The organism is Novosphingobium chloroacetimidivorans, assembly GCF_014204535.1.
Taxonomy (GTDB): Bacteria; Pseudomonadota; Alphaproteobacteria; order Sphingomonadales; family Sphingomonadaceae; genus Novosphingobium; species Novosphingobium chloroacetimidivorans.
In genome coordinates, this window is record NZ_JACHLR010000007.1 from 1 (window position 1) to 115,343 (window position 115,343).

At 65.1% G+C, this 115,343-nt stretch carries 101 protein-coding genes and 1 pseudogene (1 of these 102 running past the window's edge); 58 read left to right on the plus strand and 44 right to left on the minus strand.

All coding sequences use genetic code 11. The annotated features are described in order from the left end of the window. Positions 1-249: 249 nt before the first annotated feature. Together HNO88_RS09405 and HNO88_RS09410 are read right to left on the minus strand one after the other, a co-directional pair. Positions 250-702, minus strand: a complete 453-nt coding sequence (locus tag HNO88_RS09405; RefSeq protein WP_184244427.1) for a DUF6010 family protein — start codon at positions 700-702, stop codon at positions 250-252. Then, a complete protein-coding gene (locus HNO88_RS09410; protein ID WP_184244429.1) occupies positions 695-1,201 on the minus strand; it encodes an Rrf2 family transcriptional regulator in 507 nt (168 codons plus the stop codon). The genes HNO88_RS09405 and HNO88_RS09410 overlap by 8 nt, the downstream gene beginning before the upstream one ends. A gap of 357 nt (positions 1,202-1,558) precedes the next feature. On the opposite strand from HNO88_RS09410, the gene HNO88_RS09415 reads away from it, so the two are divergent. The 3 genes from HNO88_RS09415 to HNO88_RS09425 are packed head-to-tail and all read left to right on the plus strand — an operon-like array spanning position 1,559 to position 3,384. Next, positions 1,559-1,936, plus strand: coding sequence for a group III truncated hemoglobin (locus HNO88_RS09415; protein WP_184244431.1), 378 nt, complete (start codon positions 1,559-1,561; stop codon positions 1,934-1,936). 22 nt (positions 1,937-1,958) lie between these two features. Further along, the gene (gene hmpA / locus HNO88_RS09420) at positions 1,959-3,173 is read left to right on the plus strand and encodes an NO-inducible flavohemoprotein (RefSeq protein ID WP_184244433.1); all 1,215 of its coding nucleotides are present in this window, start codon (positions 1,959-1,961) and stop codon (positions 3,171-3,173) included. 4 nt (positions 3,174-3,177) lie between these two features. Continuing rightward, positions 3,178-3,384 carry a hypothetical protein gene (locus tag HNO88_RS09425; protein ID WP_184244435.1) on the plus strand — a complete coding sequence of 69 codons (207 nt, stop codon included), beginning with the start codon at positions 3,178-3,180 and terminating at the stop codon, positions 3,382-3,384. A 146-nt stretch (positions 3,385-3,530) separates the two neighbouring features. On the opposite strand, the gene HNO88_RS09430 is transcribed toward HNO88_RS09425, so the two are convergent. The 8 genes from HNO88_RS09430 to HNO88_RS09465 form a co-directional block, all read right to left on the minus strand. Then, positions 3,531-5,399, minus strand: coding sequence for an aminotransferase-like domain-containing protein (locus HNO88_RS09430; protein WP_184244437.1), 1,869 nt, complete (start codon positions 5,397-5,399; stop codon positions 3,531-3,533). Between the two features lie 147 nt (positions 5,400-5,546). Next, positions 5,547-7,010, minus strand: a complete 1,464-nt coding sequence (locus HNO88_RS09435; RefSeq protein ID WP_184244439.1) for an NAD-dependent succinate-semialdehyde dehydrogenase — start codon at positions 7,008-7,010, stop codon at positions 5,547-5,549. Continuing rightward, positions 7,007-8,215 (minus strand): MFS transporter, encoded by a 1,209-nt coding sequence (locus tag HNO88_RS09440; RefSeq protein WP_312857037.1) that lies wholly within the window; start codon positions 8,213-8,215, stop codon positions 7,007-7,009. Before HNO88_RS09440 ends, HNO88_RS09435 begins: the two co-directional genes overlap by 4 nt. Continuing rightward, complete coding sequence (locus tag HNO88_RS09445) at positions 8,212-9,999, minus strand: serine hydrolase (RefSeq protein ID WP_184244441.1); 1,788 nt, start codon at positions 9,997-9,999, stop codon at positions 8,212-8,214. The genes HNO88_RS09440 and HNO88_RS09445 overlap by 4 nt, the downstream gene beginning before the upstream one ends. Then, positions 9,996-11,348: a tetratricopeptide repeat-containing sulfotransferase family protein gene (locus HNO88_RS09450; RefSeq protein ID WP_184244443.1), complete on the minus strand. Its 1,353-nt coding sequence runs from the start codon at positions 11,346-11,348 to the stop codon at positions 9,996-9,998. The genes HNO88_RS09445 and HNO88_RS09450 overlap by 4 nt, the downstream gene beginning before the upstream one ends. 45 nt (positions 11,349-11,393) lie before the next feature. Continuing rightward, positions 11,394-13,790, minus strand: a complete 2,397-nt coding sequence (locus tag HNO88_RS09455) for a TonB-dependent receptor (RefSeq protein WP_184244445.1) — start codon at positions 13,788-13,790, stop codon at positions 11,394-11,396. A 51-nt stretch (positions 13,791-13,841) separates the two neighbouring features. Beyond that, on the minus strand, positions 13,842-14,726 hold the full coding sequence (locus HNO88_RS09460; protein WP_246381481.1) for a carbon-nitrogen hydrolase family protein: 885 nt from the start codon (positions 14,724-14,726) through the stop codon (positions 13,842-13,844). A gap of 230 nt (positions 14,727-14,956) precedes the next feature. Then, positions 14,957-15,916, minus strand: a complete 960-nt coding sequence (locus HNO88_RS09465; RefSeq protein ID WP_184244447.1) for a LysR family transcriptional regulator — start codon at positions 15,914-15,916, stop codon at positions 14,957-14,959. Between the two features lie 152 nt (positions 15,917-16,068). On the opposite strand from HNO88_RS09465, the gene HNO88_RS09470 reads away from it, so the two are divergent. From HNO88_RS09470 to HNO88_RS22990, 3 genes are all read left to right on the plus strand, one after another. Next, complete coding sequence (locus tag HNO88_RS09470) at positions 16,069-17,448, plus strand: aminotransferase class III-fold pyridoxal phosphate-dependent enzyme (protein ID WP_184244448.1); 1,380 nt, start codon at positions 16,069-16,071, stop codon at positions 17,446-17,448. 136 nt (positions 17,449-17,584) lie between these two features. After that, positions 17,585-18,706, plus strand: a complete 1,122-nt coding sequence (ald, locus tag HNO88_RS09475) for an alanine dehydrogenase (protein WP_184244450.1) — start codon at positions 17,585-17,587, stop codon at positions 18,704-18,706. 64 nt (positions 18,707-18,770) lie between these two features. After that, the gene (locus HNO88_RS22990) at positions 18,771-18,917 is read left to right on the plus strand and encodes a hypothetical protein (protein ID WP_376768768.1); all 147 of its coding nucleotides are present in this window, start codon (positions 18,771-18,773) and stop codon (positions 18,915-18,917) included. 196 nt (positions 18,918-19,113) lie between these two features. On the opposite strand, the gene arsH is transcribed toward HNO88_RS22990, so the two are convergent. Genes arsH through HNO88_RS09495 form a run of 4 tightly spaced genes read right to left on the minus strand, consistent with a single transcriptional unit; the run spans position 19,114 to position 21,948 of the window. Continuing rightward, entirely contained in the window at positions 19,114-19,869 is a 756-nt protein-coding gene (arsH, locus tag HNO88_RS09480; RefSeq protein ID WP_184244734.1) for an arsenical resistance protein ArsH, read from the minus strand. A gap of 26 nt (positions 19,870-19,895) precedes the next feature. Beyond that, positions 19,896-21,179, minus strand: a complete 1,284-nt coding sequence (locus HNO88_RS09485; RefSeq protein WP_184244452.1) for an arsenic transporter — start codon at positions 21,177-21,179, stop codon at positions 19,896-19,898. Next, positions 21,176-21,607, minus strand: coding sequence for an arsenate reductase (glutaredoxin) (gene arsC / locus HNO88_RS09490; RefSeq protein ID WP_184244454.1), 432 nt, complete (start codon positions 21,605-21,607; stop codon positions 21,176-21,178). The genes HNO88_RS09485 and arsC overlap by 4 nt, the downstream gene beginning before the upstream one ends. 11 nt (positions 21,608-21,618) lie before the next feature. Next, positions 21,619-21,948, minus strand: coding sequence for an ArsR/SmtB family transcription factor (locus tag HNO88_RS09495; protein WP_184244736.1), 330 nt, complete (start codon positions 21,946-21,948; stop codon positions 21,619-21,621). Positions 21,949-22,411: 463 nt separating this feature from the next. On the opposite strand from HNO88_RS09495, the gene HNO88_RS09500 reads away from it, so the two are divergent. Further along, a complete protein-coding gene (locus tag HNO88_RS09500) occupies positions 22,412-22,876 on the plus strand; it encodes a nuclear transport factor 2 family protein (protein WP_184244738.1) in 465 nt (154 codons plus the stop codon). A 274-nt stretch (positions 22,877-23,150) separates the two neighbouring features. Here the strand turns inward: HNO88_RS09500 and HNO88_RS09505 are convergent, their stop codons facing one another. Both HNO88_RS09505 and HNO88_RS09510 read right to left on the minus strand, forming a co-directional pair. Continuing rightward, the gene (locus HNO88_RS09505; protein WP_312857038.1) at positions 23,151-25,643 is read right to left on the minus strand and encodes a TonB-dependent receptor; all 2,493 of its coding nucleotides are present in this window, start codon (positions 25,641-25,643) and stop codon (positions 23,151-23,153) included. 180 nt (positions 25,644-25,823) lie between these two features. Beyond that, positions 25,824-26,510 carry a GntR family transcriptional regulator gene (locus tag HNO88_RS09510; RefSeq protein ID WP_184244457.1) on the minus strand — a complete coding sequence of 229 codons (687 nt, stop codon included), beginning with the start codon at positions 26,508-26,510 and terminating at the stop codon, positions 25,824-25,826. Positions 26,511-26,660: 150 nt separating this feature from the next. On the opposite strand from HNO88_RS09510, the gene HNO88_RS09515 reads away from it, so the two are divergent. The 9 genes from HNO88_RS09515 (at position 26,661) to HNO88_RS09555 (ending at position 37,386) form a co-directional block, all read left to right on the plus strand. Next, a complete protein-coding gene (locus HNO88_RS09515) occupies positions 26,661-27,500 on the plus strand; it encodes an NAD(P)-dependent oxidoreductase (protein WP_376768766.1) in 840 nt (279 codons plus the stop codon). Between the two features lie 142 nt (positions 27,501-27,642). Beyond that, positions 27,643-28,941 (plus strand): MFS transporter, encoded by a 1,299-nt coding sequence (locus tag HNO88_RS09520; protein ID WP_184244461.1) that lies wholly within the window; start codon positions 27,643-27,645, stop codon positions 28,939-28,941. Then, the gene (locus HNO88_RS09525) at positions 28,938-29,789 is read left to right on the plus strand and encodes an SDR family NAD(P)-dependent oxidoreductase (protein WP_184244463.1); all 852 of its coding nucleotides are present in this window, start codon (positions 28,938-28,940) and stop codon (positions 29,787-29,789) included. Before HNO88_RS09520 ends, HNO88_RS09525 begins: the two co-directional genes overlap by 4 nt. Before the next feature lie 493 nt (positions 29,790-30,282). Next, the gene (locus tag HNO88_RS09530) at positions 30,283-31,140 is read left to right on the plus strand and encodes an alpha/beta fold hydrolase (protein WP_184244464.1); all 858 of its coding nucleotides are present in this window, start codon (positions 30,283-30,285) and stop codon (positions 31,138-31,140) included. A 55-nt stretch (positions 31,141-31,195) separates the two neighbouring features. Further along, complete coding sequence (locus HNO88_RS09535; RefSeq protein WP_312857039.1) at positions 31,196-32,653, plus strand: aldehyde dehydrogenase; 1,458 nt, start codon at positions 31,196-31,198, stop codon at positions 32,651-32,653. 67 nt (positions 32,654-32,720) lie between these two features. Continuing rightward, positions 32,721-33,029 carry an EthD family reductase gene (locus HNO88_RS09540; protein ID WP_184244466.1) on the plus strand — a complete coding sequence of 103 codons (309 nt, stop codon included), beginning with the start codon at positions 32,721-32,723 and terminating at the stop codon, positions 33,027-33,029. Between the two features lie 202 nt (positions 33,030-33,231). Continuing rightward, complete coding sequence (locus tag HNO88_RS09545; RefSeq protein WP_184244468.1) at positions 33,232-34,524, plus strand: malonyl-CoA decarboxylase; 1,293 nt, start codon at positions 33,232-33,234, stop codon at positions 34,522-34,524. Between the two features lie 9 nt (positions 34,525-34,533). Further along, positions 34,534-36,045 (plus strand): malonate--CoA ligase, encoded by a 1,512-nt coding sequence (locus HNO88_RS09550; RefSeq protein WP_184244470.1) that lies wholly within the window; start codon positions 34,534-34,536, stop codon positions 36,043-36,045. Between the two features lie 288 nt (positions 36,046-36,333). Further along, positions 36,334-37,386, plus strand: a complete 1,053-nt coding sequence (locus tag HNO88_RS09555) for a Rieske 2Fe-2S domain-containing protein (RefSeq protein ID WP_184244472.1) — start codon at positions 36,334-36,336, stop codon at positions 37,384-37,386. A gap of 57 nt (positions 37,387-37,443) precedes the next feature. Here HNO88_RS09555 and HNO88_RS09560 read toward each other — a convergent pair whose 3' ends face one another. From HNO88_RS09560 to HNO88_RS09575, 4 genes are all read right to left on the minus strand, one after another. Next, positions 37,444-38,262 carry an alpha/beta fold hydrolase gene (locus tag HNO88_RS09560; RefSeq protein ID WP_184244474.1) on the minus strand — a complete coding sequence of 273 codons (819 nt, stop codon included), beginning with the start codon at positions 38,260-38,262 and terminating at the stop codon, positions 37,444-37,446. A gap of 36 nt (positions 38,263-38,298) precedes the next feature. Further along, complete coding sequence (locus HNO88_RS09565) at positions 38,299-39,120, minus strand: alpha/beta fold hydrolase (RefSeq protein WP_184244476.1); 822 nt, start codon at positions 39,118-39,120, stop codon at positions 38,299-38,301. Next, the gene (locus HNO88_RS09570; protein ID WP_184244478.1) at positions 39,113-40,171 is read right to left on the minus strand and encodes an aromatic ring-hydroxylating dioxygenase subunit alpha; all 1,059 of its coding nucleotides are present in this window, start codon (positions 40,169-40,171) and stop codon (positions 39,113-39,115) included. Before HNO88_RS09570 ends, HNO88_RS09565 begins: the two co-directional genes overlap by 8 nt. A gap of 111 nt (positions 40,172-40,282) precedes the next feature. Continuing rightward, positions 40,283-41,338 carry a Rieske 2Fe-2S domain-containing protein gene (locus HNO88_RS09575; RefSeq protein ID WP_184244480.1) on the minus strand — a complete coding sequence of 352 codons (1,056 nt, stop codon included), beginning with the start codon at positions 41,336-41,338 and terminating at the stop codon, positions 40,283-40,285. 225 nt (positions 41,339-41,563) lie between these two features. On the opposite strand from HNO88_RS09575, the gene HNO88_RS09580 reads away from it, so the two are divergent. Beyond that, positions 41,564-42,466: an NADP-dependent oxidoreductase gene (locus HNO88_RS09580; protein ID WP_184244482.1), complete on the plus strand. Its 903-nt coding sequence runs from the start codon at positions 41,564-41,566 to the stop codon at positions 42,464-42,466. Between the two features lie 179 nt (positions 42,467-42,645). Then, positions 42,646-43,284 carry an RraA family protein gene (locus HNO88_RS09585; protein WP_184244484.1) on the plus strand — a complete coding sequence of 213 codons (639 nt, stop codon included), beginning with the start codon at positions 42,646-42,648 and terminating at the stop codon, positions 43,282-43,284. A 119-nt stretch (positions 43,285-43,403) separates the two neighbouring features. Here HNO88_RS09585 and HNO88_RS09590 read toward each other — a convergent pair whose 3' ends face one another. Next, positions 43,404-44,324 (minus strand): VOC family protein, encoded by a 921-nt coding sequence (locus HNO88_RS09590; RefSeq protein ID WP_184244486.1) that lies wholly within the window; start codon positions 44,322-44,324, stop codon positions 43,404-43,406. Between the two features lie 96 nt (positions 44,325-44,420). Next, complete coding sequence (locus HNO88_RS09595; protein ID WP_184244488.1) at positions 44,421-45,476, minus strand: Rieske 2Fe-2S domain-containing protein; 1,056 nt, start codon at positions 45,474-45,476, stop codon at positions 44,421-44,423. Positions 45,477-45,644: 168 nt separating this feature from the next. Here HNO88_RS09595 and HNO88_RS09600 point away from each other — a divergent pair, with 168 nt between their 5' ends. Then, on the plus strand, positions 45,645-46,286 hold the full coding sequence (locus tag HNO88_RS09600; protein WP_184244490.1) for a TetR/AcrR family transcriptional regulator: 642 nt from the start codon (positions 45,645-45,647) through the stop codon (positions 46,284-46,286). 38 nt (positions 46,287-46,324) lie between these two features. Here the strand turns inward: HNO88_RS09600 and HNO88_RS09605 are convergent, their stop codons facing one another. Beyond that, the gene (locus HNO88_RS09605; RefSeq protein ID WP_184244491.1) at positions 46,325-47,071 is read right to left on the minus strand and encodes an SDR family NAD(P)-dependent oxidoreductase; all 747 of its coding nucleotides are present in this window, start codon (positions 47,069-47,071) and stop codon (positions 46,325-46,327) included. Positions 47,072-47,649: 578 nt separating this feature from the next. On the opposite strand from HNO88_RS09605, the gene hpaE reads away from it, so the two are divergent. Genes hpaE through HNO88_RS09660 form a run of 11 tightly spaced genes read left to right on the plus strand, consistent with a single transcriptional unit; the run spans position 47,650 to position 56,486 of the window. Further along, on the plus strand, positions 47,650-49,158 hold the full coding sequence (hpaE, locus tag HNO88_RS09610) for a 5-carboxymethyl-2-hydroxymuconate semialdehyde dehydrogenase (protein WP_312857040.1): 1,509 nt from the start codon (positions 47,650-47,652) through the stop codon (positions 49,156-49,158). Between the two features lie 4 nt (positions 49,159-49,162). Beyond that, the gene (locus HNO88_RS09615) at positions 49,163-49,807 is read left to right on the plus strand and encodes a fumarylacetoacetate hydrolase family protein (RefSeq protein WP_312857041.1); all 645 of its coding nucleotides are present in this window, start codon (positions 49,163-49,165) and stop codon (positions 49,805-49,807) included. After that, complete coding sequence (locus tag HNO88_RS09620) at positions 49,807-50,562, plus strand: fumarylacetoacetate hydrolase family protein (protein ID WP_184244495.1); 756 nt, start codon at positions 49,807-49,809, stop codon at positions 50,560-50,562. The genes HNO88_RS09615 and HNO88_RS09620 overlap by 1 nt, the downstream gene beginning before the upstream one ends. After that, on the plus strand, positions 50,559-50,885 hold the full coding sequence (locus HNO88_RS09625) for an aromatic ring-opening dioxygenase subunit LigA (RefSeq protein WP_184244497.1): 327 nt from the start codon (positions 50,559-50,561) through the stop codon (positions 50,883-50,885). The genes HNO88_RS09620 and HNO88_RS09625 overlap by 4 nt, the downstream gene beginning before the upstream one ends. 1 nt (position 50,886) lies before the next feature. Next, entirely contained in the window at positions 50,887-51,705 is an 819-nt protein-coding gene (locus HNO88_RS09630) for a DODA-type extradiol aromatic ring-opening family dioxygenase (protein WP_184244499.1), read from the plus strand. Continuing rightward, on the plus strand, positions 51,705-52,091 hold the full coding sequence (locus tag HNO88_RS09635) for a 5-carboxymethyl-2-hydroxymuconate isomerase (protein ID WP_184244501.1): 387 nt from the start codon (positions 51,705-51,707) through the stop codon (positions 52,089-52,091). Before HNO88_RS09630 ends, HNO88_RS09635 begins: the two co-directional genes overlap by 1 nt. Positions 52,092-52,093: 2 nt before the next feature. Further along, positions 52,094-52,900, plus strand: coding sequence for a 2-oxo-hept-4-ene-1,7-dioate hydratase (gene hpaH, locus HNO88_RS09640; protein WP_184244503.1), 807 nt, complete (start codon positions 52,094-52,096; stop codon positions 52,898-52,900). Continuing rightward, positions 52,897-53,652, plus strand: coding sequence for an HpcH/HpaI aldolase family protein (locus tag HNO88_RS09645; protein WP_184244505.1), 756 nt, complete (start codon positions 52,897-52,899; stop codon positions 53,650-53,652). The genes hpaH and HNO88_RS09645 overlap by 4 nt, the downstream gene beginning before the upstream one ends. 19 nt (positions 53,653-53,671) lie before the next feature. After that, positions 53,672-54,610, plus strand: coding sequence for a helix-turn-helix domain-containing protein (locus tag HNO88_RS09650; RefSeq protein ID WP_184244507.1), 939 nt, complete (start codon positions 53,672-53,674; stop codon positions 54,608-54,610). After that, positions 54,604-55,476, plus strand: a complete 873-nt coding sequence (locus tag HNO88_RS09655; RefSeq protein ID WP_184244509.1) for an ABC transporter substrate-binding protein — start codon at positions 54,604-54,606, stop codon at positions 55,474-55,476. Before HNO88_RS09650 ends, HNO88_RS09655 begins: the two co-directional genes overlap by 7 nt. Before the next feature lie 14 nt (positions 55,477-55,490). Further along, positions 55,491-56,486 (plus strand): fumarylacetoacetate hydrolase family protein, encoded by a 996-nt coding sequence (locus HNO88_RS09660; protein ID WP_184244511.1) that lies wholly within the window; start codon positions 55,491-55,493, stop codon positions 56,484-56,486. 40 nt (positions 56,487-56,526) lie between these two features. On the opposite strand, the gene HNO88_RS09665 is transcribed toward HNO88_RS09660, so the two are convergent. The 4 genes from HNO88_RS09665 to HNO88_RS09680 are packed head-to-tail and all read right to left on the minus strand — an operon-like array spanning position 56,527 to position 59,238. After that, positions 56,527-56,841, minus strand: coding sequence for a 2Fe-2S iron-sulfur cluster-binding protein (locus HNO88_RS09665; protein WP_184244513.1), 315 nt, complete (start codon positions 56,839-56,841; stop codon positions 56,527-56,529). Continuing rightward, on the minus strand, positions 56,838-57,689 hold the full coding sequence (gene fghA, locus HNO88_RS09670) for an S-formylglutathione hydrolase (RefSeq protein ID WP_184244515.1): 852 nt from the start codon (positions 57,687-57,689) through the stop codon (positions 56,838-56,840). The genes HNO88_RS09665 and fghA overlap by 4 nt, the downstream gene beginning before the upstream one ends. 11 nt (positions 57,690-57,700) lie before the next feature. Then, positions 57,701-58,096: a VOC family protein gene (locus HNO88_RS09675; RefSeq protein WP_184244517.1), complete on the minus strand. Its 396-nt coding sequence runs from the start codon at positions 58,094-58,096 to the stop codon at positions 57,701-57,703. Between the two features lie 29 nt (positions 58,097-58,125). Continuing rightward, the gene (locus HNO88_RS09680) at positions 58,126-59,238 is read right to left on the minus strand and encodes an S-(hydroxymethyl)glutathione dehydrogenase/class III alcohol dehydrogenase (protein ID WP_184244519.1); all 1,113 of its coding nucleotides are present in this window, start codon (positions 59,236-59,238) and stop codon (positions 58,126-58,128) included. 95 nt (positions 59,239-59,333) lie between these two features. On the opposite strand from HNO88_RS09680, the gene HNO88_RS09685 reads away from it, so the two are divergent. The 3 genes from HNO88_RS09685 to HNO88_RS09695 all read left to right on the plus strand — a co-directional run bounded on the left by HNO88_RS09685 (position 59,334) and on the right by HNO88_RS09695 (position 63,708). Further along, positions 59,334-60,236 (plus strand): LysR family transcriptional regulator, encoded by a 903-nt coding sequence (locus HNO88_RS09685; protein ID WP_184244521.1) that lies wholly within the window; start codon positions 59,334-59,336, stop codon positions 60,234-60,236. Positions 60,237-60,431: 195 nt separating this feature from the next. Further along, positions 60,432-62,903 (plus strand): TonB-dependent receptor, encoded by a 2,472-nt coding sequence (locus HNO88_RS09690; RefSeq protein WP_246381484.1) that lies wholly within the window; start codon positions 60,432-60,434, stop codon positions 62,901-62,903. A 148-nt stretch (positions 62,904-63,051) separates the two neighbouring features. After that, entirely contained in the window at positions 63,052-63,708 is a 657-nt protein-coding gene (locus tag HNO88_RS09695) for a TetR/AcrR family transcriptional regulator (protein ID WP_184244523.1), read from the plus strand. Here the strand turns inward: HNO88_RS09695 and HNO88_RS09700 are convergent. Continuing rightward, positions 63,694-64,356, minus strand: a complete 663-nt coding sequence (locus HNO88_RS09700) for a FadR/GntR family transcriptional regulator (RefSeq protein WP_184244525.1) — start codon at positions 64,354-64,356, stop codon at positions 63,694-63,696. The two genes, HNO88_RS09695 and HNO88_RS09700, sit on opposite strands and share 15 nt — an antisense overlap. A 162-nt stretch (positions 64,357-64,518) precedes the next feature. Between HNO88_RS09700 and HNO88_RS09705 the strand changes: the two genes are divergently transcribed. The 4 genes from HNO88_RS09705 to HNO88_RS09720 all read left to right on the plus strand — a co-directional run bounded on the left by HNO88_RS09705 (position 64,519) and on the right by HNO88_RS09720 (position 69,399). Beyond that, positions 64,519-65,523, plus strand: coding sequence for an ornithine cyclodeaminase family protein (locus tag HNO88_RS09705; RefSeq protein WP_184244527.1), 1,005 nt, complete (start codon positions 64,519-64,521; stop codon positions 65,521-65,523). 10 nt (positions 65,524-65,533) lie between these two features. Beyond that, complete coding sequence (locus HNO88_RS09710) at positions 65,534-66,544, plus strand: dihydrodipicolinate synthase family protein (RefSeq protein WP_184244529.1); 1,011 nt, start codon at positions 65,534-65,536, stop codon at positions 66,542-66,544. Positions 66,545-66,596: 52 nt separating this feature from the next. Beyond that, complete coding sequence (locus HNO88_RS09715) at positions 66,597-68,057, plus strand: NAD-dependent succinate-semialdehyde dehydrogenase (RefSeq protein ID WP_184244531.1); 1,461 nt, start codon at positions 66,597-66,599, stop codon at positions 68,055-68,057. Between the two features lie 217 nt (positions 68,058-68,274). Next, positions 68,275-69,399, plus strand: a complete 1,125-nt coding sequence (locus tag HNO88_RS09720) for a Rieske 2Fe-2S domain-containing protein (protein ID WP_184244533.1) — start codon at positions 68,275-68,277, stop codon at positions 69,397-69,399. On the opposite strand, the gene HNO88_RS09725 is transcribed toward HNO88_RS09720, so the two are convergent. From HNO88_RS09725 to HNO88_RS09740, 4 genes are all read right to left on the minus strand, one after another. Further along, positions 69,322-69,828, minus strand: a complete 507-nt coding sequence (locus HNO88_RS09725) for a MarR family winged helix-turn-helix transcriptional regulator (RefSeq protein ID WP_184244535.1) — start codon at positions 69,826-69,828, stop codon at positions 69,322-69,324. The two genes, HNO88_RS09720 and HNO88_RS09725, sit on opposite strands and share 78 nt — an antisense overlap. Before the next feature lie 143 nt (positions 69,829-69,971). Continuing rightward, positions 69,972-70,895, minus strand: a complete 924-nt coding sequence (locus tag HNO88_RS09730; RefSeq protein WP_184244537.1) for an SDR family oxidoreductase — start codon at positions 70,893-70,895, stop codon at positions 69,972-69,974. A 128-nt stretch (positions 70,896-71,023) separates the two neighbouring features. Continuing rightward, positions 71,024-71,395 carry a c-type cytochrome gene (locus HNO88_RS09735; RefSeq protein WP_184244539.1) on the minus strand — a complete coding sequence of 124 codons (372 nt, stop codon included), beginning with the start codon at positions 71,393-71,395 and terminating at the stop codon, positions 71,024-71,026. 69 nt (positions 71,396-71,464) lie between these two features. Next, a complete protein-coding gene (locus tag HNO88_RS09740; protein WP_221419930.1) occupies positions 71,465-72,625 on the minus strand; it encodes an MFS transporter in 1,161 nt (386 codons plus the stop codon). A 243-nt stretch (positions 72,626-72,868) separates the two neighbouring features. Here HNO88_RS09740 and HNO88_RS09745 point away from each other — a divergent pair, with 243 nt between their 5' ends. The 6 genes from HNO88_RS09745 to HNO88_RS09770 are packed head-to-tail and all read left to right on the plus strand — an operon-like array spanning position 72,869 to position 78,213. After that, positions 72,869-73,699, plus strand: a complete 831-nt coding sequence (locus tag HNO88_RS09745; protein ID WP_246381486.1) for an SDR family NAD(P)-dependent oxidoreductase — start codon at positions 72,869-72,871, stop codon at positions 73,697-73,699. Between the two features lies 1 nt (position 73,700). Then, entirely contained in the window at positions 73,701-74,312 is a 612-nt protein-coding gene (locus HNO88_RS09750; RefSeq protein WP_184244545.1) for a hypothetical protein, read from the plus strand. 3 nt (positions 74,313-74,315) lie between these two features. Further along, on the plus strand, positions 74,316-75,986 hold the full coding sequence (locus HNO88_RS09755) for an FAD-binding oxidoreductase (RefSeq protein ID WP_184244547.1): 1,671 nt from the start codon (positions 74,316-74,318) through the stop codon (positions 75,984-75,986). Further along, entirely contained in the window at positions 75,983-76,390 is a 408-nt protein-coding gene (locus HNO88_RS09760) for a c-type cytochrome (protein ID WP_221419931.1), read from the plus strand. Before HNO88_RS09755 ends, HNO88_RS09760 begins: the two co-directional genes overlap by 4 nt. A 30-nt stretch (positions 76,391-76,420) precedes the next feature. After that, positions 76,421-77,623 (plus strand): cytochrome P450, encoded by a 1,203-nt coding sequence (locus HNO88_RS09765; RefSeq protein ID WP_184244549.1) that lies wholly within the window; start codon positions 76,421-76,423, stop codon positions 77,621-77,623. 44 nt (positions 77,624-77,667) lie between these two features. Continuing rightward, complete coding sequence (locus HNO88_RS09770; protein WP_184244551.1) at positions 77,668-78,213, plus strand: cupin domain-containing protein; 546 nt, start codon at positions 77,668-77,670, stop codon at positions 78,211-78,213. A gap of 54 nt (positions 78,214-78,267) precedes the next feature. On the opposite strand, the gene fahA is transcribed toward HNO88_RS09770, so the two are convergent. Both fahA and hmgA read right to left on the minus strand, forming a co-directional pair. Then, a complete protein-coding gene (gene fahA / locus HNO88_RS09775; RefSeq protein ID WP_184244553.1) occupies positions 78,268-79,569 on the minus strand; it encodes a fumarylacetoacetase in 1,302 nt (433 codons plus the stop codon). Further along, complete coding sequence (hmgA, locus tag HNO88_RS09780; protein ID WP_184244750.1) at positions 79,566-80,828, minus strand: homogentisate 1,2-dioxygenase; 1,263 nt, start codon at positions 80,826-80,828, stop codon at positions 79,566-79,568. Before hmgA ends, fahA begins: the two co-directional genes overlap by 4 nt. A gap of 262 nt (positions 80,829-81,090) precedes the next feature. Here hmgA and HNO88_RS09785 point away from each other — a divergent pair, with 262 nt between their 5' ends. Continuing rightward, positions 81,091-82,668 carry a bifunctional 3-(3-hydroxy-phenyl)propionate/3-hydroxycinnamic acid hydroxylase gene (locus tag HNO88_RS09785; RefSeq protein WP_184244555.1) on the plus strand — a complete coding sequence of 526 codons (1,578 nt, stop codon included), beginning with the start codon at positions 81,091-81,093 and terminating at the stop codon, positions 82,666-82,668. Between the two features lie 24 nt (positions 82,669-82,692). On the opposite strand, the gene HNO88_RS09790 is transcribed toward HNO88_RS09785, so the two are convergent. Next, a complete protein-coding gene (locus HNO88_RS09790; protein ID WP_184244557.1) occupies positions 82,693-83,256 on the minus strand; it encodes a cupin domain-containing protein in 564 nt (187 codons plus the stop codon). A 242-nt stretch (positions 83,257-83,498) separates the two neighbouring features. On the opposite strand from HNO88_RS09790, the gene HNO88_RS09795 reads away from it, so the two are divergent. Both HNO88_RS09795 and HNO88_RS09800 read left to right on the plus strand, forming a co-directional pair. Beyond that, positions 83,499-84,791 (plus strand): NADH:flavin oxidoreductase, encoded by a 1,293-nt coding sequence (locus HNO88_RS09795; protein ID WP_184244559.1) that lies wholly within the window; start codon positions 83,499-83,501, stop codon positions 84,789-84,791. 64 nt (positions 84,792-84,855) lie between these two features. Continuing rightward, complete coding sequence (locus HNO88_RS09800; protein WP_184244561.1) at positions 84,856-85,989, plus strand: FAD-dependent oxidoreductase; 1,134 nt, start codon at positions 84,856-84,858, stop codon at positions 85,987-85,989. A gap of 143 nt (positions 85,990-86,132) precedes the next feature. Here the strand turns inward: HNO88_RS09800 and HNO88_RS09805 are convergent, their stop codons facing one another. Next, positions 86,133-86,342 (minus strand): hypothetical protein, encoded by a 210-nt coding sequence (locus HNO88_RS09805; RefSeq protein WP_184244563.1) that lies wholly within the window; start codon positions 86,340-86,342, stop codon positions 86,133-86,135. Positions 86,343-86,484: 142 nt separating this feature from the next. Between HNO88_RS09805 and HNO88_RS09810 the strand changes: the two genes are divergently transcribed. From HNO88_RS09810 to HNO88_RS09835, 7 genes and pseudogenes are all read left to right on the plus strand, one after another. Then, complete coding sequence (locus HNO88_RS09810) at positions 86,485-87,375, plus strand: LysR family transcriptional regulator (RefSeq protein WP_184244565.1); 891 nt, start codon at positions 86,485-86,487, stop codon at positions 87,373-87,375. Between the two features lie 65 nt (positions 87,376-87,440). Further along, positions 87,441-87,851: pseudogene (locus HNO88_RS22010) on the plus strand (NAD(P)H-dependent oxidoreductase subunit E); the annotation flags it as partial. An 84-nt stretch (positions 87,852-87,935) separates the two neighbouring features. Continuing rightward, positions 87,936-89,465 carry an NADH-ubiquinone oxidoreductase-F iron-sulfur binding region domain-containing protein gene (locus HNO88_RS09815; RefSeq protein WP_376768769.1) on the plus strand — a complete coding sequence of 510 codons (1,530 nt, stop codon included), beginning with the start codon at positions 87,936-87,938 and terminating at the stop codon, positions 89,463-89,465. Positions 89,466-89,470: 5 nt separating this feature from the next. Next, positions 89,471-92,311 carry a formate dehydrogenase subunit alpha gene (fdhF, locus tag HNO88_RS09820; RefSeq protein ID WP_184244567.1) on the plus strand — a complete coding sequence of 947 codons (2,841 nt, stop codon included), beginning with the start codon at positions 89,471-89,473 and terminating at the stop codon, positions 92,309-92,311. Further along, the gene (locus HNO88_RS09825) at positions 92,308-92,577 is read left to right on the plus strand and encodes a formate dehydrogenase subunit delta (protein ID WP_312857042.1); all 270 of its coding nucleotides are present in this window, start codon (positions 92,308-92,310) and stop codon (positions 92,575-92,577) included. Before fdhF ends, HNO88_RS09825 begins: the two co-directional genes overlap by 4 nt. An 83-nt stretch (positions 92,578-92,660) precedes the next feature. Next, positions 92,661-93,794 (plus strand): Rieske 2Fe-2S domain-containing protein, encoded by a 1,134-nt coding sequence (locus HNO88_RS09830; RefSeq protein ID WP_184244569.1) that lies wholly within the window; start codon positions 92,661-92,663, stop codon positions 93,792-93,794. 518 nt (positions 93,795-94,312) lie between these two features. Further along, on the plus strand, positions 94,313-97,666 hold the full coding sequence (locus HNO88_RS09835; protein ID WP_184244571.1) for a glycosyl hydrolase: 3,354 nt from the start codon (positions 94,313-94,315) through the stop codon (positions 97,664-97,666). A gap of 30 nt (positions 97,667-97,696) precedes the next feature. Here the strand turns inward: HNO88_RS09835 and HNO88_RS09840 are convergent, their stop codons facing one another. The 3 genes from HNO88_RS09840 to HNO88_RS09850 form a co-directional block, all read right to left on the minus strand. Further along, complete coding sequence (locus HNO88_RS09840) at positions 97,697-98,440, minus strand: LamG domain-containing protein (RefSeq protein ID WP_184244572.1); 744 nt, start codon at positions 98,438-98,440, stop codon at positions 97,697-97,699. A gap of 16 nt (positions 98,441-98,456) precedes the next feature. Further along, complete coding sequence (locus tag HNO88_RS09845; RefSeq protein WP_184244574.1) at positions 98,457-99,884, minus strand: GH1 family beta-glucosidase; 1,428 nt, start codon at positions 99,882-99,884, stop codon at positions 98,457-98,459. A 64-nt stretch (positions 99,885-99,948) separates the two neighbouring features. Continuing rightward, complete coding sequence (locus HNO88_RS09850; protein ID WP_184244576.1) at positions 99,949-102,732, minus strand: TonB-dependent receptor plug domain-containing protein; 2,784 nt, start codon at positions 102,730-102,732, stop codon at positions 99,949-99,951. Positions 102,733-102,973: 241 nt separating this feature from the next. On the opposite strand from HNO88_RS09850, the gene HNO88_RS09855 reads away from it, so the two are divergent. After that, a complete protein-coding gene (locus tag HNO88_RS09855; RefSeq protein WP_184244578.1) occupies positions 102,974-104,914 on the plus strand; it encodes a TolB family protein in 1,941 nt (646 codons plus the stop codon). Between the two features lie 249 nt (positions 104,915-105,163). After that, positions 105,164-106,240 (plus strand): ABC transporter ATP-binding protein, encoded by a 1,077-nt coding sequence (locus HNO88_RS09860; RefSeq protein ID WP_312857043.1) that lies wholly within the window; start codon positions 105,164-105,166, stop codon positions 106,238-106,240. Here HNO88_RS09860 and HNO88_RS09865 read toward each other — a convergent pair. Genes HNO88_RS09865 through HNO88_RS09875 form a run of 3 tightly spaced genes read right to left on the minus strand, consistent with a single transcriptional unit; the run spans position 106,230 to position 109,251 of the window. Further along, the gene (locus tag HNO88_RS09865; protein ID WP_246381488.1) at positions 106,230-107,081 is read right to left on the minus strand and encodes a carbohydrate ABC transporter permease; all 852 of its coding nucleotides are present in this window, start codon (positions 107,079-107,081) and stop codon (positions 106,230-106,232) included. The two genes, HNO88_RS09860 and HNO88_RS09865, sit on opposite strands and share 11 nt — an antisense overlap. Continuing rightward, a complete protein-coding gene (locus HNO88_RS09870) occupies positions 107,081-107,962 on the minus strand; it encodes a carbohydrate ABC transporter permease (RefSeq protein ID WP_184244593.1) in 882 nt (293 codons plus the stop codon). The genes HNO88_RS09865 and HNO88_RS09870 overlap by 1 nt, the downstream gene beginning before the upstream one ends. An 11-nt stretch (positions 107,963-107,973) precedes the next feature. After that, positions 107,974-109,251 (minus strand): extracellular solute-binding protein, encoded by a 1,278-nt coding sequence (locus HNO88_RS09875; protein ID WP_184244595.1) that lies wholly within the window; start codon positions 109,249-109,251, stop codon positions 107,974-107,976. A gap of 126 nt (positions 109,252-109,377) precedes the next feature. On the opposite strand from HNO88_RS09875, the gene HNO88_RS09880 reads away from it, so the two are divergent. Together HNO88_RS09880 and HNO88_RS09885 are read left to right on the plus strand one after the other, a co-directional pair. Further along, entirely contained in the window at positions 109,378-112,263 is a 2,886-nt protein-coding gene (locus HNO88_RS09880; protein WP_246381491.1) for a TonB-dependent receptor plug domain-containing protein, read from the plus strand. A 63-nt stretch (positions 112,264-112,326) separates the two neighbouring features. Next, positions 112,327-113,067: a glycosyltransferase family 2 protein gene (locus HNO88_RS09885; RefSeq protein ID WP_184244597.1), complete on the plus strand. Its 741-nt coding sequence runs from the start codon at positions 112,327-112,329 to the stop codon at positions 113,065-113,067. Between the two features lie 153 nt (positions 113,068-113,220). Here the strand turns inward: HNO88_RS09885 and HNO88_RS09890 are convergent, their stop codons facing one another. Continuing rightward, complete coding sequence (locus HNO88_RS09890; protein ID WP_312857044.1) at positions 113,221-114,060, minus strand: AraC family transcriptional regulator; 840 nt, start codon at positions 114,058-114,060, stop codon at positions 113,221-113,223. A gap of 213 nt (positions 114,061-114,273) precedes the next feature. On the opposite strand from HNO88_RS09890, the gene HNO88_RS09895 reads away from it, so the two are divergent. After that, positions 114,274-114,996: an SDR family oxidoreductase gene (locus tag HNO88_RS09895; RefSeq protein ID WP_184244601.1), complete on the plus strand. Its 723-nt coding sequence runs from the start codon at positions 114,274-114,276 to the stop codon at positions 114,994-114,996. A gap of 155 nt (positions 114,997-115,151) precedes the next feature. Here HNO88_RS09895 and HNO88_RS09900 read toward each other — a convergent pair whose 3' ends face one another. Continuing rightward, a protein-coding gene (locus HNO88_RS09900; RefSeq protein ID WP_184244603.1) for a DUF3526 domain-containing protein crosses the window boundary here: on the minus strand, positions 115,152-115,343 show its 3' end. The gene runs 1,068 nt beyond the window's last position; 192 of the gene's 1,260 nt are visible here — the last part of the coding sequence; its start codon lies beyond the right edge, outside the window — the gene reads right to left on this strand; its stop codon occupies positions 115,152-115,154.

Sequence of the window (115,343 nt, forward strand, 5' to 3'; positions counted from 1 at the left end):
AACTGATATGTCCATGACCCTCGCTCCTTCCTCAAACGACCTGCTGCCGTAAGGCAACAACGCTTCGCTAAGGGGCGAGCCATCCATAAAGGGGGATCGATATGATTGTCCCGGTCGTTCCCGAGGAAGGCTTACAAACAAAATCCGCGCGGTCGTCGATGCGCAAGGGCTATCGGGAGAGCTTCCGGTCGGAGCGCGCGAGGGCCTCTTCGGGGGAGTGGCTGCACATCGACGCGCCCAGCGCGTGGATCATACGGGCGCGACGGTGAGCCAGATGATCGACAGACCAATGGCGTACAGCCAGTCGAAGGCGGCGCAGAACGGCGGATACCAGTGCGGGATCTCAACGAGGTCGTGCGACCGCCAGTGATGGACGGCATCCCAGAGCCCGTGGGCAACGTAGCCGGCGGGTATGATCCAGGGGTTCCACCACAGTCCCGCCAACGCCACGCCCGCGAAGCAGGCCGCAACGATCGATCCGACGACGATCTGTTTTATTGAGCCGCGCTGCAGTGCAAATCCCACATAGATAGCGCCGATCACGGCGACCACGACAGCCGAGATGTCTACCGACTGGCGAGTGTCCAAGACGAGGTGGAGCGGGAGAGTGGCGAGGCTCAGGACGATGCCAACCAGTGCAGCGCCGCCGTGGATGAGCGGGCGGGGGCGGTGCGCGTTTGAGGGGATCGTGGAGTCAGGCATCCGCTGAAGTTCTGGTTGTGGTGGCAGCCGTGGAGTCCGCGTCGTCGGCGACACGCTTGATCGTCTTCTTGAGGGGCTGAAATCCTCCGAAGAGACCGCGTAGGTCGGCGCGCCGGCTCAGCACATCGGAGAGCGTGTAGCGATCAAGCACGGCGAGGAACGCTCGGGTGGCCTCGCTGAGGATGTTGGGAAGTCCGCAGGCCGGGGCGATGATGCATGAACTGCAGTCGACCAGATCGAAGCCCTGCTCGGTGTGCCGGACGACCTCTCCGATGGTGATGTCCTTTGCATCGCGCCCGAGCTTCAGCCCGCCGGTGCGCCCCCGCACCGTGGTGAGGAAGCCGGCCTGACCCAGGTCCTGAACGACCTTCATCAGGTGGCTCTTCGAGATGTCATACGTCTTCGCGATCTCGGAGATGGAGGAAAGGCTTCCCTCGTCGCGAGCACCGACGTGCAGGAGCACGCGGATGGCGTAGTCGGTGTAGCGGGTCAGCTGCATTGGTCCACCCTAGCAGAAGACCCGCCACATCCGGCGCATTTCCTGAGCGCGGGACGGGCGGGCCTTCGAAGGCCTGCCCATGATATGGAACTGAGGTGGGTCAAGCCGCCACGTCTTCGTGAAGCCTGGCGCCACGCGGTCGCCGAGGTTCTCCGGTCGACGGTGCTCGATGCATACGAGAACGTGGTCGATCATCGTGTCCTCCCTGATGCGCGGCGCGTCACCATGGCGAGTCGCATAAGGTTCATCGGGGATGTTCCTATTCTCCGCTGAGTGCAACGAAAAAGATGCACTTGCAATGCATCAATTACAGGAGAATAGATGTATCGGTAATGAATGATTGATTCGGAGCGAGCCATGGACGGCGAGAAGCTGGTTGAATCCGAGATCCGGCCGGTGGTGGAGCGCTTCTACGATCGGATCCGCGGAGACGAAGCGCTCGGCCCGGTGTTCGGCGCCGCGGTGCACGACTGGGACGACCATCATGCGCGGCTTGCCGACTTCTGGTCCTCCGTGATGCTCACCAGTGGTCGGTACAAGGGCAACCCCGTGGCGCTTCACCTGCGCCATGCGGACGCGCTGACGCCCGCCGCCTTCGAGCGATGGCTGACCCTATGGGCGGCGACGACCCAGGAGATGCTGCCGCCTCCGGTCGCTCGAGCGATGCAGGCGAAAGCTGCCCGCATTGGCGAGAGCCTGCAACTCGCCATCCGATACCGGCGCACGGCCGCCTGACAAGATTCCGAAGGAGAGCAACGTGACAGAACCACTCAGCCAAGCCACCATCGCCATCGTCAATGCGACCGTTCCGGCGCTCTCCGAGCACGGCACTGCGATCACGACGGCCATGTACGCCCGTCTCTTCGAGGACGACCGCATCCGCGCTCTGTTCAACCACGCCAATCAGGGCGAGAGCGGGGCGCAGGTGCATGCCCTGGCGGCGGCGATCCTTGCCTACGCGCGGAACATCGAGAACCTGGGCGCCCTGGCGCCGGCTGTCGAGCGGATCGCCTACAAGCATGTCGGCTACCACATCCTTCCGGAGCACTACCCCTATGTCGCGACGGCGCTGCTTGCCGCGATCAAGGACGTTCTCGGCGAAGCGGCCACCGATGAGGTGCTGGCGGCCTGGGGTGAGGCGTACTGGTTTCTCGCGAACATCCTCAAGGCCCGCGAGGTCGTGCTGCGCGACGACATCATGCATGCGGAAGGCGGATGGACCGGATGGCGGGACTTCGTGGTGACGGAGAGAATCCGCGAGAGCAGCGTCATCACCTCCTTCATCCTGCGGCCTGTGGATGGCGGTCCCGTGCTTCGGCATCTCGCGGGACAGTATCTGACGTTCAGGCTCAGGCCCGAGGGACAGCCCGAACTGAAGCGAAACTATTCGATTTCATGTGCGCCCAACGGCGAGTTCTACCGCATCTCGGTAAAGCGTGAGGAGAATGGCCAGGGCGGCTCCCGCTTCCTGCACGATGTCGTGCAGGTTGGCGATGTCCTCGAAACGACGCCGCCGGCGGGTGACTTCTTCCTTTCGGAGACACCGCAGCGACCGGTGATCCTCCTTTCGGGTGGAGTTGGTCTCACACCGATGGTGAGCATGGTCGAGGCGATCGCTGCTGACCACACCGATCTCGAGGCGTACTACATCCACGGAACGCTCAGCAGCGACACGCATGCCATGGACTCGCATGTCCGCGCGTTGGCCAAGGGGCATGGCAACATCTCCGTGGCCACGTTCTACAGCGAGCCGCGGGAGCATGACCGCTTGGGCGAGACCCATGAGGGCGAGGGCTACGTCTCGGTGGACTGGCTGGCGGAGACCACGCCCCTCCATGAGGCCGATGTCTATCTTTGCGGACCCAAGCCGTTCCTGCGGACCTTTGTGAGCGGCTTGGCCCTGGCAGGCGTGCCCAGCGAGCGTATCCACTACGAGTTCTTCGGCCCGGCCGACGAACTGATGGCGGCGTGACGGCATGGTCATCGAGGAGGAGCTCGATCGTGCAAGGGTCATCGGCGACGATGGCACCTGGCTGACGGCGATCGAGTTCCGCCTCGTGGATGTGCAGAGCTCGCTCCGAGGAGAACGGAGGGCGATCGGGAGGCGAGCTTGGCGCCTGAGCACCGGCGAGCCTCTCACGGCATCCATGAGGGCGATCTGGTCGCGCAAGTCGTTGCCGTGATAGGCTTCGCGATCGTTCTACAGCGCGTAAAGCCTGAAGTGCGTTAAATTACGAGACAAGCTGCTCAGTGCCGATCCCGGCGGCAACACGATGGAAATCAACGGCCGAATTGCGTCGTGAGCCACAACAAATGGCCCCAAACTTGTTCATGCTGCCTCGGAAGGTGGTTCGCGGGAGGAGGCTATGACCGCCGAGTCGACTTGCCGGCCTTCCTCATCAAGCCAGAAGATCTGGTCGTCACGGATAACGACAGCGAAGGCCCCGGGCTCGCCATAGGCCCACGCGTTCCATTGGCGGAACCAGCGATCACCTTCGATCCACCAGCGGCCCGTGTCCAGTTCCTCGTTCGCGAACCCGGCGCGGCCCACGAGTGTACCGTCGTGTTGCAACTCCATCGTGCACGGCTCGCCGTAGACGGTACGATAGAGCAATGTCGCGCCGCCCAGCAGGCGCGCGATCTCGGGGCCGGCGAGCGGGACAAGATCGGCCTTGCCATTCGGGTCGCCGGACATCTCGCGCATCACCGCGGCGATCGTTGCCACGCCTTCGCGAATGCGGTCAGACGGGATGCCGCAGACGCCAAGTCTGAACATGTTGCGTGGAGGCGCGCCGCTGGCGAAATAGCCGGCGGCAGGTTCGATGAGCACGCCTCGACGTTCGAGTGCGTTGGCGAGCAGCCGGGCGTCGAGAGACGCGGGGCCGCGGACCCAGACCGTGCTGCCACCCGCCGCCGGCGCGATCGCGACCGATTGCGGCAAAGGCTCGGCCAGAGACTGGGGCATGTAGTGGTTGATCGCGTCGCGCAGGGCCAGGACGCGGGCCTGAACCACGCGAAGCACGCGAGCGTTCATCGTCTCATAATGGCCCAGCGCCAGGAAGTGCGCGGCCGCGCGCTGCGTCGTTGGCGAGGGCCGGTGCGTGGCCAGATCGCGAACCTTGCGGATGGCGCTGATCCATGGCGCAGGGCCACAAAGCACGCCGAGCTTGATCCCTGGCGCCAGCGCCCGCGACAAGCTGGCCAGATACAGGGTCGCTTCGCCGCCGGGCATGGCCCGCAGCGCCGGCAGGGGCTTGCCGATGACCGTGGTTTCGCTGTCGAAATCGTCTTCTATCAACAGCAGGTTCTGCCTTGCCGCCAGCGCGAGCAGCGCCTGGCGCCTGTCGTGTGCCATGGTCACCCCGGTGGGCCGCTGCCGCGACGGCGTAACGTACACGCAATCGCTTTCCAGCAGCCGTTCGTTGACGACCATGCCCCCGTCATCGACAGGCTGGTGGATCAGTTCCGCGCCTGCGAGTTCGAGCACCTGCCGGGTCTGGGGCAAGCCGGGATCCTCGATGGCGACGCGCCGCATCCGGTGCCCCAGCGTCTTGGCGATCAGGAACAGGGCCTGCTGCTCACTCCCGACGATCAGGATCTCGTTTCGCGCCGCGATAATGCCCCGTCGCGGAAGAATGCGCGCCCGGATTTGTTCGACCAGCGTTTCGTCGTCGATATCCTCGTCGGCGCTGGTCCACTGGGCGATATCCGCGTTGCCCAATGCAAGCCGGCTCGCCTCCCGCCATTCGGCCACGGGAAACATCGACCGGTCGAACCGCTGATCGATGAAGGGAAAGCGATAGCGCTGCCAATCCGGCGGCAGTCGGAACTCCCGCGAGTCGGCAGCATCCGGGCGATCGGGCTCATCGGCGAGCGGAGCGGCGATGGATGCGCCGCGAACCCTGTCATACTCGACGACGGCCTGCGCCAGTCTCGCCACGAAAATGCCGCTGCGCTCTCGCGCCGCGAGATGCCCTTCGGACACCAGCTCCTGATAAGCCAGCGCGACGGTGTTGCGCGACACGCCAAGTTCGCGCGCCAGTCGGCGCGAGGACGGCAGGCGCCAGTCGGCCGGGAAGGCGCCGCTGGCGATCGCCGACAGGATCTGGCGGCGTATCTGCTGCTGCAGGGAAAGCGAGGCGTTTCGGTCGAGCGGGAGGAGGAAGCTGCGGTTGCTGCCCGGAACGCCCTTCGCCATCAGGACCGTGCACAACCGATGGACGGGCCATCGGCGAGAGGTCTCGCATCAACGCTCGCTATCTCTTCCGGGCGCTCGATCCAGCCACCCGCAGCAGCAACGCAGTACTTATCGGCACGCCCCGACTTGCTCATGCGTGGTTGCTTCTCATGCTGCGCTTATCTTGCGGGCCACGCCCCCCATCAACATGTATTTGACGTCGAGGTATTCGTCGAGACCGTGGGAGGACCCCTCACGCCCATAGCCTGATTGCTTGACCCCACCGAACGGCGCGACCTCGGTCGACAACACGCCTTCGTTGATGCCCACCATGCCGAACTCCAGCGCTTCGCCGACACGCCAGGCCCGGCCGAGGTCGGCGGTATAGAAGTAGGCAGCGAGGCCGAACGGAGTCGCATTCGCCAAGGCCACGGCCTCGTCCTCGGTGCCGAAGCGCAGGATCGAGGCGACCGGGCCGAAAACCTCGTCGGACCACAAGGGCATCGCGGTCGTGACCCCGGTCACCACCGTAGGCTCGAAGAACAGCTCTCCCTGCGCATGGCGCGCGCCGCCCAAGGCGATCTGCGCTCCGGCCTCCACGGATGCGGACAGCAGGGCTTCGACCTTCTCGACGGCGCGCTGATTGACGAGCGGGCCGATCGTCGTATCCGCCGCCATGCCCGGGCCCACCTTCAACTGGCGCGTGCGTTCGATCAGGCGTGCGACGAAGCGGTCGTGGATACCGTCCTGAACGAGGAACCGGTTCGCGCAGACACAGGTCTGCCCGGCGTTGCGATATTTGGAGGCCATCGCGCCATCCACCGCAGCTTCCAAGTCGGCGTCATCGAACACGATGAAGGGGGCGTTGCCGCCCAGTTCCATCGATGCGCGCTTCACCGTGGCAGCGGCACGCGCGAGCAGCTTGCGGCCGGTCTCGGTCGATCCGGTGAACGAGATCTTGCGTACGTCTGGGCTGTCGAGCAGCCGATCGCCGACCAGCGCCGCCCGCCGGGTCGGCACGACATTGAAGACCCCCGCCGGAATGCCGGCACGGCGCGCCAGTTCCGCCAGTGCGAGCGAGGACAGAGGCGTGTCCTCGGACGGTTTCAGGACCATCGTGCAACCCGCCGCGAGCGCCGGCGCGGCCTTGCGCGTCACCATCGCAACGGGAAAATTCCAGGGGGTGATCGCGGCGACGACGCCAACGGGCTGACGGCTCGTGACGATCCGGGCGCTGGGCCAGGGCGAAGGGATCGTCTCGCCATAAGCGCGGCGGGCTTCTTCGGCGAACCACTGGATGAAGCTGGCGCCGTAGCGGATTTCCGCGGCAGCCTCGCCAAGCGGCTTGCCCATTTCGCGCGTCAGCAGCTTGGCCAGGGCCCCGATATTCTCGATGACCAGGGCATGCCAGCGATGGAGCAGTTGGGCGCGGTCGGCGGCGGTACGCGCGCGCCATGACGGGAGGGCTGCGGATGCGGCGGCGATGGCGGCATCCGCCTCTTCAGCGCCGCAATCCGCGATCTCGTCGACAAGGCTGTCATCAGCGGGATCGCGCACCGCGAACCGGAGCCCGTCGGCGGCATCGACCCAGCGCCCATCGATGAAGGCCTTGGGTTCGTACAGGAAAGTCACAAGGGCACCTTTTCTTCTTTCTCGTTCCGACGCGCCCGGCGATCCAGCGCGAGGGCGGGCGGCAGCATCAGAACCATGGCCAGCGCCATCGCGGCGAGCGCGGAATTGATCAGGACGTTGAAGCCGGCGCCGCTGCCAAGAATGAAAGAGGCGATCAGCGGTCCCGATGCCAGACCCAGCTTCGAGATGACGCTTGCCGCCGCCGCCGTCCGACCGGCGCTGTCGAATTCGGCGGTCATGCCGAACAGATAGGGCACCACCAGCCCCCAGGTGATGCCGGTGGCGCAGTTGGCCAGCAGATAGATCACGCCGTACCCGGACCAGTGGAACAGGGCATTGCCGCCCAGCGTCAGCAGCATGCCCACGAACAGCAAGCCGAACCTTCCGTATCGCCGGCCCAGGATCATCACCAGCAGCGGCCCCGCCAGCGCGACCCACGTGGCAAGCCCCAGCGCCCCGCTCGCCTCGTTGCGCGAAAGGCCGGATACGACGCCCAGCCGGAAGATGTAGGCCAGCAGTGCCATGTTGGCGGCCTGGAACAGGAACAGAGCGCTGACCGCCAGGATCAGCGGCGTCCAGACCACGGTCCCGGTCGCATCATCCGGTTTCGACACCGGCGTCGGCCGCGGCGGATAGTCGGGCAGGAACGGCAGCATGACCGTCGTGACGAGGCTGAACAACGCCAGCGACAGGAACAGCGGGGCCACGCCGAACAGCGGCACCAGTCGCGGCAACAGCAGGACGCCAAGACCGCCAAGGCCGAACTGGACGAACAGCAGCATGCCGAAGCTGCGGTCGGGATTGGCCGTGCGCCCGATCACGCCCATGCCGGTTCCCACCAGCAGTCCGCCGACGAGGCCGTGGATCGATCGCAATGCGATCATGGCTGCCGCCCCGGTGATCCAGATCGAAAGAAGATCGATGCCGATCAGCGCTACGAGGCAGACGATCGCGGTGCGCCGCCACGGCAAGCGGGCGATGGTGAAGATGGAAAGCACCGCCCCGATCGCCGCGCCATAGGTGTTGACCGCCGCGACCTGGCCCGCCTGCGCATCGGTGAAGCCCAGACCGCTCACCAACCCGTCGACGATTGCCGCCATGATGTTGACGTAGAACAGTCCCGCCGTCGCCAGAAAGGCGAGGAAGACCGCAGCGGGCAGGCCGTCAGGCGCGATCTTGTAGGCTGGGCGACGAGGACCGCTCACTGGCCGCACATCGGCTTGATGGCGTTCGCGCCCTTGACGGCGTTACGCCAGGCATACTCATACCCGTCGCTGAAATAGTAATAGACGACGCCGTTGGGGAACATCGCCAGGCTGATGCCGCCAAAGCCCGACAGGAACGGCACCCAGACAGGTTTCGAGCAGCCGATCGTCGCCGAGACATCCCAGCCCCAGAAACCGTTCTTGTAGCGCAGGTTGGGCGCTCCGGCCTGCGCGCCGCGATTGGCGGGATTTCGCTGGAGCGCGTCGCCAAGCATCTTTGGATCGACCACGGGCTTGCCGTCGATCCGGGCGCCATCGGCAAGGAAGCGCGCCGTTCTGACGACATCGTCGCGGTGAAGGGTCAGGCCCCATCCTACCAGAGGCTGGCGCGCGGCGTCGTAGCTGCGCTTGGTGTCGAAGGTCACCGGACTGAGGCCTAGCGGACGCCAGATCGGATCGACGATCAGGTCGCGATAGATATCGGCATCGGGCCCGGCCCGCTTCTTCCACACATCCTGCATGGCGATGCCCAGCAGGTAGGTGTCGACCGTATGGTAGACCCAGGTCGTCCCGGGCCGATCGCGCCGGGGAAACATCGTGCAGGCAATCCGCTCGCGATCGTCGCGGGTATCGGCGGCGAAGAACGGGCGCATCTTGGCCCCGCCTTCGTCGTCCTCATAGGTTGCGCTGTCGTAATGGCCCGTCCGCATGTCGAGCGCGTCCTGCAGGCGGACATCGGCCCACTGGCTTGCGCTGCACAACGGCACATGCGCGCCGATCGTCTCGTTGCGGATGCCGGGTCGAAGCTTCTCCAGCCGCATCAGCGCAAGGCCGCCGAACAGCGACTTGGCGAGCGAGAACGACGGCAGAGCGAGGACGTCGCAAAAGGGATAGGCGCCGTGGCGGGTCATGCAGCCGCCGACCCAGTGGATGCCGCCAGCAAGCACGCCGTACGCGGTCATGTTGTCGGGCTTGACGTCTTCGGGTGACCCGAATTGGCTGGGCGAAGCGGCGGGGAACATGCTGCCGATCTGTTCGATCGGACGCGTCGGCACCCGTGCCACCACTTCGGCTCTGTATTCCTTGATCAGGGCCTTGCGCGATGCATGGGCTTGCGGCGTGAGCGTGACGGTCGCCATCCCCCACAAGTCGGCCTTGAAGTAGGCGCAGGTCTCTCCGGCCACTTCCCAGGCCGCGCGCGACGTCGAGCCATCGGCGCGATAGAGGAACGTCAGCACGCCGTTGTGCGTGCAATTGGCGTTGCGTTCCTGAAACGCGAAGGGGACGGCGGCGCGGCTCCAGCCGCCGTCGGCAGGATCGGTCCAGCTCGTGCCCGGGTCCATGATCCATTCCCAGTCCGGGTGATCGGATGCGATAGGGCCACGCAGCGACGGGATCAGAGCGCTGCCGTCGGACACGATGGTGATTTCGAGCCTCGGCGGATTGCCTATGCTGTCGCTCTTGGCGGCGTAGCTCGATGGATCGACGTATGTCTTGATGCCGCCGCTTCCGGCGATAGGCGCAAGGCGCAGCACCGCATCGATCGTGGCACCCGGCTTCATCCCGGCCGGAGGGGCAAAGGCGCTGAGATCGCGTGGCGCTTCCAGCTTTTCCGCGCCCAGGAGGAAATCGGGCGAGAAGGACGCCTTGGCTACGGGTTCGGCGGACCGAACCGTCGAAGCGGGCTCGGCCCGTTCGTTGGCAGCTGCCGGCAAAGTCGTGTCGGCGCTGGCGGGCACCGCAGCCAGCAGCATCGTCGCAAGGCCAAGCAGTCGGGCGATCATCGGCGCGTTTCCGTTTCCAGCGCGAGCCCGCCAGCGCGCAACGCATCCGCAAGCGGCATGAGTTCGCTTTCGTACCGCCGCCACAGTCCCACCGAACGATCGTGGATCGGCGAACGCACCTGCACCGCGCTGGCGGTCGCCACCGGGGCGCTGTTGTGATGGGGGCTCAGGCAGGCATCGTCCCATGCAAGCCCCAGCTCGGCAATCATGCGCCGGGTTTCCGGCTCGGGGTCCACGACCAGCGCCTCGTAGTCGATCTCGACCATCCGGCCGGGCAGCGCGCTGCGCCAGTCGTCCATCAGGCGGGCATACGCGAGGCGATAGGATGCCAGATCGTCCTGCGAGTAGCTGAACGGATAGCCCATCCGGAACAGCGTCTTGAACATGGCATAGCAGCTGTCCATCGCCCCGCGCCTCACGTGCACGATACGGGCATTGGGCAGCGCGAGGGCGATCAGGCCGATATAGAGGTAGTTCAGCGGCGCCTTGTCGATCACGAAACCGCCAGTGTCGGACAATTCGCCCAACCGCCGAAGATATTCCTCGCCCAAGCGAGCGTGATCCATCGCCGCGCTACGATCGATCAGCGACCGCTTGTCCGTTGCATCGGCATTGGTCTGCATCAGCGCCAGCGCGAAATCCTGAAGCTCGCCAAGGCTGGTCACCTCGGGGTGCGAGGCGAGGATGCGATCGACCAGCGTGGTGCCGCTGCGAGGCAGGCCGACGACAAAGATCGGCCCCGGCTCGGATACGGCCCCCGGCGCCGTCGCCAGCCTTTCGGCGCTGAACGCGGCCGTGATCGCATCGATCGTCGCCACGTCGGCTTGGACTTCATAGCGCATCCCCGAACGGCGGACCGCCGCCGCATCGGCCAGGTGGGCGAACGCCGCGCTATACTCGCCAAGATCCTCCAGTTCCTTGGCCAGCGCATAGCCCAAGGCCACGCGCGCTTGCGGGTGGGACTGCGCGCCGCGAAGCGCATCCCGCATGGCGACGACGTGATTGCGATCCGCGGTGGCGGTGCGCAGGGTCGCGCGATTGGCCCATGCATCCCAGTCGCCCGGCGCCGCCGCGATCACCGCGCCATAGAGCTTGTCGGCTTCGTCGATATCGCCTGTCGCCACCAAAGCCGAGGCGAGCGCATAGCCCGCCTCGACCGATCGCGGTGCGAGCGTGAAAGCCACACGGCTCGCACGCTCGGCCGCCTGGTGCCGGCCCATGTGCGTCCAACATTCCGCAACGGCCAGCAGCGCGTTCGTATCGGTCGGACAACGCGCTTCGATCATGCTCAGCGCGTCACGCGCGGCGCGGTAGTGCCCAGCCCGCATCTGCGATCGGACGGTTTCCATGACGGTTCGCCAGTCGGGATCAAGATGAGGCTGGGCTGGCATCGATCAGAAGCTGACTCGTCCGGAAAGCCCGATGGTCCGGGGCAGCGTGATGAAGGTGCGCGCGTCGCTACCGTAGAACTCCGCGGTCGGATTGGGTCCGAAGGATGCGGCATTGAACGACCCCGTCACGCCGCGATTATCGAACACGTTCTTGGCAAACAAGGACAAGCTCCAGTCATTTCCGGCCAGGGTCGCAGTGAGATCCCAGATCGAGAACGGGCTGAACTTGCGGGAGTCGCTGATCGTCTGATCCAGCACGTTCTGTGTCGAGGACTGATAGAAGCCGTCGAAACGGAAGATGCCCGAAAGGCTGTCGCTGATCGGCACCGTGTAATCGCCCGCGACCGTAATCGCATGCTTCGGGATACCGGGCAGCGGCGTGCCGGGCGGGGCGATCACGTTTCCAAGCGGGTCGGAAAACGACTTGCGCACTTCGGCATCGACATAGGCATAGCCCAGGGAATAGTTGAACCGCGACCCTAGCTTGCCCGAAAGCTGCGCCTCCAGTCCGCGTGTGCGTGCTTTGACGCCATTCAGGACGACGAAATAGGATCCGATCGGGGTCGAGGTGTTGAACTGCGGGTTGCGCCAGTCGATGTAATAGAGGCTGACATCGTACTGGATGCCGTTCAGGATACGACCCTTCACGCCAGCTTCGTAATTGGTCACTTTGTCTGCACGATAGGTCAGGAACGCCGGATCGTTGGCAAAGCGGCCGATGGTCGGCACGCCGTTGTTGCCGCCGCGGCGGTACCCTTCCGACATCGTGGCATACAACAGTTCGTCGTCACCAAAGTTGTACGAGCCGTTGATCTTGAACAGCACGTCGCTGTCCTTGCTGGTGAAGGGTGTCGTCACCGATCCGGCAAAGCTGTTGTAGGCGCCGGTGCGCACGAACGTCGTCACGTCCGACTTGTTGTCGAAATAGCGCAAGCCGCCCATGACGCGGAAGCGGTCGGTGATATTGAACGTCAGTTCGCCGAAGAGCGCCGCATCCCTGAACTTGTCACGGCGGCGATAAGTGAAGACGTTGTCTGTCGATACGAATGCATCCGTCCCGAAGAACGCGGCGGCATAGTCCTTGAACCCGACAAGATCGCTGACTTGCGTCGAACGCCGGGTCTGGTCCTGATAGTACGCGCCCACCACCCAGTCGAAGCGATGGCTACCGCTGGAGACCAGCCGCACTTCCTGCGTCAGCGCCTTGTCGCCGAAGGTGCGTTGCGCGGTATAGAGCGGCCGCGGATAGAAATAGTAGAAGTTCGCAAAGGCGTTGGCATAAAAGCCGGTGTTGTCGCTCTGGCTGCCGCCGCGATTATCATAGTACGATGTCGCCGACGTCAGGGTCGCGAAGCCGAGGTCGAGGCTGGCTTCCAGCGAACCCATGTGGAATTCGCGGTCCGATGGCTCCAGGATCAGCGCGCCGTTGTCGTATGCGCCGTAAGGCTTGCCGTTTCCATCGAGCCCGTCGGTCGGCTGGCGGCGCCCGCCCGAATGGTCCGATTGGTAGATGTAGCTGAGCGTCGCCTTGAAGGTGTCGTTCGGAGCGAAGAGCAGGGCCGCGCGGGCGAACCAGCTGTCGTAGTCGTCCGCGTCCTTCTTGCGGGTATAGCGCGCCGAGTTCGGGCCAGTGGTGAAGATCGTTGCCGTCCTTTCCGGGACGCCATTGCCGTCCAACTGGTAAAGGTTGGTGTAATCGGTGATGCCCGGCGTATCCTGACGCTGCACGTTCAGACGCAGCGCGAAGGCATCGCCCAGAGGCACGTTGACGATACCGGTCGCCTGATAGCCGATCGAGCCCGATCCGCGCGTGCTCGTGACCAGGCCGGCGACACTGCCTTCGGTGCGGCCGAGCTTGGGTTCCTGCAGAATGTACTTGATCGTGCCGCCAAGCGCGCCCGAACCGTATAGCGTGCCTTGCGGTCCGCGCAGAACTTCGACGCGGTTGATGTCGACCAGTGCCAGGTTGGCGTAGACCGGCGTCTCGTTGACATAAGTGGATACGGTCGCGACCGAAGCGACAGCGTAATCGCCGAAGTTGGAATCGTCGACGTTCAGGCCACGGATGCGGATGCTGTTGAATTGCCCGCCGTTGCGGGGGCCCTGGTCGATCGCGGTGGCGCCCGGGATGGATCGAAGCAGTTCGGCGTTATCGAGTGTCTGCGATCCCGTGATCGCATCTCCGCCGATCACGGAGATGTTGTATGGCACGTCCAGCACGCTCTGTTCGCGGCGATTGGCGGTTACGGTGATTTCGCGGCTGGCGGTTTGCGTATCCGAATTGGTCTGGTCGTCGGAGGCGGTTGTCTGCGCGGTCGCCGCGGTGGCGAAAACGCACTGCAAGGCGGCCAGCGCGGCCAATCCCGCCGAAGTCACAAGATCGGTCTTCAAAGTCCTCATGATGCGATCCCCATTCGCTGTCCCGGCGAAGCGCCGGGATCCCTGTTCCACCTAATCCTGCGGGCTATTCAGCTCGGGCTTCTTTAGCGTCCCGAGTGCATTCATCGCCGGCGTGTGCCGGTTTCCGTTCGACAGCAGCGGAAAATCCACTTCGCTGTCCCGAAAGCTTTTGAGTGTCTGGCCAAGGCCGTGCCAGCCGCGCTCGCGCACGCGCCGGACCTCGGCCAGGTCGAATTCGAAGGCGAGCACCTCATGCGCGCCGCCGGCCTGATAGATGATCGTCCCGCCCGGTCCGTAAGCCCCCGACCGGCCGTTGCCGATCTGGCCCGCAGCGTTGATGTCGAGGAAGAAGAACTGCTGCATCGCCGCGTTGGCGCGCGCGATCGTCATCTCGACTTCGCGATCGATGGTGTTGGTCAGGCTGGGGTGCAGGATGACTTCCGCGCCCATCAAGGCGAGCGTCCGGGCAGTCTCGGGAAACCACATGTCGTAGCAGTTCAGGATGCCGATCCGCCCGATGCCGGGTATATCGAACGTGACTGGCTCACGGCCCGGAGTGACGCCCACTTCATAGGGCTGGAAGGGAAACATCTTGGCATAGCGCGCGACGACTTCGCCGCGATTGTCGATGATCGGCGTTGCGTTGAATATGTCGTCGCCGCGCCGCTGGAAAAAGGAACCGGGAACCAGCCATAGGTCCAGTTCGCGAGCCAGGGCGGCAAATTGCCGCTCCGTCGGGCCTCCTTCTTCCTCGGCCGCCGCGATGTCGACACCATGGGGTGCCAATTCAGGGAGCACGGCCAGTCTCACCCAGGGAAACCGGCGGCGCATCGCGCGAAGTTCCGCGTCGATCGCCGGCATGTTGCCCGCACCGGCCAATTCAAGTTGTAAGGCTGCGACGCCGAATAAGCTCATTTCCACTCCATCCCTCAGCATCACAAGATCGCTGAAAATGGAGCCGGCGATAGGGCCAGTTAGGACTCGCTATGGAGCCAGAATCGCAGCTGCCGATGGCCGCGCGAGAAATGGCGGGCCAAAAGCAGGGAGCGGAACGATATCTTTTCAAGAACATCGAAAGCTCGATCCTGCGATTAGGCGCTCGGTATGGCATAACGATGAAGCCCAGGGCCCAACCGGCCATGGCCCAATCGGGACGCCCAGCGGCGTCAGGCCAACGACCGCGCGCGATCGCTCAGGAATTTGCGCAAGGCGAGAAGCACCGGATCGGACCAGCGATCCTCCCGCGCCACCAGGACGTAGCCACCCAGCGCGACGGGTCTGGTCTGCGGGATTTCCACCGGCACGAGCGTGCCCTGCTTCAAGTCCGTATCGACGAGGAACCGGGTGGCCAGCGCCACACCTCTACCCTGACGGGCTGCCGCGATCGTGAGATGCGCCTGCCAGCAAAGCGGCCCTTCGAGCCGGTCGGTCGGGTTCAATCCGTTCAGGCGCAACCACGCTCGCCACTCGTGATCGTTCTCCTCGTGCAGAAAGGGCAGCGTGCGCCAGTCGATGGCGCCTGACGAACCCAGGGTCGTTGCAACCGCAGGGCTTGCGACAGCGATCACCGGCGGCCGCGCAAGCTCATGACAACGCAGGCCGCGCCCGCCCGGCGGCACGGGATCGTCATCACGATAATAGCGGATGTCTGCATCCGCTTCGTGAGTTCCCAGGTTGGCCGGGACTTCGGTGGGTTTGAGCTCGACACGAAATTGGCGATTGGCGTCTTCGAAGTCGGCAAGCTGTGCCGAGAGCCACTGGATCGACAGGCCGGGAACGCACCAAAGCCGGAATGGGCGCATCCGGCGCTGACCCGTAAAATCCTCCGTCGCGCCCTGAAGCTCGGCGAACGCGGCGGCGACGCGGGCATGAAATCGCTCGCCGTCCTCGGTCAGCGCCAGCCTATTGCCCGACCTCGCGACAAGCGGTCCGCCAAGCCAGGCTTCCAACTGCTGGACATGTCGGCTGACGACCGCGTGATGCAGACCAAGTTGCGCCGCGGCCTTGCGAATGCCGCCGAAACGAAAGACGGCTTCGAACGCGCGCAGCGACGCGAAAGGCGGCAGCGCCGTCTCGGCGGGCGGCTCCGCAATCGTCTCAGAGATGGCGCCTTGGTCTTCGGTCACGGAAATGATTGACGCTCATGGATCGGCTGTGCGGCTAATGGTGCTTCAGGGGCACCATTCTGTCAAGCAAAGCGCCTTCTCCATCGGCCGGTGGCAGACCATTCTGCCCTCTCAAAGCCGCCAAACACGGCGCACAGCACGGAACCGCCAGCATGTCCGACACCGGTCTGATCGACAAGGATCGCCGCCATTTCATTCACTCAGCCCTGTCCTGGGCAGAGCACGAGCGCCGCGGCGCGACGTTGCTTGAGTCCGGCGACGGCATATGGCTGAACGATCGCGAGGGACGTCGCTTGCTCGACGGCTTCTCGGGCTTGTGGTGCGTGAACATCGGCTATGGCCAGCAAAGCGTCGTCGACGTCGCGGCCGAGCAGATGGCGCGGCTGCCTTACGCGACAAGCTACTTCCACTTCGCCAGCGAGCCTGCGGTCGAACTGGCGGCGCGACTGGCGGAGCGCGCTCCGGGCGATCTCGACCACGTGTTCTTCACGCAAGGCGGCTCGGACGCGGTCGACACCGCAATCCGGTTGATCCGCTATTACTTCAACGTCACCGGACAACCCGAAAAGAAGCACATGATCGCCGTCGATCGCGGGTATCACGGGTGCAGTTCATCCGGTTCGGGGATGACCGGCCTGGGCGCGTTTCATAACCACTTCGACGTTCCGACACCCACGCAGCACCATATCGCGACCGCCTATCCCTATCGCTTCGAGGGGAGCAGCGCGGACCTGATCCAGGCGTCCGTCGCGCAGCTTCGGGCAAAAGTGTCAGAGATCGGGGCCGACAAGGTTGCCGCCTTCTTCGCGGAGCCGGTGGTCGGTTCGGGCGGCGTGATCGTGCCGCCGGACGGTTGGCTGAAGGCGATGTACGATACTTGCCAGGAACTCGGCATCCTGTTCGTCGCCGATGAAGTCATCACCGGCTTCGGGCGCACCGGCCCGCTGTTCGGTTCGTCTCACGACGGTGTCACGCCCGATATCATGACCCTCGCCAAGGGGCTGACCTCGGGTTACGTGCCGATGGGCGCGACCCTGCTTTCCGACCGGATATATCGCGCGATAACCGATGGCGCCGGCAAGGCGGTGATCGGGCATGGCCAGACGTATTCCGGTCATCCCGTCAGCGCTGCGGTGGGCCTGGAAGTGCTGCGACTTTACGAAGAGGGCGGGATCATCGCCAACGGACAAGCCAGCGGCGCCCATCTGGCCCGCGCGCTCGCGCGGCTGGAGGACCATCCGCTGGTCGGCAACGTCCGGTCTCGCGGCATGCTCGCGTGTCTCGAGCTTGTGACGAACAAGACGACCAAGACCCGTCCCGATCCCTCGCTTGGCCTGCCGGACATCCTTTCGCGCTGCGGTTATGAGCGAAGCGTGCTGTTCCGCGCGTTCGGCGATGCGATGATCGGACTGGCGCCGCCACTGATCAGCACGATCGCCGAAGTCGACGAACTTGTGGCCCGGCTCACGGCAACGCTGGACGATGCGCTGGAGGTTCCCGCCGTTCGCGATGCTCTTCGCGTGCAGTCTTAAGCAACTTACGTTCACGACCGACACGCGCGCCCGCCATCGGCACGGGCGACGCACGTCTTCCCCAGACAAACGGATCGCGCCGCTGCGCCGATCGCACAGGCCGATATGCGGCCGCTGAAATCCTCAGGAGCTTGAAATGATCGTTGGAACCGTCACCGAGATTAAGAACCACGAATATCGCGTCGGGCTGACACCGGAAAGCGTGGAAGAACTGAGCGGTCGCGGTCATCGCGTGCTGGTTCAGGCCGGCGCTGGCGGCGGCATCGGGGCCGACGACGACCTCTATGTTCGTGCCGGCGCTGAAATCGTCGCATCGGCAGAGGCTGTCTTCGCCCGGGCCGAGATGATCGTGAAGGTGAAGGAGCCGCAGGCCAATGAGCGCGCGATGCTGCGGCCCGGCCAGATCCTGTACACCTACCTACATCTCGCCCCCGATCCGGATCAGACCCGTGACCTTCTGGCGAGCGGCGCGACCTGCATCGCTTATGAGACGGTCACCGATGCCGCCGGCGGCCTGCCGCTGCTCAAGCCGATGAGCCAGGTTGCGGGCAGAATGGCCATCCAGGCCGGAGCGGGGGCACTGGAAAAGGCGAATGGCGGTCGCGGCGTCTTGCTTGGCGGCGTGCCGGGCGTGCTGCCCGCGAACGTGGTCGTGATCGGCGGCGGCGTGGTGGGCTTCAATGCCGCCCAGATGGCGGTTGGCCTTGGTGCCGACGTGATCATCCTGGATCGGGATGCGGCGGTCCTCGAACGGCTTGCCAATCATTTCGAAGGTCGCGCCAAGACGTGGTTCGCAAGCCGAGCCAACCTTGCCGCCGCGGTGGCGCAAGCGGACCTGGTCGTGGGAGCGGTGCTGGTTCCGGGCGCCGCAGCACCGAAGCTGGTGACCGCCGCGATGCTGGGCACGATGCGAAAAGGCGCGGTCCTTGTCGACGTGGCGATCGATCAGGGTGGCTGCTTCGAGACGAGCCACGCCACGACCCACGCCGACCCGACTTATCTGGTCGACGATATCGTCCATTACTGTGTCGCCAACATGCCCGGCGCCGTCGCCCGCACGAGCGCATACGCGCTTAACAATGTGACTTTGCCCTTCGCGATCGCGCTGGCGGACCTGGGCTGGCAGGAAGCCGTACGTCGCAATCGCCATCTCCTTGCCGGGCTGAATATCTGGAACGGCCATGTGACAAACGAGGCCGTGGCGCGCGACCTCGGTCTCGAGTTCATGCTGCCCGAAAGCGCACTGCAGCAAGGATAAGCAGGTCACGCCAGGTCATTCCGTCAGGTCGAAACGCACCTGATGGGAGCCTGGGTGGCCGACCATCAGCCTCGCAGATGCCCGCATCGGGCGCGATGAGGCCAAGAAGCTCGTGGCGAACGGTATCGATCCGGCGCTGGAGACGACGCTATCCCGCATGGTTGCCAAACCTGTCGCAGCCAAGACCTTTCAGGCGGCGACAAAGGCGTAACCCGCAATCGGCAGCATCCCGATCGCGCAGATTCCGGGGCCATGCCAGCGTGGCGATCAGGCCAAGGCGGCCAACGATGATCTTTCCGAGTAAAGCACAGTCCGGGGTCAGCGGAGCTTGGTCTGCTCACGAAAACCGGCGCGCGCCAGCAGGGGCATCATCCAGCCCGCAAGGCGCGCAGTTCTTCCGCCAAGCGTCAGTTCTTGGCGGAAGAACTGCGCAACGCGATGCTCGACAGGTCCTTGGTAGGATCAATCGGCCTTCCGGCCTCCTTCCGCTCCGAGTAGCGATCGACCAATTGCGCAGTATGCGGCCGCAGCAGGACCGTAAACCTGACCAGCTCCTCCATGACGTCGACTATGCGGTCATAGTAGCTGGACGGCTTCATGCGCCCGGCCTCGTCGAACTCCTCGAATGCCTTGGCAACGCTCGACTGGTTCGGGATCGTGACCATGCGCATCCAGCGACCGAGGACACGCAGTGTGTTGACGCTGTTGAAGGACTGCGAACCGGCAGAGACCTGCATGACGGCAAGCGTCCGGCCCTGCGTCGGTCGCATACCGCCCATTGAGAGCGGCAGATGATCGATCTGCGTTTTCATCACGCCGGTAATCTGGCCATGCCGCTCCGGGCTGCACCAGACCTGACCTTCCGACCAGAGCGAGGCTTCCCGCAGCTCGTGGACGGCCGGATGATCGTCACCCGTCACCTGATCGGGGAGCGGCAGAGCCGATGGATCGAAAATGCGCGTCTCGCAGCCGAAGAAGCGCAGCAGTCGTGCCGCTTCCTCGACACAGAGCCGGGAATAGGATCGCTCCCGCAGCGAACCGTAAAGCAGGAGAATGCGCGGCGGTGGGTCGAGCGGGCCAATACCAAGGGCGGGACGATCGAACGCATGGTCGCGGTTAAGCGCCGGCAGGTAATCGGGATCGGAAAGGTCGCGGTAGGGCATCAGGGCTTCGGGGGTTTGGGTGAACATCAAAGACTGAGCCGGATCGCGAGTGCGGCAAGCGTGACCAGCAGAACCGGCACGGTCAAAGTCAGGCCGACCCGGAAATAATACCCCCAGCCGATGCGAATGCCCTTTTCGCCAAGGACATGCAGCCAGAGCAGCGTCGCCAGAGAGCCGATCGGAGTGATCTTTGGGCCAAGGTCGCAGCCGATCACATTGGCGTAGATCATGGCGTCCTTCACCACGCCGCTGGCGTGGGTCGCGTCGATCGACAGTGCTCCGACCAGCACAGTCGGCATATTGTTCATGACGGACGAAAGCAGCGCGGAGAGGATGCCTGTCCCGAAAGCCGCGCCCCACACCCCGCCTTGCGCCGACCAGTCGAGCAGGCCGGCGACATAGCCGGTCAGGCCCGCGTTCCGCAGGCCATAGACGACCAGGTACATTCCGAGGGAAAAAATCACGATCTGCCAGGGCGCACCGCGCACGACCTCGCCTGCCGAGATGTCGCGCGATCTCGTGGCCACGCCAAGCAGCAGGATGGCACCGGCAGCCGCCACGGCACTGACCGGGACGCCCATCGGATCGAGAACGAGAAACCCGATCAGCAGCAGAGCCAGAACGACCCACCCCGCCCGGAACGTCGCCGGATCATGGATCGCCACAGCCGGATCGCGCAGTTTCGTAACGTCGTAATGCGCCGGAATATCGCGCCGAAAGAACAGCAGCAGGGCGACGAGTGTCGCACCGATCGCCGCAAGGTCGACCGGCACCATCACGGCCGCATAGTCGCCAAAGCCGATCCCGAAGAAATCGGCCGACACGATGTTTACGAGGTTTGATACGACGAGCGGTAGACTGGCGGTGTCTGCAATGAAGCCGGCGGCCATGACGAAGGCGAGGGTCGGTTTCGGCCCGTAACCAAGCGCCCGCAGCATGGCGATCACGATCGGCGTCAGGATCAGCGCCGCTCCATCATTGGCGAACAGGGACGAGACGGCCGCGCCCAGCAGCACGACGGCAAGGAACAGGCGATACCCCTGGCCCTTTGCCCACCGGGCGACATGCAGCGCCGCCCATTCGAAGAAGCCGGCGCGATCGAGCAGCAGACTGATGATGATGATCGCGACGAACGTGGCGGTCGCGTTCCAGACGACGCCCCAGACGACCGGGATATCCGAAGGCGAAACGACGCCGAGTACCAGGGCGAGAACGGCACCCCCGATCGCGCTCCAGCCTATGCCAAGACCCTTGGGCTGCCAGATGACGAGGGTGATCGTCGCAACGAATACCAGAAGAGCGAGGATCATCCGGCGACACGCTCTCCAGCGTCATCGACAACGCGCTCGCCGTCTTCCTTGGCAAAAGCTCCCAGCTGACCGGACGGCAGCAGATCGAGAACCGTCTCGGACGGGCGGCAGAGCGCCACCCCAAGCGGCGAGACGACCAGGGGGCGGTTGATAAGGATCGGATGCGCCATCATCGCGTCAATAAGGGCATCATCGGTAAGGTCCTGATCGCCCAAACCAAGCTCGGCATAGGGCGTTCCCTTCTCCCGCAGGAGAGCGCGGGGGGTGATATTGGCCCGTGCGATCAGCTGGACCAGCAGTGCGCGCGCAGGCGGCGTCTTCAGATACTCGATGACATGCGGCTCGATGCCGGCATTGCGGATCAGGCCCAGCACGTTGCGCGACGTGCCGCACTCGGGATTGTGATAGACGACGATATCGGCAGACATGGCAGGACCTTTCAGCAGCAGGTGAGTTCGGCGAGCAGCGGTTCGCACAGTTCGGCGCGGCCCTGGCAACAGTCCTTCGCCAGAAAGAGCATCAGTCCGCGCAGCGCGTCTATATTGGCGCGCTGAATTTGTTGCCGCCCCTGCTTTGCCGACATGACGAGCGCGGCTTTCACGAGAACGGCCAGATGGGTCGAGAAAGTGCTTTGCGACAAGCCGGACGCCTCAACCAGCTGGCCCGTCGATAGTCCTTCCGGCTCATGCTTCACGAGCAGGCGAAACGCATCGAGGCGTGTCGGATGGGCGAGCGCCGCCAGTGCGGTCAGTGCTTCGTCGGTCGTCATACATCGCAAATAACCGATGGGTTTTCGCGATGTCAATTCACATAAGAATGACCGATCGATCCCTTCGCTATCCGACCAGCCTTCCGAAGCGCCACTACCACCAGCTCCGACACGGCCGAGGAAGGACACGAAACCGGAATCGACGTCGCGCGTGGCAAGGGATTGCAGCTCCGCCATGTCGGAATTGCCGCGTGTTCGCCGTCCAAGAGCGCTTGCGCATAGGCGGGATCGCCGAGGGTCAGTACCTGGCGGACCTTCACCAAGACCGCGCAGCGCCGTCCTCGGTTACCGCCACATGCAGGAGGATTGCTCCGAACAGGCCGCGCGCGCTCTCGTTCCAGTGCATGTCCTTGCCATCTTTCGATCCCAGCATCAGCGCGTCAGCAATAGCAAAGGCATGGCAAGACGTGCCCGCTCGCTTTACGGCAAACCCGAACCACCAAATGCAGGGATCAAACACTTGATGTCCCGTCCTCCGCTTCCCCCCTTCACCCACGAAACCGCGGTCGAAAAGGTTCGCCTTGCCGAAGATGGCTGGAATAGTCGCGATGCCGCCAAGGTCGCGCTTGCCTACACGCCCGACACGCGCTGGCGTAATCGCGTCGAGTTCGCGACCAACCGGGAGCAGGCGCAAGCCTTCCTGGAGCGCAAGTGGAACAAGGAGCACGAGTATCGGCTCATCAAGGAATTATGGGCCTTTACCGGCAACCGCATCGCCGTGCGCTATGCCTATGAATATCGCGACGACGCCGGGCAGTGGTATCGCGCGTATGGCAACGAGAACTGGCTCTTCGCCGAAGACGGCCTGATGTCGAACCGCCACGCTAGCATCAACGAGATGCCGATCGAGGAATCGCAGCGGTTGTTCCACTGGCCGCTCGGCCGCCGTCCTGATGACCATGCGTCGCTGAGCGACCTCGGCCTGTGAGTTCCGCGCGCGCGCGCTTGGCGCGCCGGACGGACACAATAAGGAAGGACAAACCCATGGCCGTTGTCGGAAACGTGCCCGCGATGCGGACCGGTAGAGCCGCATGGCGGAGCCGATCGAGCCCGTCCTCGTCGCATCGGACTTCGGCGGTTTCATCTTTCCGCTGCGCCGAGAGGCGTTCTCATGTTTGTGTATGCCCGCGCGCTGGGCGCGCGACGGGCCAGGTCAGGCAGGGCGAGATCGGAGCCGACAGCCTTGCCGAAAGTCGTGCGAGTTATGTTCCAAAGCTGTAGCGCACCCGCACGCCATACATGCGCGGCGGATTGAGGATCTCGCTCTCGAACCCGAACGAGTTCGCTCCTCCGACCGTGTTGAGGCGGAACTTCTCCTTGGTGACGTTGGTCGCGAACAGCTGCACATCGATCGGGGAGCCAGCGATCTCATTCCAATTCAGATTGAGGTTGAGGTTGTTCTGGCTCGGCAGACGCTGGAACCGCACCAGTGACGAGGTGTTGCCGATCTGGCTGCTCTGGTACGAGTAAGTCGCCCCCAGCGTAATCACACCCAAGCTGTCATCAATCGGTATCGTATAGTTGCCTGAGAGAGTCAGCTTGTGCTTCGGAGTAAGCGGCAGGGGCCCGCCCACGGTCGGTCCGACCAGTGCGGTGAAGCCCGGAGGCGGCGTGGGTATCGTCGCTGATTTTAGCTTGGTCTTCAGATAGGCGTAGCCGACCGCCAGTCGCAAGCCGGTGAGCGGGCTGACGGCGGCGTCGATTTCGATACCCTTAATCGTCGACTTGCCGGCATTGGCAATGCCCGAGGCGGGGGTGGCGGCAAAGGGGCACTGCACAGGTCTGCTGATCAGGTCCGCAGGCTGACACGCGACGGTCCCCAGCTGAAGCTGCTGATCGGACAGCTGGTTATAAAATGCCGCGAAATTGAACGTACCGCGTAGTGACCGACTGAACGCGGCCTTGGTGCCGACTTCGTAAGCATCGACTTTCTCGGGGCCCCAAGTCTCGAGACCATAGCTTGACACGTTGATGCTGCCTTGCCGATACCCGCGCGAGTACTTCGCGTAGATCAGCACGTCCTCGGTAGGCTTGTAGTCGACGTCGATCAGCCACGTCGGCTTTTTCGATGTCGCTCTCCGATTATAGGCGCAACGCATAGGATCCGCCAGCACTTGGGCAGACGTGCCGCCTTGGACCAGCGGCACGGGCAATGCGCAGGAAAAGACCGGGGTATTGGGAGCCGGGAACAGCACGCGCTGCGCGGCACCGGTTCCGAACGTCTTATCGGCTGTATAGCGGATACCGCCAGTGAGGCTCAATTTCTCCGTGAACTTGTAGGTGGCTTGAGCATAGGCGCCGAAATTGCGGAAATGATAGCGGCTGCGCGGGATCGAGACGTTGCCGATTCTTCCCTGCAGATTGCCTCCGGCGCCGTTTGGCGTCAGTTGTCCACGCACATTGGTGCACTGCAGGGCGGTGATATCGACACACCTCAAGAACAGAGCGGAATAGCTGCTCTGGAACCGGTCGAGCGGCTCGCTTCTCTCGTAATAGATTCCACCTTGGTAGTTGAGCCGATCATCACCCAAACGACCCTGGATCTGAAATTCCTCGGTGAAAGTCGACTGCGAGGCGTTGTGGGAGCCTGGCGCAGGCTCGGTCGATATCGCGTAGTTGGACGACGGCGGGGTCGTCGTGGGATCATAACCGTTGTCGCCGTTAATGCTGACAGCCTGCTTCTGCTCGAACTCGGCGTAGCTCACGATGTTCTTCAACGTGACCGTGTCCGACGCCAGGAACGTCGTGGTATTGATGACGCCCCATTGCCGTATTTTCTGGAATCCGTAAGGGCGGGCATTCTCTACATCGTAGTATCCGCCGCTCGTCCGCGCGATCTGCGCTGCGATGTTTGCCGAGCGATAGAAGCCGGGGACAGCGTAGAACACCTTCGGATAATACCCGTTCGTGTCGGAATTGCTGAAAGTTGCAATCGTATAGTTCTCGATATCGGGTGTGACATCGATCACCAGACTTGCACGCAAGGCAATGTAGTTGGTGTCGTTGAAATCGTCCGGCCCCACGCCTGAGATGTTGCGGATGTAACCATCTCGCTTCTGGCGGTCGACGCCGAGCCGAAGCCGTACATTATCCCCGAGCGGCGCGTTAAGCACGGCCTGGACGCGGCGAAGATCGTAATTGCCCAGCGAGCCTTCGACATAGCCTTCCAACTTGCTCGTCGGCTTTTGCGGCACCAGCAGGATAGCGCCGCCGGTGGTATTGCGCCCGAACAAAGTCCCTTGCGGGCCCTTCAAGACCTGGATGTTCTGAAGATCGAACAGAGAGCCGACACCCGCGCCGTTGCCTGCCGCAGTGCTGCCGTTTGCGCGCGGAGCGACGACATCAGCGAAGTAGACTGCCACGGAAGGCGAAGTTGGACCTTCCTGCACGAAGCCGCGGATCGCGAAGGACGTGCTTTCTGGACCATAGCGGCTGTTGGCCGTCAAGGATGGCGTGTAGGTCGCCAGATCTCCAGCCGACACGATATTGTTGTTCTGGACCTGAGCCTGCGTGAAGACCGTGATCGAGATCGGCACGTCCTGAAGCCGCTCTTCGGAGCGGCGGGCGGTCACGACGATATCGTCGCCGCTACCGAGTTCCGATCCGCCATCGGCTTGCGCGCAAGCTGGAACGGCCGAGAAGGCCATTGCCGATGCAGATACAGTGCTTAGCAGAATACGCTGGATCGAAGTCACTAACCATCACTCCCCCGGAACACCGCCCTCTATTGAGGATGCGGAAATGGCAGGATGTCTGCGGCGTACACCATCCAAACCGAAGAAGAGGGTATTCTTTTACAGCAGGATGTCAACGTATGTCGGATCGGGCATATTGCCCTGGTACGAGCGACCACCCGCGAACCACGCGGTTGAAGCTCAAGCGTCCTCTGTTCCCGAGCGGGCTGGTGTGCCTCCGGATCTCTCCCAAACGCCCTCTTGCCAGATGCGACGCGTGTGCCGTCCGGCCAGTGCACCCAGCTCGCTGTCGCCTTCCGCGATCGCGGTCGCTTCCATCAGCTTGGCGTCCCGCCAAGCTCGGCCGAACCTAGGGAGCGCGTCCTTCAATGCGCCGTCAGCGTTGATGCTGACGGCGCGATGGGCAAAGGCCATATTGATGTCGAAGATAAGCTCGATGTAAGTGCATCCAGTCAAGGCGAACACGAGAACCCGGCTTTCCTTCTCGACATCGCGAATGGACTGGAACGACGCTCCCGGCTTCAGGGCGAGCACGCTGCTTCGGATCTTGTCGGCGACTTCGCGCGCTTCTTTGGTCCCAAGTCCGGCAGCCTTGCGCATCGCCTCGATCCACAGCACCGACGCCACCACCATCAGGTCTGCGACATTGACGTCGATCGATCGTAGATAAGCACTGACGGTGTTCTCGATCGTCTGCGCGGTCGGGCGCGCGCCGAAGTAGCCACCCTTCAGCCCGCGTTTGACCAGCAGCAATCCCTCGCGTTCCAGGATGCGCGCAACCTGACGCGCAGTGCTGCGTGACACGTTCAGCAACTTGAGGATCGTGTCCTCGCTGCCGATCAGAGCGCCGTCTGCTTGATTCAGCACGATCTCGCGCAGCCTTTCGGCGGCGGAGTCGACGGGCCGATTTGAAATTCTGCTGGTCATCGCCGCTGTAGATGCACACGGGCACCAAGCTCGTCCAGTTGTTGCAGGCGTGCCTGAGCAGAAGGACCGCTTTGCAATTCAGGTCGCTCAATGCATGCTGGAACGAGAAACGCCTTGAGGAGCAAGAGCATGAGGGTGGGCTGGATCGGACTGGGCGCCATCGGCACGCCCATGGCGCAGCGCGTGCTGGGCGCCGGGCATCGGCTCGTCGCTTACGCGCGCGGCGCCGGACAAGAGGCCATCGCCCGTCAGGGCGGTGAGCTGTCAGCGGACTACCGGGCGATCGCGGCGGGTTGCGAAGTCCTCGGCGTGTGTCTGTTCAACGATGCGCAAGTCCGCGCGACGCTGCTCGACGGCGGGGCGCTGGCCGCAATGCCACGCGGCGCCGTGTTGGCTCTCCACACCACCGGCTCACCGGCGTTGGCACGAAAGCTTGGCGACCTGGCACCGCTCGGTGTGCAAGTCATCGACGCGTGTTTCAGCGGTGGCCCGCAAGAAGTGCGGGAAGGGCGGTTGACGATCATGGTTGGAGGGGACGCCGCCGCGGTTGCAAGAGCGCAGCCGGTCCTCTCGTCCTTCGGCAGCCCCATATCCCATGTGGGTCCTCTGGGCGCCGGCCAGACTCTGAAGCTGCTCAACAATCTGCTGTTCGCGGCCAACCTCAAGCATGCGGCCGAGGTGATCGGGCTCGCGAAGGAGCAGGGGCTCGATCCCTTGCTCGCCGCGAAGATTATCCAATCAGCCAGCGGCGCGAGCATGGCAATGAGCCGGTTCGTACACGCCCAGCCAGAGCAGATGATGCCGGCGGTATGGCCGTATCTGGCCAAGGATGTTTCGACGGTTGCCGCGTCCGCGCATGACGCTGGCTTGAACCTGGCGAGCTTCGATGCGGTGATTGCGCACTTCACCCAGGCAACCGGATCAGAGTGACCCGTTCTCGCCCCTGAACTTCAAGCTCTCGCGCTAAGTGCAATATTGTGGGACCTTAATTGATTAGACGTGACGCCGAAATTCAAGGTAAGCTGCCTTGGCTCAGGCTGGCGAGCCGGTCTGAGGCGATGGGAGAGCGGACATGGATGCATTAGCGCTGCCGAGTGCGCGCACCGAATGGCGCCGATCCTGGAAGCTCGTACTCGCAGCTGCCGTCGGCTTCTCGTTCATGTCGATGATGACCTCCGCCCAAGGCTTGTTCATGGGGCCGCTGCAAGACGCGTTCGGGTGGAGCCGCACGCTGCTGTCGATGGGTTCGGCGATCGGTGCGACGTGCTCGCTGTTGCTTTCGCCGGTATTCGGCGTGCTGATCGATCGCTACGGCTCTCGGCGGCTCGCGTTGCCTGGCCTGATCCTGACGGCGCTGCTCATTGCAGCCTTCAGCCTTCTCGACGGCTCGACCACGCAGTGGATTGCATTGTGGGTGTGTTTCGCGCTGGTGTCCAACGCGATCCATGCGACCACCTGGACGACGGCGGTTTCGGGCATGTTCGATCGCAGCCGCGGTCTTGCGCTGGGTCTGACACTCTCGGGCTCTGCGCTCGCGCTGGCAGTGGTGCCGCCGTTGACGAACTGGCTGATCACCAACTTCGGCTGGCGCGCCGCGTTCGTGTGGCTGGGCCTTGGATGGGGCGGGCTGGCCTTCGTACTCTCGATGCTGTTCCTGTTCGATGCGCGGGATCTCCGCCGGACCGTCGGCAGGACGGCGAACCGGCCACTCGAGGCGACACTGCCCCTGCCGGGCTTGACCGTTCGCGACGCGCTGAAGGACTGGGCTCTATGGCGGATCGCGATCGCCACGTTCCTGACGCTGACGATCACCGTCGGCATCACCGTCCACCAATTTCCCATTCTGGTAGACGTCGGGGTGAGCCGTGCCAACGCTGCCCTGCTCGCAAGCATGGCGGGAGTGGCAGGCATCGTCGGCAAGTTGACGACCGGCGCGTTGCTCGATCGATATCACGTGCGCTGGGTTGGCGGCGTCACTCTGGCGTCGACCGCGGTCGCTTACCCCTTGCTCCTCGACGCCGTGCGCACGCCGCTGCTGATCGTCGTGGCCATGATGATCAATGGCTATGCCGCAGGGACCAAGATGCAACTCTGCGGCTATCTGACGACGCGCTATGCGGGCATGCGCAACTACGGAACGATCTATGGCTTCATGTCGAGCCTCATCGCCCTGTCGGGCGGCCTTGGCCCCTTACTCGCCGGGCTGACGTTTGACACTTTCGGCGGTTACGGGCCCTTCCTGGTCGCGGGCGCGGCGATCTCGCTCGTCAGCGGGCTGCTGGTGTTCAGCCTGAAAGCTTACCCGCGCTGGGATCCGCTCGAAAGCACCGCTTCGGCAACGCCAACGACGACAGGCGGACGGGCTCAATGACCAATACGGCACACCCTGTGTTCGCCAGCAAGGCCGCGCTCATCTTTGGGGGGGCAAAGGGGATCGGCAAGGCAGTGGCGCTTGAGTGGGCGGCCCGAGGCGCACGTGTTGCCATAGCTGACATTGATGCGCAGGCCGCCGAATCCGCCGCCGTCACGATCAAGGCATCCGGACACGAGGCGATCTCCCTCGTGGCGGACGTGACATGCGAAGCGTCGATTGCAGCGGCCGGGGCGAAAGCGGAGGCGGCTTTCGGGCCCATCGACATCCTGATGAACAACGTCGGCGCGGCGCTCAACGGCCACCCGGAAGATATCCCTTTCAGTGAATGGCAGCGGATCACCGACCTCAACTATTATGGCACGGTCCGTGCGGTCGGCCACTTCCTGCCAAAGATGATTGCTCGCAAGAGCGGCCATATCGTCAACACAGCGTCCTTTGCCGGTCTCTATCCTTATGCGGCAAGCCGAATTCCCTATGCCGCTTCCAAGGCGGCCGTCATCGCCCTGAGCCAGTCGCTTGCGATCTACCTGGAGCCGCAAGGGATTGCGGTAAGCTGCTTCATCCCTGGCCCTGTGATGACGGAAATCGCCAATTCCATGACAGTGTGGACCCACGATTGTCCCGTCCGCGGGCCGGGAGCAGAGCTCGATCTGCTTTGGCCCGATGCCGCCGCGCGAGTGCTCGCCGATGGCATGGAGGCGCATCGAATACTGATCCCGTCTGACGAGAAGGTCTGGAACACGCTTGAACGCTGGGCTCGATCGCCCGACGATTTCATCCGCAGCAAAATAGACGAGTTTGCAAGAGGCGACCCAGGCATTCCGTCGTTCACCCCGCGAAGCTGACACATGCCCTTTCGGCAGATTGCGGTAGCCCTATGCCAATCGCGAGGAGAGCGGGAAGCCGGATGATTGCGGTGATCGACGAAAGCTTCGATTTTAGACTTGAGGTTGCCGAGCAGGGTTAGTCCCTTCGCCATGATGAGACTTCGGATTCCGCTTCCTACGTGTGATCTTGTCTTGATCTTCGAGGGCTATCTCGCAGCTACATGCCACCCTGGCACGAGATCTGCCGATGCAAACTCCCCGCGCACGATGAGGCTCGCACGGCATACATGAGAGGTGTCGCTGCGAGGTGCTCGGCACCCCCCAAGGTTCTCTCGCAGAGAGGGCCTGGAATTGTCTCCGGGCCACCGTGTGTCTGCGCGCGAGCTGGTTGACAACCATCCCCTTTGAATTTAGGCAGACTAAACGATACGATCAGTATCGATATAGAGTTATGAGATCTGGCTGGTAGGGTCGGTGGGTTAACACCGGCGACGGCGTCAGAGGGGATGGAATGTCAGTGTTAGCGCAAGTCGACGCCGTGGTGCTCCCTAATGGCGTGGAGATGAAGTATCACGAATGGGCCGGCGAAGGGCCCACGATCCTCTTTCTCCATCCCTCGACGGGCTATGGCCGCATGTGGGAATGGACAGTGGACGCGCTGGACGGCCGCTTTCACGCCTACGCGCCGGATCAGCGCGGTCATGGCGGCACGAGCCGACCTGACGGGTCCTACTCGGCGGAAGCCTATGCCGACGATCTCGTCTCCTTCATGGATGCGGTCGGGATCAGCCGCGCGATCATCGTCGGCCATTCTCTCGGTGGCCGGGTCGCGCAGGTCTTCGCTGCGCGCTACGCAGATCGTGTCTCTGCGTTGGTGCTCGTTGCGAGCCCGCACCTCAGCAACTTCTACGGCACGCGGGACTCCGCACAGGTCGTCCTGCGCAACGCCGCCGCAACCCTCGATCATCCCGAAACCTTCGCAAGCAAGGACGAGGCGCTCGCCTTCATGCGGGCGAACTGGCCGTGGAGCCCGGAAGGCGAACACGCGCTGGAACACCGCATCGCGCACAATTTCGAGCACCACGACGATGGTTCGATCTCGCCCCGCTATGACAACGTACGCGTCGCGCAAGGTTTGGCACATCTCTCCGACGATCTGCGCCCCTATGCGGCGCAAGTGTCGTGCCCGGTGATGATCGTGCGCGCGACGTCCGGCAACTTGCCCGCCGACAAGGCGGAGGCGATCGCAAAGTTCTGGCGCGACGCCCGTGTGGTCGACGTGGAGGGCCGTTACGCGCTTCAGATGGAAAGCCCGGTGGCGCTTGCCAACGCCATCGCTGCGTTTGCCTCGCAAGCCGGGCTGCAATGATCTTCGGCGCTGCAACCCTTCCCGGACAACTCCCGCCAGCATCAGGAACGCCTCAATGATGACAGTGAAACTGCAACATCCCGACCGGCTGCTGATCGGCGGCGAGTGGGTCGCACCTGTGGATGGAGCGCCGATCGCGGTAGTGTCGCCGGACAGCGAGGAAGTCGTCATGGAAGTGGCCGGAGCCGGCCCGGGCGACATGGATCGTGCAGTCGCCGCCGCCAGGCGAGCATTCGACGATGGTGGCTGGGCCGATCTGCCGCCCGAGCAGCGGATCGATGCGGTGGAGCGTCTGGCCGCGGCACTGGACCGGCGCGCGGACGAGTTGGGGGCGGCGTGGTCGCTGCAGATGGGCGCACTGGCAGTGCTGGCACCCATCTTCGCCGGGATCGGCACACAGAACTTGCGCGATGCGGTCAAGGCCGGGCGCGGCTTCGCCTTCGAGGCTCGTGTTGAAAGCCCCGTCGCCAGCGATGCGCGCATCGTTCACGAGCCTGTCGGCGTGGTGGCGGCGATCACGCCGTGGAACGTGCCCTACATGCTGATGACGGCCAAGGTCGGGCCTGCGCTCGTCGCAGGATGCACGATCGTGATGAAGCCATCGCCCGAAACGCCGCTGGAAGCATACATCATCGCCGAATGCGCCGAGGAAGCGGGCCTGCCGCCGGGCGTCATCAACCTTGTCCCCTCGCAGCGAGAGGCGGCTGACCACCTGATGCGCAATCCCGGCATCGACAAGGTGGCGTTCACCGGGTCGACGGCGGTTGGTCGGCAGATCGCACAAGTGTGCGCGGAGCAGGTTCGCCGCTGCACGCTGGAACTAGGCGGGAAGTCTGCCGCGATCGTGCTCGACGACATGTCCGACGAGGAGGTGGCAGCCATCCTCACGGGTGCGATCACGACCTTGAGCGGCCAGGTTTGCGCCATGCTCAGCCGTGCGCTGGTTCCCAGTCATCGTCACGACGGCATCGCTCGCGCCATTGCCGCGGCCATGGAAGCGATCCGCATCGGCCACTCCGACGATCCAGAGACGCAGATGGGCCCGCTTGCGACCCGCCGGCAGCTCGAACGCGTGGAGCACTACGTCGAGATCGGTGTGAAGGAAGGCGCGACGATCGTGACCGGCGGGAAAAAGCCGCCACAGCTGAACCGCGGCGTCTTCTTCGAGCCGACCTTGTTTACCGGCGTTACCAACGACATGACGATCGCGCGCGAGGAGATCTTCGGACCCGTGCTGTGCCTGATCCCCTACGACACCGTCGAGGACGCGATCCGCATCGCCAACGATTCGATCTATGGCCTGAACGCCTCGGTGCTGACTCACGACGCGGCGGCGGCTCTCGCGATCGGGCGCAGGATCCGCTCGGGTACGTTCGCGCAGAACGGCCTGCGATCGGACTTCTCGCTTCCGATGGGCGGGTTCAAGCAGTCCGGTATTGGCCGTGAAGGTGGCGAGCAGGGCCTGCGAGGCTACCTTGAGACCAAGACCATGCTCTTGGATACCGTTACGTGATGTGCCGGTGACCGGCTCGCTCAACTAAGCGCTCTATCGCTTTTTCCTGACACAGGAGCGGATTCCCATGCACAAGTTCGTCGTCCTCTATCCGCCGCAGCCTGATCATGAAGCTTTCAAGAGCTACTATGTCGAGACGCATGTTCCGCTCGCCTCCCGTATCCCCGGCGTGAAAGCGATGCGCTATAGCTTCGATGTTGCGACCGTCGCGGGTGACGCTCCGTTCGCATGCGTTTTCGAAGCCGAGTTCGAGGATGGCGCTGCCTTCGGGGCGGCGATGGGCTCTCCCGAGGGGCAGGCGACGGCTGCGGACGTAGCGAATTTCGCCAAAGTTGCGCCGACCATTCTGCACTACCCTGTGACAGAGGCCACCTGATCCCAGCGGATCGGGTCCGCCGATCGTTCTTGCGCGCGCCGAACGTGGCAGTCCTCATGGCCGCGCAACCGGAAACTGGAGCATGATGGTGCCCTCAAGATCCGAGCTGACGAAAGCTGGCGCTGCGCGATCCGGCACCATCTGGCAAAGCAGTGCGCTAGCCACGTTGCGCGATGGTTTCTCCACGACCGGACGCCGGTTCATGCGGCGGCTGCGCCCGCTCATGGTGATCACTCCGGCAACGGATGTGAACGCGCTGGCCTTGCTCAAGGACCTGGCGCATGCGCTTTTATCCGTGCGTGGCGAAGCCTCGGGCGTAGCCATCGCGACCGATCTGCTAAGGCTTTACGAGCAGTCGGACGAGGATCAACGGCGCGGGTTCTTCGCCATGCTGGCAACGGACTTCGGACCGGACGAGACGATCTTGGCCGCGGCCTGGAAGCGCTATTGCGATGATGGTCCAGCGGCGCTTCCAGCGTTGGCGCGATCGGTGGAAGCACCTCGCCAGGAACTGTTTCGAAGGCTGAACCTTGCTCCGGGCGGCACCTCGGCGCTGGTGCGGATGCGTGCCGATCTGTTGGTTGCGCTCGACGCTGACGCATCGCTGGCAATGGTCGATGCCGACCTGAGCCATCTGCTGCAGTCCTGGTTCAATCGTGGGTTCCTCTTCTTGCGGTCGATCGACTGGTCCTCTCCCGCCAGCCTGCTGGAGCGTATCATCCGCTACGAGGCGGTGCACGACATCGCCAGCTGGGCCGACTTGCGCAACCGCCTGGATCCCGACGACCGCCGCTGCTACGCCTTTTTCCATCCGGCGATGCCGGACGAACCGCTCATCTTCGTCGAAGTCGGCCTTACCCGTGACATACCGGACGACGTGCGGGCCATGCTCGATCCCGAGCGCACGCCGATCGCGAGGTCCGAGGCGACCACTGCCACTTTCTATTCGATCAGCAACTGCCAGCCAGGATTGCGCGGCATCTCCTTCGGGCACTTCCTGATCAAACAAGTCGCTGCGGATCTGAAGCGCGAACTGCCCGCGCTGTCCTGCTTCGTGACCTTGTCGCCCTTGCCCGGCCTGATCCGGTGGTTGCGCTCTACGCTGGAGGATCAGGCCGACGTGGATCTCCTGGCGCGGATCGTATCGGGAACCGCGCTGGAGGGGGAGGAAGAGCCTGCCGCCCGCGCCTTTCTTTTGCAGCACGCAGTGACCTACCTGACCCAGGCAAAGAATGCGGCGGGCAAACCGCGAGATCCGGTTGCGCGTTTCCACCTGGGCAATGGGGCAAGGCTGGAGCGGTTGAACTGGAACGCGGACAGATCCGCGAACGGCTTGCGGCAAAGCGGTGGGCTGATGGTGAACTACCTTTACGACCTTGCGCGGATCGAGGAAAATCACGAGGCCTTCGCCGAGCGTAGCGAAATCGTGACAGGCGCTCCGTTCGATCGAGTGGCGCAGAGCACGATGGGCTCGGTCGACCGGGCGCGAACATAGGAAAAATCGATGGCCAACCTCTACGCCCTGCTCGCAGGCCAATTTCCTGCCGACCGCCAGCGCCCGTTCGCGACCACGGACGATGGATCGGTGTTGCGCTATGCGGACGTGGAAGCCCAGTCGGCGCGCTACGCCAACCTGCTGGGGCGATTGGGCGTGTCGCCTGGCGACAGGGTCGCAGTGCAGGCGCACAAGAGCCTGGACATGCTCATGCTGTACTTGGGCTGCCTGCGTGCCGGAGCGATCTTCCTCCCGCTCAACACCGCCTATCCCACGGCCGAGCTTGCCTATTTCCTCTCTGACGCCGGGCCGGCGCTGCTTGTCTGCGATCCAGCGCAAGCCGAAGCGCTGCAGCCCGTAGCCCGCGAGGCGGGGGTCGCGCGTGTCGAGACCATGGGTGTCGGGGGCGCGGGCTCCTTGCCGGCCGCCGCAGCGGACGCGCACGACGTATTCGCTACCCGCGATGCAGCGGATGACGACATCGCGGCGATCCTCTACACGTCCGGAACCACGGGACGATCCAAGGGCGCCATGTTGAGCCATGGCAACCTTGCCAGCAACTGCATGACGCTGAAGGACGTGTGGCGGTTCACGGCCGACGACGTATTGCTTCACGCCTTGCCGATCTTCCACACGCACGGCCTGTTCGTCGCTACCAACGTGACCCTTGCGGCGGGCGCTCAGATGATCTTCCAGGAGAGCTTCGACGTCGAGCGGGTCATCGCGGCACTGCCTCGTGCCACGGTGATGATGGGCGTGCCGACCTTCTACATCCGGCTGTTGAAGGAACCGCGGTTCACCCGCGAGCTGGTCGCGCACATGCGCCTGTTCGTGTCGGGATCGGCGCCGCTCTCAGCCGATATCCACCGTGCTTTCCGCGAACACTGCGGTCACGTCATCCTCGAACGCTACGGCATGACCGAGACGAACATGAATACGTCCAACCCGTACGAGGGCGTCCGCCGTCCCGGCACGGTAGGGCTGCCGCTGCCCGGCATCGACATCCGCATCGCCGATCGCGAGAGCGGGCGTGAACTGCCCCAGGGCGACGTCGGCGTGATCGAGATCCGCGGCCCCAATGTGTTCAAGGGTTACTGGAAGATGCCCGAGAAGACCGCAGCGGAGTTTCGCGACGGCTACTTCATCTCGGGCGACCTGGGCTTCATCAGCGAGGACGGTTATGTCTCCATCGTGGGGCGCGACAAGGACCTGATCATCTCGGGCGGGTACAACATCTACCCGGCCGAAGTGGAGGCGGCGCTGGACGAGCTGGCGATGGTGCGCGAATCCGCCGTCATCGGCGTCCCTCATCCCGACATGGGCGAGGCGGTCGTCGGTGTTGTCGTGCCGCTCGAAAGCGGGTTTGCTGATGACCGTGCATTGACGGCGAAACTCGTGGACCGGCTCGCCCGGTTCAAGCAACCGCGCCGGATCATCTTCGTGGACGAGCTGCCGAAAAACACGATGGGCAAGGTGGAGAAGCGGCTCCTGCGCGAACGCTACGCGCATGAGTTCGGCTGACAGGACCGTCGGGCCCAAGCTGGTTTGTTCGCTGATTATCCGCCGTTCGGCTCTGCGCTAAAGCGTCTTCACCATCGGCGAAGACGCTCCAGGTTTGTGATGCCGCATAGCGCAACCGTCCGAGGCGATGCGATTGTTTGCGGATACCTCGGGATCGCGTTTGGAGATGATGGACGCTGCCTCTCGATCCCTTCGCAGCCGGACGTTCCGAGCGAATGATGGATGCCGAGGCGGCAGCGCAGATCTCGAACGATCACGTCGATTGATACGCAAACAGAGGTACTTGCCATGGCAACGCTTGCAAATTCCGGGCCGGCGGCTCGCAACTATCCGCTAAACTGCTGGTGGGTGGCAGCCTTCGCGGACGAGGTGACCCGCACCCCGCTCGCCCGCTGGCTGCTCGACACGCCGGTCGTGCTCTTTCGTACCGAGGCGGGCGAAGCAGTGGCCCTGGAGGATCGCTGTCCCCATCGCCAAGCGCCGCTCTCGATCGGCAAACTGCACGGCGATGCGATCGAGTGCGGGTATCATGGGTTTCAGTTCAATCGCGAAGGGCGTTGCACGTTCGTACCCACGATGAGCAGCCCGCCTCCGATCCGCGTCGCGACCTATCCGGTGCGCGAAATCGGTCCCTTGATCTGGATCTACCTCGGCGACAAGGATCGGCTCGACGCAGTACCGCCGCCGCCGGTGCTCGGCTGGATCGAAGATCCCGCGTTCTCGTTCCGCAAGGGTCTGATGCCGGTCGCGGCCAACTACCTGCTGCTCAAGGAAAACGTCCTCGACCTGTCGCATTTTGGATTTGTACACGCCAGTAGCTTCCAGATCACCGACTGGGTCGTTGCGCCGGTCGTGACGCGTGGGGAAGGCACCGTGCGCTATCGTCAGGAGTTCGTGCGTGCGCCGCTCCCAGGTCCGATGGCAGCGGGCATCGGCGTCGCCCCCCATACACCGTGGAACCGGGTATACGAAGGAGGATTCCTTTCGCCGGCGGCCCAGGAGGGTGGGGTCGATCTGGCAGATCCGGATGGCAAGGATCCCAGGGTCGCAAGCACTCGCTTCGCGCACTTCACGACCCCGATCGACCAGGGCAACATGTATTATTTCTATGTGGTGGCTCGCAACTTCGCGCGCGAGGATGCAGCGCTCGATTTCTTCGCGGAGTTGGTGAAGAAGGGATTTGAGGAGGACGAGTTCGTCCTGGAGCAAGTGCAGAAGCTTGCCAGCCGGACGCCGCGGCGTGGCTCCCAAGGAGAGCGCAGTGTCAAGGCCGACGCTGCGGGCGTGGAAGCCCGGCGGATCGTAGACGAGTGGATGGCGCGCGAGACCATCCACGATTGAATTGGGCGCCATACGTCAGCAGGGCGGCCACGAAACCCTGCGGCTATCGTCTGACCATTATGGCTGGGCTGCCGAAGGGAACAGAAAAGCGTCGATCGTCTCGTTCCACCTGGCCGGATCCTCCAGGTGAGGGAAGTGGCCGGCGCCTGCAAATTCGGCCTTGCGTGAACCGGGGATCGTGGATGCGATCAGCGCAGCGGCGGCAGCGCCGGTGTTATGGTCTTCGCTGCCGAAGGTGATCAGCGTAGGAGCGGCGATCGCTCGGTTCGTGTCGCGCAGGTCCATGCGAGCGATGACCCGGGCCAGAGCCATATAGGCTGAAAGGTCGGTGGCCGCGATCGCATCGGCGCAGGCGCCCAGTATCGCGCCGTTCTCGGCTGCGAAGTGAGGGCTGAACCAGCGCTGCGCGGTGGCGCTCGCGATCGCGGCCATGCCCCTGGCTTCTACTTCGGCGATGCGCTGCTGCCATAGCGCGGCTCGCGCCTCGGCGGTGTGGCAGGCCGTGCTGGACAGCACCATGCGATCGATCCGCTCCGGGTACTGCGCGGCGAAGGCTTGTGCCACCTCTCCGCCTACCGAGACGCCGATCATATGAACCCGATCGATCCCGAGACGGTCGAGCAAGTCATGCGCCAAAGTCGCCAAGTCACCGAACGCGAACGACTGTTCGGGCGCGCAGCCGGATTGTCCATGGCCGGGAAGGTCGAACACAAGCGTATTCGCCTTGCCAGCAAAGGCGCCGACCGTCGCGTTCCAGATCGAAGCGTTGCTGGCGAGCGCGTGGCAGAAAAGCAGTGTCGGTGCCGACCTGGCTCCATTGGTGCAGGTGGTGAGCCGGTACGCTAAAGGCGTTCCGCATATATCGAGTGTCTGCATCGGCCAGCCCTCCTGAGCGGCTGCTATCGCGCCGCTTCAGGCCCGTGCGTGTCCATCGGCGAACTCGATCAGCACCTGGGCGAAAGCGGCGGGTTGTTCGATCGGGGCAAGATGCCCGGCGCCCTTGATCACGGCAAGCTGGGCGTCGGCCAGACTCTCCGCCATTGCCGTGGCAGCCTGAGGCGCAAAGGCCTCGTCATGCTCTCCGGTGATGACCAGTGCGGGGGCCGTCAGGCAGGTGAGATCGAGCGTCCGATCCGAATCTCGCAGGGCCGCGAACGCATCGGCAAAGCCGTTGCCATCGGTCGAGGCCATCGCTGCCCAGGTGTGCTCCATCCACTCGGGTCGGCTTTCCTGTATGTCTGCCGCGATCCAGCGCGACAGCATGCCGCGGGCAAGTTCGGGGTAGCCGCCGCTCCGACTGGCGGCGATGCCGGCGTCGAAGCGCTCACGGGGGAGAGGGATCTTGGCAGGCGCGTTCGCGAGGCCAAGCCACGTCACGCGCTCGGGCGCGGCAGCGCCAAGCCGCATCGCGGTTGCACTGCCCATCGAGCATCCGGCGAAAGCGGCTTGAGGCAGGTCCAATCCGTCCAGGATGGAGAGGAGGTCGGCGGCGAGCTGCTCGACGCTGGTCTCGCCCGCTCCACGCGACGAAGTGCCATGGCCGCGCGCATCGGGCAGGATCAATCGGAAGCGTTTCTGCAAGTGCGCTGCGGCATCTTCCCAGAAGCGATGGTCGAAACCGATCGGGTGTGCCAGCACCAGAGGTTCCGCATCGTCCTCACCACATACACGGCCGGAAAGCTGGCAATCATCGTCGGCAGTTACAGTGAACACCCGACCTTGCTGGTCAGGCAAGCGCGGCCTCCTTCGACGCTGCCGTCTCCTCTGCGCGCTCTTCACGCAGGCGCTGCTCCACGAGATTGCGGAAGCGGGTGAGACCCTCATCGGCCTTGATCGGGATCATGCGGAAGTCCGGATCGCGCTCCAGCACTTTTGCCTGGGCCGAGATCATGAACTTGTCTTCCATGAACGCCTCCTCGACCGCGGTCATCACCTTACGCGTCACTTCCGGGTCGTCGATGGCGAAGTTGTGCGGCTGGCAATACCAATAGTGAGCGCTGTTTTCCGTCTCGGGCGTGATCGCCTGGCTGGAATAGAATCCGGCCGCATCCACCCGGCCGCCCTCGCGGCCACCCTGGCCGGTTGGTACCGTTCCCGAGTCCATCATGAACAGGCCCGGGAGCAGGAAGTCGTAGTCGTTCCAGCGATCGACCTTTGTGGTATAGTTCTTCACCTGCTGCACGAACGGCGGCGGGTTCTGGTTCTCGGTCCAGCGCGTCACGCGAAGTCCGTTCGGCAGGCGTTCGATCTTGGCGGGCGTGCGTGCGTAATCCTCGTCCCCGCCCAAGGTCGTCGCATGGACATAGGCGATATGCGCCAGATCGAGGAGATTGTCGCACAACAGCAGGTAGTTCGTGTCGTAGTGCGTGTAGCCCTCGATATGGGCCCAATCCGGGCTCTCCATCCAGGGCATGTCGGGGATCAGCGAAGGATCGGCCTTGTCCGGGTCGCCCATCCAGATCCACAAGAAGGTCGCCTTCTCGGTGATCGGGAAGGTCTTCACCTTGGCATAGAGGGGTATCTTGTCCTGGCTCGGCACCTCGACGCACTTGCCGGAGGCGTCGAACAGCAGTCCGTGGTACATGCAACGAAGGCAGTTACCCTCGAGCCTTCCGAGCGAGAGCGGTGCGCCGCGGTGGCAGCAGCGATCCTCGAACGCGTGCGCCACGCCCTCGGAGTCGCGCCAGAGTACGACGGGCGTATCGAGCAGCGTGCGTGCGAGAAGTTGTCCTTGCGTCACTTCGCTAGCCCAGCCGGCTACGTACCAGATGTTGCGGATGAACATGCATCTCTCCTGCCAGTTGGCTTAGCATCGTCGAGTCAATCGATACGATTGGTATCGTAATTATAAGCAAGATCGATCTCGCGCAAGCGCGCAGCTTCACGCATCCGCTGATCAGGCCAGCGCGCTCTCCCTCGCTTGCGCATCCCCGCGGGCGAGCCGCGCCACCTTGGCATTGAACATCGTCACCGTTCGGTCGTGGGCTGTGGGCATGATCCGCATGTCCGGCGTCTCGTCGATGACCTTCTGCTGCGCTTCGATCATGCGCTTGTCCTCGTCGAAAGCCGTCTCGACCATCTTGAACATGAGATCGGCGATTGTTTCGTCGCCCTGATTACGGTGCGGTCCGATCGAGAAGAAGTAGCGGGCCTTGCGATCAGCCATCGGGGTCACCGCCTGTCCCGAGAACGTGCAGTCGCGAAAGGCTCGGCTATGGTCGGCAGGTTCCGCGTAGTCCAGCTTGGCGGCGGTTCCCAGCGGCCAGGAACTGATGTTCATCACCAGAACGCCAGGGATCAGGAAGTCGTACCCCATGAAGCTGTCGGCCGGCGTATCGGGAAGCCCGGCGCCATTTGTCGGCAAGCCCTCCATCCAGCGCGCATAGCGGATGCCGTTTTCCAGCTGCGTGACTTTCGCCTGCGTGGCCGCCGGATCGGCGCCCAGATTGAAGCTGTTGGCGTGGACGAAGGAGAGGTGGCTGAAATCGAGCAGGTTGTCGTTGATGAGCTGAGCCTCGGCATCATAGTCCAGCCATCCGTGACGCAGGATGTAGTCGGGATCATCAAGCGAACGAGAGCGCGGGATCGCCGCTTCATCGGCTGCGGCCGCGTCGCCCATCCACACCCAGATCCAGCTGTCGCGCTCCACGACCGGGTAGGAGCGGACCTTGGCGTTGGGCGGGATCAGGCTTTGGCCCGGGATCTCGATCACCGTGCCCGCTGCATCGAACAGCATGCCGTGATACATGCAGCGCAGTCCCTCGCCTTCGCAGCGCCCGAGCGAAAGCGGCGCGAGGCGGTGTACGCACCGATCCTCCAGCGCGACCATCTGTCCGCTGGAGGTCCGAAACAGGACGAGGCGGTCGCCCAGGATCTGCATCGGGAAAGGCTGGCCGGTCTCGACCTGATACGACCAGCCGGCGACGTACCAGCAATTGCGGGCGTAAAGCATGATTCCCTCCTGATCGGCATCTGCTTGCATGCCGCAACGGTCTTCAATCGGACCATATAGCGAGTCTATACTGAGACGTAGCGTACCGCAACAACTTCATGATCCTTCATAGTGCGCTTATGCCTCAGACGAGATGATCAGCCGATTATCATTGAAGAAAACTGCACTTGCCGTATCGTTTGCTGATCCTCATATTCGCCGAGGGCATAGCCACGGAGGAATGTGATGAAGGCAGTTCAGCTTGCCGCGTATGGCGGTGTCGATCAGTTGAGCCTCGCCGAATGGCCCCGTCCCGAGCCGGGACCGGGCGAGGTGCTGCTCCGCATCCATGCGTCCGCCGTCAATCCTTTCGATCTGCTGGTGCGCGAAGGTATCTTCGCGCAGTTCATACCTCTCCCCTTGCCGGCGGTACCGGGAGGCGACGCTGCAGGTACGATCGAGGCGCTCGGCGAGGGTGTGCAGGGATACGATATCGGGGATCGTGTGATCGCCGACTTTCCGACAGCGGGGCGCGGCTCGCACGCGGAGTTTGGCGTCATCTCGGTGAACGCGATCGCTCCACTGCCCGATCAGCTTGATTTCGAGCATGGTGCAGCACTGCCGAAGGCTGGCCTCACCGGGCGACAAGCCGTGGCCGCGCTTGGCGTGACCGCCGGCGAGCGGGTGCTGGTATCGGGCGCCCTGGGTTCGGTTGGGCGCGCGGTGCTGCAGCAGTTGCAGGCCATCGGCGCGGTTCCGGTCGCGGGTGTACGCGCCGATCGGCTCGACGAGGCCGCTGCGCTGGGTGTGGAGGCGATCGACCTTTCGGACCCCGCCGATGACCCGCGGTTCGATCGGGCCATCGCGACGGCGGGCTCGGCCACGTCGCAGCTGCTGGGCCGGGTGCGCGACGGTGGACGGGTGGTCAGCATCGTGCCTGTACCTGAAGAGGACAATGCCGGTGGCCGCGTCGAGGTGATCCAGCTCTACCATCAGACCGATGCCGAGACTTTGGCGCAAGTCGCGCGCGATGCCGCCGAGGGGCGTCTGGTCATTCCCATCGCGGCGACATTCCCGCTCGAGGCTCTGGCCGAGGCGCACGCGGCCGTCGCCGCCGGGGCACGCGGCAAGGTCGTGCTCCGCCATTGAGCCGGCGTCGGCCGGCCGCCGTGAGCGCCTGACTGCGCGCCTCGTTCCGTGGCGGAGGTCGAGCGGCCTGACCGTCGGCATGGGCGTGCAGGCCTTTCGCTCCGCGTGCCGCTTCCATCGCGGCACCACCCGCGATCATGATCTACGCCAATAGCTCAGAAGATATCAGGAGAGATGCCATGACCGATGTTGCCGCCATCGCCGCGACGCTTGCCACCATCCCGGCCAGTGTGATCGCGGAAGCAACCGGTGGGCGTGGCGTCGTCGCGCCGGGCCTGATCCGCTTCGCCGGGAGCGGTACGGTCGCTGGCCGCGCCGTGACGGCGCGCTGCGACGAGGCCGCGCTGCAGTCGGTCTTCCAGGCTCTGGAAGCTTCCGCGCCCGGTGACATCTTGTGCTATAACGCGCCAGGCCTGACGGCTTACCTGGGAGACCTGCTCGCGGCCGACATCGTCTCGCGGGGGCTGGTGGGGGCGGTCGTCGACGGCCACATCCGCGATCGCGCCAGCGTCGCGAAGCTGCCGCTCAGCATTTTCGCTCGCGGCACAAATCCTTATGCGCGGCGAGGCCCCGGCGGTGGCGAGGCGATGATCCCGATCGAGATCGGCGGCGCGAAGATCAGCCCCGGAGACTGGGTGATCGGGGATGACGACGGCGTGGTCGTGGTCGCTCCCGACGAGATCGAGGCCGCGATCGCGACGGCGCAGGAAAGCCTGCGGATGGAGTCGCGCATCAGGGCGCGCATCGCCGCCGGCGAGAAAGTGCGCGAGGCGGTTCAGGCCGAAGTTGCGGCGGCCCGGCAGCGCGCCGGCGGCTGAAGGCCTGTCGTCGGGTTCGTCAACGGGCCGCTTCAATCGCTATTTTGGATCCATGGTTAGTAAAAAGATCGAGGCTGACGGCCAAACGCCGCCAGCCTCGACATCAGCAGTGACGCCGCTCAGCGCTGGCGTGAGAACTGGGCGTTCACGCCATAATGCCAGCCGCCCGTGACGCCCGGGTGGTCAAACTCACCCGGCTCCCAATCGTCATCGACGTGGTCCATGTCGGCGCCAAGTTCGAAGGCGCCGCCCATCGGCGTCTTGAAGTACCAGAACCAGTTGGAGCCGAGTTCGAAGCGGCCGGGACCGAAGGTCGTCTCGTAACCCGCCTGGCGCAGCTTGTAGCCGCCGGCCATGACTTCCTGCGCGTCGCCGAACGTGAACTCGGCATGCTGGAACGAGGGTGGGATACCTTCTTGAAATGGACGCATCAGAAAGAGGCTGTGGTGATCGTGATGCGATTTCGCGCGCGCGAATACACCGGCGTTGTTGCGGAAGGAGTCCGTGATGCGGAAGTCGAGCCGGTCGGTGTAGAACTTCACCGAGGCCTTGGGGTCGTTGGCCCAATAGACGACATGGCCCAGCTGCCGCGCGGTGCCATGGTCGTCGAAGTTGACGCGGCGGTTGATCCGCTTGGGCGCGTGCCCGGCGACGTTCACTTCGAAGCCGGAGGCCTCGTAGGGGCGGCGCTGCGTGACGCGGAAGATGAGGTTGTTCTGGTCGTCGTCGGCCGACTGCACGGTGCCCTCGCCACGGATCACCTGCCGGTCCTTGGACAATTCGTCGGCGATGGCGTCCAGGTCGGCTTCCGATTCCACGCCCCAGATCGCGGCACGTAGCGTGGGCCCGGGCACATTGGCGGGGGGCAGCGAGGGATCGTCCTTGAGCTTCAATTCGACGCTGCTGCCGTCCAGCGCTTCGAAGTAAGCGCCGGTTTCGTCATGCCGCACTTCCTGCAAGCCGTAGAGGGTCAGGAAGCGGCGGCAATCTTCCAGATCTTCCACCCCCATCAACAGGCCTTCGGTTCCGGTGATGTTCATCTGGCAGCTCTCCCGAGGATAGATGCGGCTTGGGCCGCTAAAACGATACGCAGAGTATAGGAAATTCCGCGGTCCGCTTCAAGCCTGGGGGGAAGGTCAGGCAGCAACCGCCCGGACGCCTGTCTTGGCATCGGACTGCAGGCGCTCGTCCAGCATGCGGCGGAACAGCGCCAGGCCGTTGTCTGCCAGGATGTAGCCCATGCCGTCCTCTCCGTCGCCGTCGATGACCTTCTGCTGCGCCTCGATCATCAGCTTGTCCTCGACGAAGCCCTCGTTGATCCGGCTTGCCAGCTTGCGGGTGAAATTGGCGTCTTGGATGTTGAAGTTATGCGCGTAGGTCCAGAAGAAGTGCGAGCTATGCGCCGTTTCCGGAGTGACGATCTGGGTCGCCCGGAACTGCATGGAACGGGGATCGCGATAGCCGTCCGGCGTACTTGTGCCAGCGGGCGCGCTGACCGAATCCATAGTGAAGACATTGCCGCCGATCCGCAGTTCGTAGACATGCCAGCGGTCGATCGGGCCGGAAAAGGTTTCGAAGCCGCGCAAGTACGGTGCGAAGCTGTGCTCCACCGGGTACATCCGCGTCATCCGCACGCCATCGTCGATGCGCTCCACCTTCGGACGCGTGGCGGCGATGCTGCGCGACCCGCCCAGCGTGTTCTCGTGCACGAACGACAGGTGCGAGAAGTCCATCAGGTTGTCCAGGATCAGGCGATAATCCGCATCGTAGTGGATGTAGGCCGGGATCGACGCCCAGGCGGGATCGTCCTGATATGTGCAGTCGGGAATCAGGCCCGGATCGGCGAGCGCGGGGTCGCCCATCCACACCCACAATTGCTTCCAGCGTTCCTCCACCGGGTAGGCCTGGACGTCGAGCCCCGGCGAAGGGCGCGATCGGCCGGGCTCCTCGGTGCAGGTCCCGGCGGCGTCGAAGACCAGCCCGTGGTACATGCAACGCACGCAGTCACCTTCGTGACGCCCGGTCGAGAGCGGGGCGAAGCGATGGCTGCAGCGGTCGCGCAGCGCGGCGACTGTTCCGTCCGTCTTGCGAAAGAAGACGATCTGTTCGCCCAACAGCTTGCGTGAGAACAGCGCCGTGCCCTGAACCTCATGGCTCCAGGCCCCGACATACCAGGCATTTGTGACGAACATGATCCTCTCCTTCGTTTCCTGTATCTTGCGTCGCGCCAAGCACATGCGCAAAGCCGGTTCCGGAAAGTTTCTGGCCATTTTCGCAAAGCGGTCGACGCGTTCCGATACTTGAGTGACGGTGGTCGGCCAGCGTTGACCATGCCAATTGCTTCAGCTAGCGCTTTTGCCATGAAATCAAGTGATGCAGATGCACCACGTGCGCGCGGTGGTGGGCGCCGTCGAAGCGAGACGGTCCGTCAATCGATCCTGACCGCGGCACTCCATCTTCTGCAGACAGAAGCGCTACAGTCGATCACGATCGAAGCCATCGCCCGCGAAGCGGGTGTCAGCAAGGCGACGATCTATCGCTGGTGGTCATCCAAAGCGCTCGTGGTCATCGACGCCTTCATCGAAAACCACATCGGCCACACGCCTATGCGCCACGACATCCATCCCGCCGAAGCGCTGGTTCGTCACTGGCGCGCGATGGCGGAGCAATACGCCGGGTGGCCAGGCCAGGTCGTCGGTCAGATCTTGGCGGAGGGCCAATCGGACCCGAATATCCTGCGCGAGTTCCGCCAACGCTTCCATTACGGGCGGCGCGCGGTGGTGCGTGAAGTGGTGGAACAACTGATCCGCCTCTGCCCGGTGCCGGGGCACCTCCAGGCAGAAGAGCTGATGGATATGCTCTACGCTCCGATCTACATGCGACTGCTGTGGGGCCACGCGCCGATCGACGACACGTTCATCCGCGATTATCCCCTCGCGATGTTCAAGCTTCTCGGCGTCCACTTCGACGACGATCTGCGTGTGGTTGCGCCGGCCGCCTGAGGCGCGGACCGGCACAGTCGCATCGGCCGACGGGTCGCTCAAACCAGGAAGCGTCCCCCGTCGCAGACGATCCGCACGCCCGTGCTCGCCGTCAGGTGCGTGACGCAAGCGACAACGGCGCGCGCGACATCCTCTGGTTCCACCACGCGCTTGAGCGGGGTCTTCTGCGCGATCTTCTCCAGCGCCGAACGGTCTCGGCCAGCCACGAAGTCCGTCGCGACTGCTCCGGGAGAAACGCACATGACCCGGATCTCGGGTCCGAGAGCGCGGGCAAGCGACATCGTCATCGTGTCCAATGCCGCCTTGGACGCGCAGTAGCCCACGTTGCTGCCGCTGCCGGTGAAGCCGGAGATCGAGGAAATGTTGACGATGACGCCATCGCCGCTCGCCTTGAGCGCCGGTGCGAAGGCGCGAATGGTGGCGAAGGGGCCTTGCACGTTGCTGGCCATGATCTGGTCGAGCAGCGCGTCGTCGAGCGCTTCGAGATCGTCATGGGGCACCGGGCGCGTGGTGCCGGCCGAGTTGACCAGCACGTCCACTCGGCCCAGCGAGTCCGACAGCTGCTGGGCCGCCTGGCGCACCGACGCGGGATCGTCCACCGCTATGCTGAAGGTGACGTGGCCTTCACCGGGCAGCTGAGCGCGCAGAGCTTCTGCGCGATCCTGACCGCGATGATAGCCGATCGCGACGGTTGCGCCCTCGCTTGCCAGGAGCCGCGCCGATGCGGCGCCGATTCCGCTGCTGCCCCCGACGACAACCGCAACCTTGCCATGCAGCGAACCCATCTTGCTCTCCCGTAATTCCTTGGACCGCAACTCGCAAAGCTCGCTCGGCAAAGATCGCCTGAGCCGAGTTGCTGATCGCATCGTATCGAAATGGCGGTACTTGCGCTAGCCGTTTGTTCGATCGTGGCAGCTGCGGGTGAAGAGGCTCGCGCGCACAGGCTGAGAACTTCGGCTTTCGGACAGATGTGGCAGGGCTTGCATCGAGGGCATGCACTTGCCGCGCAGGGTTGACGGGTGCTCGCAGGCCAGCATGCGCGGCTCGGGCTGCGGTCCTCACGCCCGATGCCGATCTACATTGATCCAGGGCTGGAGAATCGCGCGCGGCCAGCGGCGACCGGCTGAGGCGCCGAGCGCGATCCTCACCTTCGCCCTTATGGCCGAGTGATGCCTTCCTCTTGAGCATCGGGCCGGCCTCCATCCGGCCCGCCGTCGCGTGCGAGACGCAACCTGGCGATGACCGCTTGACGATTACAGAACGGACAGTACAGTAACTCTGACAGCGAAGGATCGGCGGATCTGCGATGCGGATAGCGGCGGCACGAACGCGAGATAGATCAGAGCGGGATGGGATACTGGGCGTGACGGATACTTTGCGGGCAAAGGCCCTGCGCACGATCAAGTCATTCGGAGACGGCGCGCTCGGGCACTACATCGGTGGCCGATCGGTGCCCGGCGAAGGCACCACGTTCGACGTGTTCGAGCCGGCGAGCGGTGGTACGCTTGGCCAGGCGCGCGATGCGACCGGCGCCGAAGTGGATGCGGCGGTTGCGGCAGCGCGCGAAGCGTTCCCGGCCTGGGCTGCTCTGCCCGGGACCAAGCGCCGCGCGATCCTGCACAAGGTGGCCGATCTGATCGAGGCACGTGCGGACGAGATTGCAGCGGTCGAGTGTCTCGATGCCGGGCAGGCCTGGCGCTTCATGTCCAAGGCAGCCTTGCGGGGGGCGGAGAACTTCCGGTTCTTCGCCGATAAGGCGCCCTCCGCAGCGGACGGGCACTCGCTGCCGACCGGCGAGCACCTGAACTATACGACGCGTCATCCGATCGGTCCCGTGGCGGTGATCACGCCGTGGAATACCCCTTTCATGCTGTCGACCTGGAAAATCGCGCCGGCGCTGGCCGCCGGTTGCACGGTGGTCCACAAGCCGGCCGAATGGTCGCCCTATTCGGCGCGCCTGCTGGTCGAGATCGCGCATGAGGCAGGCCTGCCCGCCGGCGTGTTCAACGCCGTCAACGGCCTGGGTGAAACCACCGGCAAGCGCCTGACCGAGCATCCCGACATCAAGGCGATCGCCTTTGTGGGTGAGTCCAAGACAGGCTCCGCGATCATGCGCCAGGGTAGCGAGACGCTGAAGCGCGTCCACTTCGAACTCGGCGGCAAGAACCCGGTCATCGTCTTCGAGGACGCGGATTTCGACCGCGCGCTCGATGCCGCGCTGTTCATGATCTACTCGCTGAACGGCCAGCGCTGCACCTCTTCGTCGCGGTTGCTGGTGCAACGCTCGATCTACGACCGTTTCATCGCGGCTGCGGCGGAGCGCGTGAAGAACCTGAAGGTCGGCGATCCCTTCGATCCGCTGACCGAAGTGGGACCGCTGATCCACCAGCGTCACTACGACAAGGTGGCGAGCTACATGAAGGTGGCCACCGACGAAGGCGCGCGGATCGCTGCCGGTGGCGCGCGGCACGAAGGCGCTGGTGACGGGTACTTCTTCCAGCCGACGCTCTTCGCTGGAGCCGAGCAGTCGATGCGGGTGGCGCAGGAGGAGATCTTCGGACCGGTCCTGACCGCCATTCCCTTCGATGACGAGGCGGATGCGATCGCCAAGGCCAACGACGTGCAGTACGGCCTCGCCGCCTACCTGTGGACCAACGACCTGGGCCGTGGCCTGCGCGTCGCCAACGCCGTCGAAGCCGGCATGGTCTGGGTCAACAGCGAGAACGTACGCCATCTGCCGACGCCGTTCGGCGGCACCAAGGCCAGCGGCATCGGCCGCGACGGCGGCGACTGGAGCTTCGACTTCTACATGGAGACCAAGAACGTCGCGCTCGCCTACGGGACGCACAAGATCCAGCGGCTGGGGGTCTGAGGCGGTGATCGTCAGCGGAACCATCTACGGCGTCGTGCTGAATGATGCGGACGAGCGGGCGGCGTTGGCCGATGCGTTCAACGCCGACCCTTACAAGGCGCCGCCGCAGGCTCCGGTGGTCTACATCAAGCCCCGGCTTTGCGCGACGGTCGGCGGGGCGCCGGTGCCGCTTCCTGCTGGCGAGAGCGAAGTGACCGTCGCCGCCACCGTGGCGCTGCTGTTCGGACGAGACGCGACGGCGGGCAGCGAGGATGCGGCGTTGTCGCATGTCGAGGCCGCATGTCTGGCGCTGGACGTGTCGCTGCCGTCGGCCAGCTATTACCGGCCCGCCATAGCCGAGCGCTGCCGGGACGGGTTCCTGCCGCTCGGCCATGCCGGGGACGTGTGCCTGCCAGACGAAATCGTCACCTTCGTCGATGGTGTCGAGGCTCATCGCTGGCCGCTGTCCCGGCTTGTCCGATCCGCGGAGAAGCTGATCGCCGAACTCTCCAGCTTCATGACGCTGCAGGCAGGAGACCTGCTCCTGATCGGGTTGCCGGGGGAAGCACCCCGCGCTCGGGCCGGGCAGAGCGTGCGGGTGGAAGCGGAAGGCTTCGCGCCGATCGCCGTCTCGATCACGACCGAAGCAGCTTTGGCGGAGGTGGCGTGATGGCCCGGCGGGCACGCATCGCGCACGCCGGGCGTGCGGTCTGGGCGACGGTTTCAGAGGACGGGACGGCGCTGGCGCTTGCCGGCGGCGGCAGCGTGGCCGCGGATGAAGCGCAGTGGCTTCCGCCTGTCACGCCGGGCGCCTCGATTTATGCGCTCGGTCTCAACTATGCCGACCACAACCGCGAGCTCGGCTTTGCCGCCAAGCAGGCCAAGCCGCTGGTGTTCCTGAAAGGCGGCAACGCCCTGGTGGGTCATGGCGGCACGACGCCCCGCCCGGCGGACGCCAACCAGATGCATCCAGAATGCGAACTGGTGGCGGTGATCGGGCGTCCCGCGCGCAACGTCAGCGAAGCCGAGGCGCTCGATTATGTCTCCGGCTACACGGTCGCCAACGATTACGCGATCCGTGAATACCTCGAGAACTACTACCGTCCCAACGCGCGGGTGAAGAACCGCGACGCCACGACCGCGCTCGGTCCCTGGATCGTCGACGCCGCCGATGTGCCCAATCCGCAGGCCTTGTCGCTCAGCACGACCGTCAACGGGCAAGAGGTCCAGCATGGCTCCACCGCGGACATGATCCTGTCGGTCGCCGGCCTGGTGGAATACCTGTCGGGTATCCTGACGCTGATGCCGGGCGATCTCATCCTCACGGGAACGCCGCACGGCGTGCACTTCTGCGCCGCCGGAGACGAGGTGGTGACGGAGATTTCCGGGATTGGCCGCCTGGTCAACCGATTGGAGGCAGCATGAGTCTCTATTCCCTCTCCAAACTGATCTATTCGCTGAATCGCGATCCGGTCGCCAAGGCGCAGTTTCTCAGCGAACCGGCAAAGCTCGCGGACAACTTCGACCTGACCGCCGAGGAACGAGACGCGTTCGTCAGCCACGATGTCGGCAAGATGTACGTGCTGGGCGTGAATGGGCAAATCCTGATGCACATGGCGGCGCTGTGCGGCATCGAGTGGTCGGACTACCTTCAGCGCATGCGCGACGGGGTGAAGACGCACGGTCCGGTTCGCGAAGGCATCTACGCGATGACCACGGGAACCGACGAGAAAGTAGCGGGAGCCTGATATGTCGCTTGTCTTCACCGGCGTGTGCAGTCACGCACCCGGCATCACCGGTCGCGAAGAGCGTGCACCCAAGGACCAGCGCGACGCCTTATACGGCGCTTACGCGGAGATGCGCGACGCCCTGCATGCCGCCAGGCCGGATGCGGTCATCATCATCGCGGCCGAGCATTTCGCCAACTTCTTCATGAACAACATGCCGGCCTATGCCGTCGGCATGGCGCAGAGCTACCAAGGGCCGATCGAGGATCCGGAATGGCTGCGGATCCCTGCGCGCACCCAGCCGGGAAATGCCGAGCTCTCGAAGCGGCTGATCGCCGAGATGCTCCAGACTGTCGATGTCGCCTATTGCGAGGAATGGCAGTTCGACCACGGGATCATGGTGCCGCTGCACTTCCTCGATCCCGAGAGCAAGCTGACGGTGATCCCGGCCAACATCAACTGCCAGGGACCGCCGCTGACGCCGCTGCACCGTGCCTGGGCTTTTGGAGAGGCAATCCGGCGCGCGGCCGACAGTGTGCCGGAGCGCATCGCCCTGGTCGCCACCGGAGGCATCTCGCACTGGCCGGCGACGCCTGACAGCGGCCGCATAAACGAGGAATGGGATCGCACCTTCCTCGACAAGTGGCTGGCCAACGATCGCGACGGCATGATGGATTACACCGATGCCGACACGTACGCCGAAGCGGGGCAGGGCGGGTTCGAGATCCGTACCTTCATCGCGGCAGCCGCGGCAGCCGGCGGCCCCGGCAAGCTGCGCTTCTACGCGCCGATCCCGATTTATGCGGTCGGCTGCACGGTTGCTGAAATGGAGATAGCCTGATGGCCCACGCCACTGTCGAATGGACCGACAATCTCGAAGGCGAGTTCGACCTTCATGAACTGCTGTCGCTGATCGCGGCCGAGATGCGGGAGCGATCCGACGGCACCTTCCCCGCCGGCGGCATCCGCGTGCGCGGCATCAAGCTGACCGACTATGTCATCGCCGACGGCAAAGGCCCTGACGACGCCTTCATCAACATCTCGGTGCTGATGGGAGCGGGCCGTCCGGCCGAGTTCCGCAAGCGCTTCTTCGACCAGCTCGATGTCCGCGTGCGGGACTTCCTGGGCGATCTCTTCGACCGGCGTCCCCTGGCCTACTCGCTCTATGTGTTCGAATCCGAGGGGTGGAAGCAGAACAGCATCCACCGCCGCCTGCAGAAAGCCTGACGATGCCTTTTGACCAGGGCCTGATCGACGAACTCGCCCAACGGCTCGACAGCGCCGAGCGCGACGGCCAGCAGATCAGCCAGTTCTCGCTGGAGCATCCCGGCATGACGCTGGAGGACGGTTATGCCGTCAGCCGCGCGTGGTATCGCCTGAAGCTCGCCCAGGGACGAAAGGTGATCGGCCACAAGATCGGCCTGACGAGCCGCGCCATGCAGCGCTCCTCGAACGTTACCGAGCCCGATTTTGGCACGTTGCTGGACGACATGCTGTTTCCCGACGGGCAGGACATTCCGGTATCCCGCTTCATCGAGCCGCGCGTCGAGGTGGAGCTCGCCTTCATCCTCAACAAGCCGCTCAAGGGTCCGGACTGCACTATCTACGACGTGCTCGGAGCGACAGAGTACGTCTGCCCCGCACTGGAAATCATCGACGCCCGAATCGAGCGCATCGACAAGGCGACCGGAGTGACCCGCAAGGTCTACGACACCATCTCCGACAATGCGGCGTGCGGCGGCATTGTGCTGGGTGGGCGCCCCGTCAAGCCGGACGCGGTCGACCTGCGCTGGGTGTCGGCACTTCTTTTCCGCAACGGGATGGTCGAGGAATCCGGCGTCGCCGCCGCGGTTCTGAACCACCCCGCGACCGGCGTGGCATGGCTCGCCAACAAGCTTGAGCCGCATGGCGAATTCCTGGAGCCGGGCCACATCGTGCTGGGCGGCAGCTTCACCGCGCCTGTCTTTGCGCGGGCCGGCGACACCTTCCACGCCGATTATGGTGCGCTGGGCAGCATCGCGGTGCGCTTCACATGACACCCTTCCGCGAGCGGCTGGCGCAAGGGCGATCCCTGATCGGCCTGTGGCAAGCGCTCGCCAACCCGTACACCGCCGAAATCTGCGCAGGCGCCGGCTACGACTGGCTGCTGATCGACGGCGAGCACGCGCCCAACACGCTGCAGACGCTCGTGGCGCAGTTGCAGGCCGTGGCGCCCTATCCGGTGGAACCGATCGCTCGGGTGCCGGTCGGCGATCCGGCCATCATCAAGCAGTACCTCGACCTCGGTTTCCGTACTCTGCTGGTCCCGATGATGGAAAGCGCAGCCCAGGCGGAGCGTACCGTCGCCGCTTGCCGCTTCCCGCCTCTCGGCATTCGCGGCGTCGCCAGCGCGACCAGCCGGGCATCGGGCTTCGGCCGTGATCTGGACTATCTGCGCCATGCACATGAAAACGTGACGCTGATCGTCCAGATCGAGAGTGGCGCCGGGCTGGAAGCTATCGACGCGATCGCGGCGACGCCGGGTGTGGACGCGCTATTCATCGGACCGGCGGATCTCGCCGCGTCGTTGGGTCATCTGGGCGATCCGCGCCACCCTGCCGTGCAGAGTGCGGTGAGCCTGGCGCTGCAGCGCATCGCCGCCGCAGGCAAGCCGGCGGGCATCTTCGCGCTTTCGCCGGAGGACGCGCGGACACGGATCGCCGCCGGGATCGGCTTCGTGTCGGTGGGCACCGATATCGGACTGCTGGCGAACGGTGCCAAGGCGCTGCGCGAAACCGTTCTGCACTGAGCCTGGCGCAAGAGCCGACATGCTGCGCACGGTTCGATCCTCGTCGGTTCCCTTCTTCCACATCTACGGCGTTCCCGCGCGCAGCGATCAGATACCTGCGATCCATGTCGAGCGCGTGCGCGATCGTGAGGCCCTTCACGGCGGCCGGGTCGAAGTGCACAGTCACCCCCACCTCTATCAGTTCAGCCTGTGGCACGGCAGCGGAACCTATGAGCTGGAAGGCGTCAGACAGCCGCTGGGTGCACATGCGCTGACGGTCGTGCCGCCTGCGGCGCGGCATGGCTTTGACTTGTCCGCAGAGGGCGACGCCGTAGTGATCAGCCTGTCTGCCGCTTACGCCGCTTCGCTACGGCACAGCGATCCCGGTCCCTGGACGTGTATCGACCGTCCGGCTTTGATCGGCCTTGGTGCGGAAACGCACGCTGGTTTTGCCGTTCTGTTCGAGGCTGTCGCGGCGGAGTTCCTCACGCCGCGCCGTCACCAGGCCGAGGCCGTAGCGGCAATGCTACGGTTGCTGGTGATCGAAATCGCACGGCTTGGGGAGGTAGCCGGGCCGGCGAAGGTGCAATCGACGCTCGACGCCTTCCTGCTCCTGGTGGACCAGCACCTTCGCGAGCACTGGCCGATCGAACGCTATGTCCAGGTCCTCGGCACCACCGCCTATCGCCTGAACCGGGCCGCGCGGGACAGCATGGGACGATCGGCCATCGCACTGGTGCGCGAACGTCTCGCGGCCGAAGCGCAGCGGTTGCTGCTGTTCACCAAGATGGGCGTGGCCGAAGTGGGCTTTGCGGTCGGCTTCAACGATCCGGCGCACTTCGGGCGCTTCTTCCAGCGTCAGACCGGGCAGTCGCCACGCGCCTGGCGTCAGGACCAGATCCTGCGGGCAAGCGGCGAAGCCGCGTCGATGGAGCGACCCGATCACCTTGGACCGGCGAAGGAGAGCAAATCATGCTGAAGGCCATCTGGTTCGTACCGCCGGCCCTCGCGACCTTGGCTGCGCAGGCTGCGGCCGCGAAAGGCCAGACGCCGCTTGTTCAGGGTGTCGCCACGAGCTCTTCGGACGAGCAGTTCGAGGCCTTGCGCGACGGACGTCAGGATCTGGCGATCACCGCGATGGACAACGTCATCATGTGGAATCGCCGCGCGGGTCCTGCCGACTTCCGCATCGTGGCACAGCTGGAGACGACCACCGGGCTCAAGCTCGTGGCCCGACCCGGCCTGACGCGCGTCTCCGCCCTGGCGGGGGGCAAGCTCCTGGTCGATTCGGCGGTGAATGGCTTCGTCGTCGCCTTGCGCACGATGCTGGCGGACGCCGGGATTGCGGCGGACGGCTACACGCTGGTGGAAGCGGGCGGCGTGCGCGAGCGGTTCGAGCGGTTGATCGGGGGCGAGGGGAATGCCACGCTGCTTGGGCCCCCGTTCATCGGCCTCGCGAACGAGCAGGGGTTTAACGCACTGGTCGAGGCCGACCGTGCCTATCCCGGCTTTCCTGGTCAGGGTGTGGTGGTGCGCGCCGGCAGGCTGGCGCAGCTGCACGACCCGCTGGTGGAATGGCTTACCGCCCTTGAAGCCGCACGCAGCCGAGCGAAGCAGGACCCCGCCCAGGCGGCACGCACGCTGGCCGATGCCGGACTCGCCCATCAGGTTGCGGCGGCGATGGTCGTGGCGCTCGGAGGTACGCTCGAGCCGAGCCCGGTGGGCATTCGCATCCTGACCGAACAGCGGCGGGCACTTGGCCTGCCCGGCGAGGACGACACCTATGACAAGTTGGTAGACCTTTCGCTTCTGAACGCGATCGGCGCCCGCGCAGTGGTGATTTGAAAGAGGATACAGGCATGACAACTTATGCACTCGCTACCGTTTCCGCGCCGGCCGTAACCCGGCAAGCGGCTTTGGTGATCGACGAGCAGGTCGCGCCGCTGGACCGGCTTGCCGAAAGGTTCGGCGCAGCGTCCCTTCTGCGCGGAGCCAGCGTGTTGTCGCTGCTGGAACGTTGGGAAGAGGCATTGCCGCAGCTCGATGCTCTCGCCGAAGCAGCCCGAAGCGCGACGGACGTCGATTGGCTGCCGGTTGATGCGGTGCAGTTCCACGCCCCCGTCGACTTGCCGCGCCAGATCTTCTGCACGGGCGCCAATTACCGCACGCATGTGGTCCAGATGATGGTCGATACCGACACGGCGCCGGAGGGTGTCTCCGGCGACGCCATCCGCACCTGGGCTGAGAAGATGATGGACGAGCGCCTCGCCAACGGCGAACCCTACGTCTTCACCAAGCCGCTGACCACGGTGGCCGGCCCCAACGATCCGCTGACGTTGCCGACAAACACCACCAAGCCCGACTGGGAGCTGGAATTGGCGGTGGTGATCGGGAAGGGTGGCCTCAACATTTCACGCGAGGACGCGATGGCGCATGTCGCCGGCTATGCCATCGTCAACGATGTCAGCGCCCGCGACCTGATCCCGAGGACCGACTACAAGCTGCTGGGCACGGACTGGCTGCGTGCCAAGGGGCAGGAAGGCTTTTTGCCGTTCGGGCCCTATCTCGTCCCCCGGCGCTTCGTGGCCGATCCCTATGACCTCAACATCCGCCTGAGCGTCGATGGCCAGCTGATGCAGAACGAGTCCACGAGCGACATGATGTTCGATATCGCCCGCCAGATCGAATATATCTCGCGGTACAGCCGTCTGCTTCCCGGCGACGTGATCTGCACCGGATCGCCTGCGGGCAACGGCACCCATTACAACCGCTACCTGCGGGACGGTGATGTCATGGTGGGGGAGATCGACGGCCTGGGCCGGCAGACCATCCGCTGCGTGGCAGCACAAGCGTAAGGCGAAGGGGCGACCGGCGCGGCGTGCGCGCCGGCGTGCGTCAATCCTCTGGCGCGATGGCCACCCGCAACCCGTTGGTCTCGCCGGTGATCGGAAGCTGGCAAGACAGCCGCGAGTTGGCCTGGCGGTGCTCGCTGCTGTCGAGCAAGTCGTTCTCGTCGTCGCTCATCGGCGGAAGCGCGTCGCCGCCGTGCTCGACGTAGACGTGGCAGGTGGCGCAGGAACAGCAACCGCCGCACAGCGCCAGCAGTTCGTCGAAGCCGTTGTCGCGGATCGCTTCCATGACGGTTCGGCCCGGTTCCACGGCGACCGTGCGCTCATGGCCTTGTCTGTCGACTACGACGATGTCCGTCACGGTTTGATCCCTGTCTGCAACCGCCGCGCGTGCCAGCGCAGGTGGCTCTCCATGAAGGTGGAGATGAAATAGTAGCTGTGATCGTAGCCGGGGCGCAGGCGTAGCGTGAGCTCGATCCCGGCCCTCGCACAGGCATCGGCCAACAGTCCGGGACGCAGTTGCTCGGAGAGGAACTGATCGTCCTCGCCCTGATCGACCAGCAGGTCGGGGAACCGGGCGCCCCGTTCGATCAGCGCCACGGCATCGTGCCGCAGCCAGGCCGCGCGATCGTCACCCAGATAGCCACCCAGCGCCTTTTGGCCCCAGGGCACTTGCGTGGGCGCGACGATCGGCGCGAAAGCGGATACCGCGCTGAAACGGTCGGGGTGAGTGAGCCCGATGGTCAGGGCGCCATGCCCTCCCATCGAATGGCCCATGATCGACTGGCGCGTCATGTCGGCCGGAAACTGCGCCGAGATCAGTTCGGGCAGTTCGTCGACGATATAGGACCACATGCGGTAATGGCGCGCGAACGGCGCTTCGGTGGCATCGACGTAGAAGCCCGCGCCCAGGCCGAAGTCGTAAGCGCCAGCCGCGTCGTCGGCCACGTCCTCGCCACGCGGGCTGGTGTCGGGCGCGACGAAGATCAGCCCCAGTTCCGAGCAGGCGCGCCGGAACTCGCCTTTTTCGGTCACGTTCGCGTGCGTGCACGTCAGGCCTGAAAGGTACCAGACGACCGGCAGGCGCGCGCCTTCCTCGTGATCGGGGACGAACACGGAGAAGGTCATGTCGGTGCCGGTCGCGGCGGCGGCGTGGCGATAGACGCCTTGCACGCCGCCGTGACTACGGTTTGTCGAGAGGGTTTCCACAGGTGTTCCGGTTACTCGGTGAAGGTGTAGGTGCAGACCTTGTTGCCCGCAGGGTCGCGCAAGTAGGCGGCATATGCGCCCGGAAGGTGGCTGCGCGGCCCGGGAGCGCCTTCGTCGGTGCCGCCGTTGGCAAGACCGGCGGCGTGGAAAGCGTCCACCTCGTCCGTGGTCTTGGCGGCGAAGCCGATGGTCGCGCCGTTGCTGGAGGGTGCTTCGCCGTTGCCGGGCTTGGCGATGATGAACGCCGGCTTGTCGCGTCCATACAGGATCCAGCCGCTGCCGAACGGTCCGAGATTATTGATCCCCAGCGCGCCGAGCGCCGCATCGTAGAAGCGTGCCGACGCATCGACATCGGCCGCGCCGATGAAGACGTGCGAGAAGACTCCGTCACCCGAAATGACTGCCATGGTAGTTCTCCGCTTTGAGGAAAAAGTGCTCAGTAAACCACGACGGAACGGATGCTTTCGCCCGCGTGCATCAGGTCGAATCCCTTGTTGATCTCTTCCAGCGTCAGGACGTGGGTGATCATGGGGTCGATCTCGATCTTGCCGTTCATGTACCAGTCGACGATCTTCGGAACGTCGGTCCGGCCCTTGGCGCCGCCGAAAGCGGTGCCGCGCCAGTTGCGCCCGGTGACCAGCTGGAACGGGCGCGTGCTGATTTCCTTGCCGGCTTCCGCCACGCCGATGATGATCGAGGTGCCCCAGCCGCGATGGCAGGCCTCGAGCGCGGTGCGCATGACTTCGGTGTTGCCGGTGGCGTCGAAGGTATAGTCCGCGCCACCGTCGGTGAGTTCGATCACCTTGGCCACGGTCTCCTCGCGGCTCAGGCCCTTGGAGTTCAGGAAGTGGGTCATGCCGAAGCGGCGGCCCCACTCCTCACGCTCGGAATTGATGTCGACGCCGATGATGCGCGATGCACCGGCAAGCCGCGCGCCCTGGATGACGTTGAGGCCGATCCCTCCTAGCCCGAACACCACCACGTTCTCGCCGACCTGGACCTTGGCGGTGTTGACCACCGCGCCGACTCCGGTGGTGACGCCGCAGCCGATGTAGCAGCTCGTCTGGAACGGCGCGTCCTCGCGGATCTTGGCGACGGCGATCTCGGGCAGAACGGTGAAGTTGGAGAACGTCGAGCAGCCCATGTAGTGGTAGATCGGCTGGCCCTTATAGCTGAAGCGCGTAGTGCCGTCGGGCATCAGGCCCTTGCCCTGCGTGGCGCGGATCGCGGTGCACAGGTTGGTCTTGCCCGACAGGCACGACTTACACTGGCGGCATTCCGGCGTGTAGAGCGGGATGACATGGTCGCCCGGAGCCACGGAAGTGACGCCCGCGCCCACTTCACGCACGATGCCCGCGCCTTCGTGGCCGAGGATCGAGGGGAATATGCCTTCGGAATCGAAGCCTTCCAGCGTGTAGGCGTCGGTATGGCAGATGCCCGTCGCCATGATCTCGATCAGCACTTCGCCCGCCTTGGGTCCTTCGAGGTCGAGCTCCACGATCTCCAGCGGCTTCTTGGCCTCGAAAGCGACGGCGGCACGGGTCTTCATATCGAACGGTCTCCTCTAGTTGCAGGCACTAGCATTCGCGCGCGTGAGCGATAATCAGGTAATTTCGCGAAGGTCTGTGTCTGTGGTGGGATAATATGTCGGGTTGGAATGGCATCGAGGAATTCGTCGCGGTGGCGGCGGCCGGATCGTTCACGCGCGGTGCGCACGCGATCGGCATGTCGCCCACCCATGTCAGCCGCGCAGTGATGGCGTTGGAGCGGCGTGTCCAGGCGCAACTGTTCCATCGCACCACGCGGTCCGTCCGCCTGACCGACGTCGGGCGCATCTTCCTTGAGCGCTGCGAGCGGATCATCCAGGAACGTGACGAGGCGATCGCGGCAATCGGCGAAGGCGGCACGCCGCAAGGCCATCTGCGAGTCACCTGCTCGACCACCATTGGCGAGCGCTTCCTGGCGGGCATCCTGCGCCGGTTCGCAGACGATCATCCGGAATTGTCCATCACTATCGACCTCACCAATCGTGTCGTGGACGTGATCGCCGAAGGGTACGACCTGGCGGTTCGCACCGGCGCGGTATCGGACGCGCGCCTCGGCAGCGTGCAGATCGCGTCCCGTGCGCTGGTGACATGTGCGTCGCCCGCTTACCTCGCACGAGCCGGGCATCCTGATACCGTACACGACCTTGCCGCGCACCAGTGCTTGCCCGGAACCGCGGAGGCTTGGCACTACAAGGTCGACGGCGCGCTCATCGTGCATCGCCCGGCGGGCAAGTTCCGCTGCAACAGCGGCAACGTCGTCGCCGAAGCATGCCTGGAGGGCGCGGGCGTTTGCCAGCTTCCGGACTTCTACGTGCGTCCGCATCTGCAAGCCGGCACCTTGCACCCGTTGCTGATAGACTATGCGCCGGACGACGAGCCCATCTGGGTGGTCTATGCGCGGCGTCGGATGCTGGTCCCGAAAATCCGCCTGGCGATCGAGAGTCTTTCCGCGCTCGCATCGCTGATGACGCGGTCACCCTCTGATTCGGAAGATGGTTAGATCCGCGTTTTATGCTGCATTGCGATACTCTGCGTATGGTAATCTAATGCGAGGCCCTGAAGGTCATTCTCCCCTGTGTTTGCGCGGGTTTGGCCCCTGCTAGCGCATCTTTGTGAAGCCTGCACTTTTGGCTATTGAACGATACGTGTCGTACATACTATAAGCGAGGGAAGAACAAACATCAGGGAGGATAGGATGCGACTGAATTATCGCTTAATGATTTCCACGGCTGCCGGGCTCGTCCTGAGCAGCCATGCAGTCATGGCACAGGACGCGGCGGTGCCCGCCGGTCCGGCGGAAGCCGCCACGGTTCCCGCCGATGCGGTCCCGGCGACGGCCGACGCTCCGGCAGGTGCGACCAGCTCGACGGAGCCGGCTGCAGGAACCTCGTCCAACAGCGGTCTGCAGGACATCATCGTTACCGCGCAGCGTCGTTCGGAGAACCTGCAGCGCGCGGCCTTGGCGATCAGCGCCGTGCCCGCCGACACGCTGGCGCGCGCCGGCGTTACCGACACCACGCAGCTGACGCGCGTCGCCCCTGCCATCCAGATCGGCAATATCGGCGGCACTTCGACCGCGTTCTACTTGCGCGGCGTCGGCAACTTCACGGCGAACTCGCTCAGCGACGCGGCTGTCTCGGTCAACCTCGACGGCGTTCCGATCGTGCGCAGCAACGCCATCCAGGGGTTGTTCTACGATCTGGAGCGCGTCGAAGTCCTGAAGGGACCGCAGGGAACGCTCTACGGCCGCAACGCGACCGGTGGCGCGATCAACCTGCTGACCGCCAAGCCGATCGCCGGTGAGCTCAGCGGCTACCTCAATGGCGAGTACGGCAATTACGATGCGATAAAGGTGCAGGGCGCCGTCAACATTCCCGCCGGCGAGAACGGAGCCTTTCGCGTCTCGGGCATGTTTTCGGATCGTGACGGCTTCTACAGCGATGGAACCGGCGACGAGAAGATGCGTGCCATCCGCGTCCAGGGTGCTGCGAAACTGACGGACACCTTCCGCATCACCGCGGGCGGCGACTTCGCGTTCGTTGGCGGCGTCGGCAGCGGCGCCACAGTGGCGTCGCTCGACAAGGACGACCTGATCGGCCTGGGCGACGCGCGCGCCGGTGCCGTCTATGCGAGTTCCTACGCACCTCGTGCGGGGGCGTTCCTCCAGGCTCTCACCCCCAACGACCAGTTCCAGAGCAACCGGTATTGGGGCATGTATGCCCAGGCGGAGCTGGACACCGGCATCGGCACCATTACCCTTCTGCCCTCGCATCGCGAGAGCGACATTCGGCTTCGCAATTTCGGATCCGGCTTCGCCACGACCGACAGGCTGCAGGGTGATCAGACCACAGTCGAGGCGCGGCTCACGTCCGACTCCACCAATCGCCTGAGCTACATCATCGGCGGGTTCTTTCTTGACGAGAACTATGCGCAACGCGCCAATTACGCACAGGGGTTCCAAAACTTCGCGAATGTCTTCAGTGGCAGCACCAAGAGCTATGCCGGTTTCGGTCGCCTGACTTTCAAGGTCACCGATCGCTTCCGCGTCACGGGCGGCGCGCGCTACACGATCGACAAGAAGAAGGTCGAGATCGACTCGCTCAACTCGATCGTGGTGTGCCCGGCGGCTCAGGCAGGCGGAAACTGCCTGGGAACGCCCACACTTCCTGACCCGGGCGCCGGCTATGTCCTGCCGACGCTTTTCGCCGACGCCAACCGCAACCCGACGCAAGGCCCGGGCGGATCGCCCATTCCGTATGGCAACGGGGCGATCCTGATCAACTTGCGCCAGCAGCTCGATCCCTCGCGTACGTTCAAGAAGTTGACGTATCGGGCCGGCGTCGAGTTCGACCTTGCACCCCAGTCGCTGCTGTACGCGAGCTATGAGACGGGCTTCAAATCCGGTGGCTTCTTCGCATCGATCGTCGATCCGGTCTACCAGCCTGAAACGATCAACGCGATCACGCTGGGCTCCAAGAACCGCTTCCTCGACAACAAGCTGCAGCTGAACATCGAGGCCTTCTGGTGGGATTACAAGGATCAGCAGGTCTCGCAGTTCAAGGCGACTCCCGTGCCCGGACAGCCGGGTAACACCATCCTGGAGTTCGCCACCGTCAACGTGGGCAAAACGCGCGTTCGCGGTGTCGAGATCGAGGGCGTGGCACGGGTGGCCGAGAACACCACCTTGAACGCGACCGTGCAGTACCTCGATGCGAAGTATCGTGATTTCGCCTTCGACACGCCCTTTGCCGCGGGCCCGCCGGTCACCGGATGCCCGGTCCAGGTCGGGGCAAGCGGGTATACGGTGAACTGCACCGGCCGCCGGGCGATCAACGCGCCTGAGTGGACGATCAACGCCGGCATCGAGCAGGCGTTCGACATCGCCGGAGGTCGCCTGGTGTTCAATCTCGACGGCCGCTACGAGTCCTCCTCGTACAAGGGCTTCGAGCAGCTGCCGGGCATGAAGCAGGACGGGTACTTCCTGGGCAACGCGCAGGTACAGTACGCCTTCGCCGGCTCGCGCCTCACCATCGGCGCGTTCGTGAATAACATCACGAACGAGAAGGTGATCAACTTCGCGACGCCGCATGTGGTCGCGCCGTCGCTCATCATCAACAGCTTGCGTCCGCCACGCTTCTACGGCGTGCGGGCCGGGGTCAAGTTCTGACCAGACCCGAGCGCGGCGCTTCGGCGCCGCGCTCACATGCTGTGCCGCGGTCGTCGTGACGGCGGATACGTGAGCCCGGCTCGACCGGCATGGGTCCCGCCGCCGCGGTAGGCCCTCCTTGCACGATCGGTCCGCATGGCGGGAGCGCATGGCGAAATCTGAACCCGAGAAGGCCGTCCCGCGCAGTGCCGGCCGCCCACGCAGCGAAGAGACGCGCCGGCTGATCCTGCAGTCCACGCTGGATCTGCTGCGCCTGGAAACGCTCTCTTCCATCACGGTCGAGGCCATCGCCCGCCAGGCGGGAGTCAGCAAGGCGACGATCTACCGCTGGTGGAACTCCAAGGCGTTGATCGTGGTCGATGCCTTCGTCGAACATCATATCGTGCGTACGCCGCTGCGGCGCGACCTCTGTCCGCGCGAGGCGATTGCCCAGCACATGCGCGATCTGGTGGAGCAGTACTCCGGGTTCGGCGGGCAGCTTGTCGGGCAGATCATCGCCGAAGGGCGATCCGACGAGACGATCGCGCGCGAGTTCCGGTCGCGCTTCCATTACGGCCGCCGCGCCGTCGTGCGCGAAGTGCTGGAGGAGTGGCGGCTGACCGGCGACATCGCGCCCCAGACGAATACCGAGATGCTGATGGACCTGCTGTACGGGCCTATCTACATGCGTCTGATGCTGGGCCACGCGCCTCTGGACGAACGTTTCGTCGAGGATCTGCAGGTCTACGTCTTCGAGCTTCTGGATGCGGCAAAGGCTTGCGCGATCGATCCTGCGCCGGACGCGAGCCAGTCAGGAGGAGGGTAGCAGGCTGCTTCGCACCGACAGGATGTGCGCCTGCATGGCCTGCGCGGCTGCTTCCGCATCGCGCGCGGCTATGGCCTCGACCAGAGCGATGTGTTCTGCCTCGACAACTCCGCGGGGCTCCGCAGGCTCGCCGTAAACCGCGCGAACGCGCACGTCGATCGCTTGTCGGGAAGAGAGACGCATCGTATCGTGGACGGTAAGCAGCAAGCTGTTGTGGCTGGCGCCAGCCACGGCGCGGTGCAGGCGTTCGTCAAGGCGCTTCCATTGCTGGAAAGAGGCGCTGTTCCTCATGCCGTCGATGCAGGCTCGCATGATGGCGATGTCGCCCTCGTCCGCCTCCTGGGCCGCGCGCGCGGCCAGCATCGGTTCGATCAGCAGCCGTGCTTCGAACAGATCCTTGGCGGCCACCGTGGCGGGCAGTTGCTCGCCCCCGGACGGCGGAGGTGGGCCGATAAATGTCCCTTTGCCGACATGACGCCAGATCGTTCCGTCGGCTTCCATCCGCTTGAGGATGGTGCGCAGGCGGCTTCGGGTGAAGCCCATGCGCTCTGCCAGGATCGGCTCTGGCGGCAGGCGCTCCTGCCCGGTGAGATCGAGGTCGTCGATGTAGCGGCGGAGTCTGGCGACCCCTTCGTCGATGCTGGTCATGGGCTTCCTGTCCGCGATACGGCATCGTTCCACGTTCGCTCACCACATGCAATCAATTTAGCGATTGACACGTTTTCGCTGCCGATAGATACGAGACTTGTCGTTCAGATTAGAGGTCCTGCGCGGACGAGTCCGGGCGGTGGAACACACGAGGAGAGGTGAGTGGCCAACAGCAATGGACCGGTTTTCGTCTCGGGAGAGGCCGTCAAACAGGTATTCCAATGGAAGGACGCCGTAGCCGCACTGCAAGCTGCCTATGCGCAGCCGCTATCGGTCGAGAGCGTGCCGCCGCGCACCATCGCTCAGCATGACCGGGCTTGGCTGCGCACGCTGCCGGCTGCGCCTCCGGGTGGCCGTTACTTCGGCACCAAGCTGATGGGCTCGGCAATGGCGTCGGCTTCCCCCACGGTCGAATACGTGATCGTCCTGTTCGATCGTGAGACGAGCCGCATCGCCGCGTTTGTGGATGCCAATGCGCTGACGGGCTTTCGTACCGCGGGCACCTCGGCCGCCGCGCTCGACCGACTGGCTCCTGAAGGCCCTGCGCGCCTGGCCGTGATCGGCAGCGGGCTCGAAGCATCGATGCACACTCGTGCCTTCGCGAGCATCCGGCCGCTCAGCGAAATTCGTGTGTTCAGCCCGACGCCCGATCGCCGCGCAGCTTTCGCCGAAGCCGCGCAGAGCGACAGCGGAGTGAAGGCGACGCCGGTCGGATCGCCCGAGGAGGCGGTCGAAGGCGCCGACATCGTGTTGGCCGCAGCCCGCTCGCATGGCGAAGTGCCGATCCTTTACGGCGACTGGATCAAGCCGGGCGCGACGATCGTCTCGATCGGTTCAACGGTGCCTTCGCAGCGTGAGATCGACGTCTCGGTTGTCGAGCGCGCGGACCTGATCGTCTGCGATATGCTGGAAGAGGTTCTGCACGAGACCGGCGACATGATCGCCGCGAAGGCCGCCGGGATCGACGTCGCCGCCAAATCCCACTCGCTCGCCTCGCTGCTCGCCGGTGAGATCGAGCCGCAGCGGGCCGCCGCAAGGCAGGCCATGTTCAAGTCCGTCGGCAGCGGGCTGCAGGACATCGTCGTCGCCTCGATGGTGCTGGAGCGCGCCCTTGCCGCGGGGCTGACGACGCCCCTGCCGATGACATTCGAATCCAAGTCGATCTGAAAGGAAGCCGATGGCCAGCTATACCAAGGGAGAGGCGCGCGCCTGGGCGCGCGAGAAGTTGAACGGGGTCGCGCAAGTGACCATCCCGACGATGACCAACGACTTCAAGCGCATCAACGAAAAGGCGGTGCGTCACGACGTGCGGCTGGCGAAGGAGCATGGCTTCATCGGCTCGCTGGCGATCTCGGAAGTGCCGATGTCCGAAGACGAGCACGATCAGTTCCAGAAGATCATGATCGATGAGGCAGGCAAGGACTTCATCGTCGTCCACCATGCCGTGTTCAACACGCTCGAAGACAATATCGAGATGGTGAAGAAGGCGGAGGCCAATGGCTGTGAGCTGGTGCTGCTGGGCTATCCGCCGCATTTCTACCCCCAGTCGCTGGAAGATGTGTACCAGTACACGAAGGCGTTCTGCGATGCGACCAACCTGGCCGTCATGCTGTTCCCGATCCCCATCTGGGGCTTCACCCGCCTGGATCCGTCGGACATCCCGGTTTCGATCCTGCGCCGTCTGGTCGACGAGTGCCCCAACATCGTCGCGATCAAGGCCGAGGGCGGCCAGCCCTACATCATGTCACTGATCGAGGTGCACCGCGAGTTCCACAAGGAAGTCGTGATCGCATCGCCGCTCGAATACGAATACCTCACGATGGGCCAGCTGCTCGACATTCCGTTCTGCGGCACGAACTACAGCGCCTTCTTCGGTCCGACCATCCCGCGGGCGCATAAGTTGATCCAGCAGGGCAAGTTCGACGAGGTGACGCAGATCTTCTACCAGATCGATCCGATGCGCCGGGCGGTCGGTTCGATCGGGTTCGGCGGGCCGGGCCTCGCCAGCCGCCTGATGTGGAAATACCAGGCCTGGCTGCAAGGCTACAACGGCGGCCCGATCCGCCACCCGCAGATGCGCGTCTACGCCAAGGATATGGCGCTGCTGCGCAATGCAACGAAGGCTGCCGGCCTGAACCCCACGAGCGATCCCGACGAGGCGTTCTTCGTCGGCCGCAACCCCTCCTGACCCTTCGCCCGGTCGCGACAGACGCGGCCGGGCCCGATGCCGAGGCAAGACTATGGTTGATCTTCAGGACAAGAGCCTGTTCCGCACCGCCGCATTCGTGGATGGGGAATGGGTTACGCAAGGGTCGGAAGGCGCACGCACGTTGCGCAATCCCGCCAACGGCGAAGCACTGGGTGAAATCCCCAGCTTGGGCGCGGAGCAGACACGCGCGGCGATCGAGGCCGCGCACCGTGCCGGCGTCGAGTGGCGGGCGCGTACCGGCAAGGAACGCGCGATCATTCTGCGCCGCTGGTTCGACCTGATCACGGAGGCGTCCGACGACCTCGCCCGTTTGATGACGAGTGAGCAGGGCAAGCCTTTCGCCGAGGCCAAGGGCGAAGTCGCCTATGCCGCCTCGTTCATCGAGTGGTTCGCAGAGGAAGCCAAGCGCGTGAAGGGCGATGTCATGGCCGCCACCGAGCGTGGCCGCCGCATCGTCACTCTGAAGGAGCCGGTGGGCGTCTGCGTCGCGATCACGCCCTGGAACTTCCCCGCGGCAATGATCACCCGCAAGGCCGGTCCGGCGCTGGCCGCGGGCTGCACGATGGTGATCAAGCCTGCCGAGCAGACCCCGCTGACAGCGCTTGCACTGGTGGAGCTTGCCCATCGCGCGGGCGTGCCCGCGGGTGTCCTCAACGTGGTGACCGGCCGTTCGCGCGTGATCGGTGCCGAGCTGACGGGCAATCCGCTGGTCCGCAAGATCACCTTCACCGGCTCCACCGAAGTGGGGCGCATCCTGATCGCCCAGTCGTCAGAGACGATCAAGAAGCTGTCGATGGAACTGGGCGGGAACGCGCCGTTCATCGTGTTCGACGACGCCGATGTCGATGAGGCCGTCGCCGGCCTGATCGCCACCAAGTACCGCAACACCGGACAGGCCTGCATCAGTGCCAACCGCGTCTATGTGCAGGATGGCATCTACGACGCCTTCGCATCCGCGCTCGCCGAGGCGGTCGGCAAGCTGAAGGTGGGCAACGGGTTCGAGCCGGGCGTCCAGCAAGGGCCGTTGATCGACCAGGGCGCGGTCGACAAGGTGGAAGCGCACATCGCCGATGCGGTGGGCGCCGGCGCGACGGTGGCGCAAGGCGGCAAGCGCCACGAACTCGGCGGGTTCTTCTTCGAGCCGACGGTCCTAACCGGCGTGACGCAGGACATGCTGATCTGCCGCGAGGAGACGTTTGGCCCCGTCGCTCCGCTGATCCGCTTCCAGGACGAGGCGGAAGTGATCCGCCTGGCGAACGACACCGAGTACGGCCTGGCCGCCTACCTCTTCGCCAAGGAAGCATCCCGCATCTGGCGCGTTGCGGCGGCGCTCGAGGCGGGCATGGTCGGCATCAACACCGGCCTGATCTCCAACGAGGTGGCGCCCTTCGGTGGCGTGAAGCAGTCCGGCCTTGGCCGCGAAGGCTCGATCTATGGGATCGATGAGTACCTCGAGCTGAAGTACCTCGCCTGGAACGGCGCCTCGATCTAAGTGAACGCCCTCGTCCGGCAGCATGTCGGGCGAGGGCGATCGCGAGCCGGCAGTGTCGACGATCGCTCGCGCAGGCGCGGCGCCGCCACAGGTGCGCTGCTTAGAAAATGATCGCGACGTATCGAAATGGCGATACCGCCAACGCTGTGTCGTGTATGTTGCTTTGGCAACTTGAGTCGCAGCACGCGTGTGTGCAGATGAAGAGGCAGGTGCAGAGATGAGTGTTCTGGCCGATCGAGAAACGCCGCTGATCCGCAATTGCTGGTACGTGCTGGCGTTGGCTTCCGAAGCGGATCGCACGCTGCGTTCGCGCAAGGTGGCGGGGCAAGCCGTCGTGTTCTACCGCAGGCTGGACGGCAACGTCGCAGTGCTGCGGGACCGCTGTCCCCATCGCTCGTTTCCGCTCAGCAAGGGCATCCTGGACGGCGATAGGCTGATCTGCAACTATCATGGGTTGACGTTCGCGCCCGATGGCCGCTGCATCGCCAAGCCGACCGACCCGACCAACGCCGCGCCGCTTTCTGCCGGGACTTATCCGGTGGTTGAGCGCGATGCCGTGATCTGGATCTGGCCGGGCGATCCGGCATTGGCGGACGAGGCACTGATCCCCGCGGTTCCTTGGCTGGCGCAGGACGGTTGGGATCTTGTCAGCGGCTATTTGCGCTTTCCGGCCAACTACGTCGCCCTGCATGAGAACCTGATGGACTTGTCGCACTTCGCATTCCTGCATGCCGGCAACATCGGCACGCCGGCTTATGCCGCCGCTCCGTTCCGGGTGAAGGTGGAGGACGGCCGCATCAACCTGCGCCGTGTTCTGGAGAATGCTCCGCTACCTTCGCTCCTGTCGGTGCCGACCGAGCTTGGCGACAAGCCCGTCACGCGGGAGACGGATACCTGGTGGATGTCGCCCGGCCTCAACCTGACGCACTCCAACGTGCACGACCCCGATCCGGCTCCCGGTCGCCCCGGCACTTACGCGTTCAAGGTGATCCACTTCATCACGCCCGAGACGCAGAACAGCACGCACAACTTCTGGGCAGTGGCGCGCGATTTCCGCCTGGGGGACCCCGCCATTCCGGAACATACCCAAGCGTCCTTCAAGGTGGCCTTCCAGGAGGATCTCGAGGCGCTGGACTGGATAGAGACGCTCCAAGGCGAGGAAGGGCTCGAATTCGGAGAGATCCATCTCGGGTCCGATCGTGGCGGACTGCTGATGCGGCGCGAGATGAAGCGCCGGGCCTGGAGGGAAGCCGCTCCGGCCGGGTCAGGTCCCGCCGTCCGGTCCGATGTCGTCGGCCAGGCTCGCCGCCTGGACGATCATCCGAGCGAGGAAGCTGCGTAGCTGCACGATTTCGTCTTCTCGCAGCCCGGCGAGTAGCTGCTGCTGGCGCGCGGCCGCAATGGGCAGCGCCGCTCGGTAAGCGTCGCGTCCGGCGCCAGTGATCGACAGGCGGTGTCGCCGGCCACGCTCCGCCGGTTCCACGCGAAGGAGGCCTCGACCTTCGAGCACCTGGATCGCGCGGCTGACCGGCGCCTTGTTCTGGCAGACCTTGTCCGCCACTTCCCTTGCCGACAGACCGTCCCGCTGCGCCAGTTGCACCAGGATGCGCCATTCCAGCACATTCAGGCCCACATGGCGCCGATAGGAGACGGACGCGCTCGTCGACAGGCTTGCCGACAGGATGTTGATCAGCGCGGGAACGTAGGACTGCAGATCGAAAGGGGCATCAATCGGGGCTTCGATCTGCGGAAGGGGCGGGTGACGTGCCATCAGCCCCTCTTACGCGCGCCTGGCGCTTGCACCAAATCGGCAGGATCGACGGCCTGGCGCTTGCCCCCCGTAATCGCTATCGCAAGAGGGCCGACCCGCATGCCTCGGATGGGTCGGCCCTTGCACCTGTCAGTCGCGATAGATCATGCGCGATCGTGCATTTCGTGCTGCAGGAAGTCCAGGCTTTCGGGCGCCACCGCCGCCCCGCGGCCATGGCGGAAGAACGATTCCAGGGTTTCGGGTTCCCGGCCGGTCAAGGTGCGGACCATGTCGTTGACTGGCTCCATCTCTCCGGAGCGAAGCGAAAGCTCCAGGCCCAGCAGGACCTCTGCGGCAGGCCGAGGCAGCCCACGGCCGACCAGCAAGTCCACATAGCCGTCCTCTGACAGATCCTCGTACACGATCGGTCGGCCCTCCACCTGGGAGAGCAGCGCCGCCACTTCGGCGTAAGTGTACGCCCTGGGGCCGGTCACGTCATAGACGCGGTTGGCATGGGCGTCGGCGTGCAGCATCGCGCCGGAGGCCGCGTCCGCACAGTCGCGGCGGGTAAGCCAGGACACGCGGGACTCTCCGGCGGTGCCGTAGAAGCGGCCTTCCTCCAAAGCATTGCCCAGCACCATCAGCAGGTTTTCGGCATAAAGGAAGTTGCGCAGGATCGTGTAGGTCATCCCGCTGCTCAGGATCGCGCGCTCGGTCACCACGTGCTCGGGCGCGACCGGCGATGTCGAGGTGTCGCACGCCGCGTGCGAGGTGTAGAAGAGGTGGCGCACGCCCGCTGCCTTCGCCGCGGCGACCGCGCGCAGGTGACCGTCGGCACGCGAGCCGACTTCGTGCGTGCTGATGATCAAAAGGTGCGTGGCGCCGGCAAAGGCCGGCTCCAGCGTCTCCGGCCGATTGAAGTCAGCCTCGCGGGTAACGACGCCGCGTGCAGCGAGGTCCGCCAGCGACGCCGGGTTGCGGGACGTGGCGATGACTCTGGTCGCGCCGCCGCGCAACAGGCCCTCGACGACGAGCCGGCCCAGCGCACCCGATGCGCCGGTTACGAGATAGGTGTTGTTGTCAGGCATTTTATCGTCTCCCCTCCCAGCCGGCACTCTCCTCAGAAGGATCGCGGGCCTGGATTGTCGTTCGTGTCCGGATTGTCGGTGGGTGAGAGGCTGCACCCAAGGGACGCAAACCTCTCACCCGTATGACGTCAGCGGTTCTTGGACAGGTAATCTATCAACGCAGCACGGCGCGCCGGATCGGCAAGGCCGCCATACGTCATGGTCGTACCAGGCACGACCGCGCGCGGGCTGGCGAGATAGGACGACAGCGTCGCCTTGTCCCAGACCTTGCCCGACTTCTTCATGGCCGCCGAATAGCGCGTGTACTTGGGGTCAGAGGCGGCGCGGCGCCCGACCACGCCCTTCAGGGAGGGACCGATCCGCGGCGAGGCGTCGGCCTTCGCGGGATCGGCGTGGCAGACGGCGCAGGCCTGCGTGAAGACCTGCCGGCCGTCCGGCTGTGCCGCGATCGCCGGCGAAGTTGCAAGCAGCAGCGCGGGGAGAATGAGTGCAAACCGCATGATAGACCTTTGCTTTGGCCCCGGGCAGCAGGCGACGAGGCGGGTGATGAGGATGTCGGGCGAAGCGGATCACGCTTCCAGTCGAGTGAGCGGACGGCGCAACCTGGCCGTGGCGACGTAGCACAGCAGGAGCGCGGCGGCGGCGAACGCGGCCAGGACCACGCCCAGGCTCGGGATGCCTCCCGCCGCGATCAGGACACCGCCAAGTGCCGGGCCGATCGCAGCGCCGATGGTGAAGAACGCCGGACCCGCGGCTGCCGTGCGGCCCGAGGAGTCAAGCTCTGCCAGGATGCCGAGCAGGAATGGCGTGACGAACATCAGGCATAGGTTCAGTCCTATGGCCCCGACGATGAACTCCGCCTGGCCCAGCCCCAGAGTGATGAGGAGCACCGAAACGGCGAGCCCGATATAGCCGACGGCCAGCGGAACGCGTCGATCGCGGCCGTTGCCGAAGCGTTCTGCGATGATCGGTGCGAGCAGGTTCACGAAGGCGCCGATTGCCAGGACACGGCCCATCAGGGGCAGATCGGTTCCCGATCCCTTGGCCGCCTCCGCGATGTAGGCCCAGACGCCGTTCTGGGTGAGGTACGTGAGGGCAATGGCGGTCAGCGCCATGGCCGCCGCGCCGCCGTTCCGGACAGCGGCCGCGTCTGCCGCCCGGTTCATGGGAGTGTCCTGCTTGGCGTCAGCGGCGGGAAGCCAGATCAGGCTGATCAGGGCGACCAGCCCCAGAACGGCGCCGTAGGCGAAGGGCACGAAGGCTCCGTACGCAGCGACGGCCATCGGAACCGTCGCGAAGAAGGTGGCGACGAACAGGATCAGACCGAGCTGCTGCCTGGCGAACACGCGCTGCGGGTCGGGCATGGTGGCGGCGCGCCGGGTGATCTCCGCCAGGATCAGGCCCAAAGCAAGGCCGGCCGCCGCTCTCGCCACGACCAGGACGACGATCTGCTGCGCAGCCAGCGAGAGCAGGTTCGCCGCTATGCTGACGAGGATGGCGGCGGTCAGCCACGCGGCGCGCCCGGCAACATGGCGACGCGACGCCCACAGGATCGAGGAAGCCGCCACGCAGGCGATCTCCAGCGAGGCGATCAATCCTGGCTGTGCCGGACCCAAGCCGAACCGCTGTGCCGCCCCCGGCAGCCAGATCGGCAGCAAGGGAGCGTTGGACATCCCCAGTGTGAAAAGGGCGACAAGAGGGATCCACGTCGTACCCGATAGCTTGGTCACAGAGCCTCTCCAGCCTGCCTATTATGAAACGGATTGTGGCCAAAGATGCGTTCTGAGTCCAGAAAATCTTGTGCATTGCCCCGGCGTGCAGGGACATCTTATGTCCTCTTTTGACGCCATGTACCGCTAAATAATCATGTACTTCAATATGATGCATCACGTTCGCCATCGCCATGACCACTCTTGCGCAGCGGTCATTATCAAGCTATCCGAAGCGTATAGAAAATGCACGGGAGACTTGGCTTGTTTGACGCACTTCGCCTCGATGAAAAGGTCGCCGTCATCACGGGGGCTGCGGGAGGCATCGGAAGCACCACCGCTCGGCTGATGGCCGGGCGCGGGGCCAGGGTGGTGATCGCCGATATCGCCTTCGAGGCCGCCGAGAAGCTGGCCCAGGAGATTGGCGACAACGCGCTCGCAGTGCATCTCGACCTGGCCGACAGCGACTCGATCCGCGCGGCGATCGCCCGCACGGTCGATCACTTCGGCCGGCTCGACATCCTCGTCAACAACGCCGCGGCTACCGGCGGAGGCCTGACCGAGGCCGACGGGCTACTCCATGCCATGGAGGACTGGGTGTGGGATCGCTCGTTCCAGGTGAACTGTCGCGGTACCATGGTGATCACGCGCGAGGCGCTGCCGCATCTGCTCAAGACACGGGGCTGCATCGTCAACACGGTCTCCGGGCTTGGCCTGCAGGGGCATGTTCACCAGACCGCTTACGGCGCAACCAAGGCTGCCATCGTGCAACTCACGCGCTCGCTGGCGACGGCTTACGGGCGTCAGGGCGTGCGCTGCAACGCGGTCGCTCCGGGCCTGATCCTGACCCCGGTGATCGCCAAGGACTTCCCGCCCAAATGGCGCGCCTTGGTCGAGGACGAGACGCCGCGCGGCACGGCAGGCGGCCCTGAGGACATCGCCGAGCCGATCGCCTTCCTGGCGTCCGACGCGGCGAAGAACATCACCGGCCAGACTCTCGTCTCGGACGGCGGCGTGTCGGTGCATATTCCTGGCCTGAAGGCTTACAGCGAAGCGTTCGGCATCCCGTTCGATCCGGTCGAGACCCTGGGCTGACATGGCCGCGGTAGCGAACAATGCCGAAGGCGCGGCGACCGGGATCGATCGTCGGCGAATGCTGCTGGTGAGCGGTCTGACGGCGGCAGGCGTCGCGGCAGGCGGAGTGACGACGCTTGCGGCGGCGGCGGACCAAGGTATCCGCTTCGTGGTCAGCGACCGCCGCCTGCCGGAAAGCCTTGTCTTCGCGGAGGTCGTCGAACGCGCGGGCGCACGGCGGCTGGAAGCGACCGACGGACTGACGCGGCTGTGGCAGGACGTGCTGCGCCCCCACTGGCAGAGCGGTCATGGCGCGACCGTTGGGCTCACCACCGTCGCCATGTGGCAAGTGCTCGCGGAGCAGGCCCGCGGTGAAGGTCGCCAGGCCCGGCTGATCGGACGTCACCGCACCGATGATGGCGGCAGCGGCGCGCATCGCTTCGCGGTGCCGTCCGAGCTGTCTGCCGATGCGGGCACCGTCACCTCGACGCCCGGCGCCTGGCCGGCCGCCGCTGCACATCTCGTGTCCCGATGCGCCGGGATTCATCGGCATGCTGGCGCAGCGCCGGCTTGCGGCACTCTTTCCGCGGCGGAAGCATCCTTCCCCGCGCTTGTTTCCTGGAGGATTGGCTAAGTCATGCGGACACCGCCCGGCATTGCGGAAAAGGATTTTTCCGCCGCCCTTCAGCAGTTCGCCGCCATCGTGGGCCAGGAATGGGTCTTCACGAGCGACGAGGATCTGGCGCTCTATCGCGACGCCTATTCGCCGATCCGCGACACGCCGGAAGAGCGGGTCGCGTCGGCCGCTGTCGCGCCGCAGACGGCAGAGCAGGTGCAGGCCGTGGTTCGCGTGGCGAACCAGTACGGCATCCCCCTCTACGCGATCTCGACCGGCAAGAACCTGGGGTATGGCGGTTCGGCGCCCGCCTATTCCGGCAGCGTCGTGGTCGATCTCAAGCGGATGAACCGCATCATCGAGGTCAACGACCAGAACCACTACGCCATCGTCGAGCCGGGCGTCAGCTATTTCGACCTCTACAACTACATCAAGGAACGCAACCTCAAGGTCTGGATCGACACGCCCGATCCGGGCTGGGGCAGCGTCGTCGGCAACGCGCTGGATCACGGCGTGGGGCACACGTCATCGCGCTTCCGCAACCACTTCGATGCGCATTGCGGCATGGAAGTGGTGCTGGCGAACGGTGAACTGCTGCGCACCGGGATGGGGGCGTTGCCCAAGGCCAAGACCTGGGGCCAGTTCAAGATGGGCTTCGGCCCGATCGTGGACGGCATCTTCTCGCAGTCCAACTTCGGCATCGTCACCAAGATGGGTTTCTGGCTGAAGCCCGAGCCCGAAGCGTTCATGCAGGCGATGGTGTTCGCGCCGCGCTACGACGACATCCATCCGCTTGTGTCGCTGCTGCGCAACCTGGAGAACGCCGGCATCGCGCAAGGCGCGCCGGAGCTGGGAAGCCCGCTGCTCGGCCTGGGTGCGACCAAGGAGATCGTCGACCTGTTCCTTAAGGGGCCGCCGCAGATGGCGAAGGAACAGCGCGATCTGATCGCCAAGACCAAGCTCGGCTACTCGCCCGAACTGGAGCGCTATGGCGCGGCGAACAAGCTGCCGTACTGGGCGCTGAACCTGACGTTCTACGGACCGGCGAAAGTGGTCGCCGCGCAGTGGGAAGCGGCACAGGACATGGCCACAGCCGCGATCAAGGGCGCGACGTTCACGGCAACCCCGGTGCTGACCGATCGCCTGAAGGCAGCGGCGGAAGGCCAGGTCTATCCGCAGAACCTCGGCATTCCGAACATGGACTTCTTCGCGTTCGGAACGCGTGCGGGGGGCATGCCGCCGGCGAACGGCCATATGTGGTTCTCACCCGTCATTCCGCAGAGCGGCGAGGGGATCCTGGAGGCGAACCGCGTGTTCGAGGAAGCGGTGCGCACGATCCCGTTGCTGGGCAGCCTGCCGATCCTGAACCTGCGCCCGTTCTCGCTGCCCGCCCCGTTCTATGAACGCACGTTCCTGTTCATCCTGGGCTTTCCGATCAGCGAGGAGCCGGAGCAGAACAAGGCGATCGTGACCGCCTTCCGCGAGCTGATCAAGATTGGCGCCGACAATGGCTGGGGCGAGTACCGCACCCCGGTCATCTTCCAGGATCAGGCGATGGGCGTCTACTCGTTCAACGACAATATCCTGTTGCGGTTCAATGAGATGATCAAGGACGCCATCGATCCCAAGGGCATCCTGTCACCCGGCCGCTATGGCATCTGGCCCCGTCATCTGCGGGAGACGAAGAAGTGAGAACGATCGCTCGTGTCGCGTCGATCTGCGGCGTGGTTGCCCTGGGCGGCGCTGCGGCCATGATCATAGCCCAGCCTGCGCAACCTCCCGTGGCGCCGCAGGAAGGCCTGCCGCGCACCGCGTCGGTCAATCCCAAGGATAGCCCGGGCAAGCAGGTCTACGACCGCTGGTGCTCCGAATGCCACGCGGATGGCCCGCGCTATCCCGGGACTGCCTCCCTCGCGGTCAAGTACGGCAAGGACATGCCCGCGGCGCTGGAGAAGCGGACCGACCTGACGCCCGAAACGGTCGCCTACTTCGTGCGCAATGGCGTGCTGGTGATGCCATCGTTCCGCAAGACCGAGATCACGGACGCGGAGCTTGCGCAGCTTGGCGCCTATCTCAGCCGCAACACGCCGAAGTAGCCGCAAAAATTGGCAAGAGGAGGGGAAACTATGAGCAGCGACGCCGTAGCATCGCAATGTCCGGTCAACCCGGCACGGTTCGATCAGCATCGGGCCACGGTCGAGGACGCCTATGCCGCCTATGGCGAGTTGCGTGCCAGCTGCCCCGTGGCGCACAGCGATGCGCATGGCGGCTACGTCCTGCTGTCGCGCTACAAGGACGTTCGCAAGGCCGCAATTGACTGGCAAACGTTCTCTTCCGCCAAGGGCACCGGCTTGCCGCAGGACCGGACGCGCCCGCCACTGCCCGCGCTGGAGATGGATCCGCCCGAGCACGGCGCCTGGCGCAAGCTCTACGTCGACGCACTCGCTCCGGCGGCGCTGCGGGCGATGGAGCCGCTGGTCGCGGAAATCGCGGATGGCCTCATCGACGGATTCGCGGCGGACGGCTCCTGCGATCTTGTGCGCCAATATTGCGAGCCGCTGCCGATCCTGGGGATCAGCCGCGCGATCGGCCTGACCGGCAAGGAGCCGGAACGCATCCGCACGCTCGCCCTCAATCTGACGGAGACGGCGCCGGATCCCGCCGCCCATCAGCAGGCGATCGGCCGCCTGGGCGAATTCATCCTGTCGGAACTGCATGACCGTCGCACCACTCCGCGCGACGATTACCTGACGACGATTGCACGGGCCCAAGTCGATGGTCGGCCGATGTCGGATTACGAGGCTTCGGTCTTCATGATCGGTTTCCTGGTGGCTGGGCACGAGACGACGGCCTCCGCGATGACCGGGTTGTTCTCGCACGTGCTGGGTCGACCGGACCTGCAGCGGCGCCTGCTGGAAGACGACCGAGCGCTGGATGCGGCAATCGAAGAAGCCGTGCGGCTGACTTCGCCGTTTCATGGCTTCTCGCGCACGGCGACGCGCGACGTGGAGGTCGCCGGCACCGTCATCCCCGAAGGCGAGGTCGTCCGTCTCTCCTGGGCTTCGGCCAACCGCGATGCGGACGTCTTCGCAGACCCCGACCGCTTCGACATCGATCGGCCCGCGAATACGCACCTGGGCTTCGGTATCGGCCGCCACGTTTGTGCCGGCGCGCCCTTCGCCCGGATCGAGATGCGCATCGCCCTGCGCCGCCTGCTGACAAGGCTGCCCGATATCGCGCCGGTTCAGTCCGCACCGAAATGGCACTTCGCCGGTGGCATGATGACCATTCCCGAAAGCTTCGAAGTCCGCTTCTCGCCGCCGACCTAAGTGACGGCGCAATCCCGACAACTCCATCGTGAAGGTGAATAGAAATGACTGCTGTCCAAGGCGAGCCGCGCCCCGTGCGACGTATCGTGACCGGCGAGGATGCCGAAGGGCGCTCGCTGATCGTCTCGGACGAATTGACGCCCAACCGCTTCATGGCGCCTTACGCACCCTCATATGTGCAAGTGCCCTGGGCGACCGGCGAAGGTGCAGCGCGCGGTGACGATCCGGCTCCCGCCGGTCATCAGTTCGGTTTCCACTCACCCAAAGGCACGATCCTGCGGATCGTCGATTTCCCCGTGGATACGAGTTACAATGAAAGTCAGCTTACGGAGTTTCTCGACGCCAATCAGGTCAGGGACGCTTCCAATCCGCGTCACTTCTGGTTCCACAAGACGCATTCGCTCGATTACGCCATCTGCCTCGAGGGTGAGATCTATGCGATGCTGGACGAGGACGAGACGCTGATGCGCGCAGGCGATGTCCTGATCCAGCGGGCCACGAACCACAGCTGGTCGAACCGTTCGGACCGGCCTTGCCGCATGGCCTTTATCCTGATCGCGCTCGACGGCGAAGACACGAGCGCACACTGATCGAACGTTATCGCAACCGCCCGGGCAGTCCTCGGGCGGTTGCGATATGGCGCTTCAACCGTTCGGATTGCCGATGACGCGGCCCGCGCATGTGCCAAAGCCGATCCGCCGATAGCCGTCCCGCTCGGCCCAGCCCGTCATTACGACTTCATCCCCGTCTTCCAGGAACGTGCGCGTCTCGCCATTGGCGAGCGTCACGGCCTGGCGGCCTCCTCGGCTGAGTTCCATCAGACTGCCGCGGCCGTCATCGTCCGGTGTGGAGATGGTGCCCGATCCCAGCAGGTCGCCGGCGGCCAGATCGCAGCCGTTCACGGTATGATGCGCCACGATCTGTGCCGGGGTCCAGTAAAGATGCGTGGCGACGGTACGACCCAGCGGCGTTGGCGCGTCTCCTGCTTGGGCCATTTGCGCCGTTTGCAGCGCGACTTCGATGCCGATGTCGTATGCACCCGATTGCTGGTCCCGCTCGTCCAGCAGGTAGGGCAGGGGGGCGGGATCGTCGGACGCGCGCGCCGGTTGCGCCGTGCGGAAGGGTGCCAGCGCCTCGGCGGTGATGATCCAGGGCGACACTGTCGTCAGGAAGTTCTTCGCCAGGAACGGCCCGAGCGGCACGTATTCCCATGCCTGGAGATCGCGCGCCGACCAGTCATTCAACAGGCTGACGCCGGCGATGTGCTCGCCCGCCGAGCCGATCGGTATCGGCGTGCCCAGCGTCGAACCGCCGCCGATCCAGAAGCCGAGCTCCACTTCGTAGTCCAGTCGCCGGGACGGGCCGACAACGGGCTTCGTCTCACCGGGCGGAAGGATCTGGCCTTGCGGACGGACCAGCGGATGCCCGGAGACACGGACGGAAGATGCCCGCCCATGATAGCCCACCGGGATGTATTGATAGTTGGGCAGCAGCGGATTTTCGGGGCGCAGTAGCGCGCCGACAGCGCGGGCGTGGTGAATGCCGGCGTAGAAATCCGTGTAGTCGCGCACGGATACTGGCAAGTGCAGCCGACACTCCGCCGGGGGGTGCAGAAAGGGTGTGACGGCATCCCGATGCGCGTCATCCGTCAGCAGTGCGAACAAGGCGTGGCGCAGTTCCCGTCGCGCCTGGGGCGGCAGTGCGAGAAGGCCGTTGAGCGGTGCGCCGGGTTGCAGCACGGCAGCAGCCTGCGCCGCGTGGGTGCCTAACAGCGGCGCAAGGCCCGCTAGGTCCAGGATGAAGTCACCGATCGCGGTGCCGGGCCGCGGCGTGTCGCTCCCTGCGGAAAAGAGTCCGAACGGCAGGTTCTGCACGGGGAATTCGCGGTGGTCTGCGGCACCCGGCACCCAGCAATGGGCGGACTGGTCGTGCGTGGCGTCAATCATGCCGCGCCTCCCTGGTACCGCGCCTCGATCCCAGACCAGCACGCATCGTAATCCGCCTGCTCGGTGCCGACGATCGCGGGAGCGGCGGTGGGCCGGAAGACAGCATGAGTCTCGAACATGAAGGCCATCGTGTTGTCCAGCTTGTGCGGCTGCAGCGTCGCGGCCTCGGCCCGCCTTGTGGTGTCGGCGTCCGGACCGTGCGCGCTCATGCGCGGATGAAGCGAGGCGCCACCGCGCAGGAAACCTTCGGCCTTCGCGTCGTAAGTGCCGGCGACCAGTCCCATCAGCTCGTTCATGAGGTTGCGGTGATACCAGGGCGGACGAAACGTGTTTTCAGCCACCAGCCAGCGCGGCGGGAAGATCACGAAGTCGATGTTGGCCAGCCCCGGGGTCGCAGTCGGCGACGTGAGAACGGTGTAGATCGAGGGGTCCGGATGGTCGTAGCTGACGGTGCCGATCGCGTTGAAGCGGAACAGGTCATACTTGTACGGGGCATTGTTGCCATGCCACGCCACCACGTCGAACGGCGAGCGGTCGAGTGTGGTGCGCCACAACGCGCCTTCGAACTTGGCCACCAGGTCCTGCGCATTGGCATCGTCCTCGAACGCTGCGACCGGGCTGAGGAAATCGCGCGGGTTGGCAAGGCCGTTCGAGCCGATCGGCCCGAGATCGGGCAGGCGCAACTCCGCGCCGTGATTCTCGGCGATGTAGCCACGCGTAGTGCCGCCGATCGGATCGAGGCGGAACTTCATGCCCCTGGGGATCACGCAGATCTCACCCGGCGAGACCGTCAGTATCCCGCATTCGGTGACGAAGCGTGCATCGCCCTCGAACGGCACGAACAGCATCTCGCCGTCCGCGCTGTAGAAGCTGCGCCGCATCGGCCGGTCGGCTTGATAGCGCCAGGCGGTGACGCCGTGGTGCCAGGCGTCGGTTGTCGCGGCGAGTGGACTCAAGCCGTCGATGAAGTCGGTTCCGGCAAGGCCCGGCATCGGGTCCCAGCGCATGCGGTTGGGAGAGGGGGGCTGGAAACCCGCGTCGACGCCGGCATGCGGCAGCCGCTCGAACGCGCCATGCGCGGCCGAGGGGCGGATGCGATAGAACCAGGTGCGTCGCATCTCCGAGCGAGGCATGGTGAAGGCGGTTCCCGAAAATTGCTCGGCATAGAGACCCAGCGGGGCGCGCTGCGGTGAGTTGCGCCCGTCGGGAAGCGCGCCCGTGACCGCCTCGGTCGCGAAACCGTTGCCGAAGCCCGACATGTATCCTTCGACCAACGCAGACGCCCGGGTTGTTTCCTGAATGGTCACGCTCGCTCTCCTTTCACAATCTTGGGCACCGCCCGATCCTGACGGGCCAGTCCCCCGCAGATCGGCGACATCGAAACGCTTGTACGGCGTGGGTCGATACGGGTCCACTCCGTCCGCTCTAGACACGGCGTCAATGGCCAGCACCCCTTGCTTTCTTGGCGTTCCTTAGTCAGGGTGTAATCGATACGCAACGTTCATGAAATAGGAGGATGGCGTGAAGAGCTACGATGTCGCGATCGTCGGCATGGGACCGGTCGGTGCAACCCTCGCGTGTCTGCTCGCACGGCGCGGCCTGCAGGTGCTGGTGGTCGATCGCGAACTGGCGATCTACGACAAGCCCCGCGCGATCGTGCTCGATCACGAAGCGCTGCGCGTGCTGCAGCACTGCGGCGTTGAGGAGAGCTTCTTCCAATCGGTATTCCCGCATACCGGCACGGACTTCGTGGGCATCGACGGTCAGCTCATCAAGCTGTTCGATCCCAAGGCGCCGCCGTTCGAACTCGGCTGGCCGCCGAACGTGATGTTCATCCAGCCCGAGCTGGAGGAAGCGCTGGCGCGGGCCATGGATCGCTGCGCCACGATCGAGCGGCATCGCGGCATCAGCGTGACCGGAGCGGACGATCAGGGCGACAAGGTGATCCTGACCCTTTCCGAGATCGATGGCGCGGAGCGGCAAGTGGAAGCGGCATGGGTCGTCGGCGCGGACGGCGCCAACAGCTTCATTCGCGAAAGTGCCGGCCTGCCGCTGCATGACATGGACTTCGCCGAATGGTGGATCGTCGTCGACGCATGGCTGACGGGCGACACGCCGCTGCCGCGCAAGACGACGCAATATTGCCAGCCCAAGCGCCCGGCCACCTTCGTCGTCGGACCGCGCGGTCTGCTGCGTTGGGAAATCAAGCTGCTGCCGGGCGAGGATCCGCAGGAGATGCGCAGCGATGACCGGATCAACGAGCTGCTCTCCGGCTTCGTCGATCCCGCTGCTGTCTCCTTGTGGCGCAGCGCCGTCTACCGCTTCCGTGCCGCCGTTGCCGACCGGTGGCGCGAGGGCAGGCTGCTGATCGCCGGCGACGCCGCTCACACCATGCCGCCGTTCCTGGCGCAGGGACTTTGCGCCGGCATTCGCGATGCCGCCTCTCTGGCATGGCGGCTGGACCAGGTGCTGCGCCATGATGCGAACGACGCGCTGCTCGACAGCTACGAGATCGAACGCAAGCCGCATGTCGCCGAGATCATCGGCCATGCTAAGGCGTTCGGTCTCATCATCGGAGAACTCGATCCGCAACGCGCGGCAGAGCGCGATCGCGTGCTGGAAGAGCAATTGCGCAGCGGCACCGTACCGACGGAGCGACAGGCTTTCGTGCCGATGCTGCGCGAAGGCGTCATAGCGGCGGGCGATCCGCTCGCGGGAACCTTGTTCGTCCAGCCCAAAGTCCTGACCGGCACTCCGGCGCGGGAGCAGTTGCTGGACGATCTGGTCGGTCCCGATTTCCTGATCGTGTCGGACGACGCCGCGATGCTCGATCTGCCGCCGTCGCTGTTGCAGCGCTGGGAGGCGATCGGCGGGCAGCGCCTGTTCGTGGGGACAGGCCCGGCCGCGGAAGGCGTCACCCGCCTCAACGATACCGAAGGGCTGATCGCGCGCTGGCTGGCGCGGTCTAACATCAAGGCGGCGATCGTGCGGCCCGATCGCTATGTCTACGGCGGTGCGAGCGATCCGTCGGCATTGCGGCAATCCGTCATGGATCTGACCGCGCAGCTCACGGGTTCCGAGACATACGCCGCCGCCTGACCGGCGGCGGCGACGCTACTGCACTTACTCCGGCGCCTTTGCCAGATCCCCGTGGATCAGCGCGAAGGCCATGCGGCAAGGGCGATCGGAGCGGTTCGACCAGCTGTGATTGGTTGCCCGCTGGATCAATACGTCGCCCGCAGTCATGCGCGTCTCGCCATGATCCATCATGGCGTAGATCTCGCCTTCGAGCACGATCGCGTAATCCAGTGTCGGCGTCTTGTGGAACCAGAAATGGCGCGGCGCTTCGGTGTCGCGCACGTCGTGCTCGTCCAGGAACGCCTTGAGCTTGTCGTGGTCATAAGTCTCGTCAGGCGGGAAGTCGGCAATGCGCAGGATGACGCCGTTGTCGGAGTGGAAGCCGAATTCATGCCCTTCGGGTGCAGGATCGTCACCCGGCGCCGCGCCATCGCCGGTCGCCCATACCACATGGCCGACCAGTCCCGACGCGTTCGGGATCGAGAGGTTCAAGGTAGGACCGTCGGAGACGATGTACGATCGGCCATCCGGCCGCTCGCCAGTCACGATCCGGCGGACGTAGCGGATGTCCTTCCGCTCGTCCGCGAGCGCTTCGTTGCTACCTGTCATACTTGATCCTCCGCCGTTACTGCAAACATTCGATACGTGTAGTATTGTAATCTAGCGGGTGCAATCTCTCATGTCGGTCGGGATCGGGAATGATCCTCGAACAAACTTCGTGACCGGCGCGGACTGATGGGGTGGCACGGATCGGTCGCGGGTTCCGTCAGGTACTCGCAATCACCTCTTGCGAGGCGTCGACGCCTGGCTTATGGAAACGATGCGTATACTAATAAGATGGAGAGATCGCGATGTCGCCGGAACAGGCCGCCGAAGTGTTGGGCAAGCCGCTCCAGATAGGTCATCTGACGCTGGCCAACCGGCTGGTCATGGGACCCATGGCCGTGACCGCAGCGGAGAAGAACGGAGCGCCGTCGGAACAGACCATCGCGATGTTCGAGGCACGGGCCCGGGGCGGCGTGGGCATGATCATCGTCGGCGGCGCCTTCTCGACGACGCGCGCGTTCGACGAATCGCCCTTCAAGCCTTGCCTGCGCATGGACATCGACGACTTCGTTCCCGAGTTCCGTCGCGTGGCCGATGCGGTGCATGCCTACAAGGTGCCGATCATCGCGGAGATCATGCCGGGCTTCGGCCGCATGGGCTCGCCCGCGCCGGGTCGTCCCAACATCACTGCCAGCGAGGGGCGCGTTGTCATCCCGCAGGAACAGTTCCCGGACGGCTTCATCGTACCGGGTGGCAGTACGACGCCGGTGGCGCAGGAAGCCACCATTGCGCAAATCGAGGAGGCCGAGCGCGATCTGGTCGCCTGCGCCTTGAGAATGCAGCGCGCTGGCTGGGACGGCGTCGAGGTGGCCGCGCACATGAGCTACTTCGCCGCGTCGTTCCTCTCGCCGCGCAGCAATAGGCGCACGGATCGCTATGGCGGATCGGCGGAGAACCGCGCCAGGATGCTGGTGAACATCGTGCGCGAGACGCGTGAAAAGGCCGGCGCGGACTTCGTCATCGGACTGCGCATCACCGCGAACGACTACATGCCCGACGGGCAAGGTCCGGAAGGTTTCGCCGAGATCGCCAAGCTCGTCGAAGCGGCAGGCCTGGACTACGTCGCGCTTTCGACCGGCTGCTACGAAACCATGCGGGAAAGCGCGCCCTCGGTGGACGGCGCCCTGGTCGATAGCGGCGATGCGGATGTCTTCAAGCAGGCGCTCTCGGTGCCGGTGCTGATCCAGGGGCTGCACGATCCGATCCGTGCGGCCCGCGCGTTGGCGGAGGGCCATGGCGATGCGGTGATGCTGGCGCGCCAGATGCTGGCCGATCCCGACTATCCAGCCAAGGCTGTCGCCGGCCGGTTCGACACCATCGTGCGCTGCACGCGCGGCAACGAGTGCATGCGACGCATGGTCTTCCAGATGCCAGTCCGCTGCACGGTGAACCCGCAGATGGGCCGCGAAGCGCGTCGGGGCAAGGGCGCTCCCCTCGATCGGATCGTCAAGGCTCCGATCGAGCGTGCCGTCCTGGCGCTGACGGGCTCGCCCAAGGTTATGGGGCTGGCGGGCAAGTTCATCAAGAAGGCAAGTTGACGCGGCCGGAAGGCCGGAAACGCACAAGCCGCGCAAAGGCGGCCCGATGATAGGTGAGGTGCAAATGAGCGGTGCGAAGAGAATCCTGATCGTAGGCGGCGGTATCAGCGGCATGACCCTGGCGGCGGCGGCGCAGTTGCGCGGCATCGACGTCGTTGTGGTGGAAAAGGCTCGTCCGCAGGATCAACTGGGAACGGGTATCAATCTCCAGAACAACGCGCTGCAAGCGCTGCGCGAGATCGGCGTGCTGGACGAATGCCTGGCTGCCGGCTTCGGCTGGAACACCATCACCACGTGCGATGCCAGCGGCAAGCAGTTGGACAAGCGCGAACTGCCGTGGAAGCTGGAGCCGGGCATGCCCGGAGCACTGGGCATCATGCGCACGACCCTTGCGCAGATCCTGGCCAAGCGTTCGACGGAGCTTGGAGCGAAGATACTTTACCAGACCCAGGTCTCGCAGCTTGAGCAGCTCGACGACGGCGTTCGCGTCACGCTGAGCGACGGAACAGTGGAGACCGTGGATGTCGTGGCGGCATCGGATGGCGTCTATTCCCCCACCCGTCGCCTGGTCTTCGGCGACGAGCATGCGCCCTTCTATGCCGGTCAGGGCGCCTGGCGTTACACCATCCCGCGTCCTCGCACGCTGGATGGCTTCACCATCTTCCGGGCCGCCAACGGACTTGCGGTGGGCGCCCTGCCGCTGGCGCCCGACCTGGCATACTACTTCATCCTGGAGTCCACCGAGACGACGCAGTGGTTCGAACCGGACCAGCTGCCCCATCGCATGGCCGAGCTGCTGTCGCACTTCGATGCCCCGGAAATCCGAGAGGCCCTGGATGGCGTGCACAATGGTGGGCACATCAGCTTCCGTCCCTTCGATATCCTGCTGATGCCTCAGCCATGGCATCGCGGCCGCGTGGTGCTGGTGGGCGATGCGGCGCATTCGCTGACGCCGCAGCTCACCTCTGGAGGCGGCATGGCGATCGAGGACGGCGTCGTGCTGGCGGATGAGCTGGCGCGAACCGACGACGTGGAAGCGGCGCTGACCGCCTACGGCCGTCGGCGCGAGGGGCGGGTCGGCCCGATCTACGAGAACTCGCTGCGCATCTGCGAGATCGAGAAGGGGAACCACCGCGAAGGCGACGACGGCGTGCGGATCTTCGTCGACAGCTTCAAACTGCTTGCCGACAGGTATTGAGACGATATTGCGACGCGGACGTTCGGTCCGCGTCGCAACGGCAAGGGAATCTCGATCCGTCTTGAAATTGCCGCGCGCGATCGGCGAGCGGCCATGCGCGGCATCGCCTCAGCGCGACGCGTTCCTGCTCTGAGCAGGAGCGCTCAAGAGATCATCAGCAAGAAGGCGAAGGTGCCGACTACGATACCTGCCGTGCAGTTGAGGAACAGCGCGAAGGTGAGATCGCTGCATCTCGCGCTGCACCCACAGGGAATCATCCCGGCATAGCGGTCGTCGACTACCCGCAGCCCGCTGTCCTGACACAGTGTGCAGCCACATTTTGCTTTCAAAGCAGACGCCTTTGCCACGAACATCTCTCCTCGCTTTTCTCTTTATCCGAAGAGATTATCATACGCGGCGTATCGCGCAAGTGAGAGATAGCGTCTGAACGTCCTCTTGAGATGCCTCATGAGGCAAGTGACTTGGCCATCTCATAAGCTTGTCCTATCATGAGACATGACACTTAATGGATTCCGGTATCTGCTGGCGCTCGACCGGGAGCGGCATTTCGCACGCGCAGCGCAGGCATGTGGCGTTTCCCAGCCCTCGCTTTCGGCCGGGCTGGCGACGCTGGAGCAGCAACTCGGACGAAGGCTGGTGGCGCGGGATCGCCGCTTCCTCGGTCTGACGGCAGAAGGCCGTGCGGTCCTGCCTTGGGCGCGCCAGGTGGTCGCGGCGATGGACGGGCTGATGCAGGCGGCCGAGACGGCGTCCGGACCGCTACGGGGCGACTTGCGTCTGGGCGTGATCCCGGCCGCGCAACCAATCATCGGCGCGATCGCCGCCGAGTTGCACCAGCGCCACCCCGAAGTACGTCTGGCGTGTTCCTCCCTGACATCGCGTGAGATCGGCCGGGGGCTGGAGGAGTACGCGCTCGATGCCGGCATCAGCTACCTCGAGCACGAGCCACTTGGGGATGTGATCAGCGTACCCCTCTATCGCGAGGGCACCATGTTCGTCGCGGCCGAGCCGATGGTCGCGTCCTTCGGCAAGGCGGCGACGCTGGACGAGGCACTGGCAGTGCCGCTCTGCCTGCTGCACCAGGGCATGCAGAACCGGCGGATTCTCGACGCCAATCTTGCGGCGAGCGGTCGCTCCGTGCGTCCTGCTGCCAGTGCGGACTCCTACGTCGCCTTGCTGGCGATGGTGAGTACCGGAACTTTCGCGACATTGATGCCCGACAGCTATGTGCCATTGCTGCCAAGCTGGGCGCGGATCATCCCTCTCGCAGAGCCCCTTCCCGAAAGCGCTGTCGGCCTGATCGTCCCGGAACGCAGACAGCTTTCGCTGCTCGCCGCAACTGCGATATCCATCGCTGAACATATCCATGGCCAAGCTCGTGATTGATAGGTCCTATCACAGATAGGCTACGGACATTTGACAGTCAGTGCGTATTGATTGAGACTCGTTGCGTGAACATCGACCACGCTTCAGAGGCTCCTAGCCCGCTTTCCACGCCCGACCGCCAGACTGTCGAGACGCTCGCGGCCGCTCATGCCACGACCCGCGGAGCGCTGCTGCCACTGCTGCACGATATTCAGCGTTCGCTAGGCCATGTGCCGGCCGCCGCCGTGCCGATCGTCGCGGCGGCCCTGAACCTCAGCCGGGCCGAAGTGCATGGCGTCATCTCCTTCTACCACGATTTCGCCGGATCGAAGGTCGACGGCCCGCGCGTGCAGCTTTGCCGGGCGGAGGCTTGCCAATCCCGAGGTGCCGAGGCGACGGCCGCCGCCCTGGATGCCGCGGGCGTGGCGCATGAGCCGATCTACTGCCTGGGTCTGTGCGCCAGCGGGCCGGCTGCGCTGATCGACGGCGCGCTGCGGGCAGACGTGCGCTCGGCCGCCGATCTAGCTGTGACCCCGGTCCTCGCAACGCCGCAGGCCGGCGGATCGCGTGGCCGGGCCTTCGTGTCTCAGGACAGCGCCGCGGTCGCGCTCGGAGCGGATCAGGTGGCCAACGCCTTGGCGTCAGCGGGTGTCGAGGTTGTGCGCACCGGCAGCCGTGGATTGTTCCATCTGGAGCCGCTGGTCGAGATCGAGACGGCGGATGGCCGGATCGGCTACGGCCCTGTACTCGCCGAAGAGATCGGGGCTGTGCTGGATGGCAGCCATCCGGCCAGGCTCGGCGATGTGGCCGCGCTGCCCTTCTTCGCGGGACAACAGCGCTTCACGTTCGCCCGCTGCGGCATCACCGATCCGCTCAGCCTGGACGATTACGCCGCGCATGGCGGTTGGACAGGGCTCGAAGCGGCGCGCGCGGCCACGGCGCAGCAGGTCGTCGACATCGTCAAGGCGTCGGGCCTGCGCGGACGTGGCGGAGCGGGCTTTCCCACCGGTATCAAGTGGAAGACCGTGCTGGACGCGTCAGCCGACGAGAAGTTCATCGTCTGCAATGCCGATGAAGGCGACAGCGGCACCTTTGCCGATCGCATGCTGATGGAAGGCGATCCGTTCTGCCTGATCGAAGGCATGGCGATTGCCGGCCACGCGGTCGGCGCGCGCCACGGCTACATCTACATTCGGTCCGAGTACCCGCTCGCTGTGCGGACGATGCAGCGGGCCATCGACCTGGCCGCCTCGCGCATCGCTCCATTCACGCTGGAGGTTCGCGAAGGCGCGGGCGCATACGTCTGCGGAGAGGAAACAGCGCTCCTGGAATCGATCGAGGGCAGGCGGGGCCAGGTCAGGGCCAAGCCGCCGCTGCCGGCGCTGCGAGGGCTGTTCGGCAAGCCGACCGTCATCAACAACGTGCTGAGCCTGGCGGCGGTGCCGTTCATCCTTGCCGAAGGTCCCGAGCGTTATGCCGAGGTCGGCTTTGGCCGGTCGCGCGGGACGATGCCGATCCAGTTGGCAGGCAATATCAGGAACGGCGGCCTGTTCGAGGTGGGTTTCGGCATCACCTTGCGCCAACTCGTCGAGGAGATTGGTGGCGGTACGGCGTCGGGCCGGCCGGTCCGGGCGGTACAGGTGGGCGGCCCCTTGGGCGCTTACTTCCCGCCGTCGATGTTCGACACGCCGTTCGATTATGAAAGCTTCGCGCAGGCCGGCGGCCTGATCGGGCATGCCGGGGTGACCGTGTTCGACGATACCGTGGACATGGCCAGGATGGCGCGGTTCGCCATGGAGTTCTGCGCCGTCGAGAGCTGCGGCAAGTGCACGCCCTGCCGGATCGGCTCGACCCGCGGCGTCGAACTGATGGACCGGATCATCGCCGGCAGCGGGCGTGACCCTGGGCCGATCGAGCAGCGGCCGCAGTTGCGCAACGCGCCACGCAAGGCGCGGGGTCCGGCGGACGAGATCGCGCTTCTGCGCGACCTTTGCGACACCATGAAGCACGGCTCGCTGTGCGCGCTGGGCGGCTTCACGCCATATCCGGTGCTGAGCGCGCTGGACTTCTTCCCTGAAGATTTCGCGCCCATGCGCGCGGCGGCGGAGTAACGGCCATGGCCTGGATCGGCGAAGCGGACCTCGGTACCAAAGCGGCGCCTGCCGGTGCTCCGCTGGTGGACCTGACGATCGACGGGCAGGCGGTTAGCGTGCCGGCCGGCACCTCGATCATGCGAGCGGCTGCGCTGGCGAACACGGCCATCCCGAAGCTGTGCGCGACGGACAGCCTGGAAGCATTCGGTTCCTGCCGCGTCTGCCTGGTCGAGATCGAGGGCAGGGCGGGCTTTCCCGCATCGTGCACCACGCCCGTCCTGCCCGGCATGACGGTGCGCACGCAGAGCGAGCGGCTGAGCCAGCTGCGCCGCGGCGTGATGGAGCTCTATATCTCGGACCATCCGCTCGATTGCCTGACCTGCTCGGCCAACGGCGACTGCGAGTTGCAGGACGTCGCAGGCGCGGTGGGCCTGCGCGACGTGCGTTATGGCTATGAGGGTGCCAATCACCTCGCCGCCGAGAAGGACACGAGCAACCCGTACTTCACCTTCGATCCCGCCAAGTGCATCGTCTGCTCGCGCTGCGTGCGCGCCTGCGACGAGGTGCAGGGCACGCTGGCGCTGACAGTCGACGGACGCGGTTTCGCCAGCCACATCGCGGCCAGCCAGGACGAGGATTTCCTCTCTTCGGAGTGCGTCTCCTGCGGCGCCTGCGTGCAGGCCTGCCCGACCTCTGCGCTGATCGAGAAGGAAGTGGAGGCGATCGGCACTCCGGAGAAGGCGGTGGTCACCACCTGCGCCTATTGCGGCGTCGGCTGCACCTTCCGGGCGGAGATGCGGGGCGAGCAGCTGGTCCGCATGGTGCCCTGGAAGGATGGCAAGGCCAACCGCGGCCATAGCTGCGTCAAGGGGCGCTTCGCCTGGGGCTATGCCAACCACAAGGAGCGCATCCTCAAGCCCATGTTGCGCGATACCATCGAACAGCCGTGGCGCGAGGTGACGTGGGAAGAGGCGATCGGGCGCGTCGCATCCGAGTTCCGCCGCATCCAGGCCGCGCATGGCCGTCGCTCCGTCGGCGGCATCACGTCGTCGCGCTGTACCAACGAGGAGACGTACCTCGTCCAGAAGCTGATCCGCCAGGGCTTGGGCAACAACAACGTCGATACTTGCGCGCGGGTCTGTCACTCGCCCACCGGCTACGGCCTGAAGGCGACGTTCGGCACCTCGGCCGGTACGCAGGACTTCGACAGCGTCATGCAGGCCGACGTGATGATGGTGATCGGCGCCAATCCGACCGACGGCCATCCCGTCTTCGCCAGCCGCATGAAGCGGCGCCTGCGCGAAGGCGCGAAGCTGATCGTGGTCGATCCGCGTCGCATCGATCTGGTCCGCTCGCCCCATATCGAAGCGCAGCACCACTTGCCGGTGCGCCCCGGCACCAACGTCGCGCTGTTGACGGCGATGGCGCACGTCGTCGTCACCGAGGGCCTTGTGGATGAGGACTACGTGCGGGCGCGCTGCGACTGGGAGGGCTTCGCCGACTGGGCCACCTTCGTGTCCGACGAAGCGCGATCGCCTGAAGCGACCGAGGCGTTGACCGGCGTTCCCGCGCAGGACTTGCGTGCAGCGGCGCGTCTTTACGCCACCGGCGGCAAGGCCGCGATCTATTATGGCCTCGGGGTGACCGAGCACAGCCAGGGATCGTCAACCGTCATCGCCATCGCCAACCTCGCCATGGCGACCGGCAACGTCGGGCTGGAGGGTGCGGGCGTGAACCCGTTGCGCGGTCAGAACAATGTGCAGGGCGCCTGCGACATGGGCAGCTTCCCGCACGAGTACTCGGGCTATCGCCACGTCTCCGACCCTTCCGTGCGCGCGCTGTTCGAGGAGGCCTGGGGCGTACCGCTCGATCCCGAGCCGGGCTTGCGCATCCCCAACATGCTCGACGCGGCGACCGATGGCGCCTTCCGCGCGCTGTTCATCCAGGGCGAGGACATTCTCCAGTCCGACCCGAACACGCAGCATGTGGCGGCGGGCCTCGCGGCGATGGAGTGCGTGGTGGTGCAGGACCTGTTCCTGAACGAGACCGCGAACTACGCCCACGTCTTCCTGCCCGGCTCCACCTTCCTGGAAAAGGACGGCACCTTCACCAATGCCGAGCGCCGCATCCAGCGCGTGCGCAAGGTGATTGAGCCGAGGAATGGGTACGCGGACTGGGAAGTGGTGCAACTTGTCGCGCAGGCACTCGGCCTGGAGTGGGGCTATGGCCATCCCGCTCAGATCATGGACGAGATCGCGGCGCTGACGCCCACCTTCGCGCGGGTCAGCTATGCCGCGCTGGAGGAGCATGGCTCGCTGCAATGGCCGGCGACCGAGGCTTCTCCGCTGGGCACGCCGACGATGCACCTCGACGGTTTCGTGCGCGGGCAGGGCCAGTTTATCGTCACCGACTACATCCCCACCGACGAGAAGACCGGCCCGCGCTTTCCCCTGCTGCTGACCACCGGGCGCATCCTCAGCCACTACAACGTCGGCGCGCAGACACGGCGGACGGACAACGTCGCCTGGCATCCCGAGGATCGGCTGGAGATTCACCCGGTCGATGCGGAGAACCGAGGTCTGCGCGATGGCGACTGGGTGACGCTGCGCAGCCGCGCGGGCGAGACGACCTTGCGCTGCCTTGTGACGGAGCGGGTGGCGCCGGGCGTGGTCTACACCACCTTCCACCATCCCGAGACGCAGGCGAACGTCATCACGACGGACTATTCCGACTGGGCGACCAACTGCCCCGAGTACAAGGTCACGGCGGTGCAGGTGGCAGCATCCAATGGGCCCAGCCAGTGGCAGGAAAGCTATCGCGAGCGCTCCGCGCGATCGCGCCGGATCGAGGCCGATGCGCTGTGACCCGCTCCAGCGCCGATACCCTCGTCTACATGGCGAACCAGATCGCCCGCAATTGCGCCGTGCAGGGTGATGAGCAAGCGGTGCTCGCCGTCGCCGATCACATCCGGCAGTTCTGGGATCCCAGGATGCGGTCCATCATCTGCGGGTCCGGTGTGGACGGGCTGCACCCAATTGCGGAACGGGCCGTGGATCTGATGCGCGAAGGTGGCCATCCGCCCCACGTTGCGCGGATGGCGGGGATGCCGGGCGGCTCCGACGCGGGCTGAGCGCGCGTCCAGGGATTGAGTAAAGCGCCACATCGTCATTCTTGCTCGGAGAGGTCGATGATCAGGCGAGATGGGAGTTGAGTATGGAACGGGTAACACGGACAGGTCGTGGCACGCAGACTTTCGTCATTCCTGAACTGCCCATCGCGGAGCGGAGCGACGATGCGCCGCCTCAGGACTGCATTGCCCCGCTGATCTACAATGCCTGGTACGTCATCGCGCTGAGCGAGGAAGTCGATCGCACCTTGCGCGTGATCAAGGTGCTGAACCAGCCTCTGGTCTACTACCGCACCGAAGCGGGCGAACCCATTGTGCTGGACGATCGCTGCTCGCACCGGCGGTATCCCTTGTCGAAGGGGAGGCTGAAGGGCGACACCATCCAGTGCGGCTATCATGGATTCACTTACGAGAAGTCGGGACAGTGCATCTGGGCGCCAGGCATGCCGGTCAATCCTGGGAACCAGACGAAGCTTCCGTTCGGCGTGCGATCCTACCCTGCGGTCGAAAAGGGGCCGTGGCTTTGGGTGTGGATGGGCGAGCCGGCATTGGCGAACCCCGCCGACATTCCCTTGCCAGAACTGCTCGACCGTCCGGACGCGACGATCTGCGGTTACAAGATGAACCCGTGCAATTACATGATGATCATCGAGAACCTGCTCGATCTGAGCCATCTGCACTTCGTCCACGATGCGGTAGATCTCGATCACGTGAGCACGCCTCCCAGTGAGGTTCCGGCGCCCGACAATGCCGTTGGCTGGAGCAAGATCGTCGAGAGCACCGAGGTGGCGCTGGCCGCCAATCTGTGCGGCGGCGATCCCAAGCGGCTTGCCCGCCAGCAAGACGGCGCGTTCCAGTACGGACCCTCGCTCTGCTACGGCTACCAGCGCCGAGAGCCGCTGGCGGGCGACAACGAGCCGATCAAGCCCGAACTGATGGAGATCGTGCATGCGATGACCCCAGTGGATGAGCGCAACACGCATCAGTTCTTCACCATGGTGATGAGCGATCCCTTCGTGATCGACAAGGCCGAGGTGCAGCACATCATCCAGGACATCGTGTTCGAGCAGGACGTCGATGTCGTGCGCGACATCCAAACCTATGTCGACGAGGAAACCCGCACCGGACGGCTTGAATTCAACATGATCTACGATCGTTTCGGCGTGAAGATGCGCAAGATCTTGGATGATATGAAAAAGCGGGAATTGGCCGAGGCTTGATTTGGCGTCGCATAGTCACTCGATGCCTTAACATGAGTCGTCTATCGGCCCAGGCGGTCGCTCTACATAAACCGGACGACGACGCCCGGATCTGGAACATTTCGGTGCTTGTTTCTCCGATCGCTAGAGCAACTTCACTGTAAGCGAAGACGCTCCGGGTTCTTGATGCCGCATTTCCTAGCCTTTGACCGTAGATGGTAAGCTTGAAAAACTAGTAGTGACGATCGAGTGGCAGTCGCGATGCGGCGCATCCAGCGCTTCGCCCGTGGCATGAGGAATCGCCTGCCGCAACGCTGCGACGTGCCCGGGATGCCTGGCGCGCGTCTGAATCAGCGGTCGGCCATCGGCCTGCTCTTCGCAGTCGAGAACGCATCTCCGTATCGATGAGATCGACCACGCCTCACCAGTCAGCGGCAGCTTGCAGCGGCACGACGTCATTTCTCTTGACCGCCAGAGGTGTTTGATTTCCAGGTTGGTCTGACCAATGAATGCTCGTGTTTAGTGTGGGGGAATGCGGAATGGCTCGACTGAAGACGCTTGCGATCGTGCTTGCGGGCGTTTCGGCCGCTCCCATGCTGGCGCAAGAACCGCTGGTGGCCGGCGCGCCTGACACGACATTCCCTTCCTTGGAACAAGGATTCCGCGAGCCTCCTGCCGCGGCCAGGCCGCAGGTCTGGTGGCACTGGATGAGCGGCAACGTCTCTGCCGAAGGAGCGCTGCTGGATCTCGAGTGGATGCACCGCGTGGGCATCGGCGGCGTCCATGCCTTCGCCGGCGGCGGGCGGCTGGAGGAGACATATGTCGACAAGCCGCTCTCGTTCATGAGCCCAGGATGGCGCAGCGCCTATCGGCAGGCGGTGGCGCGGGCGCGGGCGCTAGGGATCGAGGTGACCATCGCCGGCTCTCCGGGCTGGAGCCAGACGGGCGGCCCGTGGGTCGAGCCGCGCGACGGCATGAAGAAATACGTCTGGAGCGAAGTGCAGGTCGCCGGCGGAGCCAAGGCGGGTGTCCTGCCCAAGCCGCCTGTCGTCCCCGGCCCGTTCCAGGCCGCACCCCGCAGCAAGGGCTTCGGACCGGTGCTGCCGTTCCCGCCCGAGTATGGCGATGCGGCGATCTTTGCCTTTCCCACTCCCGCCGGAGAGGGACTGCCCGCGCCGCGATATACCGCGTCGGCCGCCGACGTCTCGGCGCTCGCCACCGCACCTGCCGATCTGAGCGCAGCGGTGCGGCTGCCGGTGCCGGCGGATGGCACCAGGCCTTACGTCGATCTCGACTTCGGGGCGCAACGGCTGGTGCGCTCGCTGACCGTGGCGGGCGATCCGTTGCCGGGCTTCGACGTGCTGGTCGGGGACGGCTCCGGCCGGTTCCGCCCGCTTGCGCGCGTCGAGAAGGTCGGTGCCGAATTCCCCGCGCCGCAGCACACGTTCGCTCTGCCGGAGACGCGCACGCAATTGCTGCGGGTACTTTTCGACCGTCCTGGCCCGGCGCGCTTGCTTCCGGGGCGGCCTATTCCTGCCAAGCCGACGCCCCCAATCGCGGCAATCACGCTCAACCGGTTGGAGGCCAACGCCGCGCCTCGCGTGGACCGCTTCGAGAGCAAGGCCGGTTTCCAGTCTGTCGTGGATGTCGAGCAGCGCGGTGCGACCGGGCCGACGGGCGGCGCGATCGATCCGCGCACCGTCCTCGACTTGTCCGGCCGGCTCCGCCCCGACGGCACGCTCGACTGGACCGCGCCAAAGGGCCGGGACTGGACCGTCGTTCGCCTGGGTTGGTCGCTGACCGGGCAGGTCAACAATCCGGCCGAATTGTCCGCCACCGGGCTGGAGGTGGATAAGCTCGATCCCGTCGCGGTGAAGGCCTATATGGCCAAGCTCTTCAGCCTCTATGAGAAAGACGCAGGGGTTCCGATCGGCAAGGCCGGCATCGGCAGCCTGCTGACCGACAGCTGGGAAGCCGGGGCGCAGAACTGGACCGTCGGACTGCCGGAGCGCTTCGCCAAGCTGCGCGGCTACCCGATGGCGTCCTGGCTCCCGGTGCTGACGGGCCGCGTGGTGGGCGACAGCCGGGCAAGCGATGCCTTCCTGTTCGACTTCCATTGCACGCTCAAGGACTTGCTGCTCACCAGTCACTACGCCGTGCTTGCGGACGCCGCGCGGGCCAAAGGCATCACGTACTACACCGAGGCCCAGGGCGATGCGCCGCGTGCGATCGGGGACGGGCTCGCGGCAAAGGCGCTGTCGGACATCCCCACTGCCGAATACTGGTACCGCCAGTTCTCCACCGATCCCGGCCAGCCGCCGCTGATCGCCGATCTGGCCGAAGCCGCGTCGGCCGCGCATCTCCACGGCAAGCCGCTGGTCGCGGCCGAGGCCTTGACGGTGGCGGCCGGGCAGGACCCCTGGTCGTTCTCACCCGCGATGCTGAAGCCGGTGGCGGACGAGATCTTCGCGCGCGGCGTCAACCGCATGCTGCTGCATGACTCGCACCACCAGCCCGATCCGGCCCGCAAGCCTGGTCTGGCGCTGGGCTTCTTCGGGCAATACTTCAATCGCAACGAGACGTGGGCGGAGCAGGCGCGGCCCTGGGTCGATTATCTGGCGCGCACGTCCTTCCTGCTGCAGCAGGGGCGTGCGGTGGCCGATGTGCTGTACTTCTACGGCGAGGAGCAGAACCTCACCCAGCGCTTCGAGCATGGCTTCAACATCGACGTGCCGCAGGGCACGCCGTTCGACTATGTCGATGCGGGCTCGCTCGCGTCTGTCGTGACAGTCGAGGATGGGCGCCTGGTCACCCCCTCGGGCATGAACTACCGCCTGCTCTTCCTGCCCGCTTTCGTCGACCGGCTCACTCTGCCCACTCTGGAGCGCATCGCCCAGCTGGTGCGCGACGGCGCAGTGCTGGTCGGCAAGAGGCCCGTCGGCGGCCTTGGGGTGACCAGCACGGACGCGAAAGTGCGCGCAGCAGTCGATCGCCTGTGGGGTGAGGGCGACACGCCGGTTCACGCGTTCGGCAAGGGTAGGGTGCTCGCAACGTCCGACTTGCGTTCGGTCCTGGTGTCCGAAGGTATCGCTCCGGACATCGACATCCCCGCCGGCGCGCGACTGATGGGAACGCATCGCCGGGTGGGCGAGGGCGATGTCTACTTCCTGTCGAACCGCTCCGACCAGCCGCTGCGCGCATCGGTCGGCCTGCGTGCCACCGGAACACCGCAGTGGTGGTCGGCCGAGGACGGGCGTGCGCGCCCGCTGTCCTACGTCCGGGATGGCGCATTCACCCGCGTCGACCTCGATCTGGAGGGCCACGGCGCGGGCTTCGTCGTGTTCCGGCCGGGCGGGCCCGAGCGGCTCGAGGTGGCGCCCGCCAGGACCGTGGCGACCGCAACCATCGCCGGACCCTGGCAGGTCAGCTTCGAACCGGGCCGAGGCGCGCCGGCGACGGCGCGGTTTCCCACGCTGACCGACTGGAGCGGCAATGCCGATACCGGGATCCGCTACTTCTCGGGCGGGGCAACATATTCGCGTCGGATAACCGTCGATAGCACAATGGTGGCGCCCGGGCGTAAGCTCCTGCTGGACCTTGGCCAGGTGCACGAACTCGCGGTGGTGTCGCTGGACGGCCGCGAGATCGCGACGGCCTGGAAGGCGCCGTACCGGATCGACCTGACGGGCAAGGTCACGCCCGGTGCGCACCGGCTGGAGATCAAGGTCGTGAACCTGTGGGTCAACCGGCTGATCGGCGATCGCCAGCCCGGTGCGAAGCCGGTCACCTGGGCGCCGCAATCGCCCTACAAGGCCGACTCGCCGTTGCTGCCGTCCGGGCTGATCGGACCGGTCATGCTGGTCGCCCAAGAGGAGGGAGTGCCCGCACGCTGATGTCAGCGCGCGGGTCTTGCGGCGACCGCGTTAGCGGGGGCAAGCCTTGTCCGTGGCTTTGCGCGGGGCCTTCATGAACTCGCGCGGAGACAGGGCGCGTTCGCTGAAGCGCAGGCGTGCGATCGCGCCCTTGAAGTAGCTTTCCTTGTTCAACCGGCTGCCGATGCCGACGTTGCCCGGCCCCTGCGGCAGGAACGGCGTCGTCACCTCGCCCTGCAGCACGCCGTCGACATAAGTGCGGTAGACGGCGCCGTCGTAGGTCTGGCTGAGCACATACCAGGCGCCGTTGGGATGGATCTTGGCCGGAACCGCCAGCGCGACATCGCCGGCGCGGCTCTTGAGGTAGCCGTCGATGAAGAAACCGGCCGGGCTGGAGCGCAGCTCGAACATGATGCGGTTGTTGGTATCGTGCGTGGTTTCGGTGTGCGTGACGTCGGCGCCGGTCTGCGGATTGGTCTCTGCGAGGTGGAGGAAGCGCTGTTCGGTCACGCCGCCTTCCGGACGGATCAGCGCCTCGATGGTGAAGCGTGTGACGCCGACCAGCGGACGGCCTTTCACCACAAGACGATCATCGACGCCATCGAAGGCGATCGCCTTGCCGCCGGTCCAGCAGATCACTTGCGGCGTGCTCTCGACCGTCACGGGCCTTCCGCCGATCCGGTCGAGGTTGTCGAGCGTCCAGCTCTCCGCCTGCCTGGGCGAAGCAGCCGGGAGCACGAGGAGGGCCAGCGGCAGCATGCCGCGCGAGATCAGCCAGGCGGCGCTACGCTTCATCGTTCGTCCTCTCTTGTCAAACCAGCGCGTTGCGCGCGATCAATTCGCGGAACCACTCCGCGCTCAGCTTGGGCACGCGCTGCTGCGTCGCGAAGTCGGTGTAGAAGATACCGAACCTGGCGGCGAAGCCTTCGGCCCACTCGAAGTTGTCCAGCAGCGACCACAGCATATAGCCCGCGACCGGGTATCCCTCCGCCGTCGCACGCTGCAGCTCTCCCAGGTAGCTGTGCAGGTACATGATGCGCTCGGCATCGTCGACCTGACGGTTTCGCACGAGTTCGTCCTGCGCCAGCGTGCCGTTCTCGGCGACGTAGATGGCGCGCGGCTTGGCGATCTCCGTCAGCAGGCGCGGGCCCCAGTAGGCGGCCGCGGGAGCGACGCGCAGGAACTTCAGGCCCATGTTGGGATAGCTGGGGCTGCCCTTCACCAGGCGATAGCCCTGCGGTCCCTCGTCGGGCGCGACGTAGTCGCCGGTGTAGATGTTGAGGCCGATGAAATCGAGCGGACTGCCGATCGCCTCCATGTCGCCCGGCTGCGTCCTTGCCGCGTTCTCGCCTTCCAGGGCGTGGTACTCGTCCGAGTAGCGCCCTTCGAGCATCGGCATCAGGTGCCGCGCATTCATCCAGCGGAACGCCTTGCGCGCGGCCTCGATGAACGCAGGCGTCTCGATCGCGGGTATGGGGTTGTAGTTGTTCTCCGCCATGCCGATCCGCACCGGCTTCCTGGCCGTGGCGCGGATCGCCTGCGTGCCCAGGCCATGCGCGAGCAGGCCGTGGTGACGCGCCTGGTTGAGCTCACGCGCGCCGAGCTGCTCGCCCGGAGCGTGGCGGCCCTGGCCATAGCCGATGTCGATGAACGAACGGACTTCGTTCACCGTGATGTAGTCGTGGACCCGGTCCGAGAATTCCTTGGCCACGAACCCGGCGTAGTCGGCGAAGGCAAGCGCCGTGTCGCGCGAGTGCCAGGCGCCCTTAAGACCGGTGGGCAGGTCCCAGTGGAACAGGGTGACGAACGGGGTGATGCCGGCTTCGAGCAGGTCGTCGATCACCCGCTTGTAGTGATCGACGCCTTTCTGGTTGGGCTTGCCCTTGCCGCTCGGGAAGATACGCGACCAGGCGAAGGACAGTCGGTAGATGTTCGCGCCGACCGCCTGCAGGCATTTGCGGTCGTCCGTGAAGCGATGGTAGCTGTCGCAGGCGATGTCGCCGTTGGTGCCGTCCTTGATCCGGCCCGGCGTATGCGAGAACACGTCCCAGATCGTCTCGCCGCGGCCGTCTTCCTTGACCGCGCCTTCGATCTGGTAGGATGCCGTCGCGCAGCCCCATTGGAAGTTCTTCGGAAATGGCCGGTCCTGCACGGCGGCCTGCGCCAGCGTCGCACCGGAACCCAGCGCGGGCACCAGCCCCAGCAGCTTGGCGGCGTCGCGCCGTGTTACCTTGACCATTGGTACTCCTAAGCAAGGTCCTCCGGCACGATCCCGAAAACGGGCAGCGCCGGAGGAGAGGGAATCAGAACTTGGTCGTTACACCCAGGTTGATGGTCCGGCCCAGGGTCGCGCCGTTGGCATAGCCTGCGGGGCGGTTGGCGTTCATCGCACCGAGGTACACCGGCGGGTCCTGGTCGAACAGGTTGGCGACGGTCAAGTCGATGCGGGTATTCTTTGCCTGCGTGAAGTCGCCCAGATCGACGCCGGCGTAGATGTCGACGACGGTGTAGGAGTTCACGCGGCGCTGCGGCGGTGCGTTGTTGACCGGGATGTCATAGCCGCCCGAACGGCGCACGTTGGCGCGCAGCGTGGCCGGTCCTGAAATCGCACCGAAGGACACGACCGCGTTGTAGCGCGGCGAGCCGACCACGGCCTCACCATCGAGATAGTCGATGAAGGGACCGCCCTGACGCGAGGAGATGTCGCGCTTCAGGTTGTACGTCGCCGCGATCGAGCCGAACACGCGGCCGAACGAAACGTCCGAGCTGTAGGACAGGCTCGCGTCTATGCCCGAAAGCTTGGCCGTGCCGAAGTTGTTGCGGCGCGCGTCGATCACGTCCGCCACGATGGCGCCGGGAGCGACGAGATCGGCGATCGAACGGATCGAAGGCGCCGCACCGTTGTCGATGCGCAGCCACAGGGGCTGGATGCTGTTGAGGTAGTCGGCCGTGCAGGCGCCGTTCGCCGAAGCGGACTTCTGCTGCGGGGCGTAGCCGACGCCGCACAAGTTGTAGGCCGTGGCCGACGCTCCGGTCGAGCCGCCGAACGCCGTCAACGCCTGGCTGATCAGCTTGTCGACCTTGGTGTTCCAGTACGTCACGCTGGCGCGCAGGTTCGGAACGGCTTCCGGCGTCCAGTCGGCGCCGATCGAGTAGGTGCGACCTTCCTGCGGATCGAGGTTCACGCCAGCGCCGGCGATGAAGATCTGGTAGACGTTGGTGGCCAGCGTCTGGATCTGCAGGCGCGTGTCGATCTGGTTGCCCGAGTCCGCCAGGCTCGGCGCCACGAACGTGGTCTGGTAGTTGGCGCGGATCAGCAGGTCGCGCACCGGGCGGTAGTCCACGGCGATGCGCGGGTTGGTCGTGCCGCCGAAGTCGCTGTAGTGATCGTAGCGGACGGCCCCGTTCAGCGCCAAAGCGTAGACGCCCGGGATCGAGTTGCCCTCTCCCACGATGGGCACGTACAGTTCCGCGAAGGCCGCCTTGATGGTGCGATCGGAATCGAAGCTGCGCAGGCCGGTGCGGTCGCCGATCGGGCCGGTGACCGTCTGGTTGTCCAGCGTCTGGCGACGGATCTCGCCACCGCCGGCAAGCTTCACTTCACCGCCGGGCAGCTCGAACAGCGTGCCGTTGGCGACGAGCGTGCCGCTGGTGATCGAGTTCACGCCGCGCGAGTAGAGCTCGTAATCCGCCAGAGCACTGCGCACCGAAGCATCGGTGAGTGCCGGGTCGTAGGGGTTGAAGTTCGTGGCGGTGAGCGCCGCGCCGTTCACGCCCGTGCGATCCTGAACCTTGGAAACGCTGCGGCCGTAGAGGAAGTCGGCGCGAACGTCCCAGGCGTCGCTGACCTTCCAGGTCAGGCTCGGCGAGAACTGGTACTGGCTGTAGGTCTGGGGCGAGACACGGCTGTTGCCGATGGCGCGGCCATAGTTCAGCGCCACCGTCTGCCGGGTCGATCCGCCGACCGGCCGGAAGAACGGGTTTGCCGGCGTGATGACGTAGGAGCTCGTGATGTTGGCGATGTCGGAGTAGATCTTCGTGGAGCGCTTGGACCAGAGCGCATCCATGCTGAACTTCACGCTGTCCGAGATCTCCTGCTGGATGAAGCCGAAGACGTTGCCGCGCTCTTCGCTGGGCACGAGGCTGGTGTTGTCGGTCGCGTCGCAGCGCGGTGCGGTGCCGATCGGAGCCAGCCCATTGCCGCTGTAGAGCTGGCCGTTGACCGTGAACGTGCCGTACTCGCACGAGGTGCGGCGGGTGTCCTGGCCGCCATAGCGGCGGAAGTCGGTGGTGATGTAGTCGCGGTCGCGGCCGAAGATCGCGTCGTGCTTGTTGTAGGTCCCGCTGACGAAGGCCGAGCCGGTACTCCAGCTCTTGCCGATCACGCCGGTGATCGTGTTCTCGTGATAGTCGTCGCCGAAGATGTGCTGCCCGTGCACCTGCACGCCGTCGATCTCCTTGCGGGTCACGAAGTTCACGACGCCGCCGATGGCGTCCGAACCGTAAGTCGCCGAACCGCCGTCGGGCAGGACCTGGACCGTCTCCAGGATGTCGGACGGGATGAGGTCCGGATCGGCGTCGGTCGAAAGGATACCGACGGGAACGACGCGGTGGCCGTTGATGAGGACCAGCGTCGCATTCGTGCCGGACGCCAGACCCGTGGCGGACCCGATGCCGCGCAAGCTGATCTTGTTCACCGCTGCGCCAAAGTCGGCGCTGCCGGTGGGCAGTGCGTTGAAGGACGAAAGCTGGGGAACTGTCTGGTTCAGCAGATCCTTGGCCGCGGTCACGCCGGTCGACGCGATCGTGTCACGGCCCACGTTGACCAGTGCCGCGCCGGTCGGTTGAGCAACACCGCGGATCAGCGTTCCGGTAACGACGATGTCCTCACCTGCGCTCGCTGTCTCGTCGCCAGTGGTGTCGGTCGGCTGGGCTTGTGCAGCGGTCGGCGTGCCGGTCGCGTTGGGGTCCTGTGCAGCAGGATCCTGCGCGAACGCCGGGCCGGATGCGAGCGCGAAGCACAGGGCGGTTCCGCCCAACAGTGCAAGGCGCTGGAACCGATAAGCGTTGAGATTTGTTGCAGGCATGTTTCCCCCCAGTTTCAACGACCGTAATCGGTCTGCTGAGTACAATTAAATTGGCCTGTCCAAATTGTCAACGAAGGGTGTTTGACGATCAATCCGTGGAGCATGAGCGCCAGAGATACACTATGCGACACAAAGGCGCATTGTGCCATGCCACGGCCTTGCTTAGTAAGGGACTGACCAAAAAATAGGGGGATGAACGATGCGAGCTCTTCGGCCGAATATACAGCGCACGGCGCGAGCGATGGCGTGGACCGCCGGTGTGGTGCTCTGCACCGGTCTGACCACGGCGTTGCAGGCGGGGGTGGTGGAGGATGCACCACCTCCGAAGCCTGAACCCGTCACCATCAGCGAACTTCCCCTGCCTCCCACCGCTCCGGCCGACACTCCGGGCTCATGCACCCGCGCCGTCAACCCACGCGGGACCGGCTGCATCTCCGCCAGCGAGTACGGCCTGCAAGAAGGCCCGGGTGCGATGTGGGACAACCGCCATGTCCTGATGACCGTGACCTTCACGGGGGCGCCTGCAGCGCCTGCTCCCGCAAGCATCTACAGCGGCGAGCAGGTCATCGCCATTCGCCTGGATGGTACGAAGTTTCCCAACGGCGATCCCTGGAAGTGCCTGACCTGCGGCGTGCCGGAGCAGAACCGCAGGGGAACCCTGATCACCGCTAACCCGATGGGCGAGAGCGATGCCCACGGCGACAAGGAAGCGCTCGCACCTCGCATGCCGCTCGACCATCCGCAGGCGTTTCCCGATGGCAAGCGTGTCCTTGCCGGGCCCAACGTGATCGACTGCGGCCCGCATGAACTGACTTCCACGGCGTGCACGCCGGACAAAGTCCGCATCTTCCCCGTGCGGTGGGGCCGGACCCCGGACGGATCGGGCCCGGGCAGCGTCTTTCGCGAGCAACGGCTGAACCCGGACGGCGTACACATGAACTGGAGCGCGTTCGCGCCCAGCCCCGGCGGGGTCGAGCAATTCGGCTACCTGGGCAAACTGGTGTTCAATCCCAAGCCGAAGATGGGCGAACCGAACGTTCCTCGCTACGATATCGAGAACGTCTATCTGCTCCTCAACAACACAGACCCCACATTCAACCAGTTCTCTATCGATCCCAAGAACCCGAAGAAGCTGGTCCACAACGAGCCGCGTGGGCAGATCGGCGAGATGCGGGGCTGGACCCGCGATGGCCGCAACGTCATCGGCATGGGCTTCCCCGAAGCGGGAAATCCTGACTTGTTCATCACGAACCTGACCGATGGCGCGTCACATCGCCTGACCCGCGATCCGGCTTATACCGATCCGATGATGATGTCGCCGGACGACAAATGGTTTGTCGCCATGGATACGCGCACGACCACGCGGCACCTCTACTATTCGGCGATGCAGGGCATCCCCCCGCTGACCGACACGCTTACGCTCCCGATCGCGGTGTGCTGCTACAACGATGGCAACCGGCGCTTCTTCCAGCCCATCCTGATCGATGCCAAGGGCGACCGGGGCCGCTATCGGGGCCAGCAGCTCAATGCCGGACCGGGCACGCCGGGCAGCTTCAGCGATCCCGACTGGAACGGCCGTGCCGATCCGGCCTGGTCCCCGGACGGGACCCGGGTGATCTACTGGCAGGCGCTGGTCACTGCGCCTGCCTGTGGAGAGGGGCGCAAGCAGCCTTGCCCCACTTCGACGGCGCCAGGCGGACGCCGCACGCGGTTGATGATGGCGCACCTGACCAGCCGCAAGCCGATGCCGACTCGCAAGGTCACGCCCAAGCCCATCAATGTCGACTGGGCCATCGCGCTGCGACCCGGCGATCCCCTCCCCAAGCGGCCGTTGGAACTGCCCGCGGGAACGTTCGTGCTGAACGGCAAGGTGGCCGGAACCGCCAACGTACGGGTCGAGTACCATCCCGCAGGCGGGATCAAGACGGTCGATGTGCGCTACACCGGCTACACCGATGACGGCCAGCACATCATCGACGGGACGGAATCGGCCACCCGCGCAAAGCCCGGCTTCCTCAGCCCGGTCGTATGGCAGGCGGATCTGCGCGCGTCCGGGGTGCAGACCGGCACCAAGAAGACGAGCCCGGGCGGCTTCGTGCTCAGCTTCCGCGGCCCTGAGAAGGGCGAACTGGTCACGACCATCGACGGGCGCGAGTATCGCTCGCCTCCCGTCAGCCGCTGAGGACGACCCATCCCGCACGCTCGTAACGCGTGCAACGACACGACTGCCGCCATACTGCCCGCCCACTTGCGACAACGGCCGCAAGGGGCGGGCACGCCATCGGCGCCCCCCCCAGCCGATCCACTTGCACACCATTGCCCTCAAGCTGGCTCGACAAGAGCGCGATTTGGTGGTGACGCTGGCCCGGGCTCGTGATCCCCTCGCGCCTTTATCGAACGAGAGTGAGCGCGAAGCGTGGCATCGGTCTGCGTGACCCAGTTGAGCAAGCGGTTCGATACGTTCGATGCGCTGTGCCCTAGCGATCTGGAGATCGCCGAGGGCGAGTTCGTGGTGATCGTGGGGCCGTCCGGCTGTGGCAAGTCCACCCTGCTGCGCCTGATCGCCGGCTTGGAGGAGCCGTCCGGCGGCCAGGTATTCATCGATGGCCGCGATGTCACCGACGTCGCGCCGGCGCAGCGCGGCTTGGCGATGGTGTTCCAGTCCTATGCGCTGTACCCGCACTTGACCGTCGAGGAGAACATCGCCTTTCCGCTCAAGGTGCAGCGCTTTGGCAAGACCGAGGTTCGCGCGCGGGTGGCTGCCGCCGCCGAGGCGCTGGACCTTGCCCCGCTGCTGAAGCGGCGACCGGCGGCGCTATCGGGAGGGCAGCGCCAGCGGGTGTCGATCGCGCGCGCCATCGTGCGCGAACCGCGCGTGCTGCTGCTCGACGAGCCGTTGTCCAATCTGGATGCCGAGTTGCGGGTCCGCATGCGCCATGAATTCGCACGGCTGCATGGCCGGCTGGGCGCCACGATGATCTACGTGACGCACGACCAGCTCGAGGCGATGACGCTGGCCAATCGCATTGTCGTCATGAGCGAGGGCCGGATCGAGCAGGTCGGCGCTCCGCTCGAGCTCTATGCCGCACCGGCGACGCTCGCCGTGGCGCGAGCCATCGGCTCGCCCGGTATGAACCTGATCCCGGCCATTATCGACGCCGCCGACGAGCAAGGCGTCACCCTGCGCCTCCCCGAAGACAAGACGCTGCGCGCCCACGTTCGAGCTGCCGCCGATCGTGTCGGCGAGCCGGTCACCGTCGGTTTGCGGCCCGAGCACCTGGTGGCGGACGCTGAGGGACCCCTGGGCGGCGAGGTAGAGCTGTTCGAACGGCTGGGGCCGCTTTCCTTCGCGCATCTGGGCGCCCGCGGCGGCATCGGCACGGTGGTGGCGCAGCTGCCCGGCGACCGGCAGGTCACGCTGGGCGAGACCCTGCGTTTCAGCTTGCCGCCATCACAGGTCCACGTCTTCGATGCGCAGGGACAGGCATTGGCTCGGCTCAGCCCTTGATGCTGCCACCAAGCAATCCGCTGATGTAGTAGCGCTGCAGCGGCAGGAAGATCAGCAGCACCGGCAGCGTCGTCACCACGGAGGCGGCCATCATCAGCTCGCCGTCCTGGGCATGCTCGCGCACGATGGCGGCGACGGCGACCGGCAGCGTGTACTTGTGCTGATCGGTGAGCACGATCAGCGGCCACAGGAAGTCGTTCCAGCTGCCCAGAAACAGGAACAGCGCCAGCGTCACGGTGATCGGGGCCAGCAGCGGCAGCACGATCGAGCGGAAGATACGCGCCTCGCTCGCGCCATCGAGCCGGGCGGCGTCGAGCATCTCGTCGGGGATCGCCAGCGCGGCCTGACGCACGAACAGGACCGAGAAGATGCCGGCCAGCCCCGGCAGGATCACGCCGGCATAGCTGTTGACCAGCCCCAGCTCCTTGAACAGCAGGAACAGCGGCAGCATCGCCACCTGCCCCGGCACGACCAGCCCGGCGATCAGTAGCTTGAGCAGCCGCTCGCGTCCGGTGAAGCGCAGCTTGGCGAAGGCATAGCCGGCCGGGATCGTCAGCAGCAGCCCCAGCACGGTGGCAAGGACGGCGATGAGCAGGCTGTTGCCCAGCGCGGGCAAGACGCGATAGTCGAACCACGCACCATCGATCTCGCGGCGGACCAGCAACTCGTAATAGTTCTCCCACGACCAGCGCTCGGGCCAGAACGGCGGCGGGAACTGGCTGGAGGCACCACGCGGCATGAACGAGACGGTGACCATCCACACCAGCGGGACCAGCGTCACGGCAGTCAGCAGCGCCACCAGCGAATTGGCGACGATCGCGCGGGTGCGACGCCGCCCCATCACAGCCACTGGTTCCGCTTGCCGATGCGCGTCTCGACGAAAGTGATTGTCAGGATCAGCACGAACAGGATCAGCGCCACCGCCGACGCCTGCCCCAGGTTCCACCATTTGAAGCCTTCGTCGAACATGAAGTAGAGCACGGTGACGGTGCTCTGCGCCGGGCCGCCCAGCGTCATTACGTAAGGCTCGGCGAAGATCTGGAGGAACCCGGCGACGCTCATCACCGAGGCAAGCAGCAGCGTCGGCCCGATCGCGGGCAAGGTGACGTGGCGGAAGCGGCCCCAGCGCGAGGCGCCGTCCAGCCGTGCGGCTTCCATCAGGTCCTGCGGCACGGCCGACAAGGCGGCGGTGAACACGATCATGTTGTAGCCAAAGATCTTCCAGGTCACGAACAGCAGGATCGCGGGGATCGAGGCATGAGGATCGCCCAGCCAGTCGACCGGCGGCAGGCCAAGCCAGCTAAGAGCGTAGTTGATCAGGCCGAAGCGCGTGTTGAGCAGGAAGCGCCAGACCACCGCGGTCGCCACCACGCTCGTCACATAAGGCGCGAACAGCGCCACGCGCCACAGCGCCTTCCAACGCACGGTTGTGTCGTGCAGCAGCAGCGCCGCGCCCAGCGAGGCGCCGATCGCCATCGGCACGCCGAGCACGGCGAACAGCGCGGTGTTCGCCAGCGCGCGCCAGAAGAGGGCGGTGCGCAGCAGCTCCTGGAAGTTGCCCAAACCCACGAAGCGCACGTTGTCCCAGTCGGCCAGCGCGTAGATGCTGTAGTCGGTCAGGCTCAGCGCCAGCGCCAAAGTGACCGGCAGCACCAGCACCGCCACGATGATCGCCAGCACCGGCGCGGTGAACAGCCAGGCGGTGCGTTCCTGAGAAGACATGGCCTGCCTCCTCATGCGATGCGACCCGCCTCGACCAGCGCGCGGCGCTTGGCGAGGATCTGGTCGACGCGGCCGTCGATGGCGGCGAGCGCGTGCGGGATCGTCAGCAATCCGCGCACGACGCGTTCGGCGACCAGCTGGACCTCGATCTGGATACGCTCCCACTCGACGATCTTGGGCGCCATCGCCGGTTGCCGCATCTGCTCGGCGAAGGGGCGCAGCACCGGCATCTGCAGCTGCGGCGAGGCCCAGGCACTCGCGCGCGCCGGCAGGTTGCCGATCAGCTGCTGGAAGCGCAGCTCGGTGGCAGTGGAGGTCAGGTGGCGAACCAGCGCCCAGGCTGCCTGTGGCTGCGCCGTGCGCGCGCTGACGACCACGTTCGAGGCGATCATCGCTGTTGGCCCCGGACCCTTCGGCCCGGCAAGCCGCGCCACGCCCCAGCGCTCGCGCGGGATCTCGGCACGGCGGCGATGGAGGTCGAGCAGCAGCGAAGGCCAGCTCGGCCATACGGCATAGCGCCCTTGCGCGAACGCGGCGAAGGCGTCCTGCACTTCGGTGGAGAGTGCACGCGGCGCCAGGTTTTCGGTGAATAGCGAAAGGTAGAAGGCAAAGGCGGATTCCGCCTCGGGCGAGCGGAAGTTGCCGCGCGTGTCCTGGTCGCGCAGCATCGTCATGCCGGTCTGGTACAGCATCGAGAACAGCGTGTCGGGCCAGTTCAGCAGGGTGAGGAACACGAACTCGTCGGGGCGGCGACGCTTGATCGTCCGGCCCATCTCACGCCACGCTTCCCAGGTGTCGGGCGGCGTTTCGTAGCCCGCATCACGCAGCAGGTCGCGCCGGTAGAACTGCACTTGCGGCGCAGCGGACCAGGGCACCGCGAAGTTCCTGCCCTTCACTTGCGCCAGCGCGAGCGCCGGTGGCAACACGTCCGCCACGTAGTCGGGCGAAGGCACCGGCGCCAGCGCGCCGATCATCTGGAACTCGCCGATCCATCCCGACGGCAGCGCGAAGACATCGGGCAGAGCGTCGCCGGCAAACGCGGTGAGCATCTTTTCGTGCGCCGCGGTCGAGGGGATGGACTGCACGTCGACCTCGATGCCGGTCGCGGCGGTGAAGGCGGTCATCAGGTGCGGCGCGTAGTCGCCTTCATAGCTGGTCGCCCAAAACCGCAGCGGTGGACTGGCGGACCGCGGCCCGCAGGATGTCGCCGCCAGAGCCGCCGCGCCCGCCAGCACGCTCCTGCGCGTGACGCGATCTGCGCGCCTGCACCCCTTGTCTCCCATCAGCATGTATTGGCCAACCCATGGCCCGCGCGCCAGTTGCCCGCGAGGGCGATCGTAACAAATTGAATGTTGGGCTGTTCCCCTTCAAACGGCGGATCCGAGAAAAGCCGGCCAAGCAGGGGTGCTCAGGGCATGATCAAGACATTCACGATGCGCAGCGTGCTGCTCGCAGGTTCCGCGATGATGCTGGCCGGCTCACCCGCCATGGCGCAAGAGGCAGCACCGCCCGCGCCCGGCGACAGCGATGCGAGTGCGAACGACATGATCGTCGTGACCGGCTCGCGCATCCGCCGGCCCGACTATGCCGCGCCAAACCCAGTGGTCTCGTTCGATGCGGCCGCGATCGCGCAGTCGGGCAACACCAACGTCACCACCTTCCTGCAGCGCGTGCCGGCGCTGACCAACTCGCTCGACAACACCCGCACCGCAGGGAACGCGCAGGTCGACGGCGCGCTGGGCCAGGTCGGCCTGAACCTGCTCGATCTGCGGGGACTGGGCGTCGCCCGCACGCTGGTGCTGGTCAACGGCCGCCGCCACGTCGCCAGCCAGCCGAACAGCGCCGCGGTGGACATCAACACCATTCCGACCGACCTGATCGAGCGGGTCGACGTACTGACCGGCGCGGCCTCGGCGGTCTACGGTGCGGACGGTGTCTCGGGCGTGGTCAACTTCGTGCTGCGCCGCGACTTCGACGGCGTGGCCGCACGCGCGCAGGTCGGCATCTCGCAGGAAGGCGATGCCGGCAACCGCTTCGCCTCGATCATCGCCGGCCGCAACTTTGCCGATGGCCGCGCCAACCTGACGCTCGCCTACGAGTACAATGCCGAGGACCCGCTGGCCAACGACGACCGCGAATACCTGCGCAGCGTCAACCGCGCGAACTTCGTCAACCTCAACGGCTACGATCCCGCGGTGGCGGGCAGCTACCAGAAAGGCCCGCTGCGCGACATCCGCTATCCGGACAGCTCGACGTACGGCATCGTCGACATCGGCGGCGTGCGCTACCGCGGTGATGGACGGATCTACACGCCCGGCACCGTGCTCGAAAACGATGGCTACTCGACCGGCGGCGACGATACCCCGGTCGCAGGCTACATCGGTGACATCTTCCCGAAGACCGAGCGGCATGCCGTCAACCTGCTTGGCCGGTTCGAGGCGTCGGAGGCCTTCAAGATCAGCCTCGAGGGCAAGTTCGTCCAGAGCACCGCGCGCACCTTCAGCGGCTATGGCGGCAACTATCCGGCCACGGTCACGCTGGACAATCCGTTCATCCCGCCCACGATCCTGGCTGCGGCACAGCAGGCGGGGCTGACGTCGATCGACATCAACCGCAACAACTTCGACATTCCCCGTCGCGGCGAGGAGAACCGTCGCCGCACCTGGCGCGGGGTGGTGGATCTTTCCGGCCGGATCTCCGACCATGCCACCTACGACGCCTACTACACCTACGGCCGTACCGACGTGCGCGCGACCAAGCTGAACGATCGGCTGAGCGACCGCTTCACCGCCGCGTTGGATGCCGTGCGCGACCCGGCCACCGGGCAGATCGTGTGCCGCTCCGCCTCCGCCAGGGCCGCCGGATGCGTGCCGGTCAACACCTTCGGCGCCAACACCGTCGACCCCGCCTCCTACGACTACTACCTGTTCGATCCGGTCAGCAATGCACGGCTGGAGCAGCACGTCGTCAATGCCTCGCTCAGCGGCGACTTCGGCGCATTGTTCGAGCTGCCCGGTGGTCCGGTCCAGTTCGCCTTCGGCGGCGAGTACCGGCGCGAGTCCAGCCGGTTCCGGCCTGCCCGGGAGCTGGTCGACAACGTCTTCTACCAGTTCGACGAGTACGTCATTCCGACCGCGTCGAGCGGTAAGTTCGACGTCTGGGAAGCTTTCGGCGAGATCAACCTGCCGTTGCTGAAGGACCGGCCCTTCGCGCACTTGCTCTCGGTCGGCGCGGCAGGCCGCTATTCGGACTACTCGACGGTGGGCAGCACGAAGACCTATCAGTTCAACGGCGTCTGGGCGCCGGTCGAGGCGGTGACTCTGCGCGGCTCGTACGGCCAGTCGGTGCGCGCGCCCAACATCGCCGAGGTGTTCCGCCCCCGCACCGGCGACAGCGGTTTCATCTCCGATCCTTGCTACCTCGGAGCGCGAGGCGATGGTACGCAATTCCGCGCGGCCAACTGCGCGGCGCTGATCACCGCGGCCGGAGGCAATCCAGCCACTTTCACCAACGCCAACAATCCCAACGCCAACGTCAACATTCCCGGCGCCGTGCAGGGTAACGCCAACCTCAGGGCGGAGACCGCCCGCACCTGGACCGCCGGCCTGGTGCTGCGGCCCTTGCCGCGCCTGCAGGTCGCAGTCGACTGGTACGACATCCGCATCAAGGATGCGATCAACACGGCCGGCGCATCGACGATCGCGGAGCTCTGCGTCGACCAGCCGACGACGGATAACCCGTTCTGTGACGCGATCAGCCGCCAGGCCGGCAGCGGCTATATCGATGGCTACATCGTGCAGCCCGAGAACGTCGCCGCGTTCCGCACGGCCGGCCTGGAGTTCAACGCCTCCTACCAGATCCCGACGGCCCGGATCGGCACTTTCGACGTGCGCCTGGTCGGCGGCTATCTCCACCGGCTGGAGCAGATCCCCACCATCGGCGCCGATGTCGAGGATAATCGGGATCGTCCGTTCCGGCCCAAGTACAACCTGACGTTCTCGCCCACCTGGACGCTGGGAGAGCTGACGGTGAACTACAACCTGCGCTGGCAGAACGGCGTGCGCCGCTTCCCTCGTGTCGATACGGCCGACAACCCCAGTTATGTCGCGCCCGAGTATTTCCGCTTCAAGGAGCTGTGGCAGCACGACATCCGCGCACAGTATCAGGTCGGCGAAGCTTTCGCCTTCTACGCCGGCGTGAACAATTTCACGAACCAGAAGCCGGACATCGGGTTCGAGACCAACGTGCCGATCTCTCCGGTTGGCCGCTACGTCTACGCAGGTGCGAAGATGACTCTGTGAACCTGCTGATCAGCCAGCCAAAACGGTCTTGCTCGGGCATGCTGCAGCGCACATAGCTGCGGCATGCACGCGATCACCGATGTTTTCCCGACCGACTTTTCCCTGCCTGCTTACGATGTCGTCATCCCCTGCCACAACCGCGCTCACGTGGTGGCCGATGCGGTCGCCAGCGTGTTGGCGCAGGAACACGCACCGACCCGCGTGATCGTGGTCGACGACGGCAGCACCGATGCCAGCGCCGCAGCGATCCACGCCCTTGCCGATGCACAGCCCGGCCGGGTGCTTGCCGCGATCCTGGCGCGCAACGCCGGCGCTTCGAACGCCCGCAACGTCGGCCTAGCGCTGTGCCGTTCGCCTTGGGTGGCGTTCCTCGACAGCGACGACGTCTGGCTCCCGGGAGCGGCGGGCGCCCTCCTCAGCGCGACGCTGATGCGCGAGACGGACTTGGTCGTCGGCCACTTCCTCCGCATGGAGGAAGACGGGGTTGCCCAGCCTGCGGAGTGCGGCTGGGACGGTGGCGATTTGCGCGCCGCGCTCGCGAGCGGCGGCGTGATCGGTCCCTCGTGGTCGATCGTCCGCCGCGAGGCCGCAGCAGCCGTGCAGGGCTTCGATCCCAGCTTCCACAACTGCAACGATTGGGACTTCTACACGCGATTGGCCGCGAGCGGCGCGCGCTTCAAGCGCATCGAGGCTGCTGTCGCGGTCTACCGCACCGTGGCAGGCGCACGGCTCATGAACGATGCCACAGTGGGACGCCGCAATGCCGAACGTGTCCTCGCACACCCGTACTTCCAAGGTGGCTAGCGCCGGGGGGTAAGAAGGACACTTGCACCCCCCGCTCTCCGCATCGGGGCGAAGCTCCTCCTCGAAGGGGCTCGCCAGTCTCGTCCCAGGATAGCCCTGCAATACAGGCGCCCACCGACCTCGACTTGGTCGCGCTCGATCCTCGACGTAACCCTAGGCAGCGACGAGGTTCCGATCGTCCACCTGGGCACGACGTATGTCGATCGATGGCGGTGAGCCGAACAGGCGCCTGTACTCACGGCTGAACTGCGATGGACTTTCGTAGCCGACGGCGAAGGCGGCGGCCGATGCGCCGACGCCTTCGCCCAGCATCAAGCGACGGGCCTCCTGCAGGCGCAGCTGTTTCTGGTACTCCAGCGGGGTCAGCCGCGTCATGGCCTTGAAGTGGTGATGGAACGAGGACTGGCTCATTCCGGCGACCTCGGCGATCTCCGCCACGCGCAGTGGCCGGTCCAGGCGCTCGCGGATGTGGGCGGCGGCACGTGCGACGCGAGCGAGGTGGCCGTCGGCGGCCGCCATCCGCCGCATCATGGGGCCGCACGGCCCCTGCAGCAGACGGTACAGGATTTCGCGCTCCACAAGTGGGGCAAGGACCGCGGCATCGCCGGGTAGGTCCAGCAGGCCGACGAGGCGGCAGGCCGCATCGATCAACTCAGGATCTTTCGGATAAGCGGCGAGAACGGGTGCCGACGCGATCGCCACCTCGTTTCCGGCTGCCAGCACCAGATCGCTGAGTACACTCAGATCGAAGTCGATCTTGCAGCACAAGTATGGCGCGTCCTGGCTGGCCTGGACGACGTGGCCGACGAGCGGGAGGTCCAGCGACACCACGAGATGATGGGCCGCATCGTACAGGATGACCTGGTCACCGAGCGCCACGCGCTTGGCGCCTTGTGCTATCAGGCAAACCGATGCTTCGTAGACGGCAGGCAGGGGTGCGCTGGGCGCATCGGCGCGGAACAGCGAAAGACCGGGCAGGGAAGTCGCAACCATGCCTGTCGACGGCAGATGTCTTGCGATCAGGTCGGCGAGATGGGTGGCGTTGCGCATAGCGGCTTATTGCCTCATCGCATGCAGGGCTGGCAAGGCGTCGACACTCAACTTCGTAGGATCGGGCAAGTCTGCCGGACGATCGGCCTAACGTCTCCGCCTCGCCGTGCTCCATATCGCCGTTGCTCCTGAAACCCTGAGCAGTGGAGACGACACATGCCTACCATCGACAAGACCATCCTCATCACCGGCGCCTCCAGCGGCATCGGCGAGGCCGCCGTGCGCGAGCTTGCCGGAACCGGCGCCCGGCTGTTCATAGGCGCCCGCCGAACCGAGCGGCTCGAGGCGCTCGCGCAGGAACTCGGCGACAACGTCGCGTGGCGCGCACTGGACGTGACGGACGCAGCCGACTTCCAGGCCTTTGCAGACGCCGCGGTCGAGCGGTTCGGCCAGGTCGATGCGCTGGTCAACAACGCCGGCGTGATGCCACTGTCCGCGCTCGCAGCAGTCAAGCTGGACGAGTGGAATCGCATGATCGACGTGAACGTGCGCGGCGTGCTGCATGGCATCGCCGCCGTGCTTCCGCGCTTCGTGGCGCAAGGATCCGGTCATGTCGTCAACGTGGCCTCGGTCGGCGCGCACATGGTCATGCCGACGGCCGCGGTCTACTGCGCCACCAAGCACGCCGTGAAGGTGATCACCGAGGGCCTGCGCCAGGAACATGACGAGGTGCGAACCACGCTGATCTCGCCCGGAGTCGTGGCGACCGAGCTTGGCCATGACATCAGCGTGCCCGAGATCGCGGACGGCCTGCTCACCTGGCGCAAGAAATCGCTGACGCCGGACGCGATCGCGCGCGCCATCCGGTACGCGATCGAGCAGCCCGACGGCGTGGACGTCAACGAGATCATCGTGCGACCCACCGCCGCCGACATGTAAGCTCGTGAGGCAAGGCGGCGTGTCTTGCCTCACGACCTGTGCTCGGCTCCAGCTACCCCGCGCAACCGGGGCCGAGCGCTTTGTCATCGAGCTTCGATCCGACCTTGTGCGAGTTCCGGGCATTCATCAGGCAGCTTCGCGCCGGCGCGGGCACGCTACGAGATATCGCCGCCAAAACGGGGTGCGCGATCGAAGTCGGTCCTGTCGAAGGGGCGATCCGTGAAAAGATAGCCGTAGTAGAAGGTCCGCAAGCGTCGGTGGAACGAGCGGATGCGATCCTGATAGCGCAACTGTGCAGCCAGATCCGTTTGCGCCAGGCGCATCAACAGGGCCTGGACGCCCACGGA

Bases quoted from the DNA above. Each gene is read 5' to 3' on its own strand.
- HNO88_RS09800 (WP_184244561.1), top strand. From the start codon at position 84,856: ATGAGCGGTGCGAAGAGAATCCTGATCGTAGGCGGCGGTATCAGCGGC.
- HNO88_RS09720 (WP_184244533.1), top strand. From the start codon at position 68,275: ATGAGTGTTCTGGCCGATCGAGAAACGCCGCTGATCCGCAATTGCTGG.
- HNO88_RS09770 (WP_184244551.1), top strand. From the start codon at position 77,668: ATGACTGCTGTCCAAGGCGAGCCGCGCCCCGTGCGACGTATCGTGACC.
- HNO88_RS09870 (WP_184244593.1), bottom strand. From the start codon at position 107,962: ATGTCTTCTCAGGAACGCACCGCCTGGCTGTTCACCGCGCCGGTGCTG.
- HNO88_RS09755 (WP_184244547.1), top strand. From the start codon at position 74,316: ATGCGGACACCGCCCGGCATTGCGGAAAAGGATTTTTCCGCCGCCCTT.
- hpaH (WP_184244503.1), top strand. From the start codon at position 52,094: ATGCCTTTTGACCAGGGCCTGATCGACGAACTCGCCCAACGGCTCGAC.
- HNO88_RS09580 (WP_184244482.1), top strand. From the start codon at position 41,564: ATGAAGGCAGTTCAGCTTGCCGCGTATGGCGGTGTCGATCAGTTGAGC.
- HNO88_RS09590 (WP_184244486.1), bottom strand. From the start codon at position 44,324: ATGAACATCACCGGAACCGAAGGCCTGTTGATGGGGGTGGAAGATCTG.
- HNO88_RS09530 (WP_184244464.1), top strand. From the start codon at position 30,283: ATGTCAGTGTTAGCGCAAGTCGACGCCGTGGTGCTCCCTAATGGCGTG.
- HNO88_RS09605 (WP_184244491.1), bottom strand. From the start codon at position 47,071: ATGGGTTCGCTGCATGGCAAGGTTGCGGTTGTCGTCGGGGGCAGCAGC.
- fahA (WP_184244553.1), bottom strand. From the start codon at position 79,569: ATGATTGACGCCACGCACGACCAGTCCGCCCATTGCTGGGTGCCGGGT.
- HNO88_RS09455 (WP_184244445.1), bottom strand. From the start codon at position 13,790: ATGAGGACTTTGAAGACCGATCTTGTGACTTCGGCGGGATTGGCCGCG.
- HNO88_RS09645 (WP_184244505.1), top strand. From the start codon at position 52,897: ATGACACCCTTCCGCGAGCGGCTGGCGCAAGGGCGATCCCTGATCGGC.
- fdhF (WP_184244567.1), top strand. From the start codon at position 89,471: ATGGCCTGGATCGGCGAAGCGGACCTCGGTACCAAAGCGGCGCCTGCC.
- HNO88_RS09405 (WP_184244427.1), bottom strand. From the start codon at position 702: ATGCCTGACTCCACGATCCCCTCAAACGCGCACCGCCCCCGCCCGCTC.
- HNO88_RS09895 (WP_184244601.1), top strand. From the start codon at position 114,274: ATGCCTACCATCGACAAGACCATCCTCATCACCGGCGCCTCCAGCGGC.
- HNO88_RS09675 (WP_184244517.1), bottom strand. From the start codon at position 58,096: ATGGCAGTCATTTCGGGTGACGGAGTCTTCTCGCACGTCTTCATCGGC.
- HNO88_RS09525 (WP_184244463.1), top strand. From the start codon at position 28,938: ATGACCAATACGGCACACCCTGTGTTCGCCAGCAAGGCCGCGCTCATC.
- HNO88_RS09650 (WP_184244507.1), top strand. From the start codon at position 53,672: ATGCTGCGCACGGTTCGATCCTCGTCGGTTCCCTTCTTCCACATCTAC.
- HNO88_RS09840 (WP_184244572.1), bottom strand. From the start codon at position 98,440: ATGAAGCGTAGCGCCGCCTGGCTGATCTCGCGCGGCATGCTGCCGCTG.
- HNO88_RS09690 (WP_246381484.1), top strand. From the start codon at position 60,432: ATGCGACTGAATTATCGCTTAATGATTTCCACGGCTGCCGGGCTCGTC.
- HNO88_RS09460 (WP_246381481.1), bottom strand. From the start codon at position 14,726: ATGCTGAGGGATGGAGTGGAAATGAGCTTATTCGGCGTCGCAGCCTTA.
- hmgA (WP_184244750.1), bottom strand. From the start codon at position 80,828: ATGTCGGGCTTCGGCAACGGTTTCGCGACCGAGGCGGTCACGGGCGCG.
- HNO88_RS09445 (WP_184244441.1), bottom strand. From the start codon at position 9,999: ATGATCGCCCGACTGCTTGGCCTTGCGACGATGCTGCTGGCTGCGGTG.
- HNO88_RS09725 (WP_184244535.1), bottom strand. From the start codon at position 69,828: ATGGCACGTCACCCGCCCCTTCCGCAGATCGAAGCCCCGATTGATGCC.
- HNO88_RS09865 (WP_246381488.1), bottom strand. From the start codon at position 107,081: ATGGGGCGGCGTCGCACCCGCGCGATCGTCGCCAATTCGCTGGTGGCG.
- HNO88_RS09890 (WP_312857044.1), bottom strand. From the start codon at position 114,060: ATGGTTGCGACTTCCCTGCCCGGTCTTTCGCTGTTCCGCGCCGATGCG.
- HNO88_RS09410 (WP_184244429.1), bottom strand. From the start codon at position 1,201: ATGCAGCTGACCCGCTACACCGACTACGCCATCCGCGTGCTCCTGCAC.
- HNO88_RS09555 (WP_184244472.1), top strand. From the start codon at position 36,334: ATGGCAACGCTTGCAAATTCCGGGCCGGCGGCTCGCAACTATCCGCTA.
- HNO88_RS09575 (WP_184244480.1), bottom strand. From the start codon at position 41,338: ATGCTTTACGCCCGCAATTGCTGGTACGTCGCCGGCTGGTCGTATCAG.
- HNO88_RS09660 (WP_184244511.1), top strand. From the start codon at position 55,491: ATGACAACTTATGCACTCGCTACCGTTTCCGCGCCGGCCGTAACCCGG.
- HNO88_RS09515 (WP_376768766.1), top strand. From the start codon at position 26,661: ATGCATGCTGGAACGAGAAACGCCTTGAGGAGCAAGAGCATGAGGGTG.
- HNO88_RS09715 (WP_184244531.1), top strand. From the start codon at position 66,597: ATGGTTGATCTTCAGGACAAGAGCCTGTTCCGCACCGCCGCATTCGTG.
- HNO88_RS09880 (WP_246381491.1), top strand. From the start codon at position 109,378: ATGATCAAGACATTCACGATGCGCAGCGTGCTGCTCGCAGGTTCCGCG.
- HNO88_RS09570 (WP_184244478.1), bottom strand. From the start codon at position 40,171: ATGTTCATCCGCAACATCTGGTACGTAGCCGGCTGGGCTAGCGAAGTG.
- HNO88_RS09750 (WP_184244545.1), top strand. From the start codon at position 73,701: ATGGCCGCGGTAGCGAACAATGCCGAAGGCGCGGCGACCGGGATCGAT.
- HNO88_RS09415 (WP_184244431.1), top strand. From the start codon at position 1,559: ATGGACGGCGAGAAGCTGGTTGAATCCGAGATCCGGCCGGTGGTGGAG.
- HNO88_RS09540 (WP_184244466.1), top strand. From the start codon at position 32,721: ATGCACAAGTTCGTCGTCCTCTATCCGCCGCAGCCTGATCATGAAGCT.
- HNO88_RS09845 (WP_184244574.1), bottom strand. From the start codon at position 99,884: ATGGTCAAGGTAACACGGCGCGACGCCGCCAAGCTGCTGGGGCTGGTG.
- HNO88_RS09430 (WP_184244437.1), bottom strand. From the start codon at position 5,399: ATGGCGAAGGGCGTTCCGGGCAGCAACCGCAGCTTCCTCCTCCCGCTC.
- HNO88_RS09560 (WP_184244474.1), bottom strand. From the start codon at position 38,262: ATGCAGACACTCGATATATGCGGAACGCCTTTAGCGTACCGGCTCACC.
- HNO88_RS09655 (WP_184244509.1), top strand. From the start codon at position 54,604: ATGCTGAAGGCCATCTGGTTCGTACCGCCGGCCCTCGCGACCTTGGCT.
- HNO88_RS09495 (WP_184244736.1), bottom strand. From the start codon at position 21,948: ATGACGACCGACGAAGCACTGACCGCACTGGCGGCGCTCGCCCATCCG.
- HNO88_RS09835 (WP_184244571.1), top strand. From the start codon at position 94,313: ATGGCTCGACTGAAGACGCTTGCGATCGTGCTTGCGGGCGTTTCGGCC.
- HNO88_RS09685 (WP_184244521.1), top strand. From the start codon at position 59,334: ATGTCGGGTTGGAATGGCATCGAGGAATTCGTCGCGGTGGCGGCGGCC.
- HNO88_RS09730 (WP_184244537.1), bottom strand. From the start codon at position 70,895: ATGCCTGACAACAACACCTATCTCGTAACCGGCGCATCGGGTGCGCTG.
- HNO88_RS09450 (WP_184244443.1), bottom strand. From the start codon at position 11,348: ATGGAAACCGTCCGATCGCAGATGCGGGCTGGGCACTACCGCGCCGCG.
- HNO88_RS09830 (WP_184244569.1), top strand. From the start codon at position 92,661: ATGGAACGGGTAACACGGACAGGTCGTGGCACGCAGACTTTCGTCATT.
- HNO88_RS09710 (WP_184244529.1), top strand. From the start codon at position 65,534: ATGGCCAGCTATACCAAGGGAGAGGCGCGCGCCTGGGCGCGCGAGAAG.
- HNO88_RS09805 (WP_184244563.1), bottom strand. From the start codon at position 86,342: ATGTTCGTGGCAAAGGCGTCTGCTTTGAAAGCAAAATGTGGCTGCACA.
- HNO88_RS09485 (WP_184244452.1), bottom strand. From the start codon at position 21,179: ATGATCCTCGCTCTTCTGGTATTCGTTGCGACGATCACCCTCGTCATC.
- HNO88_RS09635 (WP_184244501.1), top strand. From the start codon at position 51,705: ATGGCCCACGCCACTGTCGAATGGACCGACAATCTCGAAGGCGAGTTC.
- HNO88_RS09585 (WP_184244484.1), top strand. From the start codon at position 42,646: ATGACCGATGTTGCCGCCATCGCCGCGACGCTTGCCACCATCCCGGCC.
- HNO88_RS09700 (WP_184244525.1), bottom strand. From the start codon at position 64,356: ATGACCAGCATCGACGAAGGGGTCGCCAGACTCCGCCGCTACATCGAC.
- HNO88_RS09550 (WP_184244470.1), top strand. From the start codon at position 34,534: ATGGCCAACCTCTACGCCCTGCTCGCAGGCCAATTTCCTGCCGACCGC.
- HNO88_RS09620 (WP_184244495.1), top strand. From the start codon at position 49,807: ATGGCCCGGCGGGCACGCATCGCGCACGCCGGGCGTGCGGTCTGGGCG.
- HNO88_RS09885 (WP_184244597.1), top strand. From the start codon at position 112,327: ATGCACGCGATCACCGATGTTTTCCCGACCGACTTTTCCCTGCCTGCT.
- HNO88_RS09850 (WP_184244576.1), bottom strand. From the start codon at position 102,732: ATGCCTGCAACAAATCTCAACGCTTATCGGTTCCAGCGCCTTGCACTG.
- HNO88_RS09680 (WP_184244519.1), bottom strand. From the start codon at position 59,238: ATGAAGACCCGTGCCGCCGTCGCTTTCGAGGCCAAGAAGCCGCTGGAG.
- HNO88_RS09735 (WP_184244539.1), bottom strand. From the start codon at position 71,395: ATGCGGTTTGCACTCATTCTCCCCGCGCTGCTGCTTGCAACTTCGCCG.
- HNO88_RS09790 (WP_184244557.1), bottom strand. From the start codon at position 83,256: ATGACAGGTAGCAACGAAGCGCTCGCGGACGAGCGGAAGGACATCCGC.
- HNO88_RS09695 (WP_184244523.1), top strand. From the start codon at position 63,052: ATGGCGAAATCTGAACCCGAGAAGGCCGTCCCGCGCAGTGCCGGCCGC.
- HNO88_RS09855 (WP_184244578.1), top strand. From the start codon at position 102,974: ATGGCGTGGACCGCCGGTGTGGTGCTCTGCACCGGTCTGACCACGGCG.
- HNO88_RS09795 (WP_184244559.1), top strand. From the start codon at position 83,499: ATGTCGCCGGAACAGGCCGCCGAAGTGTTGGGCAAGCCGCTCCAGATA.
- HNO88_RS09600 (WP_184244490.1), top strand. From the start codon at position 45,645: ATGAAATCAAGTGATGCAGATGCACCACGTGCGCGCGGTGGTGGGCGC.
- arsC (WP_184244454.1), bottom strand. From the start codon at position 21,607: ATGTCTGCCGATATCGTCGTCTATCACAATCCCGAGTGCGGCACGTCG.
- HNO88_RS09500 (WP_184244738.1), top strand. From the start codon at position 22,412: ATGTCCCGTCCTCCGCTTCCCCCCTTCACCCACGAAACCGCGGTCGAA.
- HNO88_RS09535 (WP_312857039.1), top strand. From the start codon at position 31,196: ATGATGACAGTGAAACTGCAACATCCCGACCGGCTGCTGATCGGCGGC.
- HNO88_RS09425 (WP_184244435.1), top strand. From the start codon at position 3,178: ATGGTCATCGAGGAGGAGCTCGATCGTGCAAGGGTCATCGGCGACGAT.
- HNO88_RS09810 (WP_184244565.1), top strand. From the start codon at position 86,485: ATGACACTTAATGGATTCCGGTATCTGCTGGCGCTCGACCGGGAGCGG.
- arsH (WP_184244734.1), bottom strand. From the start codon at position 19,869: ATGCCCTACCGCGACCTTTCCGATCCCGATTACCTGCCGGCGCTTAAC.
- HNO88_RS09765 (WP_184244549.1), top strand. From the start codon at position 76,421: ATGAGCAGCGACGCCGTAGCATCGCAATGTCCGGTCAACCCGGCACGG.
- HNO88_RS09630 (WP_184244499.1), top strand. From the start codon at position 50,887: ATGTCGCTTGTCTTCACCGGCGTGTGCAGTCACGCACCCGGCATCACC.
- HNO88_RS09470 (WP_184244448.1), top strand. From the start codon at position 16,069: ATGTCCGACACCGGTCTGATCGACAAGGATCGCCGCCATTTCATTCAC.
- HNO88_RS09625 (WP_184244497.1), top strand. From the start codon at position 50,559: ATGAGTCTCTATTCCCTCTCCAAACTGATCTATTCGCTGAATCGCGAT.
- HNO88_RS09545 (WP_184244468.1), top strand. From the start codon at position 33,232: ATGCGGCGGCTGCGCCCGCTCATGGTGATCACTCCGGCAACGGATGTG.
- HNO88_RS09595 (WP_184244488.1), bottom strand. From the start codon at position 45,476: ATGTTCGTCACAAATGCCTGGTATGTCGGGGCCTGGAGCCATGAGGTT.
- HNO88_RS09520 (WP_184244461.1), top strand. From the start codon at position 27,643: ATGGATGCATTAGCGCTGCCGAGTGCGCGCACCGAATGGCGCCGATCC.
- HNO88_RS09875 (WP_184244595.1), bottom strand. From the start codon at position 109,251: ATGCTGATGGGAGACAAGGGGTGCAGGCGCGCAGATCGCGTCACGCGC.
- ald (WP_184244450.1), top strand. From the start codon at position 17,585: ATGATCGTTGGAACCGTCACCGAGATTAAGAACCACGAATATCGCGTC.